This is a genomic window from Brevundimonas sp. NIBR11, from assembly GCF_027912535.1.
Lineage (GTDB): Bacteria > Pseudomonadota > Alphaproteobacteria > Caulobacterales > Caulobacteraceae > Brevundimonas.
On record NZ_CP115465.1, the window covers coordinates 212676 to 326703 of the forward strand.

Below are 114028 nucleotides of genomic sequence, written 5' to 3' on the forward strand. Positions count from 1 at the left end.
GAAGACGATCCCTTTCCTTCAGACGGGAGTGAACCCCGCCCAGACCTGTAAGTCCGTCAGGACTTAGTGGGCGGCCGGCTTCTCAGCGGCCGGAGCCATGGCGGCGTCGGCGGCCGGGGCCGGAGTCATGGCGGCGTCGGCGGCCGGAGCTGCGGCGGCGGCGGCTTCACCAGCGGCGGCGGCGGCGTCCGAGGCGGCAGCGTCGGCGGTCGCAGCAGCGTCCGTGGCGGTGTCGGCGGCGGCGGCGGCGTCGGTCGCGGCGTCAGCGGCCTTGTCTTCGGCGGCGGGTTGGCAGGCGGCCAGGGCCAGAGCGGCGGCCGAAGCGGCGATCAGGGCAACGATGCGCATGGGTTATCCTCCTAAAGGGTTTTTTGAGAGAGTCGCGAGACGTCTCCGTCGCGGAGATAACGGGATCGTGAGACGATCCGCAAGCGAAATCTCACGGCTTCGTGATCGTCCGTTTTTGTCGATGGGCCCCGATAGGCGGTCAGGCTTCGGCCGGGTTAGCGGCGAGATGTTCTTCCATTTCCGAGAAGGACGGCTGAGCTGACGAGGGAATATCGCCTCGACCGATCTCCACCGAGATCTGGGCCGCGTTGCCGTGCAGATGGGCGACCAGCACCGACTGGATGATCTTGTAGAAGCTGGCTTCCTCGTCGACGATCGACTGCAGGCGCGCGGCGAGCGGCCCGACGATGCCATAGGCCATGAACACGCCCATGAAGGTGCCGACCAGGGCGCCGCCGATCATGCCGCCCAGGACTTCCGGCGGCTCGGTGATGGAGCCCATGGTCTTGATGACCCCCAGAACGGCCGCGACGATGCCGAGCGCGGGGAGTGCGTCCGCCAGGTTCTGGATCGCGTGCGGCGCCGCAGCGGCCTCGTGGTGGTGCTTCTCGAGCTGCTTTTCCATTGCGTCCTCGATCTGGTGAGGATCCTCCAGGTTCATCGTCATCATCCGCAGGGTGTCGCAGATGAAGTCGATGGCGAAATGGTCCTTCATCACCTTCGGGTACTTCTGGAAGATGGTGCTCTCCGCGGGCTTCTCGATGTGGCTTTCCAGGGCGATGACCCCCTTGGACTTCATCGTCTTGGTCAAGGCGAACAGGAGGCTGAGCAGGTCCTTGTAGTCCTGCTTCTTCCACTTCGGTCCGGCGAAGGCCTTGCCGAACCCGGCCAGGCCAGACTTGATGACCTGGATCGAGTTGGAGATCAGGAAGGCGGCGATGCCCGCGCCGCCGATGGCCATCAACTCGTGCGGCGCCGCATGGGTGATGACGTCGAACTTGCCCCCCGAGATCGCATAGCTGCCGAACACCAGGCCGAACAGCAGAACCAGGCCGATAATCTGAAACATGAAGGCGTCCGACGTCCCCGAGAGAGGCGCCGAATATCGCCGTTAATGATTAACGGGCGCTTGCGATTCAGGCGGGATCACAGCCGGTTGTGGCCGCTCTGGATCGCGGCGAAGCCCTCTGCGGTCAGCCTGGTGTAACCCGACTTGCCCCCCCGGACGAAGACCTGTCCGTCGATCTTTTCGGGGTCGAAGCCGTCGGCCACCAGATCGACCTTGCGGTATTTGAACGTCCCCGTCGTCTCCAGAGTCTTGGCCAGGCGAACGAACACCGGCCGTGCGTAGTGGGGCAACTGCTCGTCGGCGTAGGCGGCGAAGTCCTTGGCCGAGAACCGGCCTTCGACCACCAGGGTGACCATGCCGGCCTTGCCCTCGGCGCCCGGAACGGGAACGCCGTAGGCGATGACCTCATTCACGCCCGGCGCATCGGCCAGTCGCTGTTCGACCTCGGCGGTCGAGACGTTCTCGCCCTTCCAGCGGAAGGTGTCGCCGATCCGGTCGACGAAGTAGAAATAGCCCTCCGAGTCCTGCCGCATCAGGTCTCCGGTTCGGAACCAGCGGTCGCCGCGCTGGAAGACGTCGGTCAAAATCTTCTTTTCGGAGGCCGCCTTGTCGGCATAGCCGGAGAAGTCGTGGCGCACGTCGTTGCCGATCATGCCGATGGCCTCGCCGATCTCGCCGGCCGAGGCCTCGCGCACCAGGCCGTTGGCGTTGCGAACCGGCTCCTCGGTATCGACATCGAAGGCGACCAGACGGATGTTGATCTGTTTCTTGAGGAATTTCGGCACCCGGCCGATCGCCCCCTGTTTGCCGTCGAAATTGAACAGCGAAACATTGCCCTCCGTCGATCCATAGAACTCCAGGATCTGGGGAATGGCGAAGCGGGACTGGAAGTCCGGCCAGACGTCGGGGCGCAGACCGTTGCCGAAGGCCAGACGGATCTTGTGGCCGCGCTCGCCATCCTGCGGCGGGCAGTTGACCAGGTATCGGCACAGCTCGCCGATGTAGACGAACATCGTCGCGCCCGACCCGTTCACGTCCTGCCAGAAGCTGGAGGCCGAGAATTTCCGCCGCAGGATCAGGCGGCCGCCGTTCAGCAGGGCAGGGCCGACCCCGACCAGACCGCCGGTCGAATGGTACAGCGGCAGGACGTTGAAAATCCGGTCCGCCGGCGTCGATTCCGTGCAGCCGGCGAAGGCGCGCATATAGGTCCGCGCCCGGGCGTGATGGATGCGGGCCGCCTTGGGCAGGCCGGTCGTGCCGGAGGTATAGATATAAAGGGCGGTGTCGCGGTTGGTGATGCCGTCGCGGATGGACTTGTTCGGGCGGACCGACGACCCGCTGCGCACCGCATTGTCCAGGCCGCGCCGTTCCGACACCTCGTCGGCGTCCTTCAGGCCCAAGACCCACAGCATCATGGTGCGGCTGACGAAGGGCCGCGCCTCCTCGCACTTTCGCCACGTCTCCTCATCCGCCACGACCACGGCGACGCCGGCGATGTTCAGACAGTGAGCCAGGGCCTGGCCGGTCAGGTTGGTGTTGATCAGCGCGGTGGCGATGCCGGCTTTGGAGAAGCCCATCCAGGCGGCGATGTATTCGGCGCGGTTGGTCACGACGAGGCCGATGACGTCGGTCCGCCTCAAATTCCGGCTGCGTGCCCAGTGGGCGTAGCGGTTCGCCATGCCGTCGAGATCGCGATAGGTCAGCGCGCGGTGCTCATCTTCCAGCGCGATATTGTCGGGAAATTTGTCGACGGCCTCCTCGAAGTCGTCGCAGACCAGAACGTCGCTATCGAGTGCGATCGGCTTGATGCGCTTCAGAAGCCGACGAAGACCGGCCGCGAACTTCAGATCGCGTCGGATGTTGGCCGCCAAACCCATGGTCGCAGTCGCTCCGTATGCAGGCGTAAGTCAGTTGGTGATGAACAAGGCCGCGGTCGGGGTCAACCGGTGGGGGAATCCGTAACGCGGGTCGGCGCCGTTTCCGGCGAGGCGTGGCGCCATTGCGTCGGCGCCGCAGGGTCAACTGCGGACGGCGCGATGATCGCAAGGAATGCCGCCGTCAGCGACCTGCAAGACTGACAGCCTCGGACGCCATTATGGTCAAGGTTTCGTCCAGTTGTTCAGGGAACGCGGCGGGATTGTGCCTTTCCCGGTGTTTCTTGAGGGCAGCGGCAGTCTTTCGGAACCTCGATAGCTGAAGACTGTTATTTTCGCCTAACCTTGGAGGACCACAGATGACTGTGACCTATACCGACGATGTCGCCCGGAACACTTCGGTGCAGGCTGACGCTTTCGTTCCGCGTTACGCTCGCACCAAACGAACCAAGAAGGGCCCGAAGACCTGGATGATCCTCGCCCCCATCGGCGCCCTGGCCCTGATCGGCGGCGGCGCCGCCATGCTGCTCAGCCCCGGCGCCGAGACCCAGCCCCTGGCGGAACCCGCTCCGGCGGCGCCAGTGGTCCAGCCGATGGAAGCCGCCCCGGCTCCGCTGGAAAGCTCGGTCGCTCCCGCCCCCGTGAGCCCCGCCGCGACCCCGGCCCCGGTGGTTCGTGAAGCGGCTCCGACCCCCGCGCCGGCCGTTCAGCGCCGCGCCGCTCCGGTCGAACGTCGCGCAACACCCGCCCCGGCCGTGACGCCGCGCGTCGAGACGGCGCCCGAACCGACCGGCCCGCGCCCGTACAGCCCTCCGAGCGTGACCGAAACGACTGTCCAGTCGCCGCTGAGCCCGGCCGCCCCGGCGACCACGCCGCGCGTCCCGGCCATTCAGACGTCGCCGCTCAGCTAGACCGGCCACTCTGAAGTCAATAGCCCCCGGTTCACACCGGGGGCTTTTTGCTGCGCGTCACCGGGCCGGCGCGACCCGCCAGATGACATTGCCCACATCGTCGGCGACGAGCAGGGCGCCCGTGCGATCCACCTGCACCCCCACGGGCCGGCCCATGGCGTCGCCGTTCGCATTGACAAAACCGGTCAGGAAGTCCTGCGGCGGTCCGTTCGGCACGCCGTTGGCGAAAGGCACGAAGACAACCTTGTATCCGGCGCGCGGTTCGCGGTTCCAGGACCCATGCTGACCCACAAAGGCCCCGTGGCTGTAGGCGGGCGGGAAGGCGGTTCCCTCATAGAAGGTCAGGCCCAAGGACGCCGTGTGGGCGCCGAGAGCATAGTCGGGCGCTATCGCCGAGGCGACCTTGGCCGGGTCCTGCGGCTTCACCCGCGCATCCACGGTCTGGCCGTAGTAGCTGTAAGGCCAGCCATAGAAGCCGCCGTCCCGCACCGAGGTCATGTAGTCAGGCACCAGATCGTTGCCCAGTTCGTCGCGCTCATTGACCGCGACCCACAGGGCCTTGGTGTCCGGCTGCCAGGCCAGTCCCACCGGATTGCGCAGGCCCGAGGCGAAGATCCGCTGGGCGCCCGTGGCGATATCGATCTCGTGGATGGCGGCGCGGCCTTCCTCTTCGGCCATGCCGTTCTCGCCGATGTTCGAGTTCGACCCGACGCCGACGTAGAGTTTCGTCCCGTCGGCGGAGGCGACCAGCGACTTGGTCCAGTGATGGTTCCGCCCGGCCGGCAGGTCGGCGATCTTCGTCGCAGGGGCCGTGATTGAGGTCTGGCCCGCCTGATACGGGAAGGCCACGACCGCATCGGCGTTCGCTACGAACAACCGATCCCCGACCAAGGCCATGCCGAACGGCGAGCTCAGGTTCTCGAGGAAGGTCGATTTCGTCTCCGCCGTCCCGTCGCCATCCGCGTCGCGCAGAAGGATGATGCGGTTGGGGCTGGGCGGGGCGGCGCCGGCGCGCTTCTGCACCAGTCCCATGATCCAGCCGCGGATGCCGCCGGACTTGCCGGGAGGCTTGGGCGGGGCGTTGGTCTCCGCCACCAGGATGTCGCCGTTGGGGAGACGATACAGCCACCGGGGGTGATCGAGGCCTGTCGCGAAGGCCTGGACGCGGAAGCCCTGTGGCGCAGCGGGCATGACCCCGCTGGGCCAGCCGACGGCTGGCGCGATATTCACGGTCGGGGTGATCGGTCGCGTGTGGGGCGCGACAAGGGTCGGGCTGGGGCCGAATGTCGATCCCTCGGGCGCCAACGGCCCGTTGCCGCAGGCGGCCAGGGTCAGGGCGGCGGTCGAGACCGCGAGCAGGGCGAAACGGGTCTTCATCGAGGCGTCCTTAGAAGGCGGGGAACTCAAGGCGGCTGACATCGTATCCAAGGGCCCGAGCGCGCTCGACCAGGGCCGCGCGTTCGGCGTCGCTGGGAACCTCTCGGGTGTAGATCCACAGCTTCTCGAACTTCGGATCGGCGGAGATGAACCAGCTGTAGTCCTCGGCGTGGTCCAGCACCCAGTATTCCCAGGTAATCAGGCCGGCCAGATACCGGGCGCGGAGCTTTGCGTTGAAGCCGGGGTCGAGGATCGTCCCTGACGCTCCGATGGCCTTCTCCGAGCCCTGCGGCGTATCGCGCTGGCAGGTGTCGCGCACGCCGATTCGCGTCGGCGACTGGATCTCATAGGTCGTCGCCCCGGCAACGCAGCCGTCGGTCAGGCGCATGGGCAAACGGGCGATCTCCAGCCAGCGGCCGGTATAGAACCGCTCCAGATCGACCGCTCGCGCGGGCTGGGGCGCACGCACCTGGTCGGCGGGAACGGAGGTGGCGCAGGCGCCCAGTGCGAGACTGAGGCCGAGGACCGCCGCAGCGGCGAGGATCGGGGTTCGGATCGACATGGGCTTCTCTCGCGCGACATTGGAAATCATAGATACGGCGGCGGTTCCGTCTCCGGACGCGCGGATCAACCCGCCTCGAGATCTTTCGGCACTCGGATGCGGCGGAAGCGCGCCTCGACGAAGGCGTAGGCTCCGAAGGCGATCAGCCCGACGGCGGTCATTCCCAGCATGATCGCGCCGCCCGGCTGACGCTCCAGCGCCTCAAGCGCCGTGCCGAAGGTCTCGACCCGATCCGAGGACGCCCGATAGCCCGCCAAGGTCACGAACAGGGCCAACGGCAGATAGGCCAGACCGCGCGCGACATAGCCGACCCTCGCCAGCGGCAGCACCCATCGGCACACAGTCTTCGAACAGACCAGGGTCGCTGCAAAATCGTTGACGAACCCCATGACGATGTTGCCGATGCCGACGCCCGCGATGATCAGACCGATCACCATCAGGACGGCGCCGCCGAACGGCAGGCCCAGAAGGATCGCGGCCTTCTCCTGGTTTTCCGCCAACTGCTCGGCGCCCATGTTCGCCTGCACCTCGTCGAGCAGTTCGAACACCCCCGACGCCAGGACGGCGTAGGCCGCGCCGCTCGTCGCCTGCGTCGCTCGCACGGCCCAGCCGTTCAGGTCCGAACCCTCGTGGTCGATGTCGAACACGGCCTGCAGCACCCGCCAGCCGACGAAGGCCCACAGGCCCGCCCCGATCAGGATCAGCCACAGCCGCCCGAACGGCTGCTGGGCCAGGACGTAGAGAACGCCATGCGGATCGACCGCCTGACCCCGCATCCCGATGGCCGAGGCCAGCATCAGGATCCCGACGGACACATAGACGAAGCCGTTGGCCGCATGCCCGAACCGCGACGACGCCTCCAGCGCCTCATGCACACGCGGAAACCGGTCGCGCCAGGTCCGGCGCTTGCGGACGCGGTCGATCAGTCTCTCGGCGAAGGCGGGCAGGGCGGCGGTCATCGGCTCTCGAACAAGCGGAGCCGTTCAACGCCGGAGGATCGGGATGGCTCCAAACTAAAGACCGGCTGACAAAACGGCGGTCAAACAATAGGCTAAACAAGTGATTGCGTAGGGGGAGGGCGGGTGAGCACGTTCGAGTTCTTTTTCAGTTTCTACGGCCTTATCCTCGGACTGTCCGTGGCTGTCGTCCTCAGCGGCTTCACCAACACCCTGAAGCAGCGGAGGCGTGTTCGGATCGGATGGTTGTCGCCGCTGTTGGCTGTCTTCGTTCTTATCGACATCGCCAGTTTCTGGATCGGGGCTTGGGGGGCGATGCAGGATGTGCCCATCCGGCTGTTCGTGCTTGTCCTGGGTCTCGTCGCCGCCGGGAGTTACCATGTCGCTGCCGCAATGATTTTCCCGGACGATTTCGAAGCCTGGCCGGATCTGGACGCGTATTTCGACTCCCACAAGCAGTGGGTCATGGGAGGCGTCATCACGGCCAGCCTGATCGCCTTCGAGGCGATGCCCTGGCTCACGGGATCTACGGTCGCCGAGATGCTCGCCCGCTACACAAGCCCCGCGATGCTCATGAATCTGTTCTTCATCGGCGCATGTCTTGTGGTCGCGATGAACCGAAATCGCCGTCTTAATTTGGCGATGCTGGTTATCCTGCTTTTCTACTATGCCTATGTGGCCTTCCCCCGCTGGCTCTGGGCCTGAGTTGAGTCGCGGCGCTCGACTACGCCGTCACTTCCACCATCGACAACGCCACCGCTTCCGCCACCTTGATCCCATCGACAGCCGCCGAGAGAATCCCGCCCGCGTAGCCAGCGCCTTCGCCGGCGGGGAACAGGCCGCGCACGTTCAGGCTCTGGAAGTCGGCGCCGCGCGTCATGCGGATGGGCGAGGAACTGCGCGTCTCCACCCCCGTCAGCACGGCCTGGGCGTCGTCATAGCGGGGGATCTTGCGGCCGAAGACGGGCAGGGCCTCGCGCATGGCGGCGATCACATAGTCGGGCATCAGGGGCGCCAGGTCGGTCGGCCGCACCCCCGGCTTGTAGCTGGGCTCGACCTCCCCCAGCGCGGTCGAGGCCCGCCCCGCCAGGAAGTCGCCGACCAGCTGGCCCGGCGCGAAATAGTCGCCGCCGCCCGCCGCATAGGCGCGCGTCTCGAGATCGCGCTGCAGTTCGATCCCCGCCAGCGGATGGTCGCTGGGATAGTCCTCGGGCGAGATGCCGACGACGAAGCCGGAGTTGGCGTTCCGCTCGTTGCGCGAATACTGGCTCATGCCGTTGGTGACGACGCGGCCCGGCTCGCTGGTCGCCGCCACCACCGTCCCGCCCGGGCACATGCAGAAACTGTAGACCGTCCGCCCGTTCGAACAGTGGTGCGACAGGGAATAGGCCGCAGCCCCCAGATCGGGATGCCCCGCGCACGGCCCGAACAGGGCCCGGTCGATCCACGACTGCGGATGCTCGATGCGGAAGCCGATCGAGAAGGGCTTGGCCTCGATATGGACGCCCCGGTCGTACAGGGTCTGGAAGGTGTCGCGCGACGAATGGCCGATGGCGAAGACCACATGGTCCGCTTCCAGCACCTCGCCGGTGTGCAGCCGCACGCCCCGGATCGCGCCCTTGTCGAGTTCGATGTCGACGACCCGATGCTCGAACCGGTACTCGCCGCCCAGGGCCTCGATCTTCTCGCGCATGGCCTCGACCATGGTCACCAGGCGGAAGGTGCCGATGTGCGGATGGGCCTCGGTCAGAATCTCTTCCGGCGCGCCCGCCGCGACGAACTCGGTCAGCACCTTGCGGGCCAGGAAGCGCGGGTCCTTGATCTGGCTGTAGAGCTTGCCGTCGGAGAAGGTGCCGGCCCCGCCCTCGCCGAACTGGACGTTCGACTCGGGATGGAGCTTGCTCTTGCGCCATAGCTCCCACGTATCTTTCGTGCGCTCCCGCACCACCTTGCCCCGGTCCAGGATGATCGGTTTGAATCCCATCTCCGCCAGGATAAGCCCGGCGAACAGGCCGCATGGCCCAGCCCCGATCACGACCGGCCGCAACCTGTGATCCTTCGGCGCGACCGCGACATGCCGATAGGCGACGTTCGGGGTCGGTTTCACATGCGGGTCGTCCCTGAACCGCGCCAGCACCGCCGCCTCGTCCGCCACCTCGACGTCGAGGATATAGACCTTGAGGATCGCCGACTTCTTGCGCGCATCATGCGCCCGCTTCCACACGGACCAGGATTTCAGGCCGTGCGCGGGCACGCCCAGCTTGGCGGCGATCGCGGCGGGCAGGGCCTCGGGCGGATGGTCGAGCGGCAGCTTGATTTCGGACAGGCGCAACATCCGCGGCCTTGTAGCGGCTCGTGAGGCGGAACGCATCGGCAAGATCGGCGACCGCCGTGGTTCCGCGCAGGCTCTCGAATACGTCGGCGCAAGCTTGGGCTTGGCGCTAGACAGTCGAAAATGGTTAATATAACCGTGATCAGGCGATTTGCCGACTTCCCCGCGAGGTTCGCCTTCTGGGGGAAAGGTGAAGTCCCGCAGGGGCATTTGAGGGTAGCTGACTGAATGGATCCGATCACTTCAATCGCCGCCGCCATGCTGATCTCGGGCGCTGCCGCCCCGGACGGCCATGGCTGCCCCGAAGCGCCCCACTATGGCGACGTGCCGTGCTCGTGCACCCGTGTCGTTGATTTCTACGGTCCCTGGACCGGCGGCGGCGCCGGTTGGCCCGGGCCGGGGGGCTGGGGCCCGCCGATCAACAACCCTGGTGCGCCGATTCACGTCTCCGCCCCGGGCGTTCGCGTGATCGGTCGTCCGATCAACGTCGCCGCCCCGGTGATCTACATCGACAGTCCGCCCGTCTATGTCGACGCGCCGCCGATCCGAATCGCGCCGGCCCAGATCTACGTCCAGCGTCCGGACGTCGTCGTCCGTCCGTCGGAAATTCTGGTCGAGCCGCCAGAGGTTCACTTCTCGGACTGCCCCGACGGTACGGTGTGCGAGCCGGTGGACGACAATGGAATGCGTCTGCTGGCCGCTCGCGCGGCGCCTTCGTCGCCGACGCCCGACTACGTCGGTCCTCGTGAGGCCCCGGCGCCGGTCTACGAAACGCCTCCGCCAATGCTCGACGCCGCTGGCCCCCCGCCGAGGGCGCCCGCGCCGTCTTTGCCGTCCCTTCCATATTATCCGCCCAAACAGGATCGCAACTGACTGTGAAGGCCGACACCCGCCTATCGACCGCCGGGAGCCCTAAGCTCCGGCCGGGGGTCGGCACCGCCGGACTCGCTCTTGGGTTTTTCCTGGCCGTATCCTCCACGGCCGCCGCCCGACCGTATCCAGCGCCGGGCCAGGTGGGGGTCGGCGAACGGGGGGCCTCGCCCGCCGTTCAGCAGTTGAAGTCCTGGGTCCTCGAGACCGGCGACAATCAGGGCTCGCCCTTCGTTCTCATCGACAAGGTCAATGCCGAGGTCTTCGCCTTCAGCCGGGACGGATTGCTGCTGGGGTCCACGCCGGTCCTTCTGGGTCTGGCCCGGGGCGACGTGGCGCCGCCCGACATCGGCGAGCGCCCCCTGTCGGCCATTCGCCCCGACGAACGCATCACGCCGTCGGGGCGGTACGTCGCCTCACTGGGCGAGAATCTGAGCGGTAAGGGCATTCTCTGGATCGACTACGCCGGCGCGCTCTCGCTGCACCCCGTCGTGACGGGCCGGGCGGCCGATCGTCGTCTGGAGCGCCTGGCGTCGCCGACCCCTGATGACAACCGGATATCCTTCGGCTGCGTGAACGTCCCGCCCGCCTTCTTCGACGACATCATCGCACGGGCCTTCAGAGGCACGACGGGGATCGTCTACATACTGCCCGAGCAGCGCTCGATGCCTGAGGTCTTCCCCGGGGTGTGACAAGGTCCGCCTGACCAACGGCGACGGGCTGTTCCCATCCATTGCGGATATCAACCGCGTCCGTTCTCGCGATGGAAATGTCAGCAGTTGGCGACTTAGCCGCCTCCGGCGACTTGAGCCGCGACCGAACGTCGCCATATTGCCGCCACGGCGCTTCGGCCGTCAGGGACGCCGCATGCCGGTCATCGACATTCAGGGGCTTTCAAAGACCTACGCCTCCGGGCTGCAGGCGCTGAAGCCCATCGACCTTCAGATCGGCAAGGGCGAGATCTTCGCGCTTCTGGGCCCCAACGGCGCGGGCAAGACGACGATGATCTCCATCGTCTGCGGCATCGTCACCCCCTCGACCGGCACGGTCACGGCCGACGGCCACGACATCCAGAAGAACTATCGTCAGGCCCGCCAGAAGATCGGCCTGGTGCCGCAGGAACTGACCACCGACGCCTTCGAGACCGTGCTGGCCACGGTCCGCCTCAGCCGTGGCCTGTTCGGCAAGGCGCCGAACGACGCCTACATCGAACAGATTCTCCGCGACCTCAGCCTGTGGGACAAGAAGGACTCCAAGATCATGACCCTGTCCGGCGGCATGAAGCGCCGGGTCATGATCGCCAAGGCGCTGAGCCACGAGCCCGACATCCTGTTCCTCGACGAGCCCACCGCCGGCGTCGATGTCGAGCTGCGCCGCGACATGTGGAACCTGGTCCGGCGCCTGCGCGAGAGCGGCGTCACCATCATCCTGACCACCCACTATATCGAGGAGGCCGAGGAGATGGCCGACCGTGTGGGCGTCATCCTCAAGGGCGAGCTGATCCTGGTCGAGGACAAGACCGAGCTGATGAAGAAGCTGGGCAAGAAGACTCTGACGCTGAACCTGCAGGATCCGCTGGGGGCCATTCCGCCCGAACTGGCCGAATGGGACCTCCAGCTCAAGGCCGAGGGCAACGAGCTGGAGTTCGTCTTCGACTCCAATGCCGAGAAGACCGGGGTGCCGTCCCTGCTGCGCCGCCTGTCGGACCTCGGCATCGCCTTCAAGGACCTGAACACCCGCCAGAGCTCTCTGGAGGACATCTTCGTCAGCCTGGTTCACCGCGAACCGGCCCAGGACATTCGGGCGGGAGCCAACTGATGACCTTCAACGGCTATGGCGTCTGGGCCATCTACAAGTTCGAGATGGCGCGGGCGATCCGCACCCTGTGGCAGTCGATCGTCACCCCCGTGATCACGACGGCCCTCTATTTCGTCGTCTTCGGCTCCGCCATCGGGTCGCGCATGACCGAGATCGACGGCGTCCCCTACGGCGCCTTCATCGTGCCCGGTCTGATCATGCTGAGCCTGTTCACCCAGTCGATCTTCAACGCCTCCTTCGGCATCTACTTCCCGAAATTCACCGGCACCATCTACGAACTGCTGTCGGCGCCCGTGTCGCCGTTCGAGATCGTTCTGGCCTATGTCGGCGCCGCCGCCACCAAGTCGGCGGTGCTGGGCCTGATCATCCTGGCCACGGCCTCCCTGTTCGTGCCGCTGCAGATCCTGCACCCGGTCTGGATGCTGGCCATCCTCGTGCTGATCGCCACGACCTTCAGCCTGTTCGGCTTCATCATCGGGATCTGGGCCCAGAGCTTCGAGCAACTGAACTTCATTCCGATGCTGGTGGTGACCCCGCTGACCTTCCTCGGCGGCTCCTTCTACTCGATCCACATGCTGCCGGAGCCGTGGCGGACGATCACCCACTTCAACCCGGTGGTCTATCTGATTTCCGGATTCCGCTGGAGTTTCTATGGACAGGGCGACGTGCCGATCGTCTGGAGCCTCGTCGCCACCTTCGGCTTCCTCCTGGCCTGCCTCGCGGTGATCGGCTGGATGTTCAAGACGGGCTACCGTCTGAAGACCTGACCCGTCTGTCATTGGACGCCTCCGTCGTTCGCGGCTAAGACGCCTCCCATGTCGTCCGAGTCCTCTTCAGCCCCGCCCACAGACCGCCCGTCCGAGCCTTTCGCCCGGGGCCGGATCGTCTGGGGACGTCCGCCGAAGCCGGTCTTCCATGTCGGCCCGCTGCCGACCGGGGGCTGGGCCGATAAGCCTGTACCCAAGCCGATGTCCCGCCCCGCGCGCGCATCCGCGGGCGTCCTCACCGGGTCGATGATCCCCACGGCCAAGCCCGTCGCCCCGGTCGAGACGCAGGTCGTCGCATTGGTCGAGGTCGCTTCGCCTGTTGAAGTTGAGGCTATCGACGTCGAGGCCGTTGTCGAAGCCGAACCCGTCGCCGCCCCTCTTGTACCTGAGCCCGAGCCGGTGGTCGTCGCGGAGCCGGAGCCGGAGCCGGAGCCGGAGCCAGAGCCGGAGCCGGTCGTCGCTGCGCCTGAACCTGCGCCCGAGCCCGCCGCCGCGCCCCGCCCCCAGGAGATCGTGATCGAGCCCGAAGCGGCCGAGCCCGCCGTGACCGTGCCGCCGCTTCGGTCCGCCGAGGCCAAGCCCGCCGCCAGGCCGCGCAGCCTGCCGTCGGTGGTCGTGACTCCGGCCATGTACGCCTCCGTCGGAGCGGCCATGCAGAAGGTGGCCAAGGGCAATCGCTGGCTGATGCTCGCGGGCGTCGCCGCCGTCGTCGTGACCTGCGGCTTCATCTGGCTGGCCACCCTGCCGGCGCCCCAGCCGGTCGCCCCGGCTCCCACGCCCCTCGTCGCGGGCGCCGAGCCGCTCGTGGAGGAGCCCGCCGCCGCCGAAAGCCTGCCGGTCGTTGAGGATCGCGCTCCGGTCCGGGCCGCACCTGTCCCCGCCGCCGCTCCTGCGGTCACCGCGCCCGCAACGGCCCAGCCGCGCCCTCAGGCTCCTGCGATGTCGGCTCCGCCCGTCGTGGTCACTCCGCCCAATGACAGCGCCCCCCGGCCCTATATCCAGACCGCGCCTCTAATGATCGACCCGCCGACCCCGGCCGCGCCCGCTCAGACCAACCCGGATGCGCCCGTCGCCACGGCGCCCCAGCCGCTGGACTAGGGCGTCAGCGTTCCGGGGCGCGGTAGGGCAGGTAGCCCCGCTCGACCATCCGACGCAGGCCCTCATAGGCCTCCGACAGTTCCTCATAGGCCAGCCGCATGGCGGAGAGCTTCTGCGCCTCGCCCGGCCCGATGGAATAGCCGGCCTCCGCCAGTCTTAGGGCCTCGGCGATCCAGCGCGCCCGCGCCGTCGCCGCCGCCACCGCCAGCCTCTGGAAGGCCGCCGGCTCGGTGTGGCTGGCACCCAGCCCCAGAACCTGCGGGATCACCTCCCGGTTCGAGACGAAGGCGGTGTAGTCGATCTGTTCCAGATGGCCGCGCAGCCGGCGCTGCTCCTGCGGATCGCTGTCCGAGGGCTCGAAATGGTCCCGGCTGCGGCGGCTGCTGGACGTCATGATGCTGGACATTCAGGCTTCCCTGGGCGTTTCTCTGGAGCGAGCCTGCGCCCGACCCGTTAACGCACCGTCAGCAAGCGTGGCCGGTCCGGCGCGGTCCAGCCGGGCGGCAGGGGCTCGGCCCATCCCTCCGGCGCCCGATCCGAGGCCGGGAAATACCCCGTCGCCGACCGGTAGCCCAGGATGTACCAGATCTCGATCAGATAGCCGTGCAGCCGGTCCTGGTCCGCACGCGGCCGCTTCGACGCCGCGCCGATGGCCAGGCCGATCCGTCCCGCCACGTCCGAGGCCTCCAGCGGCCCGTCGTCCTCGTTCAGGATGTCGTCGATGACCCCGTTGACCCAGCCCGACAGGGTCGCCCGGTTCTTCGGCCCCTTCGGTCCCGGATAGGGCGGGTCGATCGTGTCGTCGGCCCAGAACTTGTCCTCCTCGCGCAGGGCCCGCAGCCGCGCCCGCACCCCCTCGTCCAGCATCACCTGCTCTTCGTAGAGCGGCTCCGGCTTCGGCTTCCAAAAGCGCCAGACGGCCCCCCCGACGGCGACCGCCATGAAGACGAAGGTGGCGAGGATGCGGGCGTAGTGAGGAGGCATGGCGCCACCCTAGCGCAGGTCGCGCGAAGTCCCATATGCAACACGACCCGTTACGGAGCGACGCCATGACCGAAGCCCTGCCCAAGCCCCTTCACATCGACTTCGTCTCGGACGTCGTCTGCCCCTGGTGCGTCGTCGGTCTCGGCGGGCTGGAGACGGCGCTCGAGAAGCTCAAGCCCGAAGGGATCACCGCCGAGATCGCCTTCCAGCCGTTCGAGCTGAACCCCGACATGGCCAGGGAAGGGGAGAACGTCTCCGAACATATCGCCGCGAAATACGGCGCCACGCCCGAGCAATCCGCAGCCAACCGCGCCATGATCAAGACCCGCGCCGCCGAGGCCTGGGCCCCGATCGCGGGCAAGGCCTTCGACATGCGGATGGATGAGACCTCCCGCATCTGGAACACCTTCGACGCCCACCGCCTGATCTACTGGGCGGGGGAAACGGCGGGCGCCGAGCGCCAGAAGGCGCTCAAGGAGGCCCTGTTCCGCACCCATTTCACCGAGGGGAACAACCTGACCGACGCCGGCGTCCTGACCCGCGCGGCGCAAGACGCGGGCCTGGACCGGGCCGAGGCGGGCGAGGTCCTGGCCTCGGGCCTGTACGCCGACGCCGTCCGCCGCGAACAGGCTCTGTGGCGCCAGCGCGGCATCAACTCCGTCCCCGCCGTGGTGGTCGAGGGCAAATACCTGATCTCGGGCGGCCAGCCCGCCGCCGTCTTCGAGGAAGCCCTGCGCAAGATCGCCTCGGAACACACGGCTACGGCCTAGACGTCCCTCTGTCCCTCTCCCGTTGGGAGAGGGCTTGAGCGCACGGCGGCGAGAGCCGTCGTTCTGGCGCGAAAGGGTGAGGGTCGGCTGTCGATGCGGGGCGCGGTCCCTGCGACGGCTTACGCCGAAGGCCAGACCCGACCCTCATCCGTCCGCTTCGCGGCCACCTTCTCCCACCGGGAGAAGGAACCCGTTCACGGCCACCCCTCCGCCACGCCCTCCGGCAGCCCGTGCTCCTTGCGCCAGTCCGCCGCGAACAGCCGCGCGAGCTTCAGCGTCATCATCGGCACGGACCCCATATTCCCCTCGGCGTCCCAGACCGCCCCGGCCCAGTCCTCGTCCCGATACCGTTCGCGATCCGCCGCCGCGACCTCGGCGCCCAGATGCTCGGCCCGCCAGGCCATGACGAAGGGGATGTGCCACTGCGAAACCTCCCCCGGCCGGTCCCCCATCATCGACGCCGCCAGCCCCCGGGCCAGCCGCTGCTCCTCGAACAGCTTCCGCTCGAAGTCGCCCCAGGCCCGCGCCGCGAAGCCCGACCACCCTTCCGCCGGCTCCACGGGCCCATAGACGGGATCCGGCCGCTTCCACCCCTCCGCCTCGCGCCGCTTCCACAGGGCCGGCACCCCGACATCATAGCGTTTCGCCACCGACCGCGCCGTCTCCCCATCCTCCCACGCCTTGCGCGCCTCGGCCCAGACGGCCTCGGGACGAATCTTGCGGCGGGTGGGGGCGGCGTCGGTCATGCCGCGCAGGCTAGGGCCGGGGTGCGTCAGGGGCGGACGTGGGGATCGGTCCGCCCATACCACGCCGCCCAGTCCCGCCGGTCATAGGGATCGTGCCGCCAGTGCCGCCTCAGCCGCTCGGCCACGAACGGCTCGCCGACGCTCCACTGCTCCACCGTCACCCTCAGCGCCCCCTCGGTCACGACCGACAGCGACAGGGGCGGCTTGCCGCACGCGCCGCAACGGAACCGCCCCGTCAGCCACAGCTCCCCGATCGAGACGTTGCGCCGGACCTCGGGCAGGTCGACGCAGGCCTTCCGCGCCCGCCTCCGGCACCGCTCGCACCACAGCACCAGCGTCATCCGCTTGAGCCTCGCCCCCTGCAGCGTCACCAGCCGCGCGGGCGCCGGCGCCCCATGCTGTCCCTGGATCAGCACGGCCTACAGCCACCCACAGGGATTGTCCGGCCGGGGCCGCCCCCGCACCCAGCTCACAGACGGCGCCCGTGCTCCGCAGCGACAGACGAAGCGGCGCGTGACCTTCGCCCCCGGCCGCCGCTCCGCGGACCCCTCCACCCCGTGCGCGAACACGACGCTAGGCTCGACCAGAGCCTCCCGCCCGCAGGCGGGCCTCAGACATCGGACATGCAGCCGCAGGGGCGGCCCGGGATCGTGTGGCATGGCCGGACCCTAGATCGGGCCGCCGACCCGCGCACGGATTTTGTTCCTGTTCTGTTCCATCACTTGTGGATGGCGACCGTCAGTTTGCGGGCGCCAGGACCGGTGCCCCGTCCGACGGCGGTTTGCGCTCCAGATCGGCGATCAGGGCGTCCATCTGCGCGATCTCGCGCCTCTGGGTCGCCGCGATGCCGTCGGCCAGCTCCCGCACGCGCGGATCGCGGATGCGGGCGCGCTCGCTGGTCATGATGGCGATGGAGTGATGCGGGATCATCGCCTTCACATAGCTGACGTCGTCCACCGTCCTCTGGCTGCGGACCAGGGCTAGGCTCCCGGCGAAGACCAGGGCGGCGCCCGCCAGGATCATCAGGTTCAGCCGCCGGTCCCGGTACATGCCCCACATGAAGCCCAGCATGACGACGGCCATCGCCGCCCCCATCACCAGGGCCATCCACATCCGAGTCTGGCTGAACCGCACATGCTCCAGCGCATAGGTGATCAGATACATCAGCCCGAACATGATGACGGTCGAGGCGGCGATCATGACCGCGAAGCGGCGATAGCTCATTCCAGCCGCCTTCACCGCCCGCATGACGGCCAGCAGCCAGCGGGAGGCCCGAGACTTCGTAAACCAGAGCAGGCTGTCGACTATAGTCCGTCGAATGTCAGTCGCGGACGATTAAAGATAGCCCGTGGTTGATTCGGCAGACCTACTCAATGGGGCTATCTCCGAGCTCGTTCGAGAGCACCGTTTGGCTCGTGGCTTCAGCCAAGAGCACCTCGCGTCTCTATGTGGACTTGATCGGACCTACATCTCCTCAATTGAGCGCAAGCGAAGCAACGTCTCCATTGAGGCGCTGGCAAAGATTGCCGATGCCCTCGGCGTCAATCCTAGCGAGCTTTTGATTGAACTCACTGCTTTGATAGAAAGATGAAGGTGTGACTTATTCGTTCGAGCGAAAAGGATACCTGGTCAACACAAAACGAGGACAGCTTCGCATCGCTCGAGATTTCTCAATGTCGCCCGATTTCGTCTGGGATGCCGTACAAATGTCCCATCGCTTGATCGATCAGATCGTAGCATTCGACATTGATCTTTTTCCATTGCTGGGGATGCGCAACCTTAGCGCCTTCATCGGCGAACTTTTCGCCGCATCAGTTATCAAAGTAACGGGCGATACCTTCCTCAAGAATCCCCATCAGGACGGTTATCCTGATCTCCTGCTGATGGATGGTCCGGGACAAAAGCATTTCAACACGCTAACCAACCGCCTGAGAGACAAAGCTCCATTCAGCCCGTTTTCTACCGGTGGCGTTGAAATCAAGGCGACTTGTGGATCTGTCCCCACACCCGCCGCGCTGATGAAGCGCGGTTTGACTAAACCTGATATTGGCCAGCAGAGAGTAAAAATGTTGGTTGGATATGATTGGAAAGCTCACCATCAAGACACAAACAACTTGATGTCTTTATTTTGGGATTTCATCGACGGTGCCCCGCGAATCGTCGCCGTCTTTTACTGCGAAAGCCTGACGCGTGACGACTGGGGCAAGATTGTTCAGCCCAAGGAGGGCGGGGGCCGGACAACTTCTGTTTCTATCATGACGCGTGCGGGAGTGCGGAAGATGTTCGATAATTGGGTGATCATGCTAGACGACGCGGAATACAAAGCCTTCTTTGAGAAGCGAAACGCATCAAAATTCGTCTAAGCCGCAGCGCGCATCGTATCCATCTGCACAACACGCAGAATGTGACTAAAGATAACCTCTAGTCCAAGCGGGGGTATACTTTCGCCTATGACTTCACGGATCAACTTGTCGGAAACACGACCACCATCCGACCGTCGCCATACATAATGATCTTGATCGATAGTATGGATCAGGCAGGCCTCATGCAGCGACAAGACTCGGTGCTGCGTTGGGTGCAACTTCTGGTCGCTACAAGCATACGACAGATTTCTCGTCAGGGCGCTGGCGGGAAGGTCCCCCCGCATTCGCTTGTAAGCTGAGGTGAAACCGGACATCAGCCGATGCTCGCCGCCTCTCACGACCCACGGACGAGGAAGCAGCGTCCCGCATTTCCCACATCGTACGGGCGTAGTTTTGCTGGCCTGATTGATCCCCTCTTTGCTGCGAAGGTTGCCATGCGTGGGGTTACCGTCGTAACCGCATTCTGGGTTGACGCATTGGTTGTCAAAAGCGCCTCCACCGGGAGGTGTGTTCGAAACCCAAAAATATTTGCTCTCATCCAACAAAGGCACGCGATGCAGGGGGATGTCTGAGACGGCGGTCTCCGGCTTGCCAGCGTCCAGCGCAGGCAGGTGACCAATCGTCTGCTCGACTGTAATCCAGGGTTTTTCAAGCAAGCTGGGGCGCCTAGCGTGGCTTGGTTCGGGAAGCCAGCGGTTGGCTAGAAGAGCGGCTTGAACATTCAATACGCGCGAGAAGAGGGTGATCAGGCGTTGCCGTCTTTGAGGTACGCCATAGTCCGCGAACTCGACGACGGCCGAACGACCCAGATATCCAAGTGGCGCGAGAGTTTCCTCGATCAACTCAAGCAGCCCAATGTAGCGGCCATCGGCTGAGCGAACGATCGTTTGCTCCATCTCCGGAACATTTTCCACCACCAGAACCTTGGGCAGAAGGGCAACGACGACGTCGAGCATTGGCAGAACTAGCTGATTTCGGACATCAAGCTCGGGTTTCAGTCCAGCACGAACGCCCTGAAGCAACTTGCCGCGCCCATTCTTCGACATCCCCTGACACGGTGGCGTGGCAAACACGATGTCGAGCTCCCGCCCATTGAGCCGGTCGGTCGTCGTTGAGACGATTTGGTCTCTGACCTTCCAGATATCGCCCTTTATGAGCGTCGCCGCCGGAAAGTTCGTCTCAAAAAGCGCCGCGCGTTCGCTCAGGATTTCATTGGCAACAATGGTCTGTGCACCGGCGGCGTGAAGCGCGATATCGCCGATTCCCCCAGAGCAAAACAGGCTTACGGCGGTCAGCGATTCGGTCATCGCTGTAGAATATATCCTGCAACGCGAGTGTCAACGGATACTCTACCGCCCCTTCCTAAACCGCTCCTGCGCCTCCGCCTGAGCCTCCTTCCGCCACCGCTTCGGCGCTGACGCATCCACGTCCTGCCCATCCCCGGTCAGCACCTCGTTGGCAAACTCCAGGTCGAGCAGTTTCAGCCGTTTGATCTCGTCGCGGAGGCGACCGGCTTCCTCGAACTCGAGGTTGGAGGCGGCCTCGCGCATCTTGGCCTCCATGTCGCGCAGGGCGGCCTGGAAATTGTTGCCGATGAAGGGGCGGCTCTCTTCCTTGACGCCCGTGGGGATCAGGACGCGGTCCTTCTCGTAGGGGCTGTCGAGGATTTCCTTGATGTCGCGCTTCACGCTCTCGGGCGTGATGCCGTGTTCGGCGTTGTACGCCTCCTGCCGTTCGCGGCGTCGGTTGGTCTCGGCGATGGCGCGCTCCATCGAGCCGGTCATGCGGTCGGCGTAGAGGATGACGCGGCCGTCGACGTTGCGGGCCGCGCGGCCGATGGTCTGGATCAGCGAGGTCTCGGAGCGCAGGAAGCCCTCCTTGTCCGCATCGAGGATGGCGACCAGGCCGCACTCGGGGATGTCCAGACCCTCGCGCAGCAGGTTGATGCCGATCAGGACGTCGAACGTGCCCAGGCGCAGGTCGCGGATGATCTCGATCCGCTCCATGGTGTCGACGTCGGAGTGCATGTAGCGGACGCGGACGCCCTGTTCGTGCATGTATTCGGTCAGGTCCTCGGCCATCTTCTTGGTCAGGACGGTGACCAGCGAACGGTAGCCGTTGCGGGCCGTCTGTTTGACCTCGTCGATGACGTCGTCGACCTGGTTGCGGGTCGTGCCGCTAACGGGGCGGATCTCGACCGGGGGGTCGATCAGGCCGGTCGGGCGGATGACCTGTTCGACGAAGACGCCGCCCGCCTGTTCCATCTCCCAGGTCTGGGGCGTGGCCGAGACGTGGATGGTCTGGGGCCGCATCGCCTCCCATTCGTCGAACTTGAGCGGGCGGTTGTCGATGCAGGACGGCAGGCGGAAGCCGTATTCCGCCAGGGTCGACTTGCGGCGGTAGTCGCCCCGGAACATGCCGTTGATCTGGCCGATGGTGACGTGGCTCTCGTCCACGAACAGCAGGGCGTTGTCGGGGATGTATTCGAAGAAGGTCGGCGGCGGCTCGCCCGGCGCGCGGCCGGTCAGCCAGCGGGAATAGTTCTCGATCCCGGCGCAGGAGCCGGTCGCCTCCATCATCTCCAGGTCGAAGCGGACGCGTTGCTCCAGCCGCTGGGCCTCCAGCAGCTTGCCGTTCTCGACCATCCAGTCGAGCGTCTCCTTGAGCTCGGCGCGGATGCCGTGGAGGGCCTGGTTCAGCGTCGGCCGGGGCGTGACGTAGTGGGAGGCGGCGTAGACGGTGATCTCCTTCAGATCGTTCGTCTTCTTGCCGGTGAGGGGGTCGAACTCCTGGATGGACTCGATCTCGTCGCCGAACAGGCTGACGCGCCAGGCCCGGTCCTCTTGGTGCACGGGGAAGATTTCGACCGTGTCGCCGCGCTTCCGGAACATGCCCCGCTCGAACGCCGCATCGTTCCGCTTGTACTGCAGCGCGATCAGATCGGCCCTGAGTTTGCCCTCATCGATCTGGTCCCCGACCTTCAGGTCGAAGGTCATCGCCGTATAGGTCTCCACCGACCCGATGCCGTAGATGCAGCTGACCGACGCGATCACGATCACATCGTCCCGCTCCAGAATCGACCGCGTCGCCGAATGCCGCATCCGGTCGATCTGCTCGTTTATGCTGGAGTCCTTCTCTATATATGTATCAGTTCTAGGAACGTATGCTTCAGGCTGGTAGTAATCATAGTAGCTTACGAAGTATTCGACCGCATTATCGGGAAAGAACGATTTAAATTCGGAGTATAGTTGCGCCGCTAGTGTTTTGTTTGGGGCAAGTATAAGTGCGGGCCGCTGGGTCTGTTCGATGACCTTGGCCATGGTGAAGGTCTTGCCCGAGCCGGTGACGCCCAGCAGAACCTGGTCCCTGTCGCCGGCCTCGGCCTGGGCGACCAGTTCGGCGATGGCGGCGGGCTGGTCGCCGGCGGGGGTGTAGCTGGTCTCCAGCCGGAACTTGCCGCTCTTCTTCTTGCCGTCGTGCGACGGGCGGTGCGGGACCCAGTCGTCGGGCTTGCCGGGGGCCTCCTCAGGCGTCAGGCGCGGGCCGGTGACGGGGGCGAACATGGGCATGTTCGCCATGGCCTTGGGCAGGGGGGCGTTATCGTCGCGCAGGAAGGCGGACGGGGCCTCCGCCACCCCCTGGTTGGGAATGTGGACCGGCTTCTTGATGACGGGGGCCGAGCCCTTCGGCGTGGAGGAACGGTTCATGAACGGAAGATAGGTCGCGCGCGGCGGGGACGCCAGATCAACGCGCGGCCGGGCGGGTGCGGATGCTGACAGCAGGGTGGCGGGAAGTCTGTCCCTAGGCGGCCTTCTTGACAGCGTGAGCGGGCGACGCGGGCCGGCGCTGGATCTGCTCCTCGTTCGCCTGAACCCGATTCAGCGCGATCAAGGCGGCCAGGATTTCGGCGTCACTCTGGGCAGGAGGCCAGCCATAGGCCTGGGCTGCGAGCCGGTCGATCGTGTCGTGGAGATGGCGTAACCGCAGGAGATGCGCGCGTCGAGCCGTATCGTTCTGCTCGGCGGTGAAAACCCGGCCGCTCCGCTGCGCCCCCAGGAGATTGTAGAGCCCGGTCAGCGTCAGGGTCGGGTTCTCCTCCAGGGCGCGTCGCCGGTACTCCTCCAACCTCTCGCCCGCGTCCCGAAGCGCGGCTCGCGTCGGCTCGTCAGGCGCGGGGAACGGGAAGGGGTCGAAGCAGGCGGTCTTGGTGTAGCGCGGGCGATCTTCCAGCCGGCCGCCACGCGCTGCGGACCAGACGGCATGGGGTCTGCTGGAGAGAAGGGCGAGCGTCGCGGCATCCTCGTCCGCTATGCAGATCAAGGTGTTGTCCGGCGCGATGTCGGCGTCCAGGAACCGGAACGTGCGATGCTTGGCCGTCTCCGAGGTGACGATATAGCGGGACAGGCCTTTGAGCGCGGCTCTGAGTTCCGGGCGGGGCTTTCCGAACAGCCACCAGCGATCTGCGTAGGCTCGGGCGTCCGCTGTCGGGGAAGCGTCGCGCTGTGTGAGACGCGCCTCCAGGACGGTGCTCGCGAGATGTTCGTAAATTTCCGGGAACCGCTCAGCCACCTCGTCGAGTTCGAGCCCGTGCAGGTCGATGACCCAGGCATCGCGCGAACGACCATTCAGGTCGCGACCGCTGCGATAGCGGCGCAGTTGGTCGGAGAGTTTCGGTCGTCTTCCCTGACCCAAAGCCTCCTTCTGCGCCTCCGTGATCACGAAGCCCGAGCCGTGTAGTTTCATGCCCGGGAAGCAGCGTCCCTTGTTTCCGCGAAGAGGAGCGGCCTCGGCGCAACCTTCGTTCAGGGTCAAATCGGCGCCGATCCGACCCTGGGTCGAAACGGTGGTCACGATGGGCGTATCGGTTTCGAGATCGGCTTCGCTCGCCACGGTCGTCAGCACGCCATCCTTGCGACCCGACTCGGCGACCGTGACGGCGATGCGCACCGCCGCGCTGTCTCGGGTCGCCCTCGTCCACGGGTGGTCCGGTATGGCGTGCACGAGGCTGATCGGTCGATCGCCGATCAGCCGTCTTTCCACTGTGCGCCGCTGAAAGATCTGGCCGATCGAGTTGGTGGTGACGAAGCCAAACCGCTTCAGACGGGTCCGTGGCCGGGCCAGGATTTCGGCGGCGCGATCCCACCAGTACATGACCAGATCGGCGCTCCGGTCGATGTGTGGGTTCACCGACCAGAGTGCGTCAGCATATCCGGGGTCGAGTCGCGAGCGGAGCTCCTTGCCGCCCATGAAGGGCGGATTGCTTATGATGAAGTCCGCCTTGGGCCAATCCGGTCGGTGGGGATTGGGCCAGTGAAAATCGGCTCCGTTCGCCGTGCGTCCGAACCGGGCGACGGGCGCGCCATCCCAGCCCAGGACAGCGTCCTGATGAAGAATATTGGCTCGTGACGCTAGCGCCCTGTCATTGGGAGGGTCGTCTCGGAGCCTGTAATGCTGCTGCAGCCAGCCGATCCAAAGCATCAGCTTCGCGATGCCGACGGCCTGTGGGTTCTTGTCCAGGCCAAAAAACTGCCGGGGATCGACCGAGATCGCGGTGTCTGCAATGGGCGCGCCGAGTTGGCCCAGGGTCTCAGCGACCTCGGCCTCCAACCGCTTCATGCGCTCGAGGCAGACATAGAGGAAGTTGCCCGTTCCACACGCCGGGTCCAGTACGCGGATCCGGCACAATTTCGAGTGAAAGGTCCTGGCCATGCGGATGGCCTTGTCGCGGTCGGTGTCACGCGCGGCGTCGATCCTGGTCCTGACCGCTTCCCACGACTCCCAAAGCGGCTCCATGACCGTCTTCTCGACCACAGTCTCGACATAACGTCGCGGTGTGTAGTGTGCGCCCAGTCGCCGGCGCTCATCCGGGCTGAGCGCCTGTTCCAGAAGCGACCCGAAAATCGCCGGCTCTACCTGGCTCCACTTGGCCTTCGCTGCCTTGATCAAAAGTCGCAACTCGCTTGCTTCCAGCGGCAAGGCTTCTCGAAACTCCTGCGCGCCGCCGTCGATGTGCGGGAGAGGATGCGTGAATGATCCCGCGTGCCTCTGCCAAGGTTCACTCATGTCGAGCCGCTTCCAGAGGTCCGTCAGCATGGACGGAAACCGCCTCGGCGAATGGACGCTGTCTTCGAGAAGTTCGATGAGGTCGCTCTTGGATATGAGGCCCACATCGGCGGCGAACATCGTGAAAATGCAGCGAAGGATGAACTGGGCGGCCTCTTCGGGAGAATGACCATCGCCCTCTAGGCGACGTGAGATTTCCGACAGGTCTTTGGCGATGATCCGCGTGACCCGAGCGGCCTCCCGGCTTGGATCAAGCGTCCGGGGTCTGGTCCAGATGGCGTGAAGACGCGCCTGGATATCGGCGCCCGCCAGGTCCTCGTGAGCGAAGCGATAATGCTCGCGGTCTGGAAACGGGGCGTAACCCCGGCCGGTGCCCGAGAAATCCGCCCAGACCTCGAAACCATGGGCGAGGTCGCAGATCAGAAGGAAGGGCGGGGCGGCGTGCTCCGGGGGCAACTGGAAGACGTAGCCTTGCGCCTGCTTGCGCGCCGCCAGCATGTCGGCTTCCCAGCCGCGCTGGATGACCGCCGCGGGTCCGGTAGAGTCTTCGGCGCGTCGCCTGAAAAGATCGAGCGCCCTCCGGTGGTCTCCCGTCGCCTTCGCTTCCAGGATGAAGCAATCGCGTTTGTAGAGATCGATGCGCTTGGTCTGGCCCGGCCCATCGAATGCCGACCGAACGGTGTGCTCGAACCCGAAGTCTTCGGCTTGTGCCCCGCGCAGGGGCGGACGCGGAGCGTCGACGCCGAGGAAACCCATCAGGTCTTTCAGGTACGACTGCGCATGGCTCTGCTCGGTTACACCCCTACGCGCGCTCCACTCACCCACGAAGTCGGTCATCCGATTTCCCCGTAAAGATGTATATTGGGAATTCAAACACAACCCAAGGGTGTTGCCAAGCCGACTTTCGCAAGGGTCGACCAGGGTTGCGATGATTGCTCGGGAGGGGTCGGTTAGGATCGGGCGGAGAAACCCCGGCGATTCGGCGATGAACCCCAAGCGCGCGCAGTTTGTGATGGTCTTGACGGCGGCTCTGCTCGCTGTCCCCGCCTGCGGCCGCCTGATCCCCAACACCGCGCCGCCGCCCGGCTATACGCCCTACTATCCGACGCCCGCGCCCCAGCCTCGGCCACCTGCGCCGGGCCCCAGCGCCTATGTCGCCCCCGGCTCGGGCGTGATCGACCAACGTATCGACAGCGGGACGCTCGGCCGTGTTCAGCGGGCCACGCGGACGCTGGCGCAGTGCGAGGCGGAGCTGGCGTCGGCGCGGGTGACGTTTTCGCCGACGCCGGACCGGGTGAACTCGGCGACCTGCGGGTTGACGGCGGCGGGAGTGCTGGGGCCGGATATGGGAACCGTGGCGCGGATGGCGCCGGGCGATGTGACCATGACCTGCGCGCTCGCGGCGGCGGTCAGCGTTTGGCGACGGCAGTCGGTCGAGCCGGCGGCGCGTGAGCTGCTGGGGTCGGACGTGGTCCAGATCGATCACATGGGGGTCTATGCCTGCCGGGCGGTGAACAACGGACGGCCGAACATCCGGCCCAGCGCCCACTCACGCGCGGCGGCGCTGGATTTCTCGGGCGTGAGGCTGCGGGACGGGCGGCGGATCACGGTCGCCGGCGACTGGAACGACGGCGGGCCGGAGGCGGCGTTCCTGCGGCGGATTCGCGACGACGCCTGCAAGATCTTCGGCACGACCCTGAGCCCCGACTACAACGCCCAGCATCACGACCACCTGCATCTGGAGGCGGAGAGCGGGCGGCTGTGTCGCTAGCCTCCTGACAAGAAAAACCCCGCCCGGCGGGGCCGGACGGGGCTGATCGATCTCGGCTGTCGAACCTCTAGCGGCGAATGCGCGCCTGCACTTCAAGTTCGCCGATACGGCGCTCCAGGTAGGCGGTGTCGTCGCTGGACGGGCGGGTTCGCGAATAGGCGGCTTCCAGTCGCGTGAGGTCCTCGAACTGGACGCGGATCGCATCTTGCTGGCCGCGCGGCAGAGAATAAAGGGCGCGCTCAATCGCGGTCAGTCGATCACGGGGCGTCTGCTGCCACCCGCCGTTGGCGCCGCCGGTCGGCCCACCCGGCACCCGGGCGTCGATGGCGTCGAGACGGGCCTCGATGTCCTGGCGCTCGCGGGCGCTGAGTCCGTCGCGCTGGAACTGGGCCTCGGCCGTCACGATAGCGGCGTAGTCCGAGCGAAGGCGGGTGGCCTCCGTGCGGGTCAGGGTGCGGGCGTTAACAGCGGCGGTGACGCGAGCCTCGAAGTCCGCGCGGCCGTCGGCGGCGGACTGGTAGCCGCCGATGTCGTCGCCGTATCCGCCGTCGTTCAGCGCCGAGGTCAGGGCGTTGTAGCGGTTGGTCAGCTCCGACCGCTCCTGCGTCGTGAACCGGCCGTCCTGGGCGTACTGGGCTTCCAGCCGGACCAGGGCGTCATAGTCGGTGCGGATACGGTCCGCCGAATAGGACGACAGGGCGCCTGAGCGGACCTGGGCGTCAAGGCGGCCATTGAAGGTCGTCTGCTGTGCGCCGAGAGCCCGGCGGCCGCGGGCCCATTCTGCGTCCAGCGAGCCCATGGTCTGGCCGCCGAACAGATTCTGCAGAATCTGGCCGAAGACCTCCTGGCCGGTCGGCTGCTGGTTGTAGGTCGAGCTGGAGCTGGACTGGCCGTAGGGCGTCTGGGCCGAGGCCAAGGGGGCCATCGAGAGCACGACGGCGCCGGCCGCGAGGGCCGTGAAGGTCTTGAGAGATGTCATGGGAAGTTCTCCGGCGTTGTTCGCCCTGTCGGGGTCCAGAGAACGGAGTGCGGCCGCGATGGTTGCCGTCAGGGCCGCGAGGGAAACTCCGGTTACCGGCTGTGCTCGAAGTGCGGGCTTCGGTGAGCCGCCCGTGCTAAGTTCGATGGATGACCGATCAGCCCGATCCGACCGAAGCGCCCGCGACCCAAGGTCCGGCCGGAGAAACCCCCGCCCAGAAGGCGTTGCGGCTAAAGAATGCGAAGCTGGACGCGCGGCCCAAGCCGCCGCGCGGCGGCCGCTTTCAGCGCGAGCAGGCGGCCGGGATCGCGGCCGGCGCCAACCGGCCCTGGACACACAAATAGGCCGTTCGCGGCTGCGATGGCGCGGTCTGTTTCCCGCCAGACTTCTGCGGGCTGCGAGGGCGGGCGGACGCGCGGCGTGTCGTCAGGCGAGGAGCTGAAGCGGAGGGTGGCGCGACAATATACTGGCGTGGCTCTGCCAAGGGGACTGCTGATCTGACCGCTTGACGTCGTGTAACCTATAGGTGATATGTAACCCCAAGGTGACATGAACCGGAGGCGGAGATGACGGCCATGGACGACAGGGAACTGCAGAAGGAAGCGCGGGCGCGGCGGCGGAAATTCGTCGGGTCGTTGTCTCTGGCAGGGCTGGGCGCCCTGATGGCCGGCGTCGGTTTCGCCATCGGATCGGCGCGGACGGGCGATGAGGCGACCGGCTGGGGCGTTCTGGCCGGGATCGGCGCGGGGCTGGTCTTCGCCGGCGCCTTGATGGCCTTCTTCACGCGGCCGGGCGCGAACGGATGGCGGACGGAGACCGAGCTCCTGAAGCGCGATCGGCTCCAGGCCCAGCGCGCGAACCAGCTGTGGCTTTTCCCGATCGTGACGCTGATCTTCCTGATCCAGTCGACGCTCGCGGTTCAGGACATCCTGGCCGGAGAGGGCTCGTTCGGCGACTACGCCGGCGCCGCCCTGCCGGTCATCTACGCCTGGGTGGTGGCCTCGATCACCATGGGCTGGGATCATCAGACCCGGACCAACAAGCGGTTTCTTGAAGATGAACTGACGAGCGTCCTGCGGGCGCGGGCCGTCGGTGCGGCCTTCATCGTCCTGATGCTGGGAGCCACCGTCGCTTTCGGCCTGGGCCTGTGGCGAACCGAGCTGGGCATCGCGGCCATGCCGTTCGTTCTGGCCATCGCCGGGGCGACGGCGGGCATCCGGTTCGCCTGGCTGGACCGGGAGTACGGCAAGGATGGGTGACGCCCGACTGGGCTCTCGCCTGAAAGAGGTGCGCACCGCCGCCGGTCTGACCCAGGCCGAGCTGGCGGAGCGCGCCGGCGTGTCGCGTAAGACGATCAACACAGTGGAGAATGGGGTCTTCATTCCCTCGACGCTGTTGGCGCTGATGCTCGCGCGAGCTCTGGGCACGACGGTGGAGGCGTTGTTCCACCTCGTCGACTGACCAATCCAGCACGATGAAAGGCCGGGGAGGGCGCCTCTCCGGCCTTTTGCTTGACTCCCTCACACAGTATGTCGCATACACTGTGTGTCACACACTATGTGACGTGAGGGGCGAAACCGTGACGGTCGACGTCGAACTGTTCGAGAGCATGCGGCTGGAGCTGCGGCGCGGATCGCTGGTGCTGGCGGTGCTCGCCTGTCTGCGGACCGAACGCTACGGCTACACCCTGCGTCAGGCCCTGGCGGCCGACGGGCTGGAGATTGAGGAATCGACCCTCTATCCGCTGCTCCGCCGATTGGAGTCGCAGGGCCTTCTCCTCAGCGAATGGCGCGAGGAAGAGAAGCGCAAGAAGCGCTTCTATGTCCTGTCGCCGATGGGCGTCGCGATGCTGGACCAGCTGGCCGGCGAATGGCGGGGCATCAACGCCTCGCTCGACAAGATTCTCTAACATTTCGAGTTGAGGGGCATGACCATGGATATGGTGGAACGCTATCTGGAGGCCGTCGCGGCCCAGCTGTCGGCGGACGAGCGCGAGGACATCGTCGCCGAACTGCGCGACCTGATCCTGTCGCGGTTAGAGGCGAAGGAGGAGACGCTGGGCCGGTCGCTGACAGACGACGAGCGGGAGGCGATCCTGCGCGAGATGGGGCATCCGCTGGTGGTCGCGGCCCGATATCGCAAGGGCCCAGACAGCCTGATCGGGCCGGAGCTATTTCCCTACTGGCTCTATGGGGTGAAGGCGGGGCTGCTGGTCCTGCTGGCCGTTCACGCCCTTGGCCTGTTCGTGACTTTGATCAGCGGGTCCCACGATGGGGGGCGTGCGATCGGCCCGGCCTTCCACGGCTTCTTCGGCGCGGGGCTGACCCTGATCGGGGCGCTGACGCTGGCGGGCGCCCTCATGGAGCACTACGAGATCAAGCCGAAATGGATGACGCAGTGGAGGGTGAAGGACCTGTCCGCCTTCCAGCTTTCAGACCCGAGCCAGTGGGGCGCCGCGGCGGGAGCTGCGACCCCGCGCCGCGACAAATGGACGCCCCGTCCGGCGCGCGGGTCCAATGCGATGGCGGAGGCGGCCTTCTCTTTCCTGGCGCTCGGCATGTTCGTCCTGTGGTGGGTCGGCCTCGTGCATTTCCCGGGGCTGGCGGCGATGCGGATCGACGGCGAAGTGGCGATGGTCGCGGCCGCGCCGGTTTGGGCGACCCTGTTCACCCCGATCCTGGTCTATGCGATCGCGCAGATGGGCGTGGACCTGTTCACCCTGACCCAGCCTCGCGCCCAGAGAATCCGGGCCATTCTGCAGATCCTGATGGCCGGCGTCGGTCTGTGGCTGACCTGGATGATCTTCCAGGCGGGCCACTGGTTCACCCTGAGCGTCGGCGCGGAACAGGCGCGGATCGCGGGCGACTGGGTCATGCTGGACGTCGGTCGGCTGCGGGCGCTGGGCGATGGGCCGCGCGATCTGATTGGGGTGGCCTCGACGATGTCGCTGATCTTCAGCTGGTTCCTGATGATCCAAGCGGTCACCCTGGTCTGGAAGATCGCCGCCAACCTCTGGCGCGTCGTGCAGCCGGGCGTTGCGTCAAACGACGGTCGGTGAGAGGTTGGCGGTCCAACAGGCGCTGGAGGCCGGAATGCTTCGGACCGCACTCATCATCACCGCGCTTCTGGCCGCCGCGCCTGCCTTGGCGCAGACGACTCGCTCTCCGTCGGGGACGGGCCAACGCGCAGACCCTTCGCGCGAAGTCATCTGCCGCAATCAGGCGGTGACCGGCAGCCGCTTCACCCACCGCCGCTGCCGGACACGCGAGCAGGAGGCCATCGCTCAGCGTGAGGCCCAGCGCTTCGTCAGCGATTCCACCCGCAGCGGCCCCTCTGTCGAGGAGCTGGTCAACCCGATGGAACGCTCCTGGGTCCCTCAGTAAGTCGGAGGTCGGTATGTTCTGGACTGGATTGATCGTCGCGGCCCTCGTGGTCGGCCAGACCACGCCGGCGACGCCGCAGACGGCGCCGACGAGCGACGTCGCCCCTGTGACCGTAGAAGGCGCGCGGCTCGAGAGCGGAGCCAACACCCGGGCCAGCGACCCGCAGCAGGAAGTCATCTGCCGCGACCAGCCGGTGACGGGCAGCCGCTTCAACCGTCGTCGATGCCGGACGCGCCAGCAGGCCAATATACAGGCGGCCGAGGCGCGCAGCGCGGTCGCAGCCATGCAGGGCAGCGGCCCGTCCACCGACGCGGCCCTCGGCGGCCTGAGGCCGATCGGGCCGTAGAGCCTCCACACGCCAATGTCCGAAAACCGCGAGACTTCCCGGCCGGGAAGGCTCATCTTAGCGGCATGGAAACGACGGCGAACACCCTCGATCAGGAGGCCTGCTACCGGGCCGTTCTGACGCGCGACGCCCGGTTCGACGGGCGGTTCTTCGGCTGCGTGAAGACGACGGGCATCTACTGCCGCCCGATCTGTCCGGCGCGGACGCCCAGGCGCGACAACATGATCTTCGTCATCACGGCGGCGGCGGCGCAAGACGCGGGTTTCCGCGCCTGTCTGCGCTGCCGGCCCGAGACGGCCCCCGATATGGGGGCTTGGCGCGGCACCTCCAACACCGTCAGCCGGGCCCTGGCCCTGATCGAAACGGGCGCTCTGGACGAGGGCGACGTCGACGCCCTGGCCGGACGGCTGGGGGTCGGCGAGCGCCAGCTGCGGCGGCTGTTCAAACAGCATCTGGGCGCGGCCCCGGTCAGCGTGGCCCAGACGCGGCGTGTGCTGCTTGCCAAGGCCCTGATCCACGAGACCGACCTGTCGATGGCCCAGGTGGCCCATGCCTCGGGCTTCGGCTCGGTGCGGCGCTTCAACGAGACCTTCCAGGCCCTGTATCGCCGCGCGCCGTCGGAGCTGCGTCGCAGGGCCGAGCGGGCTCCGGGCGAGGGGGTGAAGCTCAGCATGCCCTATCGTCCGCCCTATGACTGGGAGGCGATGTTCGCGGCCCTGATCGCGCGGGGGGATCGGGTCGAGGATCGGGTCTGGTCGCGCGACCTGACCAAGGCCGTGGACGGCGCCGACGGCTTCGTGACGGCGACGCCGGGCAAGCCCGGGCGGCTGGAGGTCTGCGTCGAGGCTTCGGACCTGAAGGCTCTGCCGGGCGTGCTGGCGCGGGTGCGGCGGGTGTTCGACCTGTCGGCGGATCCCGACGCCATCGGTCGCGACCTGTCGGCCGATCCCGTGCTCAAGCCTATGGTCGAGGCGCGGCCGGGTCTGCGTCTGCCGGGCGACTGGATCGACGCGGGAGAGGATGCGCCCAGCGACCGACTGAACGATGCGACGCTCGCGCGCCGGGCGGAGCGGTGGCGGCCCTGGCGGGCCTATGGCGTGCTGCACCTGCGGATCGCGGGGCTGACGGCGGCCGATCTGATGGAGAAGGACGATGCGAAACGTGCAGCCTGAGCCTGAGACCTTGACGCTCGACCGGATCGCGACCCCGGTCGGCGAGGTTCTTCTGGTCACGGACAAGGACGGCGCCGTCCGGGCGCTGGACTTCTCCGACTACGAGGCGCGCATGATGCGACTGCTGGGTCGCCACGCACCGGATGCGCAACTGGTCTCGGGCCGCGCGCCTGAACCGGTTAGGAAAGCGGTCGAGGCCTATTTCGCGGGCGACGCGAAGGCTCTCGATGGTGTCATCGTGAAGACCAATGGCACGGCGTTCCAGAAGTCTGTCTGGGCGGCGCTTCGCGCCATTCCGGCCGGCGAGACGCGCAGCTATGGCCAGCTTGCGGCGGCGGTGGGATCGCCGAAGGCGGTGCGGGCGACGGGTCTGGCGAACGGCCAGAACCCCATCGCGGTCATCGTGCCCTGCCACCGGGTCATCGGCGCGAACGGGACGCTGACTGGCTATGCGGGTGGGCTGGAGCGCAAGAAGTGGCTGCTGGAGCACGAAGGCGCAGCAGTGTGATCGGCCGGACCCTCGCCCCCGTCGGGGTCGCGCTGGCTCTTGCGGGTTGCACGTGGCCGGAGGACCGGATCGCGGACCGCATCGAAAACCTGCTCATGACGCCGGCCTCCCCGGAGGTCCCCGCCATCACGACCTGGCCGCCGGACGCCGCGCCCCTCGCGACCTACGTTCGTTTCTACCAGCCGGCCGGGGGCTACGATGATCCGACCCTGCCGCTGACCACGATCGCGGGACCGATGCCGGACTGGCCCGATGAGTCCACACGCCGGGTGGTGGTCGCCGTCTATGTGCGGGAGAACGGCTACGGATCCGAAGGACGGCCGGCAGGACGCGTCCACGTCAAGGCGGGCGAACTGCCAGCGATTTTCCATGGCGGATGCGAGGTCGTGAACGTCATCTACGACCCGAAGGCGGACGCGATCCTCGGGGTTTGGTGCAATTACGACGACACGGTTCGGCCTCCGCTTGAGGCCTGACATTCGCGGTTTCGTCCGTTTCGTCATGACGCGGAGTAGCATGACGAAACATGACCAAACGGGACGAAGCAGCTAGTCGGCGATGTAAAATCAAAGACTTCTGGGCGAATGGAGTGTCCGGCGACGAAAGTCGGGGTGGTTCTGGCGAAAATGTCAAAGACCTGAGCGGGAGGTGGGGAGCGCCTCCGGCGAACACAAGACTTTAATAAGAAAATATTCTTACTCGCCACTTTTCTCCGTGCACTCCAGTGAAGGCTGGGGTCCAGATCACGAAACTCAGGCGGCCTGGTTCTCGCACCGGCCTTCTGGTCTGACCGCCGGTGTCTTCCATCTGCATCCCAGCCTCCGCTGGGGTGCACGGTGGCGAGGATCAGGCCGCCTGAGCGTCGTCGGCGGCGTCATCAGGCGCACGCGCCTCCAGCGCCGCGCCGATGGCCGCGAACAGGCTGGCGGTGGTGACGGGCTTGGCCAGGTGGCCGTCGGCGCCGGCGATGCGGCCGGCCTCGACGTGTTCGGCCATGGCGTTGGCTGTCAGCATCAGCAGGGGCGTGCGCCCAAGGCCGCGTTCGGTCTCCAGCGCACGGATGGCGGCGGTGGCGGTCAGGCCGTCCATGACCGGCATCTGCATGTCCATCAGCACCAGGTCGAAGTGTCCAGCGGCATAGGCGTCCAGCGCCTCCTGCCCGTTCTCGACAGCGGTCAGGTTCGCGCCGGTCGGGGCCAGAAGGACCTCGATGACCTTGCGGTTGGCGGGGTGGTCGTCGGCCAGGAGGATGCAGAGCCCGTCCGGCGCGCAGTCCGAGGTCTGGGCTTCGGCCTCCTCGACGGCGGCGGCGGGCGGCAGGGGCAGTTCGAACCAGAACCGAGAGCCCTCGCCCGGCGTGCTTTCGCAGTCCAGCTCGCCCCCCATCAGCTCGGCCAGATCACGCGAGATGGCAAGACCCAGGCCCGTGCCGCCGAAGCGCCGGGTAATGGAGCCGTCGGCCTGCTGGAAGCGGGTGAAGATGCGCGCCTTCTGGGCCGCGTCGAAGCCGACGCCGGTGTCGATGACGGTGAAGCGCACCCGGTCTTGGGTGGTCGGCTCGACGCGCAGGGTCACGGCGCCGGCGCTGGTGAATTTCAGGGCGTTGGAGACGAGGTTGGCCAGGATCTGGCGCACGCGGACGACGTCGCCCACGACCATCCGCTCCAGCGTCGGGTCCAGCTCTACGACCAGGGCGACCGGGCCGCCCTCGACCTTGGAGCCCCACAGGGCGGCGATGTCCTTGACCGCATGGCCTAGCGCGAAAGGCGCGGCCTCGACCGTGACCTGGCCGGCCTCGATCTTGGCGCTGTCCAGGATGTCGGACAGAAGCCGTTCCAGGGTGACGCCGGACGAGCGGATGATCTCGACCATCTCGTACTCGGCCGCGCCCAGCGATCGGCGCGACAGGGCGTCGGCCATGGCCACCACCCCGTTGAGGGGCGTGCGGATTTCGTGGCTCATATTGGCCAGGAACTCGGACTTGGACCGGTTGGCGTCCTCGGCGCGTCGGCGCGCGAGTTTCAGGTGGCCGGTCATGCTGAACTGGCGGAACAACAGGCCGGCCACAAGCAACAGAACCACGATGCCGATACCCACGACCCAGCGCTGACCCTCGATCATCTCGGCCTGGAGAAGGGTGTTGGCGCGGGCGGTCTCCAGCTGCCGCCGGCGCTCGCCGAGCTGAGCCTGCATCTCCGCAGTGACCTGGCCGATGCCGTCGCTGAATTGACGGGACTGCGCCAGCGTCTCTTCCTCGGCATGTCGCCGCAGAAGCGCAAAGGCCTCCGCAGGGCGACCCTGGGCGTTGAGGAGTTCGGCCTCTGCGTGAAGGACCTGGGAGATCGCCTCTTCCCGGAAGTCGCCGGCGGCTTCGCGACGGTGGATTTCCTCGACATCCCTGCGCGCTCCGCTCACGTCCCCGACACGCGCCCGCGCCATGGCGCGCAGAGGCAGGATATGCGGCGCCAGGAACTTGGCCGCGCCGAGGGTCTCGCCATAGGGGGCGACGCAGTCGAGCACGCGATGTGGATCGTTCGCCCCCTGAGCCACCATCGCGCACAGATTGGCGTCATAGACGGCCAGACTTTCCATCCGCGTCCGCAGTGTCAGCCGGTGGTGAACGGCGAACAGCCGCTCGGCCAGAGGCTGGTCGCCGACCTGAACCGCCAGTCGCGTCAGATTGTAGACGGCGTCGAAATCCGGCCGGGGATAGGCGGGGTTCGAATAGTCGAGCTCGAATCTGCCGAAGGCGTCGGTCGCGCCGCGGATGTCGTTGAGCTTCATCAGGCCGACGCCGATCACCTCCCACAGGCCCGCGCGCGTCGTGTCGGCGTAGGGGTCGTTCTCGGGCGCCAGGGCCAGGGCGTCGTTAAGCAGGGCCAGCGCCTCGCCTAGCCGGTCGGCGTCCATCAGGCTGATGGCGTAGACGCGGGTGGCGTGGGCTTTCACGAACCAGTCCGGCTCGGTCTCGGCGATGCGCTGCATTTCCCGGGCGGCGGCGTCTTCACCCTGATCGTAGCGGATGGTCAGGGCGTTGACGTGGGCGATCTTCGTATAGCGCGTGTCGGCCAGACGGCCGGCGGCCGCGGCCAGACGCAGGTTCCAGCCCTGGGCGCTCTCGAAATCGCCCTGGTTCAGGGTGGTCCAGACGACGTGATAGAGCCGGTTCAGCCCCTCGCGGTCGTTCATCCGTTCGGCGTTTCGTCCGAAGGCCTCGAGCTGGTCGAAGGTGGTGGCGCCCGCCCGATGCTCGACCGCCAGGGCCAGGGCGACGGGATCCTGATGGCCCGCCTCCCGGGCGAACGCCAGGGACGGGACGGCCGTCAGCACGGCGAGGCCGAGCAGCGAAGCTTGCACGCAGGAGGTCACGCGACGGAAGATCACACGCCATCCTAGACGCCCGAATGTTTCGCAAGCTTTAGCGGTGGAAGAGAATCGTTACGCGCCGTCGAGGAACAGCCGGCTGGCCGGATTGTCGGTCTCGTCGACGTAAGGATAGCCGAGGGTGGCGAGGGCGGCGGCGAGCGCGGTCTGCTCCGGGGGCGGGACCGAGATGCCGGCCAGCACCCGCCCGACGTCATCGCCATGGTTGCGATAGTGGAACAGGGTGAGGGCCCAGGCGGGCTTCAGGCTGTTGAGGAACCTCAGGAAAGCGCCGGGACGCTCCGGGAACTCGAACCTCAGGATCCGTTCGTGCGGCAAGCCCGTCGTGCGGCCGCCGACCATGTAACGGACGTGCAGCTTGGCCGTCTCGTTGTCGCTCATGTCTTCGACCGCATAGCCGTCGGCGCGCAGGGCGGCGATCAGGTCGTCCTTTTCATGTACGCCCTGTTTGATGGCGACGCCGACGAAGATGTGGGCCGTGCCCTCCCCGGACCAGCGGTAGTTGAACTCGGTCACCGAGCGGCCGTCCAGCGCGTTGAGGAAGCGGCTGTAGACGGCGCGGTCGTCGGCCATGGCCACGGCCAGCAGGGCCTCGGTCCCCTCGCCGATCTCGGCCCGTTCGGCGATGTGGCGCAGCCGGTCGAAATTGACGTTGGAGCCGGAGTTGACGGCGATCAGGGCGCCGGCCTCGGCGGTCCCCGGACGGACGGAGGCCCAGGCCTTGAGGCCGGCGAGGGCGAGGGCGCCCGACGGTTCGGCCACCGCGCGGCTGTCGTCGAAGATGTCCTTGACGGCGGCGCAGATGGCGTCGTTGTCGACGGTGACGATCTCGTCCAGCAGGTCCTTGCACAGGCGAAAGGTCTCGGTCCCCGCCCGGCGCACGGCGACGCCGTCGCAGAACAGTCCGACCTGATCGAGCGTGACCACCTCGCCCGCCTCGACGGCGGCCTTCATAGAGGCGGCGTCGACGGGTTCGACTCCGATAACCTTCGTGTGGGGACGCAGGAACTTCACGATGGCCGCGACGCCCGCCGCCAGACCGCCGCCGCCGACGGGGACGAAGACGGCGGCGATGGGCTCGGAATGCTGGCGTGTGATTTCCAGCCCGACCGTGCCCTGGCCCGCGATGACGTCGGGATCGTCGAAGGGGTGGATGAAGACCGCGCCGGTGTCCGCCGCGCGGCGGGTCGCTTCGGCGAAGGCCTCGTCGAAGGCGTCGCCATGCAGGACGACGGTCCCGCCGAGCGCGCGGACGGCCTCCACCTTGATGGGCGGGGTGGTGACCGGCATGACGATGGTCGAGATCGCGCCGCGCTTTCGAGCCGAATAGGCGACGCCCTGGGCATGGTTGCCGGCGGAGGCGCAGATGACGCCACGCGCCAGCTGGTCTGGCGTGAGCGAGGCGATCTTGTTGTAGGCCCCCCGGATCTTGAAGGAGAAGATCGGCTGCAGGTCCTCGCGCTTCTGCAGCACGGGACGGCCCATGCGCGCAGTGAGCCGGGGCAGGGGGTCCAGCGGGGTCTCGATCGCCACGTCATAGACGCGAGCGGTCAGGATGCGGCGGAGAGTTTCTTGCATGAAAAGGCGGTAGACAGGCAGATTGGGGAGGATGTGACCTCATCTATAGGCGCCCGCGCAAAAAAGTCCCGCGAACTTTGCAGCCTTTGGCGCGTCGCCACCTTGCTCCAGTGCGAGATTTGATCGCGGGGGCCTTGCATCGCCCCGTCACAGGCCTATCTTGTCCCCACTTATGCTAATGTTGAGCATAAGGGTGAGCGGCGCAGACCGCCCGAGGAGATAACGTCGATGGCGCACGCCGCCCTTGCACCGGATATCGAGCGTGAGACCGCGGCCGTCTGGGAGAAGGTCAAGGATTTCGTCACCCCGATGGAGTGGCCCGAACAGGCGCGGCTGATCCACGAGATCAATCAGCTCAAGAAGGACCGGGACGCCGTCATCCTGGCCCACAACTATATGACGCCCGACATCTTCCACGGGGTGGGCGACTATGTCGGCGACAGCCTGGGTCTGGCGAAAGAGGCCGCCAAGTCGAAGGCCAAGGTGATCGTCCAGGCGGGCGTGCACTTCATGGCCGAGACGTCGAAGATCCTGTCGCCGGACAAGACCGTTCTGATCCCCGACCTCAAGGCTGGCTGTAGCCTCGCCGAAGCGATCACGGGGGCGGACGTGAGGCTGATCAAGCAGAAATACCCGGGCCTGCCCGTCGTCACCTATGTGAACACGACCGCCGACGTGAAGGCCGAGACCGACATCTGCTGCACCTCGGCCAACGCGGTCCAGGTGGTGGAGTGGGCGGCTAAGCAATGGGGCGTCGACCGCGTCATCCTGATCCCCGACGAGTTCCTGGCGCGCAACGTCGCGGCCCAGACCCACATCGGCATCATCGCCTGGAAGGGCCGCTGCATCGTCCACGAGCGGTTCACCGCCGACGACGTCGCCGACATGCGCGAGGCCTATCCGGGCGCCCAGATTCTGGCCCATCCGGAGTGCCCGGAAGAGATCCTGGCGGCCGCCGACTTCGCCGGATCGACGGCGGCCATGACCGACTATGTCATGGCCAAGAAGCCGAAGCAGGTGGTGCTGATCACCGAATGCTCGATGGCGTCCAACATCAAGGGCGACGTGCCCGAGGTGAACTTCATCGGGCCGTGCAACATGTGCCCCTACATGAAGCGGATCACCCTTCTGAACATCCGCGACTGCCTGCGCGACATGACGTTCGAAGTCACGGTGCCGGAAGAGATGATCGCCAAGGCGGCGCTGGCGGTTCAGCGCATGATCGACCTGCCGCCGCCTGCTGTACCCGCGCGGTACGATCTGGTGAAGGCCAGGCACCACGTCGCGGTGGAGCTGATCTGATGCGCTATGTGGCGCCCCACGGCCGCGGGATCGGCGGCTTCGTCGTCCTGCCGATCCAGCCCAAGGCCGCCAAGTGACCCACGGTCCCTGGGGCTCTCGCGACGGCGCGCCGCCGCCCGCTGGCGCCCAGACCGTCGTGCCCGAAACCCGGACGCCCGGCGCGCCGGTGATCGACAAGGGTCAGAGCCTGCCCTGGGCCATCGCCTCGACGGCCCTGCTGGGCGGCTTCCTGTGGCTCGCGACCGGCAGCTGGGTCGTGGCGGTCGCCGCCATCTTCGGGCTGTTCGTGCATGAGTATGGCCACGTCCTGGCGATGAACCGGCTCGGCATGGGGCCGGCGAAGATCTACATCATTCCCTTTCTCGGCGGGCTCGCACGCGGCCAGCGCAATCCCGACAGCGAGTGGCACGGGGTGCTGGTGTCGCTGGCCGGGCCCGCCTTCGGCCTGCTGGCCGTGATCCCCGCCGTGGGCCTGTGGTACGCGACCGGCGACCCGGCCTGGATGGAGGGGGCCTTCTTCATCGCCATGATCAATCTGGTGAACCTGGCGCCCGCGCCGCCGCTGGATGGGTCCAAGGCCCTGGGGCCCGTGCTGGCCCGGATCGATCCGATGGTCGAGAAGGCCGCTCTGATCCTGATGGGCGCACTCGCTGTCTGGTGGGGCGTGTCGACGGGGCGCTATATCCTGGCCGTCTTCCTCGCCATCGCCGTGCTCGGTTCGCTGCGCCGAGGCGCGTGGCGGCCGGGCGAGAAGACCCTGACCTGGCCCGAGGCGGGCAAGTCGCTGGTCCTGTTTCTCCTGACCGCCGCCCTCTGCGCCGCCGCCGCCATCGGCGTCCTTCTGCCGCTGGCGCAGGGGTCGCTCTGGGTCGCGCTCGGCATCGCAGCCCGCTTCATCGGAATCAGCCCATGATCCGCATTCAACATGACGGCCCGCTGATCATCGGGGGCGGTCTCGCGGGCCTGTCCACGGCGCTGTCGGCCGCGCCGGCTCCCGTGCTCGTCGTCAGCCCCACACCTCTTCTGGAAGCGGCATCGTCCGCCTGGGCCCAAGGCGGCGTGGCCGCGGCCCTGTCGTCTGACGACGCCCCGGCCTTGCACCTGAGGGACACGGAGGCCGCCGGCGCGGGTCTGGTCGATCACCATGCGGCCGAGGTCCTGACCGACGACGGCAAGGCCACGGTCGAGTGGCTGGCTTCGCTCGGCGCGCCGTTCGACCGCCAGCCGGACGGAGGCTTCGCCGTGTCGCGCGAGGCGGCCCACTCCTTGGCCCGTGTCGCCCGCGTCGGCGGCGACGGGGCGGGTAGGGCGATCCTGTCAGCACTCGCGGTCGCGGCGCGGGCGGCGGAACATGTCGAGGTCTGGGAGGACGGCCGCCTGACCGGCCTGATCCAGTCCGGCGATGGCCGGGTGATCGGCGCCGTCATCGACCGCGCCGGAGAGCGGATCGAGGTCCTGGCCCCCGCCGTAGTCCTGGCGACCGGCGGCGCCGGCGGCCTGTTCGGCGAGACCACCACGCCCCGCGCCTTGCTGGGCGAAGGCCTCGCCCTGGCCTGGATGGCGGGGGCGGAAATCCTCGACCCCGAGTTCGTCCAGTTCCATCCAACCGCCATCGACGTCGGTCTCGACCCCATGCCGCTGGCGACCGAGGCCTTGCGCGGCGATGGGGCCCGCCTGATCGATCGGAACGGCGACTACATCCTCGGCTCCGCGCCCGACGCCGACCTGAAGCCCCGCGACATCGTCGCCCGCGCCGTCCACCGCGCCCGCGCCGAGGGTCGCGGCGCCTTCCTCGACGCCCGCACCGCCATGGGCGCCCACTTCCCCGAGGCCTTCCCGGCCGTCTTCGCCAGCTGCATGAAGGCCGGGCTCGACCCGCGCATCCAGCCGATCCCGGTGGCCCCGGCGGCCCACTATCACATGGGCGGTATCGCGGCCCGGACGGACGGAAGGACGACGCTGAAGGGCCTCTATGCCGTCGGCGAATGCGCCGCGACGGGGGTGCACGGCGCCAACCGCCTGGCCTCCAACTCCCTGCTCGAAGCCGCCGCCTTCGGCCGTCGCACCGGCGAGGCCGCCGCGCGCGAAGGGGTGAAGGACCGCAAGGTCGCCCGCATCGTCGAAGGCTCCGCGCCTCTCACCGACGGCGCCCTGCAGCGGCTACGCGACGGCATGAGCGCCGATTGCGGCGTCATCCGCGACGCCGAGGGGCTGAAGCGGCTGCTGACCCTGATCGGCGACATCGAGGCGGCCCAGAAGGACGCCCTGCCTCTGGTTGCCTGCCGCCTGATCGCGGAGGCGGCGCTGGCCCGGCATGAGAGCCGGGGCGGCCACTATCGCTCGGACTATCCGGAGACGGCGAACAAGGCCGTTCATACCCGCCTGACCCGCTCCGACCCGGCGGTCGCCGCCATGATCGCGACCACGGCCGCCACGACCGCGGTCATCGCCGCCGTGATCGCCTCGACCTAAGGTCCCGCCATGCTGCCCGACACCCTGATCCTGCCCGTCATCCGCGCCGCCCTCGCCGAGGATCTCGGTCGCGCCGGAGACGTGACGGCGGCCGCCTGTATCCCCGAGGGCGCGCGCATGCGGGCCCGGTTCGCGGCGCGCAAGCCCGGCGTGCTGGCCGGCATCGACTGCGTCCGCCTGACGGTGCTGGAAATGGACCCGAAGGCGTCGATCACTCTGCGCATGAAGGACGGCGACCCATTCGAGGCGGGCGCGATCCTGGCCGAGGTTGAGGCGGATGCGCGGGCCTTCCTGTCGGCCGAACGGACGGCGCTGAACCTGTTGGGACGGCTGTGCGGTATCGCGACCCTGACCCAGTCCTATGTCGAGGCCGTCGCCGGGACGCGCGCGCGGATCGCGGATACGAGGAAGACCACGCCCGGCCTGCGGGCGCTGGAAAAACACGCCGTCCGCCGCGGCGGCGGGGTCAATCACCGCTTCGGTCTGGATGACGCCATTCTGATCAAGGACAACCACGTCGTGGTCTGCGGAGGCGTCGTCGAGGCGGTGACGGCCGCCCGCGCCCATGTCGGTCACCTGATGAAGATCGAGTTGGAGGTCGATGGCCTCAACCAGTTCGATCAGGCGCTGCGGATGGTCGCCGAGGGCCGGGGTCCCGACGTCATCATGCTCGACAATTTCGACAACGCCGAACTGACCGAGGCGGTGAAACGCCGGGGGGACCACAAGGTGGTTCTGGAGGCGTCCGGCGGGGTCAATCTTCAGACCGTGCGCGGCATCGCCGAGACCGGCGTGGATGTGATTTCCGTCGGCGCTCTGACCCATTCCGCGCCGGTGCTGGACATCGGACTGGACGCTTTCTGAGGAACGGGCGGCGCCCGGAGGGGTTTTCACCTTCAGATCAGAAGGAGATCGCCATGGCCTCGGCCCCGAAGATTCCCAAGGAACAACGCAGCTTCGCCGACCACGGCGCGGCCACTGTCGATGAAGCCGCCCTGTCCGATCGGCGCGACCGCGAGACGGGCGCGCAGTCCGGCCAGCCGGGCGACGCCGACGTCAATCTGAAGGAGCAGGGCCGGTTCGGAAACCTGAATCAGAACCTGACGACCATCCGCAACGTGCAGGAACGTTAGACTAGGCCTGAGGCGCGCTGATGGCGGCGGCGTCCACGACGGCCGGCTGCGCCGGAGCCGAGACGGGCGTGACCAGTGGCGCGGGCGCGACGGTCGGGGCGGGACCGGGAGCCTCGGTCGACGTCGCCGGAGCGTTCGACGCGGCTTCCTGGGCCAGCAGGGCGGTGTAGGCGATGGCCTGGCCCGCCTGACGCACGGTCTCGGTCGGGTCGATGCCCGCATAGACGGCGCGCTGGATATCCGAACCCGTCGAGCCGCGCGCGGCGTAGCTGAAGGCGTTGGCCGACCCGGCGCGACCGCCGAAACGATAGAAGACGTGGTTGCCGACCTGGCTGACACGCAGGAAGCTGCTTCGCCAGGCGGGCGCGACGGCCGTAGTGTGGAAGAAGGTGGCGTTGCCGACGCCGGCGTAGACCGCGCCGGACAGGGCGGCCGAAGCGATGGTGCGGGCCCGGTTCCAGGCCGCACGGTTGACTGCGCCGCGCATGGAGCCGTCACAGGTGAAGCTGAATTGGCAACCGACGCGGCGGCCCGAGCCCTGGAAGACGACGCCGCAAACGCTGCGCGGGAAGGCGGGATGGCGGGCGCGGTTCAGGACGACCTGCACCACGGCGCGCATGCCGTCGGCGCCTTCGCCACGCGCTTCGTAGTAGGCGGCCTGGGTCAGGCATTCGAGATCGCGCGAGGCGTCCAGGGCGTTCGAGATGCGGAACGGACGGGCGGCGGCGGAGATGTCGGTCAGGCTGGCGCGGCGCAGATCGCTGCGGGTGGTCTCGGGACGAAGTTGTTCCAGACGGGCGGTCAGCAGTTCCGCCTGGCGGTCGCGCTGCGCGGCGCCCGCGACGGTGTATGGATCGTGGCGGCGGGCGATCGACAGGGCGCTGGCGTCCAGACCCCCGGCGGCGGCGGCGAGCGCCTCTTCGGTGAAGCCGGCGGCCGTGGCGCCTTCCAGACGTTCGGCCTGGGCGCGGACGGTCGTCGCCTTGGCGACGGTCCCGCCCAGATAGGCGCAGCCGATTCCCAATCCCACCACCGCGCCGAACACAGCCGCCGCCTGCACCGGCCCGAGGCGGGCCGCGCGGTCGGCATGCGAAGCCGCACGCTGTTGCGAGGAATGGATCAAAGGCGTCGTCCTATTCAGCAGGGCGGATAGGTCGCCCCCGGGTCGTCTGCAGAACCAGGCGACATGGGAGGTCGCGATCCGGTTTGCGAATCGGAGGTCGGTGAACACCTGACCGCCGAAGGATGGGCCTTAAGCCATCCGTTTATGGCCTCAATGTGTTTGATTCGCAAGTTCTCGCTGCAACGCAGCAATTGTGAAGGAGTCCCGGGTTTTCACGAGATCAGCTGCGCCACTACCCGGTCCTGGCGCAGCGTTGTACCCCCGAATGCTGTATCGATTTGCATAGACCAGTCTCTGGAAGCGACGGCGCGGGCGCTCCCCTGCTTATGGCTCCTCTCTGTATTGCATTGATCAGCCGGGAGTGTCAGCGCTCGACTGTGACGCGGGCTGGCAAGGGAACGGCGCGGCAGGGCCGGCGTTGAAGCGTGACCTTAACCGAGCTCAGGACCTGTCTCATGCGCCGTTCGTCTGTCTCCATTCTCACCGTGGCCGTTCTCGCCCTGGGCGCGACCGCCCTTTCGGCCTGTGGCCACACCACGGAACAACGCGCAGCGACGGGCGCGATCGCGGGCGCCGTCGTCGCCGGTCCGGTGGGCGCGGCGGTGGGCGGCGCGGCCGGCGCGGCTCGCCCGGACTAGTATCGGCGCCGCCGAGGTCCTATCTGGGGACAGCCCGGCGAGTGCGTCCCGGCGATGACGGTTGGCCGAAGAACGGCCCCGTTCGTCGATTAAAGGGCTCGTCCGCTTGATTTACTGCCCGGTTTCGGCTTTGCCGACGGCCGGACGCCGTGGCGATCCCCGTTCTCGCGACTGACGCGACGAACCCATCCATCGAAGGACGACCGACCGACCGCATGAGAGACCTCAAACAGACCGGCTTCAACGACCGCCTCAGCGCCCAGCAGGAGGCCAAGAAGGCCCTCCTTGCCAAGTTCAAGCCGAAAGCCGCCGCTCCTGACCCCGAGTTCGAGAAGCTGGCCGAGAAGCGCGCTGCCGAGAAAGAGGCCCTACGTCAGCAGCACGAGCTGGCCAAGGCCGAGCAGCGCCGCGAGCGGGCCGAGAAGGAAGCGGCTCGGCTCGCCGCCGAGATGGCCGCACAAGAAGCCATTGAGGCCGAGAAGCGTGCGAACCGCAAGGAACGCAAGCAGTTGACCAAGGAAGAGCAGAAGGCGGCCCGCGACGCCAAATACGCCGCCCGCAAGGCGCGCCAGCGCTAAGCGTCCGGTGTGACCGTCCAAGGCCCGCCGCGACATCGCGGCGGGCTTTTGCTTGTCCGGACTACCGCTGGCCCGCCGCTGGCGTAGTGATCAACAGATCGGCCAGAGCTTCGCGAAGCTCCTCGGCCGAGTAGGGTTTCCGCAGAAAGGGCCACGGGGCGTCCGCCAGGGCCAGGTCCACGTCGTCGCCCGCATAGCCCGAGGTCAAAAGGATCGACATCTCCGGCCACCGGTCCGCGCTGGTCCGCGCCAGATCGATCCCTGTCATACCGCCGGGCATGACGATGTCCGACAGCATGATGTCGAACCGGCGCTGATCCAGCAGGGCGAGCGCCTGAGGCCCGGTCTCCGCCGCCGCGACCTCCAGCCCCATCCCCTTGAGCAGGTCCATGGCGATGGCGGCTACGCCGGCGTCATCCTCGACCAGGAGCACCGTCTGGCCGGCCTTCATGGCGCCCGGTGCGCGACGGGGCGCCTCGACCGCCTCCTCCTCGACGGGGGCGGGCGGCAGGTAGACGCGGATTTCCGTGCCCTCGCCGACGGTCGAGGTGATCTTCACTCCGCCGCCCGACTGGCGTGCGAAACCATAGACCTGGCTGAGGCCCAGGCCCGTGCCCTTGCCGACCGCCTTGGTGGTGAAGAAGGGCTCGAACACCCGGCGCATGGTCACCGCGTCCATGCCGGCGCCCGTGTCCGACACGGTGACGCAGATGTAGTCGCCGGGGGGCAGGTCCAGCACCTCGCCAGGCGCCACTTCGCAAGCCTGGGTCTGGACGCTGATCGTCGCGCCTTCCGCCCGACCGCCCTCCGCCACGGCGTCGCGCGCGTTGACGATGAGGTTCAGCAGGGCCGCTTCGAACTGGGCCGGGTCGACGATGACCCGCGCCCCGCCGCGACGGAGCTTCAGCTTGTAGGCGACCGCCTCGCCCACGGCCCGCCGCAGCAGAGGGTCGCTCTCGCGGATCAGGGCGTTGATGTCGACGGCTTCCGGCCGCAGGGCCTGGCGACGCGAGAAGGCCAGCAGCTGGTGCGTCAGACGCTCGCCGCGCCGCGCCGCCGACAGGGCCGCCTCCCCAAGCTTCTGGCGTCGCGCCGCATCCTCGGGCGACTTCAGGATAAGATCCAGGGCGCCGATGACCACGGTCAGCAGGTTGTTGAAGTCGTGCGCCACCCCGCCGGTCAGACGGCCTACCGCCTCCATCCGCTGGGCATGCATCAGGTCCGCCTCGGCCTTGGCCTTCTCCGCCAGGGCGTCTCCGACCCGCTCTTCCAGCAACTCGTTGATCCGCTTCAGGTCCTGCTCGACCCGGCGCGCGTCGGTCACGTCGAAGGCCACCCCGACGAAGCCGATGATGTCACCGGCCGGCCCGAACCGGGGGCGCGAGAAGGATTTCAGCCAGCGGTATTCGCCGTCGCGGTTCTTGTACCGGGCCTCGAGCGCGAAGGGCTGACGCGTCGCCTCGCCCGCGATCGACTCCTGCACGACCCGATCCTGGTCGTCGGGATGGATGTAGGTCCGCCAGTCCGCCAGCCGGACGGTCTCATAGTCGCCGCCCATGTATTCGACATAGGCCTGGTTGACGAAGGCGCGGGTCCGATCCTGGCTCGTCACCCAGATCAGCACCGGGGCGGTGTCGGCGATGTCGCGGAAACGGGCCTCGGATTCGAGCACCTCGGCCTGGGCGCGGGTGCGTTCGACCTCGGACCAGGCGCGATCGGCCACGTCCTCCACCAGCTTAATCTCGGCGAGCGTCCAGGTCCGCGGGCTCGCACTGTGGACATTGATGAAGCCGCGCAGCAGGCCCGCGCGAAACAGGGGCACGACGACGAACGCTCCGATGTCGATGGCCAGGTAGTCGGCGGCATTGTCGGCAGTTCGCAGGTCGGTCGCCGTATCGTCGACGGCGACGGTGACGCCGGAGAGCAGGCTTTCGCTGACCGCCTGCCCGAAGCTTTCAATCCGGGTCGTACCGACGATGCTGGACACCCGCTCGGTCCAGTCGCGGCGCATGTGATAGACCCCCGCTTCCACATCCATCTCGCCAAAGCCGACCCGCGAGACGTTCAACATGCGCCCCAAGACGCTTTGGGCATGGTCGATGACATCGTCGGGATCGTTCAGGTCGCGGACCCCATCGGACAGTTCCAGCAGGAACCTCTGGCGGCGTTCCTGCTGGGCCAGGGCGTCGAGGGCCTCCCTTTGCGCTGTCACGTCGAACGACAGGCCGACATAGCCCTGGAACGCGCCCTCGCCGTCGAAGCGCGGGTTTACCGACACCCGCATCCAGCGCCAGGCTCCGTCATGGCGCATGAACCGGCACTCGAAGCCGTAGGGCAGGAAGCGGGCGCGCGCCTCGGCCTGGGTGGCGTTGACGTCGGCGATGTCGTCGGGGTGGATCGAGGCCTTCCAGGCGTGGCCCATGAAGGTTTCACCGGGCTTGCCATAGAAGTCGACCAGGGCCTTGTTGACGAACTCCACCTCGCCCTCGGCATTGGTAAGCCAGACGGGGGAGGGGGCCGTATCGGCCATCAGGCGGAAGCGCATCTCGCTTTCGCGCAGCGCGCTCTCGGCCGCCTTGGCGTCGGTGATGTCGACGATGACGGCGATATAGCCGGACTGGGCGCCGTCCTCGTCGCGTAGGGCGCGCAGGCTGGTCAGGCCCCAGACGACCGCGCCGTCGGGCCGGATGTAGCGTTTCTCGACCTGATCGCCGTCGCCCTGGCCTTCCCGAATGCGGTCCAGAAGGTGCAGGGTCGCCTGCACGTCGTCCGGATGGGTGACGTCGCGGGTGCGAATGCCGATGACCGCGTCCGGCGTATAGCCCAGCAGTTCGGCGAACCGGGCATTGGAGCTGACCACCGCGCCGCTCAGATCAACGCGCGCGATCCCGGCCGAGGCCTGATCGACCATCGCGGCCAGTTCCGCCTCGTTGCGCCGGACCTCGTCCTGGGTCGTCTCGAGCACCGCGATGGCCTCGCCTAGCCGGGCCAGGCTCTTGCGAAGCGATGCCGCCACCACGGTCACGAAGCCGCCCACCGCCAGGAAGTTGAAGGTCGCGACCCGGCCCGTCAGGCTGGTGATGCCGACGCCCATCGCATCAGGTCCGGCGATCGCCCAGGTGCCCAGCAGCGAAGCGACGGTGGCCACGAACCCCGCCGTCCGCCCGGCCATCAGCGCGGCCAGGACCACTCCGGGGAAGAGGATGGTCGAGCCGGCGATGCCGCTGCCGCTATAGAGGCCGGACAGGGCTGCGCGCAGCAACAGCGACGCCGCCGACCAGGCCAGACCGATCAGGACGGTGCGCCACAGAGGCTGCGGTCGCACGGCCGCAAGGCGCGCCAACCAGGCGTCGATCCCACTAACGCCGCTCGGGAACGCGGATGCGCTCAATCAAATCCCCCCGGTTCGCGCCGTTGCGCGAAAAACGGCAACGCTTTCCCACGGTTTGCGTTCCAAGACCCTCGAACGCCCGTCCCGTCTGGGTTTCAGGCCTTGGCGGGGCGGTCCGGAACGCCTACCTCGGCAAAGGACTACAGCGCAGACGCTTAACGAGCATCACCGAAGGAGCAAGCATGACCGCAACGATCGACACGGGCCTGACCAAGGCTGAACGCAACGACGTGGTGCAGGAACTCTCCAAGGTCCTGGCCGACAGCTTCGCCCTGTATCTGAAGACGCACGGCTACCACTGGAACGTCCGGGGGCCAGAGTTCTTCAGCTATCACACCCTGCTGGAAGAACAGTACCGCGAGATCTGGGCGGCGCTGGACACCATCGCCGAACGCATCCGCGCCCTGGGCGAGTTCGCGCCCCAGGCCCATTCGGCCTTCGCCAACCTGACCTCCATCAAGGACGGCGATCCGGAGAACGACGCCCCGACCATGCTGAAGGAACTGATGAAGGACCACGAGACGGTCATCGCCACCTGCCGGGCGGCCCTGACCGTGGCGGACGACGACGGCGACGACGTCTCGGTCGATCTCCTGACCCAGCGTCTGTCGGCCCACGAGAAGGCCGCCTGGATGCTGCGTTCGACGCTGGGCGGTCGCTAAATCCGCCGTAATCTCCGGCCCGAAAAGCGCCGTGATGCGGGACCATAGAGCCCCCTTCCGGCGTTCCGGCGTCGCTCTCGCAGAACCGAATGTCGCTTCCATCCATCCCCTCCGTCGATTGGGCCAAGGTGAAGACACTGGTCCGGCGCTATGCCGCCGCCGCTCCTGCGGCGCTGGCGGCGCTCGGCGTGGCGATGGCGGCCTCATCGACGGTGCGGCCGGATGGCGACCGGACGGCCGAGGCCGTGGCCCGGATCACCGAGGGCGATCTGTCGGCGCGCGGTCTGGCCGCCCTCAGCGCCCGGATGGATCCGGCCCAGCTGGCCCTAGCCATCCGCTTTGATCCCAACGAGAACCGCGCCGCTCTGCTGGGCCTGACGCCGGGCTGGGAAAGCCTGACCCTGGCCGGCCGTCCGACGCTGGAGCTCGGCGTCAGCGGCCTGGACGCCCAGAAGCGCAACGCCGCCATGCCCGCGGCCATCGGCGCCCTGCGTCCGGCCGCCCCCTTCGTCTTCAATGCCGCCACCCCGGCCGACCGCGCCCGCGCCCTGCGCTGCCTGACCCAGGGCGTCTATTACGAGGCGGCCCTGGAAAGCACCGAGGGACAGGAGGCCGTGGCCCAGGTCATCCTGAACCGGGTGCGCGATCCCAACTATCCCAACACCGTCTGCGGCGTGGTCTTCGAGGGCGCGGAACGAAACACCGGCTGCCAGTTCTCCTTCACCTGCGACGGCGCGTTGTCGCAGGCGCCGGTCGCATGGGCCTGGAACCGCGCGCGCCTGGTGGCCGAGAAGGCCCTGTCGGGCTACGTGGCGACCAAGGTCGGCACCGCGACCCACTATCACGCCGACTACGTCCACCCCTGGTGGGCGCCGACGCTCGGCAAGATCACCCAGATCGGCGCTCATATCTTCTATCGCTGGAAGGGTCTGGCCGGCGAAAGCGCCGCCTTCAAACAGGTCTATTCGGGTCGTGAGCCGACCATCGACGAAGCCCGTTTCGCTCGTCCGCGCCTGATCGTCGCCTCGACCGGCGAAGGCGCGACCGTGGTGGGGCCGAGTGACGCGGCCGTCCTGGCCGACGGCGGGATGAACCTGCGCACCGTCGAGATCAACGGCCAGACGCGCGTCGTCGGTGTCGCCAGCCTGGGCGGCCGTCGCCAGGCCACCGCCGCCGACATCGCCGCCATCAACGCCCGCCTTCAGGCCTTCGAGGACCCGCCGCTGGCCGCCCCGGCTCCCGCCGCGCCCGCGCCGGCCGGGGTCACGGCCATGGATGTCGAAGAAGTCGGCAAGCCCGCCAGCTAGGCCAAGCGTCGCCATGGCGCGTGCAACGGGGTGCGTGATCAGGCATTTAGTGTCCGACACGGGCCTGCGGCTCAGCTTGGAACAACGCCTTGGACGCCGATCCCCCCTGGACTGAGGCTGATCGCCTCGCCGCCCTCCACGCCTACGGTGTCCTGCACACCGCGCCTGAGGCGGGGTTCGACGATCTCGTCGGGCTCGCCGCGAGCATCTGCGATACCCCGACGGCGCTCATCAGCCTGGTCGACGCCGATACCCAGTGGTTCAAGGCCCGCGTCGGCCTGGACGCTTCCGAGACGGGTCGCGACGTGTCGTTTTGCGACCATGCGATGCGCGAGCATGACGTCATGGTCGTGCCTGACGCGACGCTGGACGCCCGGTTCGCCGCGAACGGCCTGGTCACCGGCGAGCCTCACATCCGCTTCTACGCCGGCGCGCCGCTGGTGTCCGCCTCGGGGTTCCCGCTCGGATCCCTGTGCGTCATCGACTACCGGCCGCGCCCCGAGGGTCTCACGCCGCTTCAGTCCCGCACCCTCACGGTGCTGGCGGCTCAGGTCGTCAACCAGTTCGAGCTGCGCCGGGCCCTGGCTCAGGGGGCGATCGACGAGAGCAATCTGGCCAGCGCCGGCGTCGCCCTCTCCGAAAGCGAAGCCAAGTTCCGCGCCATCGCCGACTCCATGCCCCAGATGGTCTGGTCGACCCAGCCGGACGGGTTCCACGACTACTACAACGCCCGCTGGTACGAGTTCACCGGTGTGCCGACGGGCTCGACGGACGGCGAAGGCTGGAACGGCATGTTCCACCCCGACGACCAGGAACGGGCCTGGAAGGCGTGGCGACATTCGCTGGAGACAGGCGACCTTTACGAGATCGAATACCGGCTGCGTCGTCACGACGGCGTCTATCGCTGGACGCTGGGCCGGGCCACGCCGATCCGCAACGAGGCCGGCGAAATCACTCGCTGGTTCGGCACCTGCACCGACATCGAGGACCTCAAACGGTCCGAGGAAGGCAAGGACCTGCTGAGCCAGGAGCTCAGTCACCGGATCAAGAATATCTTCGCCGTGGTCTCGTCCCTGATCGCCCTGTCCGCCCGCGAGCACCCGGAAGCCAAGGCCTTCGCCGGCTCGGTGCGCGACCGGATCAACGCCCTCGCTCGCGCCCACGAGTTCGTCCGCCCCCACTCCGAGGTGTCGCGGCCCACGATCGGCGATACGACCCTGCACACCTTCCTCGCCGCCCTCTTCCGCCCTTATGTCGATGCGAGAGGCGCATCGCGCGTGGTCGTCGAGGGCGATGACGCGACATTCGATGACCAGGCGGCGACCTCGGTCGCGCTTCTCTTCCACGAACTGGCGACCAATGCGGCCAAGTACGGCGCCCTGTCCGCCGCCGGCGGCTCGGTGCTGTTGCGCACCCGCAACGCAGGCGACCGATTCATCCTCACCTGGACCGAGCGGGGCGGCCCTCCGATCACCGGAAAGCCCGCTAGGCAAGGATTTGGCTCGGCTTTGTCGAGTCTGTCGGTCGAAGGTCAACTGGGCGGAAAGTTGGAACGAAGATGGGAGAGCGGGGGTTTGGTCCTCGAAGCGGATCTGCCGGCGACCGCGCTTTCGCGCCGTCGCGCCGCCCTGAAGCAAAGCTGAAACCCAAACCAACGTTCTGCGTTACGGGCGTCTGGTAGATGACACTGAACAATGACCGCGCGTATCCTGATCATTGAAGACGAAGCCCTGGTGGCCATGGAGCTCCGCTTCGTGCTGGAAGACCTCGGTCATGACGTCGTGGCGACCGCCGCCGATGCCAGAAGCGCACGCTCGATCTCTGCTGAGAACGACGTGGATCTGGCCCTGGTCGATATTCACCTGTCCGATGGGCCGACAGGGATCGAACTGGGCCGCGACCTGGCCGACGACGGCGTGACGGTCGTGTTCATGACCGCCAACCCGGGCATGGTGCGCGACGGGGTCAAGGGTGCGTTGGGCGTCCTGTCCAAGCCTACCGACGAACGCGCCGTCCAGACCGCCGTCGACTACGCGCTCAAGCGCCGTGAGGGCCGGCCGGTCGATTACGCCCCGCCGGAACTCCAGCTCTTCGGCGCCTGATCGGTTGCGGTCGTCCCGCCCTCTGACCATCTTAAGGGCTCCCCGAAACGGAGCCCTTTTTCATGCCCGCCTCGAAGAAACGCGCCCTCGGCAAGAGCGGCCTTGCGACCGCGCCTCTGGTCTTCGGCGGGAACGTCTTCGGCTGGACCATCGACAAGGACCGGTCGTTCGAGATCCTCGACGCCTATGTCGGCGCAGGCTTCAACGCCGTCGACACGGCCGACGCCTATTCGACCTGGGTCCCCGGCAACAAGGGCGGCGAGAGCGAGACCATCATCGGCGAGTGGCTCAAGGCGCGGCGTCGTCGAGACGACGTCCTGATCCTGACCAAGGTCGGTTCGCCGATGGGCCAGCATCCGGACGACCGCAAGGACCTGTCCCCGGCCTGGATCGAGCGCGCGATCGAGGACAGTCTGCGCCGGCTCCAGACCGACCATGTCGATCTCTACCAGTCCCACTGGATGGACCCGGACACCCCGCACGACGCGACGCTGGAGGCCTATGACCGCCTGATCAAGGCCGGCAAGGTCCGCGCCGTCGGGGCCTCGAACTTCGACGCCGCCAGTCTGAAACAGGCTCTGGATGTTTCGGCGTCCAAGGGTTTGCCGCGCTACGAGACGCTCCAGCCCCACTACAACCTCTACAGCCGCTCGACCTTCGAAGGCCCGCTTCAGGACCTGGCCGTTGCCGAAGGCATGGGCGTCATCACCTATTTCAGTCTCGAAAGCGGCTTCCTGACCGGCAAGTACAATTCTGTCGCCGACCTCGAAGGCTCGGCGCGCGGCGGCGGCATGAAGTCGAAGTTCGACGAACGGGGGGTGCGGATCCTGCGTGTCCTCGACGCCGTCGCACAGCGCAACGAAGCCACCTCGGCCCAGGTCGCCCTTGCCTGGCTGCTGACGCGTCCGGGCGTCACGGCGCCGATCGTCAGCGCGACGTCGGTGGGTCAGTTGAACGACACGTTGAAGGCTGCGACCCTGACTCTGTCGTCGGAGGACCTCAAGGACCTGACCGAGGCGAGCGACGCCTGATTTCCCTCCTCCCCGAAGGGCGCAGGACAACCGGCTACCAGACCCCGATCTTCTCCGCCTCATGATGGCTGATGGGGTGGTGGGCCTTGGCGTGGTCTTCCTCGGCGAGGAACCGCACCGCCTCCAGCGCCGCCATGCAGCCCATGCCGGCGGCCGTTACGGCCTGGCGATAGACGTCGTCGGTGACGTCGCCGGCCGCGTAGCAGCCCTCGACATTGGTCGAGGTCGTCCCCGGCTTCACCACCAGATAGCCGCCCTGTTTCGTCTCCAGCTGTCCCTGGAAAAGCTCCGAAGACGGCGCATGACCGATGGCGATGAAGACGCCGTCGGCCTGAACCTCCTGCGTCGCACCCGTCTGTGCGTGTCTCAGCCGCACGCCCGTGACGTTGGACGCGATCCCGTCCGACTGGCCCAGGACCTCGTCCACCGCGTGGTTCCAGATCACCTCGACCTTGGGATTGGCGAACAGCCGGTCCTGCAGGATCCTCTCGGCGCGGAACTCGTCCTTCCGGTGCACCACCGTCACCTTGGCGGCGAAATTCGTCAGGAACAGCGCCTCTTCCACCGCCGTATTGCCCCCGCCGACGACGATCACGTTCTTGCCGCGATAGAAGAAGCCGTCGCAGGTCGCACAGGCCGAGACGCCGAAGCCCTGATATTTCGCCTCCGATTCCAGCCCCAGCCACTTGGCCTGGGCGCCGGTGGAGATGATGACCGTCTCGGCCAGCAGTTCCGTGCCGCTGTCCAGCTTCAGCCGAAACGGCCGCTGCGACAGGTCGCAGGACACGACGATGTCCTCGATCACCTCGGTGCCGACGTGCAGGGCCTGGGCCTTCATCTGCTCCATCAGCCAGGGACCCTGGATGGTCTCGGCGAAGCCCGGATAGTTCTCGACGTCCGTGGTGATGGTCAGCTGGCCGCCCGGCTGTATGCCGGCGATGACCGCCGGGTTCAGGTTGGCGCGGGCCGCGTAGATGGCGGCGGTCCAGCCGGCAGGGCCGGAGCCGATGATGGCGACACGAAGCGTTCTGGGAGTGCTCATGGATGCTATCTAGTCGCTGATTCCGCTCCGTGCGATGTCGGGCGCGACGGAAATCCGTGGAAGGACGCAGAGAATGGCCACCCAACCGCAGCGCAGCTTCATCGGCATCGGCCTGGCCCTGGGGGTCGCCATCGGCTCGGCCATCGGCGTAGCCATGGGCAATATCGCCCTCGGCATTCCCATCGGCATCGGCGTGGGCGTGGCGATCGGGGCTGGTCTGGACGCGGCAGACAAGAAAAAGCGCAAGGACCGGGACGGCGACGGCGGAACCCACGCCGCGAGTTCGGTCTTCGTCGGCGACCACGGCGGCCCATCCAAGCCGTCCCACGCCGACAACGACGGCGGCGGCTCCGATGCGGGCGGTGACTGAGCCCTATCGCCCCATCGCTGCCAATACGGCCCGGGCCGCCCGGTCCGTCTCCGCCAACGGTTCGTAGCTCCAGCTTTCAAGCCCGCTGTCGAAAAGCCGCGCCGCGCCCCGTTCTCTCAGATCGGCGTGCAGCCGCGCGAACTTGCCCGCCGGCTTCAGCGCCACCATCGGCAGGACGTGCACGGGCTTGCCGGTCGAGGCCGCCTCGGCCGCCATGTTGGCGCTGTCCTCGGTGACCAACACATGGTCCGCCGCCTGCAGGAAGGCGAACAGCGGGTTCGGCCCCTGGCCGTCCCAGATCCAGCCGGGCAGGGGGGCCAGCCGCGCGGTCATCGCCGCCTTGGCCGCCTCCGGCGTTCGGCGCGAGAAGCTCAGCATCAGCGACCCGCCCGCCGTCGTCACGGCGCCGGCGATCCTGTCAGCCAGATGGGCGGCATGCCCGGGGGTCAGGTCGAAGGCCTTGGACCGGCCCCCGATCAGCACCGCCACGCGCGGCCGGGGCAGGGGGTCGATCCGGTCGGCAAAGGCGGGCGCCGCCTCGGTCAGCCGCTCCGCCGTCACCCGATGCGGCGACCCAGTGATCGAGACGACGTTGGCCCCGCCGAGGCCGTCATGCGACGGAGCCACGACCATATCGAACAGGGCCGGGTCCAGCCGGGGATCCTGGGTCTGGACGACGAAGGTCTTTCCGCCGCTCTTGCGTCGCGCCGCGATGGACAGGGGCAGGGTCGCGCGGCCGGTGGCGATCCACAGGTCGGGCCACGCCTCGCCCGCCTTCGGGAAGGGGGCGTCGGACGCCGGGTCCAGCATCCATGTCGCTTTCAGGGAGGCAGGCAGCCAGTCGAACGCGGGCTTCCACCGCACCCGCTTCACGGCGATGTCGGACGGCGTCAGGCGCCCGACCGCTTCCGCCAGTCCGAGCGCCTGATTTTCCATGCCGACACGGCCGTCCGAGACGACCGCGATACCAAGGGGCTTTCGCCCTACTTCCACTCGACCTTGAGGATTTCGTAGGCCTTTACGCCGCCGGGAGTGTTCACCTCGACGGTGTCGCCGACGACCTTGCCGATCATGGCGCGTGCGATCGGGGAGGAGATCGAGATCTTGCCCTGTTTCACATCGGCTTCATGCTCGCCGACGATCTGATAGCGACCCTCGTCCTCGGTGTCCTCGTCGACGACCGTCACCGTGGCGCCGAACTTGACCTGGTCGCCCGAAAGTTTGGAGACGTCGATCACCTGCGCCCGGGACAGCTTGTCCTCGATGTCGGCGATAGAGCCCTCGATCCAGCCTTGGCGTTCCTTGGCTGCGTGATATTCGGCGTTTTCCGACAGGTCGCCGTGTTCGCGGGCCTCGGAGATCGCCGCGATGACGCTGGGACGTTCCACCGACTTCAATTGCTTAAGCTGATCGTCGAGGGAGCGGTAACCCTCGGCCGTCATCGGCACTTTTTCCATGTGGTCGTGATTTTCTGACTTGTCGCCCGGTAAACCCGAGAGGGACTTAGAAGGAGTTCTGGCGGCTATTCTGGTCGCTGGGCGCGCGCGACCGGCCGAAGAAGCTAGGGCGCCTGACGCGAAAACTCAAGGTCAGGCGGACTGTGGCTCCTCCGCCTATCGCACGGAGGGTGGCAGGGGGCGATGACGGGCGTGCGCCAACCTGCGGTCCAGCAGCGATTTCGCCACTCCATAGGCGATCCAGGCGATCAGTGCGGCGCCGATGAGGGCGAACGCCAGAGACGCCAGCATGGCCCCCGCCGCCATGAACGCGAGGATGAAGGCGATGGCCGCGCCCAGCGCGGCCGCGATCTGAATGGTTTTCAAGCGCATAGGCGGGTTAACGCGGCCGCCGCTGGCCGGTTGCGCCGCGTCAGCCCGCATCAGGCGTAGGCATAGGGGCCGCCTCGCCCGAGCGCGCGCTGATAGGCCGGCCGCGCGTGGATCGCCTTCAGGAAGGCTTTCAGCTTCGGCTTGTCCGCGCCGTAGGGCGCGCGCGAGGCCCCGGCTTCGAGCGGGAAGCTCATCATGACATCGGCGGCGGAGAAGGCGTCGCCAGCGAACCATTCGGACTTCGACAGCTCGCCCTCCCAATAGGCGGTGTGAGCGGCGATCTGGGGATCGATGAAGCTCGCCTGCGCCTTGTTCGCGATGGCCTTCACCAGCGGCCGCACCAGAGCCGGCGACCGGATCGGCAAGGCGGAAAACACCAGCTTCAGCAACAGGGGCGTCATCGCCGACCCCTCGGCGTAGTGCAGCCAGTAGGTGAAGCGCCGCCCCGCCTCCGTCCCCGGCGTCGGCTTCAGCCCATGGCCGGGATACGCAGCCAGCAGATATTCCACGATCGCCCCCGTCTCGGCGACGATGATGTCTCCGTCCTGGATCACCGGCGATTTGCCCAGCGGATGGATGGCGCGCAGCTCGGGCGGCGCCAGCATGGTCTCGGCGTTCCGCTCGTAGCGCTTCACCTCGTACTCCAGCCCCATCTCCTCCAGCAGCCACAGCACGCGCTGCGAGCGGGAGTTGTTCAGGTGGTGGACGATGATCATGGCGACGCTCCCCGATTTTGGCTCAGCTTAACCGGGTTGACGCCGGGGAGGGCAAGACCTTCAGGCGCGCCCGCTCCAGCGCCGACGCGGATGAGCCCGCGTCTGATCCTGACGCTGCGACTGCCGCCCCCGGTTCAGGTTCGGCGAGACCCCGCTCCGACGGCTCTGCCACAGCTCATAGGCCAGGGTGGCCAGCGCCAGCTTGCCGGCGTGACGCCCGGCGAAGCCGCGCCCGCCTTTGGACAGCAGCAGACCGCCGAGAACAGTGGCGATACGGGACAGGGCCATGATCAATTCTCCTAGAGTTCCCGACAGCAACGAGCAGGCACGGCTCAGGTTCACCGCTGTTGAATGCCTGCGCGCTTTCGCCCACACCAGAGCCATGACCGCACCCGAACCCCGGCTGACCTCTCTCGCCCACGGCGGCGGCTGCGGCTGCAAGCTTTCGCCCGGCGTGCTCCGCGATATCCTGTCGAAGACGCCGCAGGCCGCCGCCTTCCCTAATCTGATGGTCGGCACGGAAACCTCGGACGACGCCGCCGTTTGGCGGTTGAACGACCAGCAGGCCCTCGTCGCCACGACCGACTTCTTCATGCCGGTGGTCGACGATCCGTTCGACTTCGGCCGCATCGCCGCGACCAACGCCCTGTCCGACGTCTACGCCATGGGCGGAAAGCCCATCTTCGCCCTCGCCTTGGTCGGCATGCCGGTGAACGTCCTGTCGACAGAGACCATCGGCCGGATCCTCGCGGGCGGAGCCAGCGTCTGCGCCGAGGCCCGCATCCCCGTCGCCGGCGGCCATTCCATCGACAGCGTCGAGCCCATCTACGGCCTCGTCGCCCTCGGCCTCGTCCATCCCGACCGGGTCCTGACCAACAAGGGCGCCCGTGCGGGCGACGTCCTGATCCTGACCAAGGGGCTCGGCGTCGGCATTCTCTCGGCCGCCCTGAAACAGGAACGGCTGGATGAGGCGGGCTATGCGGCCCTGATCGCCTCGACGACGCGGCTCAACACGGTCGGCGATCTGGCGGGCATGGACGGCGTTCACGCCATGACGGACGTGACCGGTTTCGGCCTCCTGGGTCACGCGCTGGAGATGGCGCGCGGATGCGGGCTGGGCGTCGAGCTCGACGCTGCCGGTGTCCCGCTGCTGGACGGGGTGGAGGCCCTGGCCGGCGCCGGGGTCCGCACCGGCGCCTCGGGCCGTAACTGGACCGCCTATGGCGACGAGATCACCGTGCCGTCCGCCTTCACCGACTGGCGGCGCGATCTTCTGACGGACCCTCAGACGTCCGGCGGCCTTCTCGTCGCCGTCTCGGCCGAGGCCGCGCCCGCGGTCCTCGCCGCCATCCGCGCCGCCGGCTTCGACCGCGCCGCCGTGGTGGGCCGGGTCGTCGAGGGCGCCGGAGTGCGGGTCGTTTGATCCGTCGCACCACCGACCTGTCGCCCGCCGCCCGCGCCGGCTTCGACGCCATCATCGATGTCCGCAGTCCATCGGAGTTCGCCGAGGATCACATTCCCGGCGCGATCAACCTGCCGGTCCTCGACGACGCCGAACGCGCCGAGATCGGGACGATCTACGTCCAGCAGTCGAAATTCCTCGCCCGCCGGCTGGGCGCCGCCAAGGTCGCCCGCAACATCGCCGCCCATCTCGACGGCGCGCTGAAGGATCGCGACGGCAGCTTCCGCCCCCTGGTCCACTGCTGGCGCGGCGGCCAGCGGTCGGGCGCCATGGTCGCGGTCATGGACCAGATCGGCTGGCCGGTGACGGTCCTCGACGGCGGCTACCAGACCTGGCGGCGGCGGGTGCAGACGACCCTCTACGGCGAGCCCCGATGGTCCGTCATCCTGCTCGACGGCGGCACCGGCTCAGGCAAGACGGCGCTTCTCAGCAAGCTCGCCGAAAGGGGCGTCCAGACCCTCGATCTCGAAGCCCTCGCCGACCATCGCGGCTCCCTGTTCGGCGCGACCGGCCGCCCCCAGCCGCCGCAGAAGCTGTTCGAAAGCCGGCTCTACGCCGCCCTCGAAACCCTCGACTCGAGCCGCCCGGTCGTCGTCGAGGCCGAGTCCAGCCGCGTCGGCGCTCGAACCATCCCGCCGGCCCTCTGGTCCGGCATGGGGCAGGCCGCGGTCATCGAACTGGACGCCCCCGTCGCCGCCCGCGCCGCCTTCTCGGCCCGCGTCTATGCCGACATCGCCTCGGATGCGGCGGCGCTGGAAGACGCGCTGAACCGCCTGCCGCCGCATCTGTCCAAGGCCGTCATCGCCGAATGGAAGACCATGGCCCGCGATGGCCAGACCCTCGCACTCGCCGAGGCCCTGATCGTGGAGCATTACGATCCCGCCTACCGCCGAATGTCGGCGCGACGGGATCGCCTGCTGCTCGGTCGCATCATGATGACCGACCTGTCCGATGCCGAGTTGGACAAGGCCGCCGACCAAATCGTCACCGTCTCCCAGAGGGAGAAGGCTTGAGGCCCGCAGAGCGAAGCGATGTGTCTCGGCAGACAGGGTGAGGGCCGTGCGTTTCCGGTAGGGTCCAACCTTCGCCTTTTGCGCGGGTCCGATCGGCTGCGCCTCTCAGGCGCTCAAGCCCTCTGCGAACGGGAGAGAGCGGCAAGAATGCGGTCCGCCGCCGCGCCTGCCCCATCCTCCTGCATCGCCACCACGCCCAGCCGCCGCGCCGTCTCCAACACGCCTGCGTCCCCCAGCAGCCCGCCCAGCCCTTCCGCCACCCGTTCCGCCCGATACCGCCCGCGCGTCACGACCGCCCCACACCCCAGCCGGGCCACGCGCGCGCCGTTGTCGAACTGATCTCCCAGATGCGGTACGACCAGCTGCGGCCGCCCGGCGCGCAACGCCTGCTGCGTCGTCCCGACCCCGCCCTGATGCACGACCGCCGCCGCTCTCGGGAACAACTGCGAGAACGGCGCATAGGCCACGGCTATCGCATCGCGCCCGTCCGCCACCCTGAGGTCCCCCTCCGGCCCGACCAGAAGCACCGCCCGCCGCCCGATCCGTCGCGCCGCCTTCAGGCTTTCGACGTAGAAGCCGCCGGGGATGTGCACCGCCGCCGAGCCCAGGGTGAACACCACCGGCTCAGATCCATCCGCCAGGAACCGCTCCAGCGCGGGCGGCATCACGGACGCCCCACCGGCTTCGGAATCATAGGCGGCGTATCCCGTGACCGCGAACCCGGGCGGCGCATCCGGCTGCGGCCATGCCAGTAGCGGAGAGTAGAGACCGAGCGACACGGGGCGGCTCTTCAAGCCATCGAGCAAGAGGTTCTCGTAGCGCGGCGGCAAACCCAGCCTGGCCCGCACCGCGTCGATGGGCCGGGTCCATCGTCCCGTCGCGGCCCGCGCGAGAGCCACCGTGGCGCGATTGACCGCCAGCTGGAGACCGCCCGTCGCCGGCCTCATCCAGGGCGTCTTCGGCAGGAGCGGCGGATCGTAGGGCGAGAAGACCACGGACGGCTGCAACGCTGCCGGTATGAAAGGAACGCCCAGCACATCCGCCGCCATCCCCGCGCCCGCCGCGAAGGTCGAACCGACGATCGCGACCGAGCCCTCCGCCGCCGCGGTGACGGCCCGGGCGCCATCCTCAAGATTAGGCAGCAGCATCTTCTCGAACAGGAAGGTGTTCGACTTCGCCACCCGTTCGGTCAGTTCGGCCTTATCCATGCCGAAGCGGCGCTCCAGCTCGGCCAGCCCCGGTCCTATGGAATGAAAGATCAGACCTTCGGCGAGGATCTTGCCTCCGTAGTCGACCGAGGTCGCGATCTCCGCCTGCACCCCGCGCGCCTTCAGGGCGAGACCCAGAGCGATGAACGGATGCAGGTCGCCGAGCGAGCCTGCGGTGCAGAGGACGATGCGGAGAGCCATGGCGAACCCTAGCACCGCAAGGTGACGCCTCGAACTAGCCCCGCGCTCGCGTGAGCGCCTGCCGCGCCGCCGTCCACTGCGGCGCCCGTTCCAGCGCGGCCTCGTACCGGCGCGCCGCCCCCCGCGCATCGTTCTTCGCCATCAGCACGTCGCCCCAGCCCTTCAGCGGATCGGCCCAGTTCGGGCTCCGGCGGCTGGCCTCGCGGAAATCGGCCTCGGCGCCGTCCAGGTCGCCCCGCGCCAGCTTCACCCGGCCCCATTCCGCGTGCGCGAAGGGCAGGGAGGGCGATTGACGCACAGCCTCGGCGAACCACCGGTCGGCCCTGGCCCGGTCGCCGGCCTCTTCGGCGATGACCGCGCGGGCGATGACGCACTGGTAGCAGTCGGTCCGGGTCGCTGCGATCACGCGGGCCGCCCGCTCCGTGTCTCCGGTCCGCGCCATGGCCATGGCCAGATACGGGTAGATGACGACGCGCCATCGCGTGTCTCCGAACGCGCGATTGTCCGGGTCCACGGCGCCCAGATGGCGGACGACCCCGCGCCAGTCCTCCGCCTCCCAGGCCAGCTGCGCCTGGAGCGCGGCATTGATCGCACCCGCCGCCTCCAGGATCTCGGGCGGCGCGTCGGCGGGCGGCGAGGACAGTCGATCCAGGGTGGCCCGGGCGCCATCGAGATCGTGCGACGCGACCTGCATCGAGAAGATCGAGCCGATCATCTGCTCATCGTCGGGGCGGCTCTCCAGCGCCCGTCGATAGCCTTCGATCGCGGTGCGCGCATCGCCGATCTCCTCGGCGGCGATGGCCGCGGAGGAGTCCCGCATGTAGGCCAGCCCTTCCTCGCGCAGGAAGCGATGACCGTCCGACCGCGCCAGTCGCGCCGCCAGAACAGCGCTTTGGTAGGCGTCCTCCGCATGGTCCATGCCGGAAAGCGCCCCCCATCGGTTAGAGTAGGCGAGGGCGAATTTCGGCTCCACCGCCAGGGCCGCGTCGGCCTCACGCACTGCCCCGTACCAATCGCCCCTGTTCTGCAGGACCAGATTCAGCGCCGAATGGGCCCACATCCGGTCGGCCTTGTCGCCGGATTTGATGAGGGCGCGCAGCGCCGCTTCGGATTTGGCCGCGCCCTCGGCGTCGCCCCGCCGGTTGAGATAGATGGCGTAGCGATAGGGCTGGGTCGCCGCATAGACCTGTTCGGCCGCCGCCTGGATCATGGCGTCCAGATCGCCTTCGCCGGCGCCCGTCTGGGGCGTCGCCGTCGCCGTGCCCGTGCGGGCGGTCAGGGCCAGGCCGGTCGGCGTGCGGTACAGCTCACCGCCGATGGTCGTCTGTTTCCCCAGCCACTCCACCAGATACCGCCGCAGCTCCCCGACCGAGACCCCGGTCTGAGGGATCTGCACCTTGATGTCGCCGTTCCAGTTGTTGGCGTAGGTCGAGGGCGCGCGGACCGAAACCGTCTGGTCGCTCATCTCGCTGAGCCGGTCCAGCAGTCGGCTGGCGATCACCTGGCCTGTCACCCCGCGCTCGGCGAACTCGGGCGGGACCGAGAAGGGTTCGATCACCAGACCCCGCTCCTGCGACGCCTCCCAGATCAGCGACCCGACCAGCAGGGCCGCCACCACCCCGACGACCCCGGTCAGGACTCGCAGCCCGAACCCGGCCCGCTCCTTCAGGATCTGCCAGCCCAGCAGCTGTTCGTGCTTGAGCAGGACCCGCCGCGCCGGACTGTCCTCGCCCCCCTCGCCGTTCGCCTCGGCCTCCATGGCGATCTCGATGGGGTCCGGCGTGGTGGGCGCGGGCGCGCGGCGGCGCGAACGCCCCGTCTTCGGCTGGTCGGTCATTGAACGGATCCCCTTCGGGAAACGACGGTTACTCAAAAAGCCCGAGAGGTCAAACGGTTACAGGCATCGCAACGCGATCGCGCAAAACGCCTCCCGTTTTGCCGGCTGAGGCCTTAGCGTCGTCGCCATGACCCGATCACGCACGCGCGCCATCTTCACCTCGCTCAGCCTCTGGGTCATGGTCGCCCTGGTCGGAGGCCTGGCGGCGGGCGCGGCGGCGCAAGCGTATGGCCTCCCCGGCGGCCACGGGACGGTCGCCGTTATCGACGCCCTGGGCCAACTCTGGCTCAACGCCTTGCGCATGACGATCATCCCCCTGGTCTTCAGCCTGCTGGTCACAGGCATCGCCTCGATCGCCGACGCGGCCGCGACGGGGCGACTGGCTCTGAAGGCCGTCATCGTCTTCGCCGTCCTGCTGGTCGGGGCGGTGATCTACGCCTTCGCCTCGTCGCTCGGTCTCCATGCGCTGTGGCCCATCGGCGCAGAGGGCTCCGCCGCCCTTCTGGCCGGCGCTCCGCCGGAGGCCGCGCGCGAGGTGGCCGCCAATGTCGGAGGCGGCGGCTTCGGCGCCTTCCTGACCAGCCTGGCTCCCGCCAATCCCATCCGCGCCGCCGCCGACGACGCCATCCTGGCCATCGTCGTCTTCGCCATCGCCTTCGGTTTCGCCAACACCCGGCTGGAGGCCCGCCTGCGCCAGCCCATCGCCACCTTCTTCGAGGCCGTCTCCAACACCATGATCGTCATCGTCCAGTGGGTGCTGGCGGTGGCGCCGTTCGGCGTCTTCACCCTGGCCTTCGGCGTGGGCCTGCGCGCCGGCCTCGGCGCCGCAGGGGTGCTGGGCCACTATATCGCCCTGGTCTGCCTCAGCCTGATCGGCCTGATCCTTCTGACCTACGGGGTCGCCACCCTGGCCGGCCGCATCGGCCTCGGCCGCTTCGCGCAAGGGATCGCCCCGGCCCAGGTCGTCGCCTTCTCGACCCAGTCCTCGCTCGCCTGCCTGCCCATCATGGTGGAGCGCGCCGTGGGCCGCCTCGGCGTCTCCAGCGCCACCGCCGGCCTCGTCCTGCCGCTGGCGGTCGCCGTCTTCCGCATCACCAGTCCCGTCGCGAACCTCGCCGTCGTCATCTACGTCGCCCGGCTGACGGGCACGGAGATCACCACCGCCTCCATGCTGGCCGGAGGCTTTGCCGCCCTCGCCGTCAGCGTCGGCACCGTGGGCCTGCCGGGACAGGTCAGCTTCTTCGCCTCCATCGCCCCCATCTGCCTGGCCATGGGCGTCCCGCTGGAGGTCCTGCCCCTGTTGCTGGCGGTGGAGGTGGTGCCCGACATCTTCCGCACCGTCGGCAACGTCACCGCCGACCTCGCCGCCGCCCGCATCGTCGAGGGCCGCGACGCCGCCGCCGATCCCGAGGCCGCGGCGGGGATCTGAAACAAAAGCGGCCCGCCCCGGAGCCAGCCAAGGTTCGGAACGAGCCGCGCCGGCGCGGTTGGGGCCAAGGCCGGCAATCCTTGGACGGCGCCAGACCGGCGCCACCTCAAACGAAATCGCGCATCCCTTAGCGCGCCACGAACTTCAGCTTTTCCAAGGCGGTGGCGGCGCGCAACAGGGCGGTCGCCTCCGCCGTCCGGCCCTGGCTCAACAGGCCGGCCGCCCGGCGCACCGCCTCGCTCAGCGCCTGAAACGGATCCATGGCCGGAGCGTCCATGAGGTCTTCCAGGTCAGGCCCCGGACCCTCGACCCCGCCCCGGATCGGCTTCAGGTCGATGCGCGCCGCATGGGCCTTGCGCGTCCAGCCTTCGGCCATGGCCCGGCGTCGGAGGTTCGCATAGCCGACGTCGAACCGCCGCACGAGCGAGGGCGCGGACTCTCCCGCGATATAGGCCTGCCGGACCTGCGCCCAGGTCTCCGGCCCCCGATATTTGCGCAGACGATGGTGCTCCATGCGAACACCCTGCCACGCGCCTGCGTCGAAAACGGTCGCAGGCGGGTCTGCACAATCGGCGGGGTTCTGCAGCATTTTGCGCAAGTCGCCGCAACCGAACCGGTCGGCTTCTGCGGTCGATGCCTGCCGAAACACCGGGAGCGGATCCGAGACCGCACGCAACGCCTGCAGTCGAGCCCCGTTGTCACTCAGGCGTCTGGCGGCCTGACCGGGCGTTCGTCCTGCCAGCAAGGCTCCAGAACCCGGTCCACGGAGTTCGCCCAGTCAACCCAGGGGCCCCCAAACGATGAGAACTGAATCTCGTGACCGGTCTGGCCTCGACCGGGCGCCCAGAAGATGTGAGGTCCGGGGCCGTCCGCCATCGGCGGGGGCGGAGGGGCGGTCTCTCGAATTCGCATTCGACTGGCCTCGTCCAGCGGCAGGATCAAGATGGGAAGCGCCAGGTCATTGGCGGGCCTGAGCACCTCGGTCAGTCCTGAACAGGTTCGACTGTCCGCCCACTGGATCTGTTCCTGCACCTCCCAGGAATCGAGCGCGCGCCGAACGAAGATGACCGGCTCGGCCGCCGGGTTCGAGGGCCATGCCCCCATCGAGTAGAACTCGGACACCCACCGTCCGCCACGATGGGTGGCATAGCCGATGACCAGACCGCCGCCCGGGTTATGCGCATGGCTCGCACTGATCCCGATCCTTGGCGGATGGGGCTGTTCGGGCTCCCGCGCCTGACGACCCCTTTCTTCTCGGGACACCGGATAGGGCTGTGGCCCGACCAGCCGCGGCGTAACGGCCGTCGGTCCGGTTTGGATACCATGCGCTTGCAGCAAACCGGAGAGTGTCCGGAACCGGGGGGTGGTCACCGTCTCCGGTCGACAAACCGCATCGGCCTGCTTCTGGCGTTTCGGATCGATCGCCACGCTGACAAAGACGCCGTCGGGATCCGATGTCCGGATCGGATCCGCCACGCCGCTGTAGGTGTATGACCCTCTGACCAGAAACGTCCCGTCGGCGCACCGGAAGGCCAGAAACTCGTCGGTCGACGCGGGCGTGGTCCATCGCGTGGCGGCGGTGCCTTGACGATGTTCGGTGTGGACCGCCGCGAGGACGTAGTCCTTGCCCTCGGGCACGAAGGCGAACCCGACGTTGACGGCGCTGACCTCGCGGTCGCTCGCCTCCGTGACGACCCAGAAGTCTACGCTCGATTGGACCGCCAAGAGGCTTGCGAGCAGCAGGGCGATGATCATGCGCACACACCACCACAACGCAGGTCCGCACGCCAGCGTTGAAACGATCCGACGACCCGGTCTGCCATCGACAGGCCGACCGTGGTCTCTCCGATGTCAGGGCCAATGCACGATCTGCAGGAATGTGCGGAATTCTGCATGACCGGCCTAACCGAATTCACCGGCTTCTGCAGTCAATGCCTGGCCGAAATCACCGGGAGTTGGTCGGTGACTGCAAAGCCTGCAAATCGCTTGGCATCCACCCGCTCAGCAACCACCAGACGATCCCCGCGACCGCCGCCAGATGGATCAGGATGACAAGCCCCAGCTCGGTCCGGAATGGTTCCTTGCGCGTCTTGTGACGCAACAGGTGCTGACCTAGCCACGCGCCGAAACCGCCAAACAGGGCCGCCGTCAGCAGCGTCGCCTCGGGCGTGCGTCGGTGACCGGCCTTAGCCGCCCGCTTGTCCTGCCAGAACCGCACGAAAGCATGCAGGTTGGCGAGGGCCAGACCGATCAGAAACAGATCGATCCGGCTCATCGGCATCAGTGCGCGAAGGCCTGGATCGGCTTCACATCCAGCGCGTCCGCCCGGATCGCGCCGATCCCCTGCGCCGCCGCGAGGGCGCCGGCCGCCGTTGTATAGTAGGGGATCTTCGACATCAGGGCCGAGCGACGCAGGCTGAAGCTGTCCTGCAGCGACTGCTTGCCCTCGGTGGTGTTGATGACCAGCTGGACGTCGCCGTTCTTGATCGCATCGACGATGTTCGGGCGGCCTTCCAACACCTTCTTCACATAGCCGACCTTCAGCCCCTGGGCCTCCAGATAGGCGTGGGTGCCGCCGGTGGCGATGACCTCGAAGCCTTGGGCCAGCAGCAGTTTCACCGCCTCGACGATGAAAGGCTTGTCGTCGTCCTTGACCGAGACGAAGGCGCAGCCGGACGTCGGCAGGGTGGTGCCGCCGCCGATCTGGGACTTGGCGAAGGCGCGGGCGAAGGCGGGGGCCATGTCGGTCTCGCCCGGACGCTTGAAGTCCAGGCCCATGACCTCGCCGGTCGAACGCATTTCAGGGCCCAGAATGGTGTCGACCCCGGCGAAACGGGCGAACGGGAAGACCGCCTCCTTGACCGCGATATGGTCGTAGGGCTTGTCGGTCAGGCCGAAGGATTTCAGCGGCACGCCGGCCATGACCTTGGCGGCGATGGCGGCCACGGGCTGGCCGATGGTCTTGGCGACGAAGGGCGCCGTGCGGCTGGCGCGCGGGTTCACCTCCAGCACGAAGATACGCGGTTCTTCGCCGTGCGGCTCTTCGATGGCGAACTGGACGTTCATCAATCCGCGCACCTTCAGCGCCCGCGCCATGGCCTCGGTTTGGCGCTTCAGTTCGGCGACAGTTTCGGGCTTCAGCGACCACGGCGGCATCGAGCACGCACTGTCGCCCGAGTGGACGCCGGCTTCCTCGATGTGCTCGAGCACCCCGGCCACGAAGACCGTCTCGTCGTCGCACAGGGCGTCGACGTCCACCTCGGTGGCGCGGTTCAGATAGTGGTCGATCAGGACCGGATCGTCGCCCGAGACCTTCATCGCCTCGCCGACGTAGCGGTCCAGTCCCTCGCGGTCGTGGACGATCATCATCCCGCGTCCGCCCAGAACGTAGGAGGGGCGCAGCACGACCGGATAGCCGACGCGATCGGCCTCGCGCGCGGCCTCCTCGGCCGAGCGGGCCAGGCCGTTCGGCGGCTGCTTCAGGCCGATGTCGTTCAGCATCTGCTGGAACCGCTCGCGGTCCTCGGCCAGGTCGATGGAGTCCAGCGACGTGCCCAGGATCGGAATGCCGTCCTCGTGCAAGGCATGGGCCAGCTTCAGCGGCGTCTGGCCGCCGAACTGCACCACGACGCCGATCAGTTCGCCGGTCGACCGCTCGACCTCGATCAGCTCCAGCACGTCCTCGGCCGTCAACGGCTCGAAATACAGACGGTCGGAGGTGTCGTAGTCGGTTGAAACCGTCTCGGGGTTGCAGTTGACCATGATGCTCTCGACGCCGATGTCCGCAAACGCGAACGCCGCGTGGCAGCAGCAGTAATCGAACTCGATCCCTTGCCCGATCCGGTTCGGCCCGCCGCCCAGAATTACGGCCTTTTTCAATCCCGTAGGCTCGGATTCGCACACCGGGATCTGGCCCAGGGCGCCGGTCTCATAGGTCGAATACATGTAGGCGGTGGCCGAGGCGAACTCGGCCGCGCAGGTGTCGATCCGCTTGAAGACGGGACGGACGGCCAGGCTGCGGCGCGCGGCGCGGACGGCCTTCTCGGTCGAGCCGGTCAGTTGGGCCAGACGGGCGTCGGAGAATCCCTTGGACTTCAGCTTCCTGAACTCGGTCGGGTCGGTCGGCAGGCCCTGGACCCGGACATGACCCTCGGTGCGGACGATGTCGGCGATCTGGCGCAGGAACCACGGCTCGTAGGAACAGGCGGCGTTGACCTCCTCGACCGACAGGCCGTGGCGGAAGGCCTGGGCGATGACACGGATGCGGTCGGGCGTCGGCTGGCCCAGCGCCCGCACGACGGCGGCGCGGGCCGAGGCGTCGTCCTCGACGTCCACCGTGCCGTCGATCTCGATCTCATCGAAGCCCGACAGTCCGGTCTCGAGACCACGCAGGGCCTTCTGCATCGATTCCTGGAAGGTCCGGCCGATGGCCATGACCTCGCCGACCGACTTCATCGAGGTGCCGAGCAGGGGCTCGGAGCCCGGATATTTCTCGAAGGCGAAGCGGGGGATCTTGGTCACCACGTAATCGATCGACGGCTCGAAGCTGGCCGGCGTGACCTGGGTGATGTCGTTCTGCAATTCGTCCAGGGTGTAGCCGACGGCCAGACGGGCGGCGACCTTGGCGATGGGAAAGCCGGTGGCCTTGGAGGCCAGGGCGGAGGAGCGCGACACGCGCGGGTTCATCTCGATCACGACCATGCGGCCGTCGGCCGGATTGATCGCCCACTGCACGTTCGATCCGCCCGTCTCGACGCCGATCTCGCGCAGCACATTGATCGAGCCCGTGCGCATGCGCTGGTACTCTTTATCCGTCAGGGTCAGGGCCGGAGCGACCGTGATGCTGTCGCCCGTGTGCACCCCCATCGGATCCACGTTCTCGATGGAGCAGACGATGATGCAGTTGTCCGCCGTGTCGCGGACCACCTCCATCTCGTACTCCTTCCAGCCCAGCACCGATTCCTCGATCAGCACCTCGGTGGTCGGCGACAGGTCGAGGCCGCGCAGGACGATCTCCTCGAACTCCTCGCGGTTATAGGCGATGCCGCCCCCGGTGCCGGCGAGCGTGAACGAGGGGCGGATCACGGCGGGCAGGCCCACGAACTCCAGCCCGTCCAGCGCCTCTTCCATCGAATGCGCCGCCTTGGAGCGGGGGCTTTCCAGACCCAGCTTGTCCATGGCGTCGCGGAATTTCTGCCGGTCCTCGGCCTTGTCGATGACCTCGGCCTTGGCCCCGATCATCTCGACGCCGTACTTGGCCAGGGCGCCCGACGCATCCAGCGCCAGCGCCGTGTTCAGCGCCGTCTGCCCGCCCATGGTCGGAAGCAGCGCATCCGGCCGCTCCTTGGCGATGATCCGCTCGACGAACTCCGGCGTGATCGGCTCGATATAGGTCGCATCGGCCAGCCCCGGATCGGTCATGATCGTCGCGGGGTTGGAGTTCACCAGGATGACCCTATATCCCTCGGCCTTCAGCGCCTTGCACGCCTGAACGCCGGAGTAGTCGAACTCGCAAGCCTGACCGATCACGATCGGCCCCGCCCCGATGATCAGGATGGATTTGATGTCCGTACGTTTCGGCATCTCAGCCTCCTCTCAGTTCGTCACGACCGCGCATTCCCAGCCATCGTAGTCCAGCTGGAAGGCCGCGGCCCAGGATTGCATCATGGCGCTGACGGGGGCGAAGGACGCCTCGTCGACCGCCATGGTCGTTTCAAGAATGGTGGCGTCGTCCTGGCCCTTGGTCAGGAAACCGGCCCGCCGCGCGACCTCGTTGAGGTCATCGTGGTCCCCCTCGCCGTAGAAGAAGAACAAGGTATGGCGCGGCGTGATTCCCGTATCCCCATGGGTCATCAGGGCCGCGCGAACCGCGGCGTCCCGTTCCTCATGGTTGATCACATCGTCGTGCAGGGTCGTCTCTCGCGCGCGAACGCCGGCGACGCGTCTCGGCGGCCGGTGTCGTTCGGGTTGTCGGTTAAGCGGCCCGTTTAGAGACGGCGGCCCCGCTGAGCAAGCCGGGTCTGAGGTGACTCTCGCACAACACCTCTCCGCGTCATTGCGTCACGCCGGCCCCAGTCGCGACCGAAATATGGCAATTCAGTTGCAAGATTACGCGCTCTAGGGGCAAGATCAGGCACTTCCGCCAGCGCAACTGACGGATCCTGATTTCACGGAGTGACTGTCATGCTTTTTCGCAATCGGCTGCGGCAATCGTCGGCCATCGCGACCGGCCTGTTCGCTGCAATGATGTTCGCAGCCCCCGCCTTTGCCCAGAACGCGCCAGCTCCCGCTCAGGATCCCGACGACGAGGACGCCACCGAGGTCGAAGAGATCGTCGTCACGGGCTCGCGCATCCCGACCAATGAGTTCACCAGCGCCTCGCCGGTCCAGATCATCAGCGCGGAGCGCGGAGCCCAGCGCGGCCTGAGCGACACGGTTCAGCTGCTGCAGTCGTCGACCCTGGCGGCGGGCTCGGCCCAGGTGAACTCGACGATCTCCAGCGCCTTCGTCACGGACGGCGGCCCCGGTGCGGCGACGATCTCGCTGCGCGGCCTGGGCGCCAACCGCACGCTGGTCCTGCTGAACGGTCGTCGCGCCGGTCCGGCGGGTACGCGCGGCGGCGTGTCATCGTTCGACCTCAACGTCATCCCGCAGTCGTCGATCGACCGCATCGACATCCTGAAGGACGGCGCCTCGTCGATCTACGGTTCGGACGCCGTGGCCGGGGTCGTGAACCTGATCACCGAGCGCGCGCGCGACGGCGGCATCATGAATGTCTTCGCGACCGTGCCGATCGAGGGCGGCGGCGAGCAGTACAACGCCTCGCTGGCTTGGGGCAAAAACTTCGACCGCGGCTATCTGAACCTGTCGGCGGACTTCTATCGCCAGGAAAAACTGGCCGCCGGCGAGCGCGACTATCTGGTCTGCCGCAACCAGTATGTGTTCGAGCCGGGCACCCGTAACCGCGCCGACCGAATTGATCCACGCACCGGCGAGCCCCAGTGCACGGACCTGGCCTGGGGTCAGATCTACGTGTACGGCCCCGACTTCTCGGGCCGCGCCGGCCGGTTCCAGTTCGATTACGACGGCAACCTCGGCCAGTACATTCCGCGTCGCCCGACGAATCCGGCTGTCTCCGCCACCTATCCGACCGCGCCGACCGGGTTCTATATCGTCAACTACGACGACCCCTCGCGGGCCGTGGTCAACAACCTCAGCGAATACGCCCTGGAAGAGTCGATCGTCCCGGAAACGACCCGCTACACCGTCTTCGCCGAGGGCGCCTATGACATCGGCGGCGGAGTGGAGGCCTATGCCGAAGTCCTGCTGAACCGCCGCGAGAGCCGCACCGACAGCTATCGCCAGTTCTGGAACTACACCTATACCCGCGACTTCCTCGATCTCGTCTACGGCGGCGGCGGCGGGGACCCGGTGACGGGCTTCAGCGGTGCGAACCTGCTCAGCGCCACGCCCATCACCGACCACTTCGACCAGTCGCAGACGGTCGACTACACCCGGGTCGTCGGCGGCTTCCGCGGCGCTCTGAGTGGTTGGAGCTGGGATGTCTTCGCCCAGTACAGCCGCTCCGACGGCGAATACACGTCGGACGTGATCCTGCAGGACGCTGTGGATTCCACCAGCTTCAAGACGGTCTCGTGCGTCGGCACCACCCTGCCGGTCAGCGGCCGCCGCTGCATCGACGTCGACTTCACCCGTCCGGACTTCCTGGCCGGTCGCCTGACCGACGCCGAGAAGGCTTTCCTGTTCGATACGGAGACGGGCCAGACGATCTACGAACAGGTCTATCTGGAAGGGAACATCGGTGGCCAGATCATGGATCTGCCGGCCGGCCCGCTGGGCGCAGCCTTCGGGTTCCACGTCCGTCGCGACGAGATCGAGGACACCCCGGGCGCGGTGACCCTGGCGGACAACAGCTGGGGCCTGTCGGGCGCCGGCGTGACGGCGGGCACCGAGGAGACGAACGAGGCCTATGCCGAGTTGGCCATCCCGCTGCTGCGCGACCTGCCGTTCGTCCAGAGCCTGGCCCTGTCCGTTTCGGGCCGCTACACGGACACGAAGACCTCGGGCGACGCCTCGACCTACAAGGTCGGTCTGAACTGGGCCCTCAACGACGCGGTCCGCATCCGCGCCACGCATGGCACGTCGTTCCGCGCTCCGGCATTGTTCGAACTCTATCTGGCCGACCAGACCAGCTTCATCGGCCAGCGTAACATCGATCCCTGCTTGAACCTGGATCAGCGCGTGGCGGAAGGCACCCTGGCCGCGACCGATCCCCTGTACGTCAACTGCCGCAACCCGGCAGGTCCGGGCGGCGGCGTGCCCGGCAACTACAACGGCGGCGTGTCGTCCTCCGAAGTCGTCACGGGCGGTGGTTTGGGCGTGTTGAACCCGGAGACGTCCAAGGCGACGGTCGTCGGTGTGATCCTGACGCCGCCCGACAGCAACCTGAGCATCGCGGTCGACTATTTCGAGATCAAGATCGAGGACCAGGTCGACACCCTGTCGGCGGCCCAGATCCTGTCGGCTTGCTACACCTCGGAAAACTTCCCTGGCGACCCGCTGTGCCGTCAGTTCGACCGGACCGCGGCCCAGGGCATCACCCAGGTTCGCGCCAGCTTCCTGAACATCGCCGAGCAGAACAATCGTGGCCTGGACTTCACGGGCCGGTGGTATCACGACTTCGACTTCGGCACCGTGACCCTGGACACTCAGACGACCTGGACGTTCGAAACCAATGAGGCGACCTTCGCCGACTTCGGCACCGACTTCCTGGGCGACGTGGGCAGCCCGGAACTGGTCGGGAACGTGAATGTCAGCATCGAACGCGGCCCGTGGACGGCGTTCTGGGGCTTCGACTGGATCGGCAACCAGGACAACCGGCCCGATCGCGTGCGTAACGGTCAGTCGAACTTCCAGGTCATCGACGGCCGCACGACCGAGATCAAGGCCTACGCCGAGTTCACCGGCTTCCACAGCCTGTCGCTGTCCTACAAGGCGGAAGGCTGGACCCTGTCGGGTGGTCTGGCGAACCTGTTCGACGAACTGCCGCCCGCAGCGTCGTCGACGGCGATCGGCACGACCGGCAACTCGATCCTGTCGTCGCAGTACACCGAAGCCTACTACGGCCGCCGCGCCTTCCTGCGGATGTCGAAGTCGTTCTGATCCGCATCAGACTGGCTTATGAAACGAGGGCGGCGGAACGATCCGCCGCCCTTTTTCGTCCGCGTCGCTTTCAAGGAACGCCATGGCCATCATCAAGGGCATGACCGACACTCTGGACGTCGAGGTCGCGCGGTTCAGCCAGGCCCGGCTGAAGCAGCCCGTGCTCGTCAACAGCATCCCCAAGGGCGGGACCCATCTGTTGCGCAACGTGATGCGGATGTTCGTCCCGGTCGACCAGCACCACGACCGGGACTTCGTGCAGATCCCCAACATGCACCAACACCTGGACGCCTTCGATCCAAACGCCCCCAGGTTGGCGGCAGCGCATCTGCTGTTCAGCGACCAGTCCCTGGCCAACATCCGGTTCGCCAGACACATCCTGCTGGTGCGCGATCCCTATGACTGGGTGCTGGCGCGGGCCCGATTCTTCGTTTCGGACGAGTTCGAGCAGGACAACATCCAGCACTTGAAGACGCCTGGTCTGTTCTCCGCCGAGGCGTTGCTGAACATGATGATCTTCGGCGTGCACCAGAAGTCGCCGGCCCTGATCGACATCTACACCCACAATGCGGCCGCCTGGCTGGGGACCGGCGTGCATCTAATCCGCTACGAGGACCTTGTCGCCGCTGTGCGCGATATCGAGGCGCCGCAGAGCGAGGCCCTGATCGCCGGCTTGCTGGCCGCCGCCAACATCGACCGTCCAGACGATTGGCGAGACCGGGTCCTCGCCGGAGCCGACCGCAAGAAGAGCCGCACCGCCCGCGAGAACCTGAAGCTGCCCGAGGGGCTGGTCTTTCCCGATGTGCTGCCGGACGTCCAGAAGGCTCTAGTGGACTTCCACGCGCCCGGCCTGCGAGCGCTGCTCGGCTACGCCTGAGGGCCGTCAGGCCCGTTCGGCGATCCAGGCAGGCAAGGCTGCGATCGTGTCAAGGAGGCCGAAACGCGGGTGATCGACGGGCGGCTCCGCGATCTCGTGCGCCCAGGTGACGTGGTAGGGGATGTGGACGGCGAAGGCGCCGGCCTCGATGGCCGGGATGACGTCCGACTTGACCGAGTTGCCGGCCATGACGGCCTCCTCGGCGCCCGTGCCGTGGCGGGCGAAGACGCGGTCGTAGGTTCCGCGATCCTTCTCCGAGACGATCTCGACGGCCGCGAACAGGTCGCCGAGACCCGAGGCGGCGACCTTCCGCTCCTGATCCATCAGGTCGCCCTTGGTGATCAGGACCAGACGGAATTTCTCCGACAGGGCGGCCAGGGCCTCGTCGACGCCGGGCAGGGTCTCGACGGGATGAGCCAGCATATCGCGGCCGGCGGCCAGGATCTCGCGCACGACCTCCGGCGGGGCGCCGCCGTCACACAGTTCCATCGCAGTCTCGATCATCGACAGGGTGAATCCCTTCACCCCATAGCCGTAGAGGCGAAGGTTGCGCCGCTCGGTGTCCGCCATCCGCGCTTCGATGGTCGCCTCGTCGCCGTGATCGGCCAGAAGGTCTACGAACCGCGCATGGGTCAGGCGGAAGATGGTCTCGTTGTGCCAAAGGGTGTCGTCGGCATCGAGCCCGACGGTGGTGATGGTCATGGGAGGCGTCCGGTTGAGCGCCCACCTCCTCGCTTGCGTCGATCCCGGGGTCAACGATCGTGTTGCAGGGGCCCTGCAGACTCGCCATTCAGGCGAGATGGACAGGATGCAAGACGAAGGCTCGGCGGTGGTCATCGGCGCGTCCGGCGGCGTCGGCGCGGCGCTGGCGCAGGCTCTCGAGGGCTCGGGGCGGTTTGCCGAGGTTCATCGCTTCGCCCGTTCGTTTTCAGGTAAAGCGCATCTCGACCTGGAGGACGAAGCCAGTATCCGCGCCGCTGCCTCGCGTGTCGCCGAGGGGCCTGCCGCCACAGTGGTGATCGTCGCGACAGGCGTGCTCCACAGTGGTCGCCAGCCTGAGCGTTCCTACAAGGCGCTGGAGGCCGAACATCTTCTGCGGGACTATCGGGTCAACACGGTCGGTCCCGCGATGGTCGCCAAACATTTCCTTGCGGGGATGCCAAGGGATCGAAGGGCGGTCTTCGCCGCCTTGTCGGCGCGTGTCGGATCGATCAGCGACAACAGACTGGGCGGTTGGCACAGCTACCGCTCGTCGAAGGCCGGACTGAACATGGTGATTCGCAACCTGGCCATCGAACTGGCCCGATCCCATCCGCAGATGATCGTCACCGGGCTGCATCCGGGCACGGTGCGGACGGGATTGAGCGAACCCTTTCAGAAGGGCGTTCCGCCCGAGAAACTCTTCACGCCGACCCAGTCGGCCGCCCAATTGATGACTGTGATCGAAAGTCTGACGCCCGGCGACAGCGGAGGCGTTTTCGCCTGGGACGGCGCGCGCATTCCGGCATAGCGTTGCGTCATGAGCCAGACCGAAACCATCCCCCTCGAAGCCCAGCACAGCGGACGCAAGCTCGGCTGGGGCCTGGCGGCGCTCGTCGTGGCCGGCAACATGATCGGCTCGGGCGTCTATCTGGCGCCTGTGGCCCTGGCGTCGACAGGATCGTCCAGCCTGATCGGATGGCTGGTCTGCGGGGCGGGCGCCATGGTCCTGGCGGCGGTGTTCGCGGGCCTGGGGCGGTCCCAGCCGGACGCGGACGGGCTGACGGACTTCACGCGCCGGGGGCTGGGCCGGTTCATCGGCTATCAGACGGCCATCGCCTACTGGGGCGTCTGCCTAACGGGGAACGTCGCGGTGGCCCTGGCTGGCACCGGCTATCTGGCCTTCTTCTTCCCGGCCCTGGCCCAGCCCGGTCCGGCCGCCCTGTGCAATCTGCTGCTGATCGGAGCGACGACGGCGGCCTATGCGGCGGGGGCGCGGGTGGCCGCGCGGTTGGGCGCGGCGACCCTGATCATCGGACTTCTGCCCTTGCTGCTCGCCATCGTGGCCGGCGCCCTCGCCTTCAGCCCGCAGACCTTCTCCGCGTCGTGGAGCCCGGAAGGTCTGCCGCTGGCCCGGAGCGTGCCCGCCTCGCTGGTGGTCATCTTCTGGTCCTTCCTGGGGCTGGAGAGCGCGGCGGCCCTGTCGCGTCTGGTGCGCAATCCGGCGCAGGACGTGGGGCGGGCCAGCGTCGCGGGCGTCGGTCTGGCGCTGGTCGTCTACGTCGCCGCCAGCGTGGCGGTGTTCGGCGTCATCCCGGCTGGAGAGCTCGCGTCCTCGACCAGCCCGTTCGCCGATCTGGCGGCGCGGGTCTTCGGCGCCTCGGTCGCCGGCCTCGTCGCGGCCTGCGCGGTGGTCAAGGCGGTCGGCACCATCGCCGGCTGGACCATCCTGGGCGGCGAGACGGCGCGAAGTGCGGCCGAGCAGGGCTATCTGCCGCGCTGGTTCGGCTCGGCGGAGACGCCGGGCCGGCTGCCGCTGGCCAACCCCCTGATCAACGGAGCGATCATGGCCGGACTGGTGGTCATGACCTCCCAGCCGACGCTGGCGGGCCAGTTCGGTCTGCTGATCGGGGCCTGCACCGTCCTCACCGTCTGCCTCTACGCCCTGTGCTGCATCAGCCTGTTCCGGGCCAGCCGGGCGCCGGGGTGGAGGATTCTGTCGGTCGTGGGGCTGGTCTTTTCGGTCGGCGCCGTCGCGGCGGCCGCGCCGGGGAACATCGTGCCGGCCATCTTGCTGTTCGTCGTGGCCTCGGTCGGGTGGCTGTTCGTGCGGAGCAAGGCAGGCGGTCGCGTTGACCCCGGCTCGGCATCCCTTTAGTCACGCGGCCGTTTGTTCGCCGGGATTCGGTGTAAGGGGACGGCCATGACCGCACAGCTTCTTCCCGGCGCCACCGGCGTTCTTGCCCTCGCCGACGGCACGATCTTCCAGGGTATCGGGGTCGGGGCGACCGGCTCGGCGCTGGGCGAGGTGGTCTTCAACACGGCCATGACCGGGTATCAGGAGATCCTGACCGACCCCTCGTACATGAGCCAGATCCTGGCCTTCACCTTCCCGCACGTCGGCAACGTCGGCACAAACGTGGAAGACATCGAGCAGATGGGCGGCGGATCCGATACTTCGGCGCGGGGCGCGATCTTCCGCGACCTGCCGACCGATCCGGCCAACTATCGGTCCGACTCGACCTTCGACGCCTGGATGAAGCGGCGTGGCGTGGTCGGTCTGGCAGGCATCGACACCCGCGCCTTGACCCAGCGCATTCGCGACCACGGCGCGCCCCACGCGGTCATCGCCCACAATCCGGACGGCCAGTTCGACCTGGAGGCTCTGGTCGCCCAGGCGCGGGTCTGGACCGGTCTGGAAGGCCTCGACCTCGCCAAGCCCGCCTCGACCCTGCAGGCGTTCGAGTGGGACGAGGGTCTGTGGGCCTGGCCGGAAGGTCACCCGAAGACCGAGGGCCGCAAGACCGTCGTGGTCGTCGACTATGGCGTGAAGCGGAACATCCTGCGGGCCCTGGCTTCCACCGGCGCGAAGATCACCGTGGTGCCTGCGACGACGACCGCCGAGGAAATCCTGTCCCGCTCGCCTGACGGCGTGGTCCTGTCCAACGGCCCGGGCGATCCGGCGGCGACGGGCGAGTATGCGGTGCCCGAGATCAGGAAGCTGGTGGAGAGCGGCAAGCCGGTCTTCGGCATCTGCCTCGGCCACCAGATGCTGGCCCTGGCGCTTGGGGCCAAGACCGTGAAGATGGATCAGGGCCACCACGGCGCCAACCATCCGGTCAAGGATCTGACGACCGGCAAGGTCGAGATCGTCTCGATGAACCACGGCTTCACGGTCGATCGCGACAGTCTGCCCGACGCGGTCGAGGAGACCCACGTCAGCCTGTTCGACGGCACCAACTGCGGCATCAAGCTGAAGGACCGCCCGGTGTTCAGCGTACAGCACCATCCCGAGGCCTCGCCCGGGCCGACCGACAGCCTGTATCTGTTCGATCGCTTCAGCGACCTGATGAAGGTCTGACATGAGCGGTTCGGCGGCGTCATCGGCCTATCTGGGCTGGCTGGGCGCCGCACTGGCCGCCCGCGTCGACGACGCCGGGTCCGGGTCCGAGGGCGGGTCCATCGACGCCGTGCTGGGCTACGCCACCGGCTATGACGCCCACGACATCGCCCCCTTCGTGCGGTCGCTGAGGGCCGTGTTCGACGGCGAGATCGCCCTGGTGGTCGACGATCGCAACGACATCCGCGCCCTCTTCGACCTGCACCGGGTCCGGCTGTTGACGCCGGCGAAGATCGACGGGTGGGAGCCTCACGCCGTCATGGCCCGGTTCGCGGCCTTCGATCGCCATCTGTCGGGCCGGACCGATATCCGCAGCGTCCTGATCACCGACGTGCGCGACGTGCTCTTCCAGAAGTCGCCCTTCGCGCCGCAGCCGACGGGGCTGGAGGCCTTCGTCGAGGGCGACCGGCTGGGCGACCACGCCTTCAACATGAAATACCTGCGCGCCCTGATCGGCGAGGCGATGGCCGAGGCCTTGGCGACCGCGCCGTCCGTCTGCGTCGGCACGGTGATGGGCCCGCGCGCCGAGATCATCCGCTTCTGCCGCTTGGTCCTGATGCTGGCTGCCATTCCGCGTTCGGAGTTCGGCGGGGCGTTCGGGGCCGATCAGGCGGCCTGCAACATCGCGATCCACATGGGGCTGCTGAAGGCTGAGGTAAACGACAACTACGGCCGGGTCGCCACCATCGGCCTGACGCCTGGCGAGACCCTGGGCCTGAAGGATGGGCAGGTGGTCAACCCAGACGGCACGATCAGCGCCATCGTCCACCAGCATGACCGCCATCCGCAGCTGGCCGAGGCGATGCACCAGCGTTGGGGCGAGGGCCTAGAGGTTCGCGAACGGGTCCGACCCAAGAGCGCGGCCGAGCGTCGGCGCAAGATGCGCGACTCGTTCATGCGCCGCCTGCCGGAGCTGCGCTGACGCTATTCGGATCCGTCGAAGTGATCTTTTATCTTCGACAGGACCTCGATTTCTAAGGCCAGGTCGCTGGCTTAGGGCAAGGGCGCGAAGCTGCGTTCTTCGCGCAGAGCACAAGCCTTCTGCACCGCGACCGGGGCCGCATGCAGCCAGTAATCGGCGTCCTCTGGCCGATGCGCCCTCTTGCGTTCGAGGCCGCGCAGGCGACGTTGAGCCGCATTGGCGAGCAGGCGCGCGTGCAAAGCGCGCGGCGTCAGGTCGTGAGCGGTAGGAGCGTAGGGCGTGGCGACGGGATCGGGTCCAATGGGCTCGATCGCCGGCTGGGTTATGGCGATGAACATGGGAACGGCTCTGGCTGGGAACTGAGATCGGCTCTTCTGCGCCGGAGTAACAGTGGATTAACCCTGTCGTCTGTGGATAGTTCCGCAATCCGACCGAAAAATGTCCATACAATACATGAGCTTATAGCCGCGCTTTCGCCCGATTGGTTAATGACTGGTTAATGGCGCCGCTCGCCGTCGGGGCGAGGTATACAGGAGAGGTGCGTTTCGATGACCGCTTCCTCGATGAACTGAAGGCCCGCCTTCGCCCGTCCGACGTCATCGGGCGGTCCGTCAAGCTGAAGAAACAGGGTCGCGAATGGGTGGGCTTGAGCCCCTTCTCCAAGGAAAAGTCGCCGTCCTTTTTCGTCAACGACGACAAGGGCTTCTTCCACGACTTCAGCTCGGGCAAGCACGGCGACGTCATCTCCTTCCTGCAGGAGACGGAGCGGCTGAGCTTCCCGGAAGCCGTCGCGCGGCTGGCCGCCGAAGCTGGGATGCAGATGCCGGCCGAGGATCCGCAGGCGGCCGAGCGGGAGGCGAAGAAGCAGGGCCTTTCGGACTGGATGGACCTTACGCAGAAATGGTTCGCGGCGAACCTTCGACGCTCGGTCGGCAAGGCGGCGCGCGACTACCTGGAACGACGCGGCCTGCCCGAGGATCAGTGGGAGCGGTTCGGTCTGGGCTACGCGCCCAACGATCGCGAGGGGTTGAAGGCGGCCCTGGTCCAGCGCGGCGCAAAACCAGGCGATCTGATCGAGATGGGGATGCTGATCGCGCCGGAGGGCGGAGGGGCCCCCTACGACCGGTTCCGCGACCGGCTGATGTTCCCGATCCTGGATGCGCGTGGGCGACTGGTCAGCTTTGGCGGCCGCGCCATGAACCCCGACGACCGGGCCAAATATCTGAATGGTCCGGAGAGCCCGCTCTTCCACAAGGGCTCGACCCTGTACGGCCTGCCCGAGGCGCGGCGCATCCTCGGGGCCGAGTCCAAATCGACCCAGGCGATCATCGTCGTCGAGGGATATATGGACGTCATCGCCTGCCAGCGCGCGGGCCTGCCGGCCGTGGCGCCTATGGGTACGGCGCTGACCGAGGAGCAGATGGCCCTGCTGTGGCGGGTCTCGTCCGAGCCGATCCTGTGTTTTGACGGGGACGGGGCGGGGCAGAGGGCGGCCTATCGCGCCATCGAACGCGCCCTGCCGCTGCTCAAGCCCGGCCGGTCGTTCCGCTTCGCCCTCTTGGAAGGCGGGCAGGATCCGGACGACATCCTGAGGGACAAGGGCGCCCCGGCCCTGCGTCAGGCGATGCAGGAGACACGCACCTTCGCCGAGGTCCTGTTCCGCCGCGAGGCCGAGGCCGAGCCGTTGGATACGCCCGAGCGGAAGGCGGGGCTGAAGGGGCGGCTGCGCACGGCTGCGGCGGCTATTCAGGACAAGGATCTGGCCGAGCAGTATCGCCGCGACCTGTTCGACCGCTTCGACGCCCTGTTCCCGGGCCGTGCCGCGCCACAGCAGCGGCTCCAGCAGGGCGGCGGACGCTGGCGGCCAGGACCGCCGCCGAAGCTGGGGCAGACCGCCGAGGGGGCCTCGGCCATGCAGGCGCTGAGCCGCTCGATCGAGCCGATCGCGGCGGCTCTCGCCCACGGCGCAATCGAGGACCCGGAGCGGATGGACGACCATCTGGAGGCCATCGCCAGTCACGGCTTTGGCGATCCGTCGCTGGACGGATTGGCGCAGGAGTTGGTGAGGCTCCGTTTCGGGGGCCAAACGCTTGACAGCGCGGCCCTGCGTCGCCATCTCGCGACTTCCGGACACGATGCTTTAGTGCGCGAGGTCGAGAAGGCGGCGGCAAAGTCCGGCGCGCCTTTCCTGGCCGCAAATGCGCCCCTCGCCGAAGCAAGGGTCCGGTGGTCGCAAGGCTTCGACGCCCTGACCCGCGTGGCGGGACTGGACGCGGCGCTGGCGTCAGCGAAGTCGGGGGCGGATCACGCTTTCGACGCATCCGCCTTCAGTCGTCTGAAGGCGGAGCGCGACGCCTTGCGACGAGCCATCAAGACCGGGACGATTTGGGACGATGGAGCGCGTTCGTAACGAACTCGGCCCCGGCGCGTTCTCTTTCGGAACGACTGTTGCAATTTTGCCGAGGGGCCGGCGGCGGCGACCTCGACGCGGAGAGTTTGACTGAATGACCGATACGCAGGAACAGCCCGAGACGACGACCGCTGACGGGCCGCTGCTCGACCTGACCGACGCCGGGGTCAAGAAGTTCATCAAGCAGGCCAAGGCGCGCGGCTATGTGACGATGGAGGAGCTGAACAAGGTCCTGCCGTCCGAAGAGGTCACCCCGGACGCCATCGAAGACACCCTGGCGATGCTGTCGGAGATGGGCGTCAATGTCGTCGAGGCCGAGGAAGACGCGGCCGAGAGCTCGGGCGGCGAAGTCGCCGAACGGGCCGAAACCTCGGTCACCGAGGGCGACGCCAAACCGACCTATGACCGCACCGACGACCCGGTGCGCATGTACCTGCGCGAGATGGGCTCGGTCGAACTGCTTTCCCGCGAGGGCGAGATCGCCATCGCCAAGCGGATTGAGGCCGGTCGCGACGCGATGATCTCGGGCCTGTGCGAAAGCGCCCTGACGTTCGAGGCCATCATGGTCTGGCGTGACGAACTGGCGAACAATCGCATCCTGCTGCGCGAGGTCATCGACCTGGACGCCACCTACGGCGTGCTGAACCCCTCGTCCCTGCCGCACAACCAGCCCCAGCCGCCCATCCCCGGCCAGCCGCTCCCGCCCAAGTCTGAGGACGAAGGCGCGGAATCCGAAGGTGAAAAGCCAGAAGGGGATGAGGAGGACGAGGATTTCGACGATGGCGGCGGGATGTCGATCTCGGCGCTGGAGGCGGAGCTGCGCGATGGGGTCATGGAGACCCTGGACGCGATCGCCGGCGACTTCGACGCCTTCCGCAAGCTGCAGGAGAAGCTGGTCGAAAGCCGGCTGAAGGGCGAGGAGCTGAACGCCAAGGACCGCAAGGCCTATGATGCACTGTCGGCGGCCATCTCTGGCCGGCTGAAGACGCTGAAGCTGAACAACAACCGTATCGAAGCCCTGGTCGAACAACTCTATGCCATCAACAAGCGGCTGATCGGTCTGGAAGGCCGCCTGCTGCGGATGGCCGACAGCTACGGCATCTCGCGCCCCGAGTTCCTCAAGGCCTATTTCACCAAGGAGCTGGACCCCAACTGGGCCGAGCAGGTGAAGGACATGGGTGTCCGCTGGACCAAATTCAGCGACGACCAGTCGACCCAGATCGCGACGATCCGCGGCGACGTCGCGGCCGTGGCGACCGAGGCCGGCCTGCCCATCGACGACTATCGCCGCATCGTCCAGACCGTCCAGAAGGGCGAGCGCGAGGCCCGTCAGGCCAAGAAGGAGATGGTCGAGGCCAACCTGCGCCTCGTGATCTCCATCGCCAAGAAGTACACCAACCGCGGCCTGCAGTTCCTGGACCTGATCCAGGAGGGCAACATCGGCCTGATGAAGGCGGTCGACAAGTTCGAGTACCGCCGCGGCTACAAGTTCTCGACCTACGCCACCTGGTGGATCCGCCAGGCGATCACCCGCTCGATCGCCGACCAGGCGCGCACCATCCGCATCCCGGTGCACATGATCGAGACGATCAACAAGATCGTCCGCACCAGCCGCCAGATGCTGCACGAGATCGGCCGCGAGCCGACCCCGGAAGAGCTGGCCGAAAAGCTGGCCATGCCGCTGGAGAAGGTCCGCAAGGTCCTGAAGATCGCCAAGGAGCCGATCAGCCTCGAGACGCCGATCGGCGACGAGGAAGATTCGCACCTGGGCGACTTCATCGAGGACAAGAACGCGATCCTGCCCATCGACGCGGCCATCCAGTCGAACCTGCGCGAGACCACCACCCGCGTGCTGGCGTCCCTGACGCCGCGCGAGGAGCGGGTCCTGCGCATGCGCTTCGGCATCGGCATGAACACCGACCACACGCTGGAAGAGGTCGGCCAGCAGTTCTCGGTGACGCGCGAGCGCATCCGTCAAATCGAGGCCAAGGCCCTGCGCAAGCTGAAGCACCCGTCGCGGTCGCGCAAGCTGCGGAGCTTCCTGGACAGCTAGGGCGTAGAGCTTAGGTCTTAGGTCTTAGGGCTTAGGATTTAAGGGCCGCTTCCGGCGACGGGGCGGCCCTTTTTTGCGGTCAATGCGCAAGCCTGCCCCGACCCAGGACTTCGTGGAGAATTCGGGGACGCCGAAACTGCAGAATGCGGGACAGGCGGGACGCCGATACGGCCGAATCTGACGTTCCGGTCTGCAATGACCGCCGTCATGGACCACTTCAGACTTCGCAAATATCGCGGCCCCGAGACCTGGGCCAAGGTGCGGGAGGCCTATCTGGCGGGCGAACCGGCGCCCTCGGTCGCCCAGCGCTTCGACGTCAGCCTGTGCAATCTCAGGAAGAAGACCAGCCGCGAGGGCTGGACCCGCCACGCCATGGCGCGTCGTTATGACCTCAAGCCGGTGCGCGGCGCGCCCGCCGGTCCGCCGCCGGCCATCGGCCCGTTGCCAGAAGCCCTGAACCTGCCGTTCGAAGTGAACGAGCGGCCGGTGAGGGTTTCCCAAGCCGTCGAACGCGCTGCCGCCCGCGCGGCCTGGCTGATCTCCGAGGGGAGGGCGTCGGAAGCGGAGATCCTGCTTCGCGCGGCGAGGAACCTGTCGGATCTCTCGCTCCGACACATGGGCATTCGGTGAGCCTGAGGTCGCCCGCTTGGCGGAGAGTGTCGCGCTTGGGCGGGGAGTAGACATTCGGTGCGGTCGTCAATCCGCTTTCAAATCCCCTTCAGCGGCCGATAACTCTGCTTCGACCCAGGTTGCGCGGGCTTTCTGTTGTGCGATCGACAGATCGACCCGCCGCCTCTCCACACGATCCAGCCCGGAACCGTAGGTTTCCAGATCAGCGATGTTGGTCTTGAGGACGACCAGCAGACTGGCCAACTGCTTCAGACGGACCGCGCCCGGAAGTTCGTCCCATAGACCGGATCGAAGGCGAAAAGGATCCAGTCCCAGTCCGGCAGCGCGATCCAGATCGCAAATCCAGTTATCGAGCGCTTCAACGCCATTAGCGGTCAAAGTCAGACTGCTCCCCTTGCGCGCGGACATCTGCGCCTCACCGTGGATGAGCCCGTGAGCCGTAAGCCTTCGTATCGCCGGGTAGACGGCGCCTGAACTGCCGCTCCATTCCACCGACGGCGAACCGAGGAAGGCCTTTCGGACCTTGAAAGCGGTCTCGGCTCCCCGGTGGTGGATCTCCGACAGGATTGCGCCTTCCAGTTCGGTCAGTGTGGCTGAGCCTCGCGGACCTTTCGAAACATTCATTCGCGCCACGCACTCCATATAGTGCTAATCGCACTATAACCCGCGATTGGAATATCGATGTCGCTCTTTGCCTTGCATTCCTCGACCAACGCCAGTGGGCGCTTCCTGAGCCGACGTCGCTTCATTCTTGCCGCAGGTGTCGCGCCATTGGCGATCGCCGCGCTCCCCGCAGGGGTCCTGGCAAAGGCGCCCGGCGGTTCCTGGGGCATCGACTTGGCCAACCTGAGCCAGACAATCTCTCCGGGCGACGCCTTCTTTGACTACGTCAATGAAGGTTGGCTTCGCACGGCGGTCAGTCCCCCAGGCTATGCCGAGTACGGCGAAATCAACGCCATGTATCTGCGCACCGAGGCCTGGACGAATGCGGTTGTTCAGAGTGGACGAGTGGGCGGGACCGGCGTCGCCGATCCGAAGCTTGGCGCGCTGTACGCCAGCTTCATGGACACCGACGCCATCGAGCGCAGAGCGACCGCGCCGATCCGGGCGGACATCGGCGCGATCCTGACCATCCCGGACCACGCCGGCGTGGCGAGGTGGATGGCCAGGCCCGTCTCCCATGCGATCGTCGGAAACTATGTTTTCCCGGACGAGACTAACACTCGCCGCACGCTCCTGCATCTCGATCAGCAGACCCTGGGCTCGCGTATTCTCGGCCTGCCGTCACGTGTGCATTACGAGGATCAGGGTGGCGAATACCCCGCGCTTCGTATCGCCTATCGCGATCACATCGTCAGAATGCTGGAACTCGCCGGGGTCGCCGACGCAAACACGGCCCAAGCCGATGCGGTCGTCGCGCTTGAAGCCAGCCTGGCGGCCGCTATGTGGACTGCGGAGCAGCTTCGCGACCGTCGGCTGAACTACCATCTGATGAGCCGCGCAGACCTTCTGGCGTATGCTCCCGGGTTCGATTGGAACGCCTATCTCGAGGCTGCGGGTTTCGGCGACGTGGAAGAGATCGTCCTCAATACCGATACCGCCATTCAGGCCAGCGCTGCGATCTTCGCCGAAACCCCGGTCGAGACCTGGCGCACCTATCTCGCCTTCCACTGGATCCAGAACCTCGCCTATCTGCTGAACGCGGAAATCCAGGAGACCAGTTTCGCCTTTTACGGTCGAAGGCTCGCCAGGCAGGAGACCCAGAGAAGCCGGGAGGCGCGTGGCATCGGTTTCGTGAACCGCAACCTGCCGGACCTCATCGGCAAGGCCTACGTCGCCGAACATTTCTCGGCCACGCACCGCGACCGGATCGAAGCCATGGCTGTCCTGCTCAAACGCGCCTTCGCAGCCCGGATCGCCCACGCCGACTGGCTGGATGACGTCACCCGGTCGGTCGCCCTGTCCAAGATCGAAAAGATGGGTCTGAAGCTGGGCTATCCCGACACGCTCAGGGACTATGCGGAGGTCGATCTCCGACCCGATGATGCAATCGGAAATCTGCACAGTCTCAACGCGGCGAAGGCCGCACAGGATCGGCTCCAGCTGGACGATCGGCAGCATCCCTGGCCCTGGCACCTGGCGCCCCACGCCGTCGACGGAAGTTACAGTCCACAGTTCAACGCCGTGACCTTTCCCGCAGGCATCCTGCAGGCGCCGGCCTTCAGCCTGACGGCGGACGCCGCCGTCAACTTCGGCGCGATCGGCGCTGTCCTCGGGCACGAGATGGCGCATGGCTTCGACGATCAGGGCTCGCGGTTCGATGACGAGGGAAACATGCGGGACTGGTGGTCGCCGGACAGTCGCGCGGCGTTCGAGGCAAGGGCCGAGAGGTTGGTGGCGCAATACGACGGCTACGAACCTCTACCCGGGGTCAACCTGGGCGGACAGCGGTCGCTTGGGGAAAACCTCGCGGATCTGGTCGGCGTGACCCTGGCGCTCGATGCGTTCAGGCTGCACGCAGGAGAGACCGGGATGGACATGAACGCCCACTTCGACGGCTTTACAGCCGAACAGCGGTTCTTCCTGGGTTGGGCTCAGTTCTGGCGCACACTGACGACCGAGGAGGCTCTGCGCCGCCAATCCCAGAGCGCCTATCATTCGCCGGCGCGGTATCGGGTCAACGGCGTCGTTCGCAACATAGACGCTTGGTACGAAGCGTTCGATGTCGGGCCGGACGCGGCTCTGTATCTAGCGCCGGACGAAAGAGTAGCGATTTGGTAGGGTCCCGGAGTCCGGGATCGGATCTTCACGTCTGGTCGAAGGCGGACGCGCCGAACGTCTCGGATGAGGCGACCTCCGTTGAACAGCGACTGGCCCCTAACTCTGACTGGCTCAACGCGCGGTCTTCGTAGCGGACCACCTCGCCCACGCCACCGCGCCGACAGACGCCGCAATGAGCGCTGCGAAAATCCAATCCCACGGTCCATCCACCAGAAGGGCGCCGACGAGGCCGGTCAGGCTGAGGACGCCGAGGATCAACGGCCAGCGGAAGATCGTCCAGAGACTTCGTTGTTGGCTACAGCTCGCGACGCGGTCGCTCGTTTGAGCCGCAGGGTTGCGCTTCGTCATGCGCGCTTCTTCTTCTTGCCGAGCCACAGGTAGAGGCCCGAACCCAGGATCACGATCGTCGCGAGGTCCAGCAGGGCCCAGAGGATCTTCAGGGCCAGTCCGCCGTAGTCGCCGAAGTGGAGGGGCTGGGAGAGGCTGAGGGTCTTCACGTACCAGGGCATGGAGGCGACGGCGGCCAGCTCTCCGGTGCGGATGTCGATCAGGGCGGGCGTGATCATGTGCGTCGTCAGCGGCGTGTCGCCGTGGAAGAAGACCGCATAGTGGTGGTCGGTCGTGTACGCCGTGCCGGGGAAGGCGACGAACTGGAGTTGCATGCCGGGCAGGGCCTGTTGTGCGCGCTCGACGGCGGCGGCGAGGGAGGCGCGCTCGGACAGGGGGGCGGGGCTTGAGTGGGCGGCGGCGAGCTCGGCCAGGGCGTCTTCCTTCCAGACCGCAAGGATCGGGGTGGCCAGGGTGTTGACGATGCCGGTCACCCCGACGACCAGGACCCAGGCGACGGTCACGACGCCCAGCAGGTTGTGCCAGTCGAGCCAGCGGGTGCGGGCGGCCTTCTCCAGACGGAGCGTCCCGAACGGAAGGCGACGCATGAAGGGGGCGTAGAGGACGACGCCGGACACCACGGCGACGACCAGCAAGAGGCCCATGAAGCCCAGGAACAGCATGCCCGGCAGACCGAGGAACATGTCGGTGTGAAGCTGGAGGATGAACTCCATCACCGGATGGCCGGCGACCAGGGGGGCGGCGTCGCCCGAGGTCTGGTCGATGGGCTGGAAATGATAGGCGGTCGAGCCGGGCGGGGCGGAGGTGACGTTCACCACCGGCCGGTCCTCGTCGAAGCTCATGAAGGCGGGGACGTCGCCGGGGTGGCGGGCGAGCGCGGTGTTCAGGACCTGATCGAGGTCGAGCTTCGGGCCGTCGGGGTTCGCCGCCTCCCAAGGCTCCTGGAGGAGGACCTCGTTGAGCTCATGGGAGAAGACCAGCGGCAGGCCCGTGACGCACAGCATCAGGAGGAAGAGCGTGGAGACCAGGCTCGACCATCTGTGCGTAAAGGACCAGGCGCGGATCGTCGACGGCTTCACCGGCTTCAGAACGCGGTGGAGACCGAGACGGACAGGGTGCGCGGGGCGCCGAGCGTCAGATAGTTGGCGCCCGGATAGCCGCCGACGGCGACCCACTGGTTCTCGTCGGCGATGTTCTCGACGCGGGCGCGGGCGGTGAGGTCGCGACCCCCGACGGTGAAGGCGTAGCGGACGCCGGCGTCGAACCGGGTCCAGCTTTCCAGCTGGACGGTGTTCAGGGCGTCGACCTCCTGCTCGCCGGTGTAGACAGCGCGGCCTTCCAGCGTGAGGCCGGACAGTTGCGGCACGTCCCACTCGACGTTGACGTTGCCCTGGATCTCGGGGGCGCCGATCGGCGTCTTGCCCTGCAGGGCGGCGGTGGCGGTGCGGGTCAGTTCGGCTTCGAGGACGGTCCAGCCGCCCAGAAGGCGCAGGCCCTCGCGCGGCTCGCCGAAGAAGGCGATCTCCAGGCCCTGGTTGCGCTGTTCGCCGTTGGCGCCGAAGCGGTTGTTCTCGATGAATGCGCTCTGCTGCGTGGTGCGGAACAGGCTGACCGAGCCGCCGAAACGACCCACGTCGTACTTCATGCCGACCTCGACCTGTTCGCCGACGTAGGGCTCCAGCACCTCGCCGGGGTTGGTGATCTGAACGCCGCCGGGGGTGTTGAGCGGGGCCGTCTGGCCGGGGATCAGGGCCTCGGCATAGTTGGCGTAGAGGGAAATCTCGGGGATCACCTTGTAGACGACGGCGAAGGCCGGGGTGATGGCGTCGCTCTGGTACTCGGTCAGGAGGGCGCCGGTGTTGTAGTCGAAGGCCTTGGTCTCGATCTCCTGATAGCGGGCGCCGAGCGTCACCAGCAGGCGGCCGTCCATGAAGCCGAGCATGTCGGCCAGCGCCAGGCTGCCGTAGTCGACGGCGCCCACTTCACGCGGCGACGACAGATCGCCGCCGACGAAGAAGTTCGGGACAGGCGGGGCCACGGTGACCGGGTTGTACAGGTCCGAGGCGAAGCCGGCGAAGTTGGAGAAGGCGTAGGCGTTCTTCTCGCGCGACCGGACCATGGAGGCCGAGGCGACGATGCGGTGGTTCACCGGGCCCGTGGCCAGCTCGGCGCGGACGCCGATGTCGCCGGACCAGACGCTGTCCTTGCGGTGGTTGTCGAAGCGGTAGGCCGAGGTGACGCCGTTCGGCTGGGCCGTGGGGTTGGCCAGGCGGTTGTTCTCCTCGCCTTCGCGCGCGCCGAGGGCGGCCCAGGCGGCGACGCTGTCGGTCAGGTCGAACTCGCCGCGGGCGACGCCGAACAGCTGTTCTTCGTCCGTATAGGTCCAGGGCTGGGCGAAGTTGGACGAGGCGTCGGGCGCGGCCGGGACGGCGCCAGTCGGGGTCACGGTCGGGCGCGGAGCGTCGATGCGCTGGTCCTGCCAGCCCAGGTCGGCCGAGAAGCGGGCGCGGTCGCCGCGACGGTCCAGGCCCAGGCCGACGACGTTCAGGGTGCGCGACTGGTCGTCCACCGCGCCCTCGCCGTCGCGACGGGCGACGTTGAAGCGGACGCCGTATTCGGCGTCGGCGCCGAAGCGGCGGGCGACATCGGCTGCGACGTAAGACTCACCGCCGCCTTCGAGACCGACGGTGGCGCGGGTCAGGGGAACGTCGCCCGCGCGCTTGGGGGTCAGGTTGATGCTGCCGCCGATGGCCGAGCCGCCGGGGGCCGCGCCGTTCAGGAAGGCGGTGGCGCCGTGGAAGACCTCGACCCGCTCCAGGAACTCCGAGGCCACGAACTGGCGCGGCAGGATGCCGTAGAGACCATTGTAGGTCATGTCGTCGGAATAGATCGGGAAGCCGCGCAGGATGTAGAGCTCCTGAAAGTTGCCGAAGCCCTTGGAGACGCGGACGGCCGGATCGTTCTGGAGCACGTCGGCGACGCTGCGGGCCTGCTGGTTGCGGGCCAGGTCTTCCGTGTAGGCGGTGACGGCGAAAGGGGTGTCGAGCTGGCCGAGCGTCCCGAACAGGCCGACGCGGGCCCCGCGTGCGACCTGACCGCCGGCATAGGGGGCGGAGATGCGGACCTGAGAGCCCGTGACCACGACCTCGTCCAGCTGATCAGCCTCCTGTTGCGTCTGGGCCTGCGCGACGGCGGCGATCACGAAGAAGACGGTGGTGGAGAGGACGAGCGTACGGACCATGGACAACGACACATGTGAATGAGAATGCGTCGCATATAGGTTTGTGCAGATGCGAACAAGCGTCGCTTTTGTCGCGGCCGATCGCAGACAGGCGTGAGAACGGCCCCGCCGAGGCCGGGGGCGCCGCTTCGCCGATCAGGCGGGGGACCCGATCAGGCCGGCACGCGTCGACGCTGAACCCCCAGGGCCGCGCCGCTCGCCAGGATGATGCCGAACAGGATCATCGCCCACTCGGACAGGGTTGGGACGGCGGCGGGCGTGGCTATGACCCGAGTCACCACCGTGGGATCTGTCGTGGTTGCGGTGCTGCTCGCCGGATCGGGGCCGGCGCTGCTGCAGGTACCGGGTGCGGCGCCGCCGCCTCGTCCGTAGCAGACGTAGTTGCCGCGCGCTTCCACGCCATTGGTCCGCATCTCGACATAGGACAGGCGCGAGTTCGGATCCGTCGGCGTAGAGGTCGTATAGGGAGGGCCCGGCGTGCGCTCCACCAACAGGTCGTAGCTGACGGGCGTGCCGGTCGCATCCGTCCCAAAGCTGCCGAGGAGAATGGCGGCGCCGCCGGAGGGGCCGGTGGTCGTCCGGACCCCGTCACTCAGGGAATAGGCGGTGATGGCCGCCCTTCGGTCGGCGGCGGGGAGGTTGGCCGCGAGCGGCGCAGCGAAGGTCAATGTGACGATCGCGCGCTGGCCGGTCGTGTAGGTGGCGCATTCTCCGACGGTGCAGGCGCCATTGGCGTTGGTGATCGCCTGATAGAAAGCCGAGGAGAAGGTGTAGGTCGTCTCCTGGGCAATGGCCTGGTTGGCTACGCCGCAGGTGAGGGCGGCCACTGCGATGGCAGCGAAACGGCGCAGGCGAGAGCGCCCAGTGCGCGCCGACAGAACGCGATGGATACGAAGCACGAATTCCCCCCGGTCAATGAAAGTTTACGGACGCCAGCCTCCGAGCGGGCGGGTAAACCACAATCTGGAGCCCAGGGTAGTCAGCCAGCCTGCCTTGTGCGTCCCAAGGTTGGGACGCCGATGCTCTTGACTTCCGGCCGGTTCCCCAGGCTGGCGGACAGCCGGTCTCAGGCCGCCTGGGACTGAGCCTCGACCGCCGGCTTTTCCATCCGCTCGATCAGCCCGGCCAGGGGCAGGGGACGGGCGATTAGATAGCCCTGGGCGGTGTCGCAGCCCATGCCGCGCAGCAGGGCCAGGGCGGTCGGCGTCTCGACGCCTTCGGCCGTGATGGTCATGCCCAGGCTGTGGGCCAGGTCGATGGTCGACTTGACCAGAAGCGCGTCCTTGGCGCTCTCGTCCAGGCTCATGACGAAGGCCTTGTCGATCTTGAGTTCGTCGGCTTTGATCCGCTTGAGATAGGCCAGGGACGACAAGCCTGAACCGTAGTCGTCGATCGACACCGCGATCCCCGCCGCCGAGAACCGCTCGATGATGCCGAGCGCCACTTCCGGATTGTCGATGACCGCCGTCTCGGTGATCTCGAAGCACAGGTCCGCGTCCGAGGCGGCGACGGCCTGAAGGGCGAAGTCGGCGAAGCCTTCGTCGGAGAGCAGACGGCCCGAGATGTTCACGGACATCGTCACCCTGTGCCCGGCCTCGGCCAGGACCTTCTGGTCGGCGATCGACTGGCGCACCGCCCATTCGGTCAGAGCGCGGATCTGGCCGGTCTCCTCGGCCATGGTGATGAAGAGGTCTGGGGACACGAAGCCGCGGCGCGGGTGGTTCCACCGCATCAGGGCCTCGACCCCGGTGATGGCGTCGGCGCGCAGGTCGTATTTCGGCTGATAGGCCATCCAGACCTGGGCCGTCTCCAGGGCGCCCATCAGTTCGCCGATGAGGCTGAGATTGCCGACCGGGTCGCCATAGGCGTGGGCGTCGAACAGGGCGGCCTTGCGGTGGGCGACGCGGGCCTGATCCAAGGCGATGGAGGCGCGGTCCAGGGCGGAGTCGACGCCGCCGACGCTGCCGCGCGTGCGGGCGAGACCGGCGCTCAGGGAGGCGTCGACCGTGGCGCCGATCAGCTTCACCGGCGTATCGGCGACGGCGCACAGGCGGGCGGCCTCGCGGATCGCATCCTCGTCGCTTTCGGCGTGCAGGATCATGCCGACCACGCCGGCGGCGACGCGGGCCACGCGGGCGCCGTCGGCGGCGGCGTTCAGGCGCTGGGCCAGGGCGCCGACCAGCCGGGCCATGGAATCGTAGCCGATGGCGTTCCGCACCACGCCGAAGCGATCGACCCCGAAGGCGATGACATAGGCGTCCGTCCGGCTGGCCTCGCGTTCGAGAGACAGCCGGTTGGGCAGGCCCGTCTCCTGGTCGTGCAGGGCCATGTGGGTCAAGCGGGCCTCACGGTCGCGGATGTCTCCGGCCATGGCGTTGAAGCTGGCGGCGAGGCGGCCGATCTCGTCGGCGGAGGTCACCGCCACCTCGGCGTGCTCGCCGTTCTGCAGGCGGTGGACGGCCTCGTCCAGTTCCGTGATGGGCCGCGTCAGGCCGCGCGACAGCATCCAGGTGCCGACCATCAGGATGCCCAGCCCGACAAGGCCGATGGCGCCGAGCGCCCAGAACATCGCCTCGAACGGCTTCATGGCCAGGGCCATCGGATAGCTGAGGGTCAGAACCGCCGGAGCGGCGGTGTCGAAGCTGGGCAGGGGACTGGCCAGGACCATGGCCTCGCCGTTCGAAGTGCGGGCCGTGACAGGCTTCTCGTCTCCGGCCGCCAGGACGCGGTCGATGGCGCCCCCCAGGGCGCTCGGAGGGCCGGCCATGTCATGCCAGCCGTCCGCCGCCGAGGTCTGCACCGACGCGGACAGGGGAATGGCCGACAGTCCTTCCAGAGTGCGCATCTGCGACTGGTCCAGGCGCTCCACGAAGACGACCCAGCCGATCAGCACGGGGGCCATCACCGGGGCGGAGACCGCCTGATAGGACTGGCCGTTGATGCTCAGCACCCCGGCCTCGATGTCGCCGCCGTTCAGTCCCCGCCACAGGGTGTCGGTGGTGGCGTCGTCCAGTGTCACCCCGGCGGCTGTGACGTAGCCGTCCGCGCCCAGGATCAGGGCGCCATCCACCTTCTGACGAGCGCGCAGATTGTCGAGAGCCGAGCGCACGGTCGGTTCGTCATTGGTCGCGATCGCTTCGCGGAATCCGTAGTCCTGGGCCAGGACGGACGCGCCCTGGTGCAGCTGGGCGGTCTGGCTTCCCCAGATCTGGCCGTAGACGGCGCCGGTCGCGCCCAGTTCGTCGCGCACCAGGCTGCGGGCGCTGCCCGTGATGGCCGTGAACACCGCCAGCGCCACCAGCATCAGGGCGATGCCGAACATCCCCATGTAGAGGACCGTCAGACGGGTCCTCAGGTTGGTGAAGCGGGCGACGATCATCGCACCGCGGCCCGGGCGGAAAAGTCGCCGGTCGCGGTCTGGCGCCCCGGTCCCGCGCCGATGGTCAGGGCGTAGGGCATCTCGTTGCCGCGCGTGTTCAGCTGCGGATGCCAGACGACCAGACGGGCCGCGCCCGCCGGGATGGCCGGGATGGTCACGTCGCCCGTCGCATTGGTCTTGCCTGCGTAGGGGGTGTCGACGACGCGGACATAGGCCAGCATCTGGTCGTGGATGTTGCATCCCAGGGCTGCGACCCCGGCGGCCGTGAAGACGTGGGTCCGGGTCTGGTCCCGGCCGAACAGCTCGATCTCGAACCGGTTGCCGCGCGAGAAGGAATAGATGTGGTGACGCACCCGATCCAGGTTGGGGAAGGAGACGGTCCCGCCGACCGGGGCGATCAGGACATAGGGCTGGAACTGGATGTCGTGCTGCACGATGCGCAAGGGCCAGGAAAAGCGGATCGGCCCGCGCGGAACCCCGGCGTTCGGCGTCACCGTGACCACCGCATCGCGCACCGGCCGCCCCGAGTTGTCGCGCACGCTGACCGTCAGGTCGCCGGCGAAGGCGGGGCCGCAGATCAGAGCCAGGACAATCGACAGAAGAATGCGCATGGCCCGTCTGTAAATGATCCCCATGAAGTCCAAGTAAACCGTAATACAATCAGGGGTAGTATTCGGCTATAACTTTGGTGCGGTCGAACAACTCCGTCGAGCAATGCTTTACCGCGCCTTAAGTGCGATCGCCTTACTGGCGGCTAGCTCCCCGCACTCCGAGGCCCAGCCGTGAAATCCGTATCGCCGATCCTCGCCTGCCTGATCGTCTGCGCGGCTGCGCCCGCGACGGCGTCGGCCCAGGCCTTCGACTGGGTTCCCGACAGCCGTACGGGCGGCAAGCTTCTCCTGACCGGCGGGGTCTCGACCATCGAAGGATCGGGCGGCGGCGGCCTGGCGACATGGGCGACCACGACCGGCTATGGCGATGAGGACGGCATCGGCGCCAACGTCCATGCCACCTATGTCAACGTGCCCGACTACGAGTTGCGCTCCTGGGGCGCGGCCGTGGGTCTGTGGGACCGGGTCGAACTGTCGGTCGCGCGTCAGGAATTCGACACGGGCGCGACGGGCTCCGCGCTCGGTCTGGGCCAGGGTTTCACCTTCACCCAGGACATCGTGGGGATGAAGGTCAAGCTGATCGGAGACGCGATCTATGATCAGGACACCTGGCTGCCGCAGGTCGCCGTCGGCGTCCAGCACAAGTCCAACGACCAGGGCGCCATCGTGCGCGCCGTCGGCGGCCGCGACGACGAGGGCACGGAATACTATGTGGCCGCGACCAAGCTGTTCCTAGCGAACAGCCTGCTGGTCTCGGGCGCCGTCCGCTACACCAACGCCAACCAGACGGGACTGTTGGGCTTCGGCGGCGACCGGAACGACGACCTGGAGCCCCAGTTCGAGGGTTCGGTCGGCTATCTGCTGAACCGCAACCTCGTGGTCGGCGCCGAATACCGGACCAAGCCTGACAACCTCGGCTTCGCGAAGGAAGACGACTGGGTCGATGTCTATGCGGCCTACGCCCTGAATAAACATCTCTCTGTCACGGCCGCCTGGGTGGATCTAGGGTCCATCGCGACCTTCCAGGATCAGCGCGGCTTCTATCTTTCGCTCCAGGCCGGGTTCTGACCATGCGCATCCTGCTTCTCGCCGCCGCCGCGTCGCTGCTGGCCGCCCCCGCCTTCGCGCAGGATGCCGAGGCCGATGACTTCGTCATGCCGCCCGTCGTCATGTCGACCGAACATCCGGACGAAGAGGCCGTCGAACCCTACGAACAGTCCAACGCCCACGCTGGCGCCACGCCGTTCGAAGGCACCGCCATGTGGGAGGCCTTCCACGGTCAGGAGGGCGTCGACCGCATCGTCGACGCCATGGTGGATCGCAACATCGCCGATCCGCGCATCGCCGGAACCTTCGTCGGCCACGACCTGGTCCGCATCCGCCGCACGCTGAAGGAGCAGTTCGCCTACATCCTCGGCGGACCGGTCGACTACACCGGCCGCGACATGGCCTCGTCACACCGCGACCTCGGTCTGCAAGCCGCCGACATGGGCGCCCTGGTCGAGAACCTGCAGATCGCGATGGCGCAGGAAGGCGTGGCGTTCAGCGCCCAGAACCGCTTCCTCGCCAAGCTCGCCCCCATGCGCCGCGACGTAGTGGTTCGCTAGAAACCTATTCCGCACCGCAACAAAACTGTTGCGCGCGGGTTGTCGCCCGGTCCACGCTGACGGTTCAGCAAGACGCGGGAGCGACCGTCACGTTCGACGAGATGTCAGGCCACGCCGGATCGACCGAGGTCCGCAAGAGCTACCGGACGCTCGCCCGGTGGCTCGAGACCGCGCCGGCCGACCTGCTTCAGGCGCGGTCGCGCCAGGCCGAACTCTTCTTCCGCCGCATGGGCGTGACGTTCGCGGTCTATGGCGACGTCGAATCCAACGAGCGGCTGATCCCCTTCGACGTGGTGCCCCGCATCATCGGCGCGAGCGAGTGGGACGAACTGGAGAGGGGGCTGAAGCAGCGGGTGTCCGCTCTCAACGCCTTCCTGAAGGACATCTACGGTCCGCAGGAGTGCATCAAGGCCGGCATCGTCCCGGCCGAACTGATCTTCACCAACCCCCACTACCGGCCCGAGATGCAGGGCCGCCGGCCGCCGGGCGACGTCTGGACCCATATCTGCGGCGTCGATCTGGTTCGCACGGGCGAGGACGGCTTCGTGGTGCTGGAGGACAACTGCCGCACCCCCTCGGGCGTCTCCTACATGCTGGAGAACCGCGAGATGATGATGCGGTTGTTCCCCGACCTGTTCGCCGAGCACCGCATCCGGCCGGTCGAGACCTATACCGACATGCTGCTGGCGAGCCTTCGCGCCTCCGCGCCCGAGCAGGCCGGCGCCGATCCGAACATCGTCGTCCTGACGCCCGGCCCCTTCAACTCGGCCTACTACGAACACTCCTTCCTGGCCGACAAGCTGGGGGTCGAGCTGGTCGAGGGCCGCGACCTCTTCGTCGATGACGACGTCGTCTACATGCGCACCACCGAGGGCTCGCAGCGGGTCGACGTCATCTATCGCCGCGTCGACGACGACTGGCTGGACCCCCTGACCTTCCTGCCGCAGTCGACGGTCGGCGTGCCCGGCCTGATGGCGGCCTATGCGGCGGGCAATGTGACCCTGTCGAACGCGGTCGGCACCGGCGTCGCCGACGACAAGGCCGTCTACACCTATATGCCCGAGATCATCCGCTTCTTCTCAGGGGAGGACGCCATTCTCGGCAACGTCCCCACGTGGCGTTGCCGCGAGCCGGAGGCGCTGAAGGAGGTGCTCGACAAGCTGCCCGAGCTGGTCGTGAAGGAGGTCGGCGGCTCCGGCGGCTACGGCATGCTGGTCGGTCCGGCCTCGACCAAGGCCGAGATCGAGGACTTCCGAAAGAAGCTGATCGCCGACCCCGACGACTTTATCGCCCAGCCGACCCTGGCCCTCTCGACCGCGCCGACGCTGGACGGCTCCGGCGCCCTGTCGCCCCGCCACGTCGACCTGCGCCCCTTCGTCCTGTCCAGCCCCGCCGGCGTCCGGGTCGCGCCCGGCGGCCTGACCCGGGTGGCGCTGAAACAGGGCTCGCTGGTCGTGAACTCCAGCCAGGGCGGCGGCACAAAAGACACCTGGGTGTTGGACGACTAGATGCTGAGCCGCACCGCAGAAGCCCTGTACTGGACCGGCCGCTATATGGAGCGCGCCGATTTCCTGGCGCGCATCCTGGAGGCCGCCGTGCGCCTTGCCGCGCTCCCGGCGCGCGACGGCGCGGCCGCCACGGCCTGGGCCTCGGCCATCGCCTCGGCCGGGGTGTCGCGCCAGTTCGCCGCCAGCGCCCGCACGCCGTCCGAGAAATCGGTCCGCGAATACCTGGCCTTCGCCCCGGACAATCCGTCGTCGATCCGCGCCTGCATCACCGCGGCCCGCACCAACGCCCGCTCGGTCCGCACCGCCCTGACGATCGAGCTGTGGGAAGCCATCAACGGAGCCTGGAACGGGCTGAACGAATTCGGCGAACCGACCAAGCGCGACGACTTCGTGCGCTTCCTCGAATGGGTGAAGAACGTCAGCCTCGCGGTCGAGGGCGCGTCGTCGCGGACGATGCTCAGGAACGACGCCTACTGGTTCCTGCGCCTCGGCATGGCGATCGAGCGGGCGGACAACACCGCCCGCCTGCTGGACGTGAAATACCATCTGCTGCTGCCGGCCGGAGAACGGGTCGGCGGCCAACTCGACTATTTCCAGTGGACGACCCTGCTGCGCGAGGTCTCGGCCCTGACCGCCTATCGTTGGGTCTATCGGGAATCTGTGCGTCCCTGGCTGGTCGCCGACCTGATGGTTCTGAACCGCCAGATGCCGCGGTCGCTGGCCAGCTGTCAGGGGATGATCGTGTCCTACCTCGACCGGCTCGCCACCGACTACGGCCGCCGCGGCCCGGCCCAGCGTCTGGCCTCGGCGCGCCTGACGCGGTTCAACGAGACCAATATCGAGGAGATCTTCCAGTCGGGCCTGCACGAATACATCTTGGCCTTCCTGAGCGAGAACAACGCCCTGGCGACCGCCATCCACGATCAGTACCTGGTCTGACATGCGTATCCGGATCGATCACGAAACCCGCTACGCCTACGACCGCGCCGCCCGGTTCATCGTCCAGGTGCTGCGCCTGACGCCGCGCTCGACCGAGGGCCAGCAGGTCCGCGACTGGCGCATCGAGACCGACGTGGACGCCCATCTGCGCCGCTCGGAAGACGCCTTCGGCAATATCGTCCACACCCTCTACACCGAGCGCCCGACCAACGGTCTGATGGTCCGGGTGACCGGAGAGATCGCCACGGTGAACACCGGCGGCGTGCTGCGAGGCAACCCCGAGCGGCTGTCGCCCCTGGTCTTCCTGCGCGACACCCCCCTGACCCATGCCGACGCCGCCCTTCGCGCCCTGGCCGCCGAGGTCGGGGAGGGGGGCGACACGCTCAGCCGTCTGCACCGGCTGATGTCGCTGATCCACGGGCAGGTCGCCTTCATGGTCGGGTCCACGACCGCCGACCACACCGCCGCCGACGCCTACGCGCAACGGAAAGGCGTCTGTCAGGACCACGCCCAGATCTTCATCGCCGCCGCGCGCCGCATGGGCGTCCCGGCCCGCTACATCTCCGGCCACCTGCATCGTCGCGACGGTGTCGAGCATCAGGAGGCCGCCCACGCCTGGGCCGAGGCCTATGTCGAAGACCTGGGCTGGGTCGGCTTCGATCCGGCCAACGGCATCTGCCCGACCGAACACTATGTCCGCGTCGCCTCGGGCCTCGATGCGCTGGGCGCCTCGCCCATTCGCGGCTCCACCTACGGCGGCGGGCGCGAGACGATGACGGTGGCTCTGCGTGTGCGTCAGATGCAACAGACACAGCAACAACAGCAGTCGCAAAGTCGGTCGTGAACGTCGTTCACCTCGCCTTCAGGGTCGAATCTGTTAGCCTGACGTCTTCTCTTTGGTGGGGGATCGGCTCGGGGGTCGATCTATCGCTATGACTTACTGCGTCGGCATGTTGGTGAACGAGGGTCTGGCGATGATCGCCGACACCCGCACGAACGCCGGTGTGGACAACATCTCCTCCTACAAGAAGCTGCACGTCACCGAGGTCACCGGCGACCGCGTCATCTCCATCGCCACGGCCGGCAATCTGTCGGTGACCCAGACCGCCCTGGCCATGCTGGCCGAGGGGGTGGTGATGCCCGGCCATGACGAGCCCGAGACCCTGCTGACGGCGCCGAGCCTGTTCCGCGCCGCCCAGCTGGCCGGCTACTGCCTGAACCAGGTCCGTCAGGACCTCCAGCCGACGGTCCAGGCCGACGCCCTGAAGATCACCGCCTCCATGCTGCTGGGCGGCCAGATCAAGGGCGGCAAGATGGGCCTCTACCTGATCTACGCCCAAGGCAATTTCATCGAGTGCGGCGCAGACACCCCCTACCTCCAGATCGGCGAGCTGAAATACGGCAAGCCCATCCTGGACCGGGCGCTGCGTCCCAACACCCCGATGTCGGATGCGGTCAAGCTGGGGCTGATCAGTTTTGATTCGACCATCCGCTCGAACATCGCGGTCGGTCCGCCGTTCGACATGATCGTCGTGCCGCGTGACGCCCTGCACGGCGAGCAGCGCCGCATCGAGGCGGACGATCCCTATTTCAAGGACCTCGGCCGCCGCTGGTCCGAAGCCCTTGCCAAGGCGCATCGCGCCATGCCGCCTCCGCCCTGGATGGAAGACGCGCCTATGGCGACGCGGCCGAGCATCGCGGCGGTGGGATAAAGATATCCCCTCCCTCTCCCTCTGGGGAAGGGTGTCGCGGAGCGACCGTGTGGGGACGACCAGGCGACCAGACGACGATCTGTGGGGCTTTGCCTCGCCGCCCCCACCCGACCTCGCCTCCGGCTCAGCCGCCCTCCGCCAAAAGGGGAGGGCGTGCACCGCCCCGAACCGCACCTTCACAATAATTGTTGCGACTGCTTCGCAATTGCCTTGCAGGGCGCGCCGAACTGTTTATTGCGACCGCATCGCAGTTTCAGCAGCGGATCGCCAGAGTGTCCTCTTCCAACGCCCAAGTCCTCCGCGTCCTTCTCGGCGCCTCCACCGCCGCAGGCATGCTTTGCGCCGCGCCGGCCTTCGCCTCGGAACCGGAGGCCGTCGCGACCGCCGATCCGGTGCAGGAGACCCAGGCGACCTCGACCCTGGAGACGGTCGACGTCGACGGCCGCCGCGTCCGCCGCGAGCCCGCCTCGCCCCGGTTCACCTCCGACGTCGTCGACACGCCGCGCGCTGTCACAGTGATTCCCAAGCAGATCATCGAACAGACCGGCGCCACTTCGCTGCAGGACCTGCTACGCACCTCCCCCGGCATCACCTTCGGGGCCGGGGAAGGCGGCCAGCCGCTGGCCGACCGTCCCTTCATCCGGGGCCAGGCTTCGGCCAACAACGTCTTCCTCGACGGCATCCGCGACACCGGCGGCCAGCAACGGGAAGTCTTCGCCCTGGAGCAGGTCGAGGTCATCAAGGGTCCGGACTCGGTCTATTCCGGTCGGGGCTCCGGCGGCGGCGCCATCAACCTGTCGACCAAGTCACCGCGCCTCGAGCGCTTCACCACTGTCTCGCTGGGCGGCGGTACGGACGGCTATCTGCGCGGCACGGTCGACTGGAACGCCCCGCTCTCGGACACGGCCGCGCTGCGGATCAACCTGATGGCCGCCGAGGGCGACGTCCCCGGTCGTGACGCGGTCGACTACGACAAATGGGGCGTGCTGGTCTCGACCGGCATCGGTCTGGGCACGGACACCAGCCTCACGGCCAGCTACTACCACCTGACCTCGAACCAGATGCCTGACTACGGCATACCGCTTTTCACCAAGATCGGGGTCCGCACGACCGATAGCGGCATCCTCGACGTGCCATACGACAGTTTCTACGGACTGACCGCCCGCGACTATCTGGTGGGCGAGACCGACGCCTTCACCCTCGATTTCCGCAAACGACTGTCCGACGCGATCACGATCCGCAACGTCAGCCGCTATTCCGAGAGCCTGAACGACTATGTGGTCACCAATCCGGGCGATGGGGGCAACACCACTTCGGCGCCCCCGGGCGTGGCCTTGGTCAACGGCGTCTACTGGATGAAGCGTGGCCTCAAGTCGCGCTGGAACCCGACCAAGACCCTGTCGAACGTCACTGACATCTTCGGCACGGCGGATTGGGGCGGCGTCACCCATTCCTATGATCTCGGTCTGGAGCTTAGCCGCGAGCGCAACAACAATGCGTCCTGGACCGTCACCACCCTGTCGGGCTCGGCCTGCCCGGCGCCCCTGACCGGGTTCGACTGCACTCCGCTCTACGATCCGAACCCGTCCGATCCGTGGACCGGGACGATCGTGAAGGGTGTCGTCTCCACCAACCTCGCCGAGACCACCGGCCTCTACGCCTTCGACTCGATCGCGATCGGAGAGCGTTGGATCGTCAATCTGGGCGTCCGCTACGACGACTATTCGGTCGAGGGTACGGACGTGACCGGGACGGTCGCGGCGCCGGTGGCGACCTCGCGAAACGGCCAATGGGACTTCGTCAACTACCAGCTCGGCGTCGTCTACAAGCCCAGCCGCAATGCCTCGATCTACGCCTCCTGGTCGACCTCCTCGACGCCGCCGACCATAGCGGCGGGCGACCAGAACGCGGGCAACGGCCAGGGGACGGGCAACCTGGTCAACGTCCTGCTCGAGCCGGAAGACACCACCAGCTACGAAATCGGCGGCAAGCTCAGCCTGTTCCGCCAGCAGCTTCTGCTCTCGGCGGCGGCCTTCAGGCTCACCCGCGAGAACGCCCAGGTGCAGATTTCGACCGGCGTCTACGCCCAGGTCGGCGAGGTCGAGGTTCAGGGCGTCGAACTCGGCGTGTCGGGCAACGTCACCCCGCGGTGGCAGGTGTTCGGCGGCTACACCTATATGGACTCAGAACTTGTGCGCGGCGCCTTCAACGGCATCAACACGGGCGATCCGCTGGCCAATACGCCGGAGCATGCCTTCAGCCTGTTCTCGACCTACACCATCACCGATCGCTTCTCGGCGGGCGGCGGCGTCTACTATGTGTCGAAGAGCTTCGGCGGCAACCAGGGCGGCGCGGGCGGCGGCGCGAACCGCATCTACGCGCCGGAATACACGCGCGTGGACCTGTTCGCGTCGTATGACCTCAACGACCGCGCCAGCCTGCAACTGAACGTGCAGAACGCGGGCGACGAAGCCTATATCATCCGCACCAACGGCGTTCACCACGCCGATGTCGCCCCGGCCCGCTCGGCCACCCTAGCGCTGAACCTGCGCTTCTAGGCTTTCCGGAGACTTCGTTCTTGCTGCTGCACATCCCCGAAGTCTTCAGCAAGGACGAGGTCGCTCGCCTCCGCAGCATCCTCGACGCCGGTCCCTGGGCGGACGGCAACGCCACCTCGGGCCACCTCTCGGCCCGCGCCAAGAACAACGCCCAGCTGCCCGAAGAGAGTCCGCAGGCCCGCGAGGTGGGCGCCCTGATCCAGCAGGTGCTTCAGGCCAATCCGATGTTCGTATCGGCGGCTCTTCCGCACACGGTCTTTCCGCCGCTGTTCAACCGCTACGAGGGCGGTCAGGCCTTCGGCGCCCACGTCGACAACGCCATCCGGGTCCACCCTTCGGGCCTGCGCATCCGCTCCGATCTGTCGGCGACCCTCTTTTTGTCAGAGCCCACTGACTACGACGGCGGCGAACTGACCGTCGAGACCGCCTATGGTCCGCATACGGTCAAACTCCCGGCCGGTGACATGGTCCTCTATCCTTCGCGGAGCCTGCACCATGTGACCCCGGTGACGCGCGGCGCCCGCGTCGCCAGTTTCTTCTGGGTCCAGTCCCTGATCGCCGACGACCAGGACCGCGAGACCCTGTTCCAGCTGGACATCGCCATCCAGCGCGTGGCGGTCGACAAGGGGCCCAGCGATCAGGCCGTGCTGGAACTGACTGGCGTCTATCACAACCTGCTCAGGCGCTGGTCCGAGGTCTGACCGTCCAAGTTCCCCGGGCGCTTCAGCCTTCGCTGGGTGAACGGATGGAGGTCTACCAGCTCAACGACAGTCCCGCCCGCACGATGCGCGGCGGCCCATAGCCCGCCACCCCGTCGCCGGTTTCCGACACCTCGACCCCGGCATCGAACAGATTGTCCGCCGCCACCCAGGCGACGACGCCCGTTCGCACCTCATACTCGGCCCGCGCATCCAGCGTCGTCGCGGAATCCAGCACCCGGCTGTTCAGGTCGTCCTCGAACCGCGCGCTTTCGTAGCGCACCCGCCCGACCAGGGTCAGCCGATCCAGAACCCGCCAGTCCGCCCCCGCCGATATGCTCCACTCCGGCGCCTGGGCTGGCCGCAGCCCCGTCAGCTGCGCCGCCGCCGTCCCGCCATCGACCTGCGCATCCGTCCAGGACACCGCCGCGTCGAACGACAGCCGATCCCCGACCCGATGCTTCGCCGTCAGCTCCACACCCGTCGCCTCGATGGTTCCCGCGTTCTGGCGTTGTCTCAGAACCCCGCCCGCCGGCACGAATCCCGCCCTCGGGAAGGTTCCCGGCCCGACGCCGATGGTCACATTGACGATGGCGTCCTCGATCCGATTCCAGAACACGGTCGCTCCCAGCGACGTCGCCTCACGATCCCACGCCAGCCCCGCCTCGACCCCCTGCAAGGTCTCCGGAACCAAAGCCGCATTGGCCTCGGTCAGGTCGTTCCCGACCCGGAACGGCCGATGCAGTTCGTTTAATGTCGCCGGCCTGAACCCGGAATAGGCCGCCGCACGGCTTGCCCATCCGCCGCCCAGATCGCGCCGCACGGCCAGCCGAGCCGACACCACCTCGCCCGACCGTTCCAGATCGCTCTCGTCCAGCGTCGGCAGCCCTGTCGCCAGATCGCGCTCGATCCGTCGCCCGTTGGCGTTCTCCCAGCCGTCGATGCGCAATCCTCCCGCCACCAACCACGGCCCGCCCGTCCACGACGCCTCGCCGTAGGCCCCGATCACCGCGGTCTCGCCGCCCGCCACACGATCGCGCGTAAAGGCGCCCGCCCCAGCCACGGTCATGTAACGGAACAGCTCCCGCGTCTCGCCCGCGTTGAATCGCGCGTCGGCCCCCAGCTCCCACTCCAGCAGCCCACCGCCCCAATCGACATCGACCTGCCGCACAGCGACGTTGGCGCCCCAGCCCTCGGCCGGGGTTGCGAACTGGTCGTTCGCCGGCGACGTCGATCCGCGCCCCGCCACCACCGCGACCGAGGTGTTGGCGAAGTCGCTCTCCCGCCGCCACACCTGCGCCCGCCAGCCCAGCCTCTCGGCCGACGGCCTACGCGACACCGTCGCCGAATAGCTCTGCCCCGTCGCCGACGACCGCGCCCCGGCCAGACCCGACCCGCGATCCTCGTCGTAGGCCGAGGCGCGCAGCGACAGGGCCGTCGCATCGGCCAAGGCCACATCCGCCCGCAGCGACCCGCTCAACGTCGCCAGGTCCAGCGGCGTATCGGCCGCCCCCGCCGCCGCGCCGCGCACGGGCACATAGCCGTCGCTCAGCTCCCGTTGCACCGACCCGGTCAGGGAGAACCGTCCCGCGCTCAGCGTCGTCGCCGCCGCCAGCCTCTGCCCGCCATAGTCGGCGCTAGACACGTCCAGCGCTCCGCCGTCCGTGTCCCGCTCGCGCAGCTGGATCACCCCCGTCAGAGCCCCGGCCCCATAGGATCCTGCGCCCGCGCCCCGCACGATATCCAGCCCCGACAAGCTCTCCGGCGCGACCTGGGACCACAGCACCCAGCCCCCGAACGGATCGTTCAGCGGCACGCCGTCCAGCGTCACCAGCGTCCGCCCCGCGCCCGACGGCGCGATGGCCCGGAGCGAAATCCCCTGCGTGGTCGGATTGGCCGCGAGACTGGACGTGCGCCGGAACAGGCTGACCGCCGGCACCGTCTGCAGCGCCTCATCGATCCGCGTCGCCCGGCCCAGCACTCGCTCATCCAGCCGGATCACCGAGAAGGCCGCGTCTCCAGCCGCAGGCGGTAGTCGGGCAGCGGTGACGACAATGTCGGGAAGGTCGGCGGGGGCGTCCTGGAACATGCCCGACCGAATACCCCGCAACCGCTACGGTTGCTTGTCCGGCGACGATCTTTTCGTCGCTTGCGCCATCAGGTCATAGCCGCCCCAGCACCTCCGCCGCGAAGGCGGACAGCGTGTCGTCTCGCGCCCCCATCACCACGATCCGGTCGCCCGGTTTCGCCAGGTCCACGATCCGGTCCCCACACGCCGCCCGGTCGTGCAGGGCCTCGGCGTTTCGCCCCTCGGCCCGGACGCCCGCCGCAATGTCGTCCGACCCCACGCTGCGATCCGTGGTGCCGCCGTAGTAGACCGGCTCCGGCATCACCAGCACGTCGTCGGATTTCAGCAGCCCGGCGAAGGTCTCGATGAACTCGCGCTGCATCAGCTTCAGCGGCCCGAACCCGTGCGGCTGGAACATCACGAGCAGTCGCCCGTCGAAGGCGTGCAGGGTCTTCAGCGTCGCCGAGATCTTGTCCGGGTTATGGGCGAAGTCGTCGATGACGGTGATTCCGTTCGCCGTCCCCACCACCTCCATCCGCCGCTTGATCCCGCCGAAGCTCTCCAGCGACCGCGCCGCCTCCTCCAGCGGCACGCCCAGCGCCCGCACCGCCCCCAGCGCCGCCAGCGCATTGGCGACATTGTGCGCCCCTGGGACGTTCAGCGTCATCGCGATCCGCGTCCCACTCGACCGCTCCGTCAGGTCGAAGGTCATGCCGGCGGGGAGGGGCTTCAGGTCGTGGGCGGCGTAGTCCGCCGCATCATTGCCGAGCGCGAAGGTCAGCACCGCCCCGGCCCGTCCGTCATCCACCATCGTCTGGGCCAAGGCCGCCGTCTCCACGTTGTCGAGGTTCAGCACCGCCGTCCGCGCCCGGCCGGTGAAGCCGCCAAACAGGTCGCGCAACTCCTCCATCGACTTGTGGTCCAGCGAGATGTTCGACACCACCGCCACCGTCGGATCGTACCGGGCGATGGAGCCGTCCGACTCATCCACCTCGGCCACGAACAGGTCGGCGCCGCCGACCAGAGCGCTGGCGAACGGATGGTCCGCATCGGCGAAGTTTCGCATCACCGCCCCGTTCATCACGGTCGGCTCGCGCCCGGCCTGCGACAGGATCCAGGCGATCATCCCGGTGATGGTCGACTTGCCGCTGGTCCCCGCCACCCCCACCGAGGTCGGCGCCGCGTTGAAGATCTGGCTCAACAGCTGGGGCCGCGTGACGATCTCCGCCCCGACCCGTTTCGCCGCCCCGATGTCCGGCACCGTGTCCTCGACCGCGCCGGTCGCCACCACGATCTGGTCGCCGCGCACGCCTGACCCGTCCTGCGGATGCAGCGTCACCCCGTGCGCCCGCAGCCAGTCAAACTTCTCCGGCGTCCGGCCTTGGTCCAGCGCCCGGTCCGAGCCCTCGATCGCGGCGCCGCGCGCCTGCACGATCATGGCCAGGGGCAGCATGCCCGACCCGCCGATGCCGCAGAAGAAATAGGAGACGTTGTTGGCCATTCCGCCTTAGAACAGAGGTTCGGGGCCCCGCGCCACTGTCTTTTGCCGCCAGCCTTCCGGAGCGTCCGTGACCGATCTCGCCAAGCTCACCAACGGCTTCAAGATCGGCGCCGTCTGCGTCAGCTCCCGCTTCAATCCCGCCCGCGCCGAGGCGGTCGAGAGCTGGATGGCCGAACACTATCCGGATGGGCCGGTCCGCGTCGTCTTTCACCCTTCCAGCTTTTCGAAGTCCGGCCACTTCGCCGGCGACGACCAAACCCGCGCCGACGCCTTCGTCGAATACGCCAACGACCCGCACATTCACGCCGTCTGGTTCGCGCGCGGCGGCTACGGCTCCTGCCGCGTGGCCGAGAGCATCATTCCGCGCCTGACCGATGTCGCGCGTCGCAAGCGCTACCTCGGCTATTCCGACGCCGGCAGCCTGATGGCCGCCCTCTACAAGGCCGGCTTCCCCCATGTCGCGCACGGGCCCATGGCCTCCGATTCCGTCCGCCGCGACGAGACGGCGGAAGGCGCTCTTTCCTGGCTGGTGACCGGCGAGACCCCCTGGTTCGAGCCCTCCCTCCAGACCGACCCGCGCCCTGCCGTGGCCTTCAACCTGACCGTCCTCGACCAGCTTCTCGGCACCCCGCTGGAGCCCGACCTGACCGGCCACGTCCTGATGCTGGAGGACGTGTCGGAGGCCGCCTATCGCATCGACCGGATGATGTTCCACCTGACCAGCCAGGCCTCGATCCGCCGCGTCGCCGGCATCCGCGCGGGTCGCTTCACCGACGTCACCCCGAACGAGCCCGACTTCGGCCAGACCGGCGAACAGATCGTCCAGTACTGGTGCGAGCGGTCGGGCATCCCCTACCTCGGGACCGCCGACATCGCCCACGACAGCCAGAACAAGGTCGTGCCGTTCGGGCCGCGATGATCACGGACGAGCAACTCCCGGCCAACGTTCGGTTCACCGAATGGTTGTCGCCGGCGCTTGCCACGGCCCGCTTCGCGCGTTCTCTTCCGGACGGGCGCGGTTTTAACGCCTTGGACGCAGAGATCGTCGAAGCATGATCGCAACCCGACTGTCCCAGGGCTTCGGTCTCGTCCTCGCTGGGCTTCTCTTTCTGTTCTTCGTGATCTCGCCGGGAGTTGTGGACCCAGAGTTTGCGGGGATGATCTATGCCGTGCTCGCTCTTGTGGTGGGCGTGCTGTTCGCTGGCCTCTTCTTTGCTCTGCGTCTCGCGACCGGAGGATCGACGATCTTCTGGAGCGGGACGCGCCCGCCGACCCGACAGGTCCGATGGATATTCGCCATGATCGGCACGGCGCTCGCGATTCAGTTGAGCGCCGGCGGGATCCTCGAGCTTGGTGGGTGGCTCAATGAGGAGACGTCCACAGCGCTGGCTCTTCTTGTCTGGACGACCGTGCCAGCGACCTTTCTGGTTTCGAGACGCGTCGAATGGCCCAGGCGGCTCAAAAAAGCTTCGGTAAGACGGCTGGTTCTGACTGGCGTCGTCGCCTTGGGCAGCGCGGCCGCGGTCAGTCAGTTGAAGTTCGCGGCCGCACCGGCCGACTACGTCCTGCCGAGCGCGCTGCCTCTGTTGATTGGGCTGTGCGGGATCCTGGTTATGGCCACTGCCGAGGAGGTCGTGATGCGCCTCCTTCTCCTGACCGCCCTGCTGGATCTGACCAGGTCCCGCTTCAACGCCCTGTTTCTTTCGAGCCTGGTCTTCGCCCTGGTTCACGTTCCCTTGGAGTTCGCCCAAACGATCATCCAGATGGACTGGCCCTATCTGCTGTCGTCTGCTGTGGCCTACTTGCCGGCATTCCTGATGCAGATGCTCATGGGACTGTTTCTGGGAGTGCTGTGGATGAGGACCGGTTCGATCAGCCTGATCGCCCTGACCCATGCCATCGCAAATGTCGGTCCAGCCCTGCTCTGAGCAGGCGGACAATCGACAGGACCGCTTGCGATCGCCTTGATCGTCAGTCACGCGCTGTCGTGCCGTTCGGGCAACGGTCTTAACCCTAACGCTCCCGTTCCCGGCGAACCCTGTCGACATCGAACATGGGTCTGCGTCAGATGATCGCGATGGGGCGTGACGGTTTCCAAACCCTGCCGGCATGGACACGGGCGGCCATGGTCGGCGTGCTGGGCGGAGCCGTTCTCGCGAGCGCGACGGCCGTATCGGGGGATGCGGTCGAGGCGGCCGAGAGCCGCAGCTTCATCACTTCCGACGGGGCCCGCCTTCATTACTTGGAGGCGGGCCCTATCGGGGGTCCGACCGTCCTCTTCGTGCCCGGCTGGACCATGCCCGCCTGGATTTTCGACCGGCAGATCGATGCCCTGTCCGACCGCTTCCACGTCCTCGCCCTCGACCCGCGCGGTCAGGGCGAGAGCGAGGTCACCCGCTTCGGCTACACCTGGGAGCGGCGCGGCCAGGACATCGGCGAGCTGATCGACCATGCGGCCCCGGGACCCGTCGTCCTCGTCGGCTGGTCTCTGGGGGTGATCGACAGCCTGGCCTGGGTGACGCAGGAGCAGGACCCCGCCCGGATCGCCGGCCTCGTCCTGATCGACAACTCCATCGGCGAGCCGCCCGCGCCCGCGCCGCCGCCCGCGACTCCGCCACGCTCCGCCGCCCCGCCGCCCGAGCCGACGCCGCAGGAACGCCGCGAGCGCCGCGCCGCCTTCGTTGCCTCCATGTTCGCGCATGATCCGGGTACGGACTATCGCGTTCGCCTAACCGAACAGTCGCTGCGCATGACCGTCGACGACGAGCGCCGTCTCCGGTCCTACGACGCCCCGCGCGAGGTCTGGCGCGCGGCCGTCCACTCGACCGACCGGCCCGTCCTCTACGTCATCCGCCCGACTTTCCGCGAGCAGGGCGACAACCTTCTCCGCACCCACCCGAACGCCCGGATGGAGGTCTTCGAAGACGCCGGCCACGCCCTGTTCGTCGACGAACCGGAGCGGTTCAACGCCGTCCTGATCGACTTCCTCGACCACCGCGTTTCGAGGGCCGTCCAGTGACCGCCGCCGCCATCAAAACCCGCGCGGCCCTGATCCCGCTGTTCCTGATCGCCATGGGGGTGGTCGGGATCGAGAATGCCCTGACCCGCTACTTCGCCGTCGCGAAATGGTCGGAGTACGGCTACTGGATCATCTCCATCGTCATGGCCGGGTTCGCCCTGTCCGGCGTCGTCGTCGCCCTGTTCCGCGACAGCGTCGCCCGCCACGGGGTCGTCCTGCGCACCCTCCTGCCCGCTGCCATGGTGATCGCCGCGGCCGTAGGATACCAGCTGGTCACGGCCAACGCCTTCAATCCGCTCCAGCTTCAGAACCCGACCACCTGGCCCGATCAGGTGAAGAACATCGGCCTCTACTACGCGGCGCTTCTGCCCTTCTTCTTCCTCGCCGGCCTCTACATCAGCCTGATCTTCGTCCTGAACCACCGGGAGATCGGGCGGGTCTACGGCTACGATCTGATCGGCGCGGGCCTCGGCGCGGCCCTCGCGCTGGGCCTCATGTTCGTCGTCCACCCCTTCCTCCTGGCCCCGGTCCTGCTGGTCCCGCTGGCCCTCTCCACCCTGTTCCAGCCCGGCAAACTGAACTGGCTCGGCGCCGGGCTCGCGGGCGCGGCCCTCGTCGCCGGCGAGACCATCCTCTTCCTCGGCGCGCCCCCGGCCTTCTCCGAGTTCAAGGCCATCTACGCCCCGCTCAACACGCCGGGCTCGGCCGTCGTCGCCGAGATCCGCCAGCCGCGCGGCCACTATCTGCTGCTCGAGAACTTCACCGAACGGGTCGACGCCGACGTCTCCAACAACGCAGGCCTGATGGGCATCGCCGGCCCGCCCTCGACCTATGGCCTCTATCGCGACGGCAACCGCATCGCCTCCCTTCCCAAGGCGGGCCCCCTCGACGCGGCCTATGCCCCGAGCGCCCTCTCGGCGGCGCCCTATGCGCTGCGCCAGACCCCCGACGTCCTCCTTGTCGGCCTCTCCGGCGGCTTCCGTGTCGCCGAAGCGCTGACGCTGGGCGCCGCCCACGTCGACGGCGTGGAGGGCGAACCCGTTCTGCGCCACGTCCTCAGCGCCGGCCTCGGGCCGTCCCCGGCGCTCGCCGCCGACCCCAAGGTGACCTTGCTCGACGGAGGCCCCATCGCCGCCGCCTGGCGCGCGGGGCCGAACCGCTACGACATCATCGACGTGTCCGCCGACTTCGTGGACGCCGCCCCGGCCAACGTCACGGGCGTCACCGAAGAGGCGCTGGCCGCCTACCTCGCCGCGCTCAAGGCGGACGGCGTCGTCTCCATCTCCGTCTCCATCCGCGACTTCCCGGTCTATGCCCTGCGCGTCCTTTCGACCGCCCGCGCGGCCCTGCTGGCGAAGGGCGTCAGCAACCCCGCCGACCACGTCCTGATCTATCGCTCGGCGTGGAACGCCCGCATTCTGATCAGCCCGACGGCCTGGTCCCCCGCCGATGTCGCCGCGCTTCAGGCCTGGTGCGCCGAGCGGTCGTTCGACGTCTCCTGGCGCCCCGGCATGGACCCGGTCGCCGCCCGCGCAGGGCTCTTCAACGACCTCCCCAGCGTCTCCTTCGACACCGGCCAGATGACCTCGACCGGCCCCGACGACGCCATCGCCAACGAGGTCGCGGCCGTCCTCGCGGGGCGACCGTCGCCGTCCTCGACCGCCTTCCACGTCCGTCCCGCGACGCTGGATCGTCCCGCCTTCTACTCGTCCCTGCGCCTCGAACACCTCGACACCCTGATCAAACGGCTGGAGGTCCTGCCCCAGGCCGAGATCGGCGCCCTGGTGAACATCGCCGTCCTCGGCCAGGCCATCGTCATCGCCCTTCTGGTGCTCGCGGCCCCCGCCCTGTTCCGCCGTCGCGCAGGCGGGGTGGAGGAGCCGACGAGGCTCTGGCCCGCCCTCTATTTCCCGGCGCTGGGCCTCGGCTTCCTGCTGGTCGAGATCTTCCTGATCGACAAGGCGGCCTTTTATCTGAACGACTATTCGTCCGCCTTTGCCATCGTGCTCACCGCCATGCTGATCTTCTCAGGCCTCGGGAGCATGATCGCGGGGCGCTGCGCTCACATGCCCAAGGCGGCCTCCCTGATCGGCCTGATCGTCGTCGGCGCCTGGATCGGCGCCATGCTGGTCGGCGCCGAGGACTTCATGATGACGAGCCTCGATCAGCCTTGGGCGAGCAAGGCCGCCCTCGTCGTTCTCGCCGCCGCGCCGGTGTCGCTGGCGCTCGGCCTGCCGTTCCCGCTCGGTCTGATTCAGGTCGGCGACGGCCGCGCGCTCCCTTGGGCCTGGGGCCTGAACGGCGCCTTCTCCGTCGTCGCCACGCCGCTGGCCAATCTGATGAGCCGCGACATCGGCTTCTCATCCCTCCTGATCGCCGCGGCCGGTCTCTACGCCCTGGCCTTCCTCGTTCTGCCGGTCGCCGCGCTCGCGCGTCGCAACGCCCCGGTGTTCGAGCCCGCCGTCCCGATTGATCCCTTCGGCGACCTGCCGACCCCTGAACCCGCCCGCCTCGACCCCTTCCCGGAATCGCAGAGCCAGACGAGCCCCGCATGACCCTGAACCGCCGCACCCTGATCACAGCCGCCGGCGCAGCCTCGCTCACCGGTCTCGCCGCCTGCGACGAAAACACGATGAAGTCCGTCCAGTCGCGCCTGAACCCGACCCAGGCCGCGGGCGGGGCAAAGGCAGCCGCGCCCGCCGCTGCAACTGAGGCCTCGGCCGCAGCCTCGGCCGTGTCCCAGACCGTCCGTATGCCGACGGAACCCTGGACCTATGCCCGCTTCAACGCCGCCATGGCCGCGTCCCAGCGCCCGCAGAGCATCACCGAGGCCCAGTTCACCGAGATCCAGGCCCGCAAACCCGCCGCCATCGAGCGCATCAGGGCCTATCTCGACGGCCGTTTCGGCGCCCACGATCCGAACGTGATCCAGGCCTTCGAAAGCCTGCCCCGCGAATACTTCCACTACGCCTACGCCCAAGACGCCTCGACGGCCTATCAGGCCTATGAGGCCAACCCCAAGCCCTGGGCCATCGGCCACGGCTCGGTCCTGTCGGACTATCTGGGTCA

At 67.5% G+C, this 114028-nt stretch carries 103 protein-coding genes (1 of these 103 running past the window's edge); 60 read left to right on the plus strand and 43 right to left on the minus strand.

What is annotated here, in order from left to right:
- Nucleotides 1-63: 63 nt before the first annotated feature.
- From O5O43_RS01030 to O5O43_RS01040, 3 genes are all read right to left on the minus strand, one after another.
- Nucleotides 64-348 (minus strand): hypothetical protein, encoded by a 285-nt coding sequence (locus O5O43_RS01030; protein WP_271085071.1) that lies wholly within the window; start codon nucleotides 346-348, stop codon nucleotides 64-66.
- A 139-nt stretch (nucleotides 349-487) separates the two neighbouring features.
- Entirely contained in the window at nucleotides 488-1357 is an 870-nt protein-coding gene (gene motA, locus O5O43_RS01035; protein WP_271085072.1) for a flagellar motor stator protein MotA, read from the minus strand.
- A 77-nt stretch (nucleotides 1358-1434) separates the two neighbouring features.
- On the minus strand, nucleotides 1435-3234 hold the full coding sequence (locus O5O43_RS01040) for a long-chain-acyl-CoA synthetase (RefSeq protein WP_271085073.1): 1800 nt from the start codon (nucleotides 3232-3234) through the stop codon (nucleotides 1435-1437).
- 356 nt (nucleotides 3235-3590) lie between these two features.
- On the opposite strand from O5O43_RS01040, the gene O5O43_RS01045 reads away from it, so the two are divergent.
- The gene (locus O5O43_RS01045) at nucleotides 3591-4142 is read left to right on the plus strand and encodes a hypothetical protein (RefSeq protein ID WP_271085074.1); all 552 of its coding nucleotides are present in this window, start codon (nucleotides 3591-3593) and stop codon (nucleotides 4140-4142) included.
- A 57-nt stretch (nucleotides 4143-4199) separates the two neighbouring features.
- On the opposite strand, the gene O5O43_RS01050 is transcribed toward O5O43_RS01045, so the two are convergent.
- From O5O43_RS01050 to O5O43_RS01060, 3 genes are all read right to left on the minus strand, one after another.
- Nucleotides 4200-5519 carry a sorbosone dehydrogenase family protein gene (locus tag O5O43_RS01050; RefSeq protein ID WP_271085075.1) on the minus strand — a complete coding sequence of 440 codons (1320 nt, stop codon included), beginning with the start codon at nucleotides 5517-5519 and terminating at the stop codon, nucleotides 4200-4202.
- Nucleotides 5520-5529: 10 nt separating this feature from the next.
- Nucleotides 5530-6081 carry a lipocalin family protein gene (locus tag O5O43_RS01055; RefSeq protein ID WP_271085076.1) on the minus strand — a complete coding sequence of 184 codons (552 nt, stop codon included), beginning with the start codon at nucleotides 6079-6081 and terminating at the stop codon, nucleotides 5530-5532.
- A gap of 65 nt (nucleotides 6082-6146) precedes the next feature.
- Nucleotides 6147-7040, minus strand: a complete 894-nt coding sequence (locus tag O5O43_RS01060) for a DUF1206 domain-containing protein (RefSeq protein WP_271085077.1) — start codon at nucleotides 7038-7040, stop codon at nucleotides 6147-6149.
- 123 nt (nucleotides 7041-7163) lie between these two features.
- Between O5O43_RS01060 and O5O43_RS01065 the strand changes: the two genes are divergently transcribed.
- Nucleotides 7164-7742, plus strand: a complete 579-nt coding sequence (locus tag O5O43_RS01065) for a hypothetical protein (protein WP_271085078.1) — start codon at nucleotides 7164-7166, stop codon at nucleotides 7740-7742.
- Between the two features lie 19 nt (nucleotides 7743-7761).
- On the opposite strand, the gene O5O43_RS01070 is transcribed toward O5O43_RS01065, so the two are convergent.
- Complete coding sequence (locus O5O43_RS01070) at nucleotides 7762-9372, minus strand: NAD(P)/FAD-dependent oxidoreductase (RefSeq protein WP_271085079.1); 1611 nt, start codon at nucleotides 9370-9372, stop codon at nucleotides 7762-7764.
- A gap of 225 nt (nucleotides 9373-9597) precedes the next feature.
- Here O5O43_RS01070 and O5O43_RS01075 point away from each other — a divergent pair, with 225 nt between their 5' ends.
- From O5O43_RS01075 to O5O43_RS01095, 5 genes are all read left to right on the plus strand, one after another.
- Nucleotides 9598-10242, plus strand: a complete 645-nt coding sequence (locus O5O43_RS01075) for a hypothetical protein (RefSeq protein ID WP_271085080.1) — start codon at nucleotides 9598-9600, stop codon at nucleotides 10240-10242.
- A gap of 140 nt (nucleotides 10243-10382) precedes the next feature.
- Complete coding sequence (locus O5O43_RS01080) at nucleotides 10383-10931, plus strand: L,D-transpeptidase (RefSeq protein WP_271085081.1); 549 nt, start codon at nucleotides 10383-10385, stop codon at nucleotides 10929-10931.
- A 175-nt stretch (nucleotides 10932-11106) separates the two neighbouring features.
- Entirely contained in the window at nucleotides 11107-12057 is a 951-nt protein-coding gene (locus O5O43_RS01085) for an ABC transporter ATP-binding protein (RefSeq protein WP_271085082.1), read from the plus strand.
- Entirely contained in the window at nucleotides 12057-12824 is a 768-nt protein-coding gene (locus tag O5O43_RS01090) for an ABC transporter permease (protein ID WP_271085083.1), read from the plus strand. The genes O5O43_RS01085 and O5O43_RS01090 overlap by 1 nt, the downstream gene beginning before the upstream one ends.
- Nucleotides 12825-13025: 201 nt before the next feature.
- Nucleotides 13026-13922, plus strand: a complete 897-nt coding sequence (locus O5O43_RS01095) for a hypothetical protein (RefSeq protein ID WP_271085084.1) — start codon at nucleotides 13026-13028, stop codon at nucleotides 13920-13922.
- 4 nt (nucleotides 13923-13926) lie between these two features.
- On the opposite strand, the gene O5O43_RS01100 is transcribed toward O5O43_RS01095, so the two are convergent.
- Nucleotides 13927-14328: a hypothetical protein gene (locus tag O5O43_RS01100; RefSeq protein ID WP_271085085.1), complete on the minus strand. Its 402-nt coding sequence runs from the start codon at nucleotides 14326-14328 to the stop codon at nucleotides 13927-13929.
- 47 nt (nucleotides 14329-14375) lie between these two features.
- A complete protein-coding gene (locus O5O43_RS01105) occupies nucleotides 14376-14906 on the minus strand; it encodes a hypothetical protein (protein WP_271085086.1) in 531 nt (176 codons plus the stop codon).
- 65 nt (nucleotides 14907-14971) lie between these two features.
- Here O5O43_RS01105 and O5O43_RS01110 point away from each other — a divergent pair, with 65 nt between their 5' ends.
- Nucleotides 14972-15676 carry a DsbA family oxidoreductase gene (locus O5O43_RS01110; RefSeq protein WP_271085087.1) on the plus strand — a complete coding sequence of 235 codons (705 nt, stop codon included), beginning with the start codon at nucleotides 14972-14974 and terminating at the stop codon, nucleotides 15674-15676.
- Between the two features lie 194 nt (nucleotides 15677-15870).
- Here the strand turns inward: O5O43_RS01110 and O5O43_RS01115 are convergent, their stop codons facing one another.
- From O5O43_RS01115 to O5O43_RS01125, 3 genes are all read right to left on the minus strand, one after another.
- Nucleotides 15871-16422 carry a hypothetical protein gene (locus tag O5O43_RS01115; protein WP_271085088.1) on the minus strand — a complete coding sequence of 184 codons (552 nt, stop codon included), beginning with the start codon at nucleotides 16420-16422 and terminating at the stop codon, nucleotides 15871-15873.
- Nucleotides 16423-16448: 26 nt separating this feature from the next.
- Entirely contained in the window at nucleotides 16449-16838 is a 390-nt protein-coding gene (locus O5O43_RS01120) for a hypothetical protein (RefSeq protein WP_271085089.1), read from the minus strand.
- 322 nt (nucleotides 16839-17160) lie between these two features.
- Nucleotides 17161-17646, minus strand: coding sequence for a DUF305 domain-containing protein (locus O5O43_RS01125; RefSeq protein WP_271085090.1), 486 nt, complete (start codon nucleotides 17644-17646; stop codon nucleotides 17161-17163).
- Between the two features lie 124 nt (nucleotides 17647-17770).
- Here O5O43_RS01125 and O5O43_RS01130 point away from each other — a divergent pair, with 124 nt between their 5' ends.
- A complete protein-coding gene (locus O5O43_RS01130) occupies nucleotides 17771-18013 on the plus strand; it encodes a helix-turn-helix transcriptional regulator (protein WP_271085091.1) in 243 nt (80 codons plus the stop codon).
- Between the two features lie 4 nt (nucleotides 18014-18017).
- The gene (locus tag O5O43_RS01135) at nucleotides 18018-18785 is read left to right on the plus strand and encodes a hypothetical protein (RefSeq protein ID WP_271085092.1); all 768 of its coding nucleotides are present in this window, start codon (nucleotides 18018-18020) and stop codon (nucleotides 18783-18785) included.
- Here O5O43_RS01135 and O5O43_RS01140 read toward each other — a convergent pair.
- The 3 genes from O5O43_RS01140 to O5O43_RS01150 form a co-directional block, all read right to left on the minus strand.
- On the minus strand, nucleotides 18782-20092 hold the full coding sequence (locus tag O5O43_RS01140) for a DNA cytosine methyltransferase (protein ID WP_271085093.1): 1311 nt from the start codon (nucleotides 20090-20092) through the stop codon (nucleotides 18782-18784). The two genes, O5O43_RS01135 and O5O43_RS01140, sit on opposite strands and share 4 nt — an antisense overlap.
- A gap of 42 nt (nucleotides 20093-20134) precedes the next feature.
- Nucleotides 20135-22492, minus strand: a complete 2358-nt coding sequence (uvrB, locus tag O5O43_RS01145; RefSeq protein ID WP_271085094.1) for an excinuclease ABC subunit UvrB — start codon at nucleotides 22490-22492, stop codon at nucleotides 20135-20137.
- 94 nt (nucleotides 22493-22586) lie between these two features.
- Complete coding sequence (locus O5O43_RS01150) at nucleotides 22587-25685, minus strand: DNA methyltransferase (RefSeq protein ID WP_271085095.1); 3099 nt, start codon at nucleotides 25683-25685, stop codon at nucleotides 22587-22589.
- Between the two features lie 148 nt (nucleotides 25686-25833).
- Between O5O43_RS01150 and O5O43_RS01155 the strand changes: the two genes are divergently transcribed.
- Nucleotides 25834-26619: an extensin family protein gene (locus tag O5O43_RS01155; RefSeq protein ID WP_271085096.1), complete on the plus strand. Its 786-nt coding sequence runs from the start codon at nucleotides 25834-25836 to the stop codon at nucleotides 26617-26619.
- Between the two features lie 67 nt (nucleotides 26620-26686).
- Here O5O43_RS01155 and O5O43_RS01160 read toward each other — a convergent pair whose 3' ends face one another.
- On the minus strand, nucleotides 26687-27598 hold the full coding sequence (locus O5O43_RS01160; RefSeq protein WP_271085097.1) for a hypothetical protein: 912 nt from the start codon (nucleotides 27596-27598) through the stop codon (nucleotides 26687-26689).
- A 149-nt stretch (nucleotides 27599-27747) separates the two neighbouring features.
- Between O5O43_RS01160 and O5O43_RS01165 the strand changes: the two genes are divergently transcribed.
- The 10 genes from O5O43_RS01165 to O5O43_RS01210 all read left to right on the plus strand — a co-directional run bounded on the left by O5O43_RS01165 (nucleotide 27748) and on the right by O5O43_RS01210 (nucleotide 33483).
- Nucleotides 27748-27942, plus strand: coding sequence for a hypothetical protein (locus O5O43_RS01165; protein ID WP_271085098.1), 195 nt, complete (start codon nucleotides 27748-27750; stop codon nucleotides 27940-27942).
- Nucleotides 27943-28173: 231 nt separating this feature from the next.
- On the plus strand, nucleotides 28174-28857 hold the full coding sequence (locus O5O43_RS01170; RefSeq protein WP_271085099.1) for a hypothetical protein: 684 nt from the start codon (nucleotides 28174-28176) through the stop codon (nucleotides 28855-28857).
- A complete protein-coding gene (locus tag O5O43_RS01175) occupies nucleotides 28850-29059 on the plus strand; it encodes a helix-turn-helix domain-containing protein (RefSeq protein ID WP_271085100.1) in 210 nt (69 codons plus the stop codon). The genes O5O43_RS01170 and O5O43_RS01175 overlap by 8 nt, the downstream gene beginning before the upstream one ends.
- 118 nt (nucleotides 29060-29177) lie before the next feature.
- Nucleotides 29178-29507: a helix-turn-helix transcriptional regulator gene (locus O5O43_RS01180; RefSeq protein ID WP_271085101.1), complete on the plus strand. Its 330-nt coding sequence runs from the start codon at nucleotides 29178-29180 to the stop codon at nucleotides 29505-29507.
- Nucleotides 29508-29525: 18 nt separating this feature from the next.
- Nucleotides 29526-30656, plus strand: coding sequence for a hypothetical protein (locus O5O43_RS01185; RefSeq protein ID WP_271085102.1), 1131 nt, complete (start codon nucleotides 29526-29528; stop codon nucleotides 30654-30656).
- Nucleotides 30657-30690: 34 nt separating this feature from the next.
- Nucleotides 30691-30981: a hypothetical protein gene (locus O5O43_RS01190; protein ID WP_271085103.1), complete on the plus strand. Its 291-nt coding sequence runs from the start codon at nucleotides 30691-30693 to the stop codon at nucleotides 30979-30981.
- Nucleotides 30982-30994: 13 nt separating this feature from the next.
- On the plus strand, nucleotides 30995-31327 hold the full coding sequence (locus O5O43_RS01195) for a hypothetical protein (RefSeq protein WP_271085104.1): 333 nt from the start codon (nucleotides 30995-30997) through the stop codon (nucleotides 31325-31327).
- A gap of 65 nt (nucleotides 31328-31392) precedes the next feature.
- Nucleotides 31393-32499, plus strand: coding sequence for an Ada metal-binding domain-containing protein (locus tag O5O43_RS01200; RefSeq protein ID WP_271085105.1), 1107 nt, complete (start codon nucleotides 31393-31395; stop codon nucleotides 32497-32499).
- Entirely contained in the window at nucleotides 32480-33007 is a 528-nt protein-coding gene (locus tag O5O43_RS01205) for a methylated-DNA--[protein]-cysteine S-methyltransferase (RefSeq protein WP_271085106.1), read from the plus strand. Before O5O43_RS01200 ends, O5O43_RS01205 begins: the two co-directional genes overlap by 20 nt.
- The gene (locus O5O43_RS01210; RefSeq protein WP_271085107.1) at nucleotides 33004-33483 is read left to right on the plus strand and encodes a hypothetical protein; all 480 of its coding nucleotides are present in this window, start codon (nucleotides 33004-33006) and stop codon (nucleotides 33481-33483) included. Before O5O43_RS01205 ends, O5O43_RS01210 begins: the two co-directional genes overlap by 4 nt.
- A 370-nt stretch (nucleotides 33484-33853) precedes the next feature.
- Here the strand turns inward: O5O43_RS01210 and O5O43_RS01215 are convergent, their stop codons facing one another.
- Together O5O43_RS01215 and ilvA are read right to left on the minus strand one after the other, a co-directional pair.
- Nucleotides 33854-36364: an ATP-binding protein gene (locus O5O43_RS01215; RefSeq protein ID WP_271085108.1), complete on the minus strand. Its 2511-nt coding sequence runs from the start codon at nucleotides 36362-36364 to the stop codon at nucleotides 33854-33856.
- Nucleotides 36365-36445: 81 nt separating this feature from the next.
- On the minus strand, nucleotides 36446-37969 hold the full coding sequence (gene ilvA, locus O5O43_RS01220) for a threonine ammonia-lyase, biosynthetic (protein WP_271085109.1): 1524 nt from the start codon (nucleotides 37967-37969) through the stop codon (nucleotides 36446-36448).
- Nucleotides 37970-38197: 228 nt separating this feature from the next.
- On the opposite strand from ilvA, the gene nadA reads away from it, so the two are divergent.
- The 5 genes from nadA to O5O43_RS01245 all read left to right on the plus strand — a co-directional run bounded on the left by nadA (nucleotide 38198) and on the right by O5O43_RS01245 (nucleotide 42876).
- On the plus strand, nucleotides 38198-39271 hold the full coding sequence (gene nadA, locus O5O43_RS01225) for a quinolinate synthase NadA (protein WP_271085110.1): 1074 nt from the start codon (nucleotides 38198-38200) through the stop codon (nucleotides 39269-39271).
- A gap of 73 nt (nucleotides 39272-39344) precedes the next feature.
- Nucleotides 39345-40184: a site-2 protease family protein gene (locus tag O5O43_RS01230; protein WP_271085111.1), complete on the plus strand. Its 840-nt coding sequence runs from the start codon at nucleotides 39345-39347 to the stop codon at nucleotides 40182-40184.
- Entirely contained in the window at nucleotides 40181-41743 is a 1563-nt protein-coding gene (locus O5O43_RS01235; RefSeq protein WP_271085112.1) for an L-aspartate oxidase, read from the plus strand. The genes O5O43_RS01230 and O5O43_RS01235 overlap by 4 nt, the downstream gene beginning before the upstream one ends.
- A 9-nt stretch (nucleotides 41744-41752) precedes the next feature.
- Nucleotides 41753-42607 carry a carboxylating nicotinate-nucleotide diphosphorylase gene (gene nadC, locus O5O43_RS01240; RefSeq protein WP_271085113.1) on the plus strand — a complete coding sequence of 285 codons (855 nt, stop codon included), beginning with the start codon at nucleotides 41753-41755 and terminating at the stop codon, nucleotides 42605-42607.
- Nucleotides 42608-42660: 53 nt separating this feature from the next.
- Nucleotides 42661-42876, plus strand: coding sequence for a hypothetical protein (locus tag O5O43_RS01245; protein WP_271085114.1), 216 nt, complete (start codon nucleotides 42661-42663; stop codon nucleotides 42874-42876).
- A gap of 1 nt (nucleotide 42877) precedes the next feature.
- Here the strand turns inward: O5O43_RS01245 and O5O43_RS01250 are convergent, their stop codons facing one another.
- Complete coding sequence (locus O5O43_RS01250) at nucleotides 42878-43999, minus strand: cell wall hydrolase (protein ID WP_271085115.1); 1122 nt, start codon at nucleotides 43997-43999, stop codon at nucleotides 42878-42880.
- Nucleotides 44000-44454: 455 nt separating this feature from the next.
- On the opposite strand from O5O43_RS01250, the gene O5O43_RS01255 reads away from it, so the two are divergent.
- Together O5O43_RS01255 and O5O43_RS01260 are read left to right on the plus strand one after the other, a co-directional pair.
- Nucleotides 44455-44637: a hypothetical protein gene (locus tag O5O43_RS01255; RefSeq protein WP_271085116.1), complete on the plus strand. Its 183-nt coding sequence runs from the start codon at nucleotides 44455-44457 to the stop codon at nucleotides 44635-44637.
- A 215-nt stretch (nucleotides 44638-44852) separates the two neighbouring features.
- Nucleotides 44853-45215, plus strand: a complete 363-nt coding sequence (locus tag O5O43_RS01260) for a DUF6481 family protein (RefSeq protein WP_271085117.1) — start codon at nucleotides 44853-44855, stop codon at nucleotides 45213-45215.
- A 61-nt stretch (nucleotides 45216-45276) separates the two neighbouring features.
- Here the strand turns inward: O5O43_RS01260 and O5O43_RS01265 are convergent, their stop codons facing one another.
- Nucleotides 45277-48606, minus strand: coding sequence for a PAS domain S-box protein (locus tag O5O43_RS01265; protein WP_271085118.1), 3330 nt, complete (start codon nucleotides 48604-48606; stop codon nucleotides 45277-45279).
- Between the two features lie 182 nt (nucleotides 48607-48788).
- Here O5O43_RS01265 and O5O43_RS01270 point away from each other — a divergent pair, with 182 nt between their 5' ends.
- The 5 genes from O5O43_RS01270 (at nucleotide 48789) to O5O43_RS01290 (ending at nucleotide 53708) form a co-directional block, all read left to right on the plus strand.
- The gene (locus tag O5O43_RS01270; protein ID WP_271085119.1) at nucleotides 48789-49268 is read left to right on the plus strand and encodes a Dps family protein; all 480 of its coding nucleotides are present in this window, start codon (nucleotides 48789-48791) and stop codon (nucleotides 49266-49268) included.
- Between the two features lie 89 nt (nucleotides 49269-49357).
- Nucleotides 49358-50575, plus strand: a complete 1218-nt coding sequence (locus O5O43_RS01275; RefSeq protein ID WP_271085120.1) for a cell wall hydrolase — start codon at nucleotides 49358-49360, stop codon at nucleotides 50573-50575.
- Nucleotides 50576-50664: 89 nt separating this feature from the next.
- Nucleotides 50665-52218, plus strand: coding sequence for a PAS domain-containing protein (locus tag O5O43_RS01280; protein ID WP_271085121.1), 1554 nt, complete (start codon nucleotides 50665-50667; stop codon nucleotides 52216-52218).
- Nucleotides 52219-52269: 51 nt separating this feature from the next.
- On the plus strand, nucleotides 52270-52677 hold the full coding sequence (locus tag O5O43_RS01285) for a response regulator (RefSeq protein ID WP_271085122.1): 408 nt from the start codon (nucleotides 52270-52272) through the stop codon (nucleotides 52675-52677).
- Nucleotides 52678-52739: 62 nt separating this feature from the next.
- Entirely contained in the window at nucleotides 52740-53708 is a 969-nt protein-coding gene (locus tag O5O43_RS01290) for an aldo/keto reductase (protein ID WP_271085123.1), read from the plus strand.
- A 34-nt stretch (nucleotides 53709-53742) separates the two neighbouring features.
- Here the strand turns inward: O5O43_RS01290 and trxB are convergent, their stop codons facing one another.
- On the minus strand, nucleotides 53743-54750 hold the full coding sequence (trxB, locus tag O5O43_RS01295; protein WP_271085124.1) for a thioredoxin-disulfide reductase: 1008 nt from the start codon (nucleotides 54748-54750) through the stop codon (nucleotides 53743-53745).
- 73 nt (nucleotides 54751-54823) lie between these two features.
- Between trxB and O5O43_RS01300 the strand changes: the two genes are divergently transcribed.
- Nucleotides 54824-55120 carry a hypothetical protein gene (locus tag O5O43_RS01300; protein WP_271085125.1) on the plus strand — a complete coding sequence of 99 codons (297 nt, stop codon included), beginning with the start codon at nucleotides 54824-54826 and terminating at the stop codon, nucleotides 55118-55120.
- Nucleotides 55121-55123: 3 nt separating this feature from the next.
- On the opposite strand, the gene O5O43_RS01305 is transcribed toward O5O43_RS01300, so the two are convergent.
- The 5 genes from O5O43_RS01305 to O5O43_RS01325 form a co-directional block, all read right to left on the minus strand.
- A complete protein-coding gene (locus O5O43_RS01305; RefSeq protein WP_271085126.1) occupies nucleotides 55124-56056 on the minus strand; it encodes a mitochondrial fission ELM1 family protein in 933 nt (310 codons plus the stop codon).
- A 47-nt stretch (nucleotides 56057-56103) separates the two neighbouring features.
- Nucleotides 56104-56577: a transcription elongation factor GreA gene (greA, locus tag O5O43_RS01310; protein WP_271085127.1), complete on the minus strand. Its 474-nt coding sequence runs from the start codon at nucleotides 56575-56577 to the stop codon at nucleotides 56104-56106.
- A gap of 156 nt (nucleotides 56578-56733) precedes the next feature.
- A complete protein-coding gene (locus O5O43_RS01315; RefSeq protein WP_271085128.1) occupies nucleotides 56734-56949 on the minus strand; it encodes a hypothetical protein in 216 nt (71 codons plus the stop codon).
- 50 nt (nucleotides 56950-56999) lie between these two features.
- Nucleotides 57000-57665: a glutathione S-transferase gene (locus O5O43_RS01320; protein WP_271085129.1), complete on the minus strand. Its 666-nt coding sequence runs from the start codon at nucleotides 57663-57665 to the stop codon at nucleotides 57000-57002.
- 60 nt (nucleotides 57666-57725) lie between these two features.
- The gene (locus O5O43_RS01325; RefSeq protein WP_271085130.1) at nucleotides 57726-57953 is read right to left on the minus strand and encodes a cysteine protease; all 228 of its coding nucleotides are present in this window, start codon (nucleotides 57951-57953) and stop codon (nucleotides 57726-57728) included.
- 94 nt (nucleotides 57954-58047) lie between these two features.
- Here O5O43_RS01325 and selD point away from each other — a divergent pair, with 94 nt between their 5' ends.
- Nucleotides 58048-59088 (plus strand): selenide, water dikinase SelD, encoded by a 1041-nt coding sequence (gene selD, locus O5O43_RS01330; RefSeq protein ID WP_271085131.1) that lies wholly within the window; start codon nucleotides 58048-58050, stop codon nucleotides 59086-59088.
- The gene (mnmH, locus tag O5O43_RS01335) at nucleotides 59085-60140 is read left to right on the plus strand and encodes a tRNA 2-selenouridine(34) synthase MnmH (RefSeq protein WP_271085132.1); all 1056 of its coding nucleotides are present in this window, start codon (nucleotides 59085-59087) and stop codon (nucleotides 60138-60140) included. Before selD ends, mnmH begins: the two co-directional genes overlap by 4 nt.
- A 113-nt stretch (nucleotides 60141-60253) precedes the next feature.
- Here mnmH and O5O43_RS01340 read toward each other — a convergent pair whose 3' ends face one another.
- Both O5O43_RS01340 and O5O43_RS01345 read right to left on the minus strand, forming a co-directional pair.
- The gene (locus tag O5O43_RS01340; protein WP_271085133.1) at nucleotides 60254-61549 is read right to left on the minus strand and encodes a glycosyltransferase; all 1296 of its coding nucleotides are present in this window, start codon (nucleotides 61547-61549) and stop codon (nucleotides 60254-60256) included.
- 34 nt (nucleotides 61550-61583) lie between these two features.
- On the minus strand, nucleotides 61584-63386 hold the full coding sequence (locus tag O5O43_RS01345; protein WP_271085134.1) for a hypothetical protein: 1803 nt from the start codon (nucleotides 63384-63386) through the stop codon (nucleotides 61584-61586).
- Nucleotides 63387-63513: 127 nt separating this feature from the next.
- On the opposite strand from O5O43_RS01345, the gene O5O43_RS01350 reads away from it, so the two are divergent.
- Nucleotides 63514-64815: a cation:dicarboxylase symporter family transporter gene (locus tag O5O43_RS01350; RefSeq protein WP_271085135.1), complete on the plus strand. Its 1302-nt coding sequence runs from the start codon at nucleotides 63514-63516 to the stop codon at nucleotides 64813-64815.
- 127 nt (nucleotides 64816-64942) lie between these two features.
- Here the strand turns inward: O5O43_RS01350 and O5O43_RS01355 are convergent, their stop codons facing one another.
- The 5 genes from O5O43_RS01355 to O5O43_RS01375 form a co-directional block, all read right to left on the minus strand.
- Nucleotides 64943-65329, minus strand: coding sequence for a hypothetical protein (locus O5O43_RS01355; RefSeq protein WP_271085136.1), 387 nt, complete (start codon nucleotides 65327-65329; stop codon nucleotides 64943-64945).
- A 188-nt stretch (nucleotides 65330-65517) separates the two neighbouring features.
- Nucleotides 65518-66570: a hypothetical protein gene (locus tag O5O43_RS01360; protein WP_271085137.1), complete on the minus strand. Its 1053-nt coding sequence runs from the start codon at nucleotides 66568-66570 to the stop codon at nucleotides 65518-65520.
- 190 nt (nucleotides 66571-66760) lie between these two features.
- A complete protein-coding gene (locus O5O43_RS01365; protein ID WP_271085138.1) occupies nucleotides 66761-67090 on the minus strand; it encodes a DUF1294 domain-containing protein in 330 nt (109 codons plus the stop codon).
- A 5-nt stretch (nucleotides 67091-67095) separates the two neighbouring features.
- Nucleotides 67096-70398: a carbamoyl-phosphate synthase large subunit gene (carB, locus tag O5O43_RS01370; protein WP_271085139.1), complete on the minus strand. Its 3303-nt coding sequence runs from the start codon at nucleotides 70396-70398 to the stop codon at nucleotides 67096-67098.
- 12 nt (nucleotides 70399-70410) lie between these two features.
- Nucleotides 70411-70713: a hypothetical protein gene (locus O5O43_RS01375; RefSeq protein WP_271085140.1), complete on the minus strand. Its 303-nt coding sequence runs from the start codon at nucleotides 70711-70713 to the stop codon at nucleotides 70411-70413.
- Between the two features lie 285 nt (nucleotides 70714-70998).
- Here O5O43_RS01375 and O5O43_RS01380 point away from each other — a divergent pair, with 285 nt between their 5' ends.
- On the plus strand, nucleotides 70999-73998 hold the full coding sequence (locus O5O43_RS01380) for a TonB-dependent receptor (RefSeq protein WP_271085141.1): 3000 nt from the start codon (nucleotides 70999-71001) through the stop codon (nucleotides 73996-73998).
- A gap of 82 nt (nucleotides 73999-74080) precedes the next feature.
- Entirely contained in the window at nucleotides 74081-74875 is a 795-nt protein-coding gene (locus O5O43_RS01385; protein WP_271085142.1) for a hypothetical protein, read from the plus strand.
- 6 nt (nucleotides 74876-74881) lie between these two features.
- Here O5O43_RS01385 and O5O43_RS01390 read toward each other — a convergent pair whose 3' ends face one another.
- Nucleotides 74882-75577, minus strand: coding sequence for an HAD family hydrolase (locus tag O5O43_RS01390; protein WP_271085143.1), 696 nt, complete (start codon nucleotides 75575-75577; stop codon nucleotides 74882-74884).
- A 13-nt stretch (nucleotides 75578-75590) separates the two neighbouring features.
- Here O5O43_RS01390 and O5O43_RS01395 point away from each other — a divergent pair, with 13 nt between their 5' ends.
- The 4 genes from O5O43_RS01395 to O5O43_RS01410 are packed head-to-tail and all read left to right on the plus strand — an operon-like array spanning nucleotide 75591 to nucleotide 79896.
- Nucleotides 75591-76385 (plus strand): SDR family NAD(P)-dependent oxidoreductase, encoded by a 795-nt coding sequence (locus O5O43_RS01395; protein WP_271085144.1) that lies wholly within the window; start codon nucleotides 75591-75593, stop codon nucleotides 76383-76385.
- Nucleotides 76386-76394: 9 nt separating this feature from the next.
- A complete protein-coding gene (locus tag O5O43_RS01400; RefSeq protein WP_271085145.1) occupies nucleotides 76395-77732 on the plus strand; it encodes an amino acid permease in 1338 nt (445 codons plus the stop codon).
- 45 nt (nucleotides 77733-77777) lie between these two features.
- Nucleotides 77778-78935, plus strand: a complete 1158-nt coding sequence (gene carA / locus O5O43_RS01405) for a glutamine-hydrolyzing carbamoyl-phosphate synthase small subunit (RefSeq protein ID WP_271085146.1) — start codon at nucleotides 77778-77780, stop codon at nucleotides 78933-78935.
- A 1-nt stretch (nucleotide 78936) separates the two neighbouring features.
- Entirely contained in the window at nucleotides 78937-79896 is a 960-nt protein-coding gene (locus tag O5O43_RS01410) for a hypothetical protein (protein WP_271085147.1), read from the plus strand.
- 71 nt (nucleotides 79897-79967) lie between these two features.
- Here the strand turns inward: O5O43_RS01410 and O5O43_RS01415 are convergent, their stop codons facing one another.
- Nucleotides 79968-80234, minus strand: coding sequence for a hypothetical protein (locus tag O5O43_RS01415; RefSeq protein ID WP_271085148.1), 267 nt, complete (start codon nucleotides 80232-80234; stop codon nucleotides 79968-79970).
- Between the two features lie 200 nt (nucleotides 80235-80434).
- Here O5O43_RS01415 and dnaG point away from each other — a divergent pair, with 200 nt between their 5' ends.
- From dnaG to O5O43_RS01430, 3 genes are all read left to right on the plus strand, one after another.
- On the plus strand, nucleotides 80435-82306 hold the full coding sequence (gene dnaG / locus O5O43_RS01420; RefSeq protein WP_271085149.1) for a DNA primase: 1872 nt from the start codon (nucleotides 80435-80437) through the stop codon (nucleotides 82304-82306).
- Nucleotides 82307-82400: 94 nt separating this feature from the next.
- Nucleotides 82401-84359 (plus strand): RNA polymerase sigma factor RpoD, encoded by a 1959-nt coding sequence (rpoD, locus tag O5O43_RS01425; RefSeq protein ID WP_271085150.1) that lies wholly within the window; start codon nucleotides 82401-82403, stop codon nucleotides 84357-84359.
- A gap of 207 nt (nucleotides 84360-84566) precedes the next feature.
- Nucleotides 84567-84989: a hypothetical protein gene (locus tag O5O43_RS01430; protein ID WP_271085151.1), complete on the plus strand. Its 423-nt coding sequence runs from the start codon at nucleotides 84567-84569 to the stop codon at nucleotides 84987-84989.
- Nucleotides 84990-85055: 66 nt separating this feature from the next.
- On the opposite strand, the gene O5O43_RS01435 is transcribed toward O5O43_RS01430, so the two are convergent.
- Entirely contained in the window at nucleotides 85056-85613 is a 558-nt protein-coding gene (locus O5O43_RS01435; RefSeq protein WP_271085152.1) for a hypothetical protein, read from the minus strand.
- Nucleotides 85614-85760: 147 nt separating this feature from the next.
- Between O5O43_RS01435 and O5O43_RS01440 the strand changes: the two genes are divergently transcribed.
- Nucleotides 85761-87770, plus strand: a complete 2010-nt coding sequence (locus O5O43_RS01440) for a M13 family metallopeptidase (RefSeq protein ID WP_271085153.1) — start codon at nucleotides 85761-85763, stop codon at nucleotides 87768-87770.
- A 344-nt stretch (nucleotides 87771-88114) separates the two neighbouring features.
- Here O5O43_RS01440 and O5O43_RS01445 read toward each other — a convergent pair whose 3' ends face one another.
- The 5 genes from O5O43_RS01445 to O5O43_RS01465 form a co-directional block, all read right to left on the minus strand.
- Nucleotides 88115-89293, minus strand: coding sequence for a PepSY domain-containing protein (locus O5O43_RS01445; protein WP_271085154.1), 1179 nt, complete (start codon nucleotides 89291-89293; stop codon nucleotides 88115-88117).
- Complete coding sequence (locus O5O43_RS01450) at nucleotides 89203-91359, minus strand: TonB-dependent siderophore receptor (protein ID WP_271085155.1); 2157 nt, start codon at nucleotides 91357-91359, stop codon at nucleotides 89203-89205. The genes O5O43_RS01445 and O5O43_RS01450 overlap by 91 nt, the downstream gene beginning before the upstream one ends.
- Before the next feature lie 152 nt (nucleotides 91360-91511).
- The gene (locus tag O5O43_RS01455) at nucleotides 91512-92258 is read right to left on the minus strand and encodes an IPTL-CTERM sorting domain-containing protein (RefSeq protein WP_271085156.1); all 747 of its coding nucleotides are present in this window, start codon (nucleotides 92256-92258) and stop codon (nucleotides 91512-91514) included.
- A 167-nt stretch (nucleotides 92259-92425) separates the two neighbouring features.
- Nucleotides 92426-94738 (minus strand): EAL domain-containing protein, encoded by a 2313-nt coding sequence (locus O5O43_RS01460; protein WP_271085157.1) that lies wholly within the window; start codon nucleotides 94736-94738, stop codon nucleotides 92426-92428.
- A complete protein-coding gene (locus O5O43_RS01465) occupies nucleotides 94735-95349 on the minus strand; it encodes a methylamine utilization protein (RefSeq protein WP_271085158.1) in 615 nt (204 codons plus the stop codon). The genes O5O43_RS01460 and O5O43_RS01465 overlap by 4 nt, the downstream gene beginning before the upstream one ends.
- 171 nt (nucleotides 95350-95520) lie before the next feature.
- On the opposite strand from O5O43_RS01465, the gene O5O43_RS01470 reads away from it, so the two are divergent.
- From O5O43_RS01470 to O5O43_RS01505, 8 genes are all read left to right on the plus strand, one after another.
- The gene (locus tag O5O43_RS01470) at nucleotides 95521-96417 is read left to right on the plus strand and encodes a DUF3034 family protein (RefSeq protein WP_271085159.1); all 897 of its coding nucleotides are present in this window, start codon (nucleotides 95521-95523) and stop codon (nucleotides 96415-96417) included.
- A gap of 2 nt (nucleotides 96418-96419) precedes the next feature.
- Nucleotides 96420-96956 carry a group 1 truncated hemoglobin gene (locus O5O43_RS01475; RefSeq protein WP_271085160.1) on the plus strand — a complete coding sequence of 179 codons (537 nt, stop codon included), beginning with the start codon at nucleotides 96420-96422 and terminating at the stop codon, nucleotides 96954-96956.
- 101 nt (nucleotides 96957-97057) lie between these two features.
- Nucleotides 97058-98464, plus strand: a complete 1407-nt coding sequence (locus O5O43_RS01480) for a circularly permuted type 2 ATP-grasp protein (RefSeq protein WP_271085161.1) — start codon at nucleotides 97058-97060, stop codon at nucleotides 98462-98464.
- Nucleotides 98465-99403 (plus strand): alpha-E domain-containing protein, encoded by a 939-nt coding sequence (locus O5O43_RS01485; protein ID WP_271085162.1) that lies wholly within the window; start codon nucleotides 98465-98467, stop codon nucleotides 99401-99403. It begins immediately after the preceding gene.
- Between the two features lies 1 nt (nucleotide 99404).
- Nucleotides 99405-100247, plus strand: a complete 843-nt coding sequence (locus tag O5O43_RS01490) for a transglutaminase family protein (protein ID WP_271085163.1) — start codon at nucleotides 99405-99407, stop codon at nucleotides 100245-100247.
- A gap of 88 nt (nucleotides 100248-100335) precedes the next feature.
- Nucleotides 100336-101115 carry a peptidase gene (locus tag O5O43_RS01495; protein ID WP_271085164.1) on the plus strand — a complete coding sequence of 260 codons (780 nt, stop codon included), beginning with the start codon at nucleotides 100336-100338 and terminating at the stop codon, nucleotides 101113-101115.
- 272 nt (nucleotides 101116-101387) lie between these two features.
- A complete protein-coding gene (locus O5O43_RS01500) occupies nucleotides 101388-103673 on the plus strand; it encodes a TonB-dependent siderophore receptor (protein WP_271085165.1) in 2286 nt (761 codons plus the stop codon).
- A 20-nt stretch (nucleotides 103674-103693) separates the two neighbouring features.
- The gene (locus tag O5O43_RS01505) at nucleotides 103694-104374 is read left to right on the plus strand and encodes a Fe2+-dependent dioxygenase (protein ID WP_271085166.1); all 681 of its coding nucleotides are present in this window, start codon (nucleotides 103694-103696) and stop codon (nucleotides 104372-104374) included.
- A gap of 52 nt (nucleotides 104375-104426) precedes the next feature.
- Here O5O43_RS01505 and O5O43_RS01510 read toward each other — a convergent pair whose 3' ends face one another.
- Together O5O43_RS01510 and O5O43_RS01515 are read right to left on the minus strand one after the other, a co-directional pair.
- On the minus strand, nucleotides 104427-106460 hold the full coding sequence (locus tag O5O43_RS01510) for a TonB-dependent receptor (RefSeq protein WP_271085167.1): 2034 nt from the start codon (nucleotides 106458-106460) through the stop codon (nucleotides 104427-104429).
- Nucleotides 106461-106533: 73 nt separating this feature from the next.
- Complete coding sequence (locus tag O5O43_RS01515; protein WP_271085168.1) at nucleotides 106534-107940, minus strand: Mur ligase family protein; 1407 nt, start codon at nucleotides 107938-107940, stop codon at nucleotides 106534-106536.
- Between the two features lie 67 nt (nucleotides 107941-108007).
- Between O5O43_RS01515 and O5O43_RS01520 the strand changes: the two genes are divergently transcribed.
- The 5 genes from O5O43_RS01520 to O5O43_RS01540 all read left to right on the plus strand — a co-directional run.
- On the plus strand, nucleotides 108008-108859 hold the full coding sequence (locus O5O43_RS01520; RefSeq protein WP_271085169.1) for an LD-carboxypeptidase: 852 nt from the start codon (nucleotides 108008-108010) through the stop codon (nucleotides 108857-108859).
- A gap of 133 nt (nucleotides 108860-108992) precedes the next feature.
- Nucleotides 108993-109868 carry a CPBP family intramembrane glutamic endopeptidase gene (locus O5O43_RS01525; RefSeq protein WP_271085170.1) on the plus strand — a complete coding sequence of 292 codons (876 nt, stop codon included), beginning with the start codon at nucleotides 108993-108995 and terminating at the stop codon, nucleotides 109866-109868.
- A 125-nt stretch (nucleotides 109869-109993) separates the two neighbouring features.
- Entirely contained in the window at nucleotides 109994-110959 is a 966-nt protein-coding gene (locus O5O43_RS01530; RefSeq protein WP_271085171.1) for an alpha/beta hydrolase, read from the plus strand.
- Nucleotides 110956-113514: a hypothetical protein gene (locus O5O43_RS01535; protein ID WP_271085172.1), complete on the plus strand. Its 2559-nt coding sequence runs from the start codon at nucleotides 110956-110958 to the stop codon at nucleotides 113512-113514. Before O5O43_RS01530 ends, O5O43_RS01535 begins: the two co-directional genes overlap by 4 nt.
- Nucleotides 113511-114028, plus strand: partial view of a protein-L-isoaspartate O-methyltransferase gene (locus O5O43_RS01540; RefSeq protein ID WP_271085173.1) — the 5' portion only. The gene runs 469 nt beyond the window's last position; only the first 518 of its 987 coding nucleotides appear in the window; it begins with the start codon at nucleotides 113511-113513; its stop codon lies beyond the right edge, outside the window. The genes O5O43_RS01535 and O5O43_RS01540 overlap by 4 nt, the downstream gene beginning before the upstream one ends.

Excerpts from the sequence above, each read along its gene's own strand:
- carA (WP_271085146.1), top strand. The coding sequence starts at position 77,778 with ATGACCGCACAGCTTCTTCCCGGCGCCACCGGCGTTCTTGCCCTCGCC.
- uvrB (WP_271085094.1), bottom strand. The coding sequence starts at position 22,492 with ATGAACCGTTCCTCCACGCCGAAGGGCTCGGCCCCCGTCATCAAGAAG.
- O5O43_RS01480 (WP_271085161.1), top strand. The coding sequence starts at position 97,058 with ATGTCAGGCCACGCCGGATCGACCGAGGTCCGCAAGAGCTACCGGACG.
- O5O43_RS01060 (WP_271085077.1), bottom strand. The coding sequence starts at position 7,040 with ATGACCGCCGCCCTGCCCGCCTTCGCCGAGAGACTGATCGACCGCGTC.
- O5O43_RS01075 (WP_271085080.1), top strand. The coding sequence starts at position 9,598 with ATGGATCCGATCACTTCAATCGCCGCCGCCATGCTGATCTCGGGCGCT.
- O5O43_RS01300 (WP_271085125.1), top strand. The coding sequence starts at position 54,824 with ATGGCCACCCAACCGCAGCGCAGCTTCATCGGCATCGGCCTGGCCCTG.
- O5O43_RS01325 (WP_271085130.1), bottom strand. The coding sequence starts at position 57,953 with ATGGCCCTGTCCCGTATCGCCACTGTTCTCGGCGGTCTGCTGCTGTCC.
- O5O43_RS01315 (WP_271085128.1), bottom strand. The coding sequence starts at position 56,949 with ATGCGCTTGAAAACCATTCAGATCGCGGCCGCGCTGGGCGCGGCCATC.
- O5O43_RS01465 (WP_271085158.1), bottom strand. The coding sequence starts at position 95,349 with ATGCGCATTCTTCTGTCGATTGTCCTGGCTCTGATCTGCGGCCCCGCC.
- O5O43_RS01070 (WP_271085079.1), bottom strand. The coding sequence starts at position 9,372 with ATGTTGCGCCTGTCCGAAATCAAGCTGCCGCTCGACCATCCGCCCGAG.
- O5O43_RS01150 (WP_271085095.1), bottom strand. The coding sequence starts at position 25,685 with ATGACCGACTTCGTGGGTGAGTGGAGCGCGCGTAGGGGTGTAACCGAG.
- O5O43_RS01485 (WP_271085162.1), top strand. The coding sequence starts at position 98,465 with ATGCTGAGCCGCACCGCAGAAGCCCTGTACTGGACCGGCCGCTATATG.
- O5O43_RS01255 (WP_271085116.1), top strand. The coding sequence starts at position 44,455 with ATGCGCCGTTCGTCTGTCTCCATTCTCACCGTGGCCGTTCTCGCCCTG.
- O5O43_RS01090 (WP_271085083.1), top strand. The coding sequence starts at position 12,057 with ATGACCTTCAACGGCTATGGCGTCTGGGCCATCTACAAGTTCGAGATG.
- O5O43_RS01105 (WP_271085086.1), bottom strand. The coding sequence starts at position 14,906 with ATGCCTCCTCACTACGCCCGCATCCTCGCCACCTTCGTCTTCATGGCG.
- O5O43_RS01185 (WP_271085102.1), top strand. The coding sequence starts at position 29,526 with ATGACCATGGATATGGTGGAACGCTATCTGGAGGCCGTCGCGGCCCAG.
- O5O43_RS01510 (WP_271085167.1), bottom strand. The coding sequence starts at position 106,460 with ATGTTCCAGGACGCCCCCGCCGACCTTCCCGACATTGTCGTCACCGCT.
- O5O43_RS01415 (WP_271085148.1), bottom strand. The coding sequence starts at position 80,234 with ATGTTCATCGCCATAACCCAGCCGGCGATCGAGCCCATTGGACCCGAT.
- O5O43_RS01345 (WP_271085134.1), bottom strand. The coding sequence starts at position 63,386 with ATGACCGACCAGCCGAAGACGGGGCGTTCGCGCCGCCGCGCGCCCGCG.
- O5O43_RS01495 (WP_271085164.1), top strand. The coding sequence starts at position 100,336 with ATGACTTACTGCGTCGGCATGTTGGTGAACGAGGGTCTGGCGATGATC.
- O5O43_RS01430 (WP_271085151.1), top strand. The coding sequence starts at position 84,567 with ATGGACCACTTCAGACTTCGCAAATATCGCGGCCCCGAGACCTGGGCC.
- O5O43_RS01390 (WP_271085143.1), bottom strand. The coding sequence starts at position 75,577 with ATGACCATCACCACCGTCGGGCTCGATGCCGACGACACCCTTTGGCAC.
- O5O43_RS01110 (WP_271085087.1), top strand. The coding sequence starts at position 14,972 with ATGACCGAAGCCCTGCCCAAGCCCCTTCACATCGACTTCGTCTCGGAC.
- O5O43_RS01045 (WP_271085074.1), top strand. The coding sequence starts at position 3,591 with ATGACTGTGACCTATACCGACGATGTCGCCCGGAACACTTCGGTGCAG.
- O5O43_RS01290 (WP_271085123.1), top strand. The coding sequence starts at position 52,740 with ATGCCCGCCTCGAAGAAACGCGCCCTCGGCAAGAGCGGCCTTGCGACC.
- O5O43_RS01490 (WP_271085163.1), top strand. The coding sequence starts at position 99,405 with ATGCGTATCCGGATCGATCACGAAACCCGCTACGCCTACGACCGCGCC.
- O5O43_RS01340 (WP_271085133.1), bottom strand. The coding sequence starts at position 61,549 with ATGGCTCTCCGCATCGTCCTCTGCACCGCAGGCTCGCTCGGCGACCTG.
- O5O43_RS01205 (WP_271085106.1), top strand. The coding sequence starts at position 32,480 with ATGCGAAACGTGCAGCCTGAGCCTGAGACCTTGACGCTCGACCGGATC.
- O5O43_RS01400 (WP_271085145.1), top strand. The coding sequence starts at position 76,395 with ATGAGCCAGACCGAAACCATCCCCCTCGAAGCCCAGCACAGCGGACGC.
- O5O43_RS01160 (WP_271085097.1), bottom strand. The coding sequence starts at position 27,598 with ATGACATCTCTCAAGACCTTCACGGCCCTCGCGGCCGGCGCCGTCGTG.
- O5O43_RS01195 (WP_271085104.1), top strand. The coding sequence starts at position 30,995 with ATGTTCTGGACTGGATTGATCGTCGCGGCCCTCGTGGTCGGCCAGACC.
- O5O43_RS01380 (WP_271085141.1), top strand. The coding sequence starts at position 70,999 with ATGCTTTTTCGCAATCGGCTGCGGCAATCGTCGGCCATCGCGACCGGC.
- O5O43_RS01175 (WP_271085100.1), top strand. The coding sequence starts at position 28,850 with ATGGGTGACGCCCGACTGGGCTCTCGCCTGAAAGAGGTGCGCACCGCC.
- motA (WP_271085072.1), bottom strand. The coding sequence starts at position 1,357 with ATGTTTCAGATTATCGGCCTGGTTCTGCTGTTCGGCCTGGTGTTCGGC.
- O5O43_RS01530 (WP_271085171.1), top strand. The coding sequence starts at position 109,994 with ATGGGTCTGCGTCAGATGATCGCGATGGGGCGTGACGGTTTCCAAACC.
- O5O43_RS01275 (WP_271085120.1), top strand. The coding sequence starts at position 49,358 with ATGTCGCTTCCATCCATCCCCTCCGTCGATTGGGCCAAGGTGAAGACA.
- nadA (WP_271085110.1), top strand. The coding sequence starts at position 38,198 with ATGGCGCACGCCGCCCTTGCACCGGATATCGAGCGTGAGACCGCGGCC.
- O5O43_RS01475 (WP_271085160.1), top strand. The coding sequence starts at position 96,420 with ATGCGCATCCTGCTTCTCGCCGCCGCCGCGTCGCTGCTGGCCGCCCCC.
- O5O43_RS01155 (WP_271085096.1), top strand. The coding sequence starts at position 25,834 with ATGAACCCCAAGCGCGCGCAGTTTGTGATGGTCTTGACGGCGGCTCTG.
- O5O43_RS01385 (WP_271085142.1), top strand. The coding sequence starts at position 74,081 with ATGGCCATCATCAAGGGCATGACCGACACTCTGGACGTCGAGGTCGCG.
- O5O43_RS01355 (WP_271085136.1), bottom strand. The coding sequence starts at position 65,329 with ATGGAGCACCATCGTCTGCGCAAATATCGGGGGCCGGAGACCTGGGCG.
- O5O43_RS01165 (WP_271085098.1), top strand. The coding sequence starts at position 27,748 with ATGACCGATCAGCCCGATCCGACCGAAGCGCCCGCGACCCAAGGTCCG.
- trxB (WP_271085124.1), bottom strand. The coding sequence starts at position 54,750 with ATGAGCACTCCCAGAACGCTTCGTGTCGCCATCATCGGCTCCGGCCCT.
- greA (WP_271085127.1), bottom strand. The coding sequence starts at position 56,577 with ATGGAAAAAGTGCCGATGACGGCCGAGGGTTACCGCTCCCTCGACGAT.
- O5O43_RS01525 (WP_271085170.1), top strand. The coding sequence starts at position 108,993 with ATGATCGCAACCCGACTGTCCCAGGGCTTCGGTCTCGTCCTCGCTGGG.
- O5O43_RS01085 (WP_271085082.1), top strand. The coding sequence starts at position 11,107 with ATGCCGGTCATCGACATTCAGGGGCTTTCAAAGACCTACGCCTCCGGG.
- O5O43_RS01350 (WP_271085135.1), top strand. The coding sequence starts at position 63,514 with ATGACCCGATCACGCACGCGCGCCATCTTCACCTCGCTCAGCCTCTGG.
- O5O43_RS01040 (WP_271085073.1), bottom strand. The coding sequence starts at position 3,234 with ATGGGTTTGGCGGCCAACATCCGACGCGATCTGAAGTTCGCGGCCGGT.
- O5O43_RS01095 (WP_271085084.1), top strand. The coding sequence starts at position 13,026 with ATGTCCCGCCCCGCGCGCGCATCCGCGGGCGTCCTCACCGGGTCGATG.
- O5O43_RS01450 (WP_271085155.1), bottom strand. The coding sequence starts at position 91,359 with ATGGTCCGTACGCTCGTCCTCTCCACCACCGTCTTCTTCGTGATCGCC.
- O5O43_RS01050 (WP_271085075.1), bottom strand. The coding sequence starts at position 5,519 with ATGAAGACCCGTTTCGCCCTGCTCGCGGTCTCGACCGCCGCCCTGACC.
- O5O43_RS01515 (WP_271085168.1), bottom strand. The coding sequence starts at position 107,940 with ATGGCCAACAACGTCTCCTATTTCTTCTGCGGCATCGGCGGGTCGGGC.
- O5O43_RS01320 (WP_271085129.1), bottom strand. The coding sequence starts at position 57,665 with ATGATCATCGTCCACCACCTGAACAACTCCCGCTCGCAGCGCGTGCTG.
- O5O43_RS01305 (WP_271085126.1), bottom strand. The coding sequence starts at position 56,056 with ATGGAAAATCAGGCGCTCGGACTGGCGGAAGCGGTCGGGCGCCTGACG.
- O5O43_RS01200 (WP_271085105.1), top strand. The coding sequence starts at position 31,393 with ATGGAAACGACGGCGAACACCCTCGATCAGGAGGCCTGCTACCGGGCC.
- O5O43_RS01270 (WP_271085119.1), top strand. The coding sequence starts at position 48,789 with ATGACCGCAACGATCGACACGGGCCTGACCAAGGCTGAACGCAACGAC.
- O5O43_RS01190 (WP_271085103.1), top strand. The coding sequence starts at position 30,691 with ATGCTTCGGACCGCACTCATCATCACCGCGCTTCTGGCCGCCGCGCCT.
- O5O43_RS01435 (WP_271085152.1), bottom strand. The coding sequence starts at position 85,613 with ATGAATGTTTCGAAAGGTCCGCGAGGCTCAGCCACACTGACCGAACTG.
- ilvA (WP_271085109.1), bottom strand. The coding sequence starts at position 37,969 with ATGCAAGAAACTCTCCGCCGCATCCTGACCGCTCGCGTCTATGACGTG.
- rpoD (WP_271085150.1), top strand. The coding sequence starts at position 82,401 with ATGACCGATACGCAGGAACAGCCCGAGACGACGACCGCTGACGGGCCG.
- O5O43_RS01115 (WP_271085088.1), bottom strand. The coding sequence starts at position 16,422 with ATGACCGACGCCGCCCCCACCCGCCGCAAGATTCGTCCCGAGGCCGTC.
- O5O43_RS01260 (WP_271085117.1), top strand. The coding sequence starts at position 44,853 with ATGAGAGACCTCAAACAGACCGGCTTCAACGACCGCCTCAGCGCCCAG.
- O5O43_RS01125 (WP_271085090.1), bottom strand. The coding sequence starts at position 17,646 with ATGAGCTATCGCCGCTTCGCGGTCATGATCGCCGCCTCGACCGTCATC.
- O5O43_RS01100 (WP_271085085.1), bottom strand. The coding sequence starts at position 14,328 with ATGTCCAGCATCATGACGTCCAGCAGCCGCCGCAGCCGGGACCATTTC.
- O5O43_RS01365 (WP_271085138.1), bottom strand. The coding sequence starts at position 67,090 with ATGAGCCGGATCGATCTGTTTCTGATCGGTCTGGCCCTCGCCAACCTG.
- O5O43_RS01410 (WP_271085147.1), top strand. The coding sequence starts at position 78,937 with ATGAGCGGTTCGGCGGCGTCATCGGCCTATCTGGGCTGGCTGGGCGCC.
- O5O43_RS01170 (WP_271085099.1), top strand. The coding sequence starts at position 28,174 with ATGGACGACAGGGAACTGCAGAAGGAAGCGCGGGCGCGGCGGCGGAAA.
- O5O43_RS01140 (WP_271085093.1), bottom strand. The coding sequence starts at position 20,092 with ATGACCGAATCGCTGACCGCCGTAAGCCTGTTTTGCTCTGGGGGAATC.
- O5O43_RS01460 (WP_271085157.1), bottom strand. The coding sequence starts at position 94,738 with ATGATCGTCGCCCGCTTCACCAACCTGAGGACCCGTCTGACGGTCCTC.
- O5O43_RS01285 (WP_271085122.1), top strand. The coding sequence starts at position 52,270 with ATGACCGCGCGTATCCTGATCATTGAAGACGAAGCCCTGGTGGCCATG.
- O5O43_RS01360 (WP_271085137.1), bottom strand. The coding sequence starts at position 66,570 with ATGATCATCGCCCTGCTGCTCGCAAGCCTCTTGGCGGTCCAATCGAGC.
- carB (WP_271085139.1), bottom strand. The coding sequence starts at position 70,398 with ATGCCGAAACGTACGGACATCAAATCCATCCTGATCATCGGGGCGGGG.
- O5O43_RS01055 (WP_271085076.1), bottom strand. The coding sequence starts at position 6,081 with ATGTCGATCCGAACCCCGATCCTCGCCGCTGCGGCGGTCCTCGGCCTC.
- nadC (WP_271085113.1), top strand. The coding sequence starts at position 41,753 with ATGCTGCCCGACACCCTGATCCTGCCCGTCATCCGCGCCGCCCTCGCC.
- O5O43_RS01235 (WP_271085112.1), top strand. The coding sequence starts at position 40,181 with ATGATCCGCATTCAACATGACGGCCCGCTGATCATCGGGGGCGGTCTC.
- O5O43_RS01030 (WP_271085071.1), bottom strand. The coding sequence starts at position 348 with ATGCGCATCGTTGCCCTGATCGCCGCTTCGGCCGCCGCTCTGGCCCTG.
- selD (WP_271085131.1), top strand. The coding sequence starts at position 58,048 with ATGACCGCACCCGAACCCCGGCTGACCTCTCTCGCCCACGGCGGCGGC.
- O5O43_RS01245 (WP_271085114.1), top strand. The coding sequence starts at position 42,661 with ATGGCCTCGGCCCCGAAGATTCCCAAGGAACAACGCAGCTTCGCCGAC.